This window comes from Bacteroides acidifaciens (assembly GCF_903181435.1).
Lineage (GTDB): Bacteria > Bacteroidota > Bacteroidia > Bacteroidales > Bacteroidaceae > Bacteroides.
The window spans coordinates 2,133,848-2,249,190 of record NZ_CAEUHO010000001.1; the positions used below are offsets into that span (position 1 = coordinate 2,133,848).

Sequence of the window (115,343 nt, forward strand, 5' to 3'; positions counted from 1 at the left end):
GGCGGAAAAGAGAATTACGGCAGAAGCCTGTGTTTCCCATCTGCTCTTTACGGAAAATGACTACGGGACACTCGGTGCACGCATCAAGTGTAACCCTGCCATCAAGACGGCAGAAGACCGGAAGGCCTTGCAGGAGGCTGTCAACAGTGGCTTGATTGATGCCATCGCAACCGACCATGCCCCGCACTTGCTAAGCGAGAAAGAAGGTGGGGCTTTAAAGGCCATGTCCGGTATGCCAATGATACAATTCTCGTTAGTCAGCATGTTGGAACTTGTGGATAAGGGAGTATTCTCTATTGAAAAGGTAGTGGAAAAGATGGCTCATGCACCGGCTCAAATGTACCAAATCAATAATCGCGGATTCATTCATAAGGGATATCAGGCAGACCTTGTACTGGTACGCCCCGACTCTGAATGGACGGTAACGGCAGACTGTATTTTAAGCAAATGCAAATGGAGTCCGTTAGAAGGACGCACCTTGCACTGGAAAGTGGAGAAAACATTTGTAAACGGACATCTGTTATACAATAACGGAGAAATAGACGAGAGATATCGCGGACAAGAGTTATTCTTTGAACGCTAAATGACAATTTATGATTTTATCCTACAAAATACATTCTGTCAGCCCTTACATCAACTGGATTTACTTTTTCCACGCATGGGGCTTTCAACCACGTTTCGCAGCCATCGCCAACATTCACGGATGCGATTCCTGCCGTGCTATGTGGTTGACTACCTTTCCCGAAGAAGAGCGCAGCAAAGCTTCCGAAGCCATGCAACTATTCAAAGAAGCAAACCGGATGTTGGACTCTCTCGACCAGGATTATGAAGTGAAAACAATCTTCAAACTCTGCAAGGCAAATTCTGACGGAGATAATCTGCTGATTGAAAAGGGAAAAGACCAATTTATCACCTTTCCCTTGCTTCGCCAGCAAACACCTAAAAGAGACGGTAGTCCTTTCGTTTGCCTGAGTGACTTCATCCGTCCATTATCTTCCGGTATCCCGGATACCATAGGAGCTTTTGCCTCTTCCATCGACGCGGATATGGAAGGATTATATGAACAGGACCCTTATAAACATTTACTTGTACAAACCCTCTCCGACCGCCTTGCGGAAGCTGCTACGGAAAAAATGCACGAATATGTACGTAAAGAAGCATGGGGTTACGCTAAAGACGAAAACCTGAGTATGGCAGATTTATTAGTTGAAAAATACCAAGGCATCCGTCCTGCCGTCGGTTACCCCTCTTTGCCCGATCAGTCCGTCAACTTCCTACTGGATGAACTGCTGGACATGAAACAGATAGGTATTTCGCTGACTGAGAACGGAGCCATGTATCCTCACGCTTCTGTTTGCGGACTTATGTTCGCCCACCCGTCTGCCGAGTACTTCTCCGTCGGCAAGATTGGAGAAGACCAGCTCGAAGATTATGCCCGACGCCGGGGAAAGAGTGTGGAAGAAATCCGTAAATTCCTGGCAGCCAATTTACAATAGCAATCATAGACTCCATGAGAGAACGAATAACAGAGGCAAAAAAAACTATTGAGCAAGAGTTCTTGTCGGTCATCCGCGAATACGAACGGGTAATCTACAAAGTGTGCTATCTGTATGCCAACCCCAATGCTCCTCTTAACGACCTATACCAGGACGTGATACTGAACCTTTGGAAAGCTTTTCCTAAATTCAGGAAGGAATGTAAAATCTCTACATGGATTTACCGCATTGCCCTTAATACCTGTATCAGCTTTTATCGAAAAGAAAAGAATGTACCGGAAATAGTCAGCCTCACCGGGGAAATAGATTGGACCGTCGAAGCACATGATCCGGTCAATGAAATGCTAAGGCAGCTCTATCGGATGATTAACCAACTGGGACAACTCGACAAATCAATAATCCTGCTCTATCTTGAGGATAAAAGTTATGAGGAAATCGCGGAAATCACCGGACTAACCGTTACGAACGTAGCGACCAAACTGAGCCGTATCAAGGATAAACTTAAAAGAATGAAAAAGGAGGAATAAGATATATGGAATTGGAAGAACTGAAAAAATCCTGGAATGTACTTGATGAGCACTTAAAAGACAAGGAGCTTATCAAGGAAGAAGAACTTTCAAAGCTGATAGCACATGCCGGCAAAGGTATCCATGCCATTGCCAGTCTGAATATCAAGCTGATTCTGATTTCTCTGCCGGTATTAATCCTATTTTTAGCGGAAGTACTGTTACATAACCGATTGAATCCGATCTACATCATCATTCTTCTCGCCTGGATTCCGGCACTTTGCTGGGACATCGTCACCACCCGTTTTCTCCAACGGACTCAAATAGACGAAATGCCACTTGTAGAAGTAATAAGCCGTGTCAACCGCATTCACCGGTGGACTATCAGAGAACGGTTGTTTGCCATCGCCTTTCTTCTGATACTGGCTATACTTTCATTTATCTACTGGCAGGTATGGCAATACGGGATGGGGATGATGCTCTTTTTCTTCTTGCTATGGGGTGGCGGACTCGGACTGATTTTATGGATTTACCGCAAGAAGTTCTTGAATCGTATCCACGAAATCAAAAAGAACTTGAGCGAATTAAATGAGCTGATATAGAATATACAACCTAAAATATATTAACCAAAGAGTTCAGCATGTTACAACGCTTATTCATATTCTTGTTATTACTACTGATTCTACCGGATATTTACTTGTATCTGCGGTTTATCGTCCGGCTCACAGCAAAGCGGTGGCTACGTATCCTCTATTGGATACCAAGTGTCCTTATTATTGCAGGACTGTTATATCTAGTGTTTTTCGCCAACAATTCGTTTTCCGAGAGTCATACACGGGATATCGGACGGTTCTCCGTCTTCTTTTTCCTATTTGCGGCTCCTAAACTATTACTGGCTCTCTGCACCGTCGTTGGGATACCTTTCCATAAATGGTTCCGGATGCCACATACTCCGTTTATATGTACTGGATTGACATTAGCCGTCATCTGCATCATTATGATTCTCTACGGTTCTTTCATCGGACGCAGTCGGTTTGAAGTCAAGGAAACCACCTACTCTTCTTCCCGGCTTCCCCAAGCTTTCGACGGATACCGTATTGTGCAACTTTCAGACATACATATCGGCAGTTGGACAGGAAACGCTTCTGCTATCGAAAGAATGGTGGAACTGGTGAATGCCCAACAGCCCGACCTTATCGTTTTCACCGGAGACTTGGTAAACCATCGAGCAGTAGAATTGGATGAGTTTCAGGAAATTCTGGCACGATTGAAAGCCAAGGATGGGGTTTACTCCATATTAGGGAACCACGATTATGGTCCTTATTTCCGTTGGAAAAGCAAACAGGAACAAGATGACAACCTGATTGATTTAGAACAGAGACAGGCTGCTATGGGATGGAAGTTATTGAATAACTCGCATACGTTTCTGGTTCAAGGAAATGACAGCATCGCGCTTATCGGAGTAGAAAACGAAGGCGAACCGCCTTTCTCCCAACATGGTGATCTAGCCGGAGCAAAAGCGGGTACTGAGGGCATGTTCCAAATACTGTTAAGCCACAATCCGACACACTGGAGACGGGAAGTACTTCCCAAATCGGACGTGGATTTAATGCTGGCAGGACATACCCATGCCATGCAACTTCAATTTGGAGACTACTCTCCTTCCGTTTATATCTATCCTGAATGGAGTGGAATGTACCTGGAAGGTACACGCGGTTTGTATGTCAACGTAGGAATCGGTTATGTAGGATTGCCTTTCCGTTTCGGCGCATGGCCGGAAATAACGGTGCTTACCCTACGACGGTAAGCACACTCTTCCCATTTACCTTTTTATGTACCTGGACTTGGACAGAAATCCGTTCACTCATCTCTTGTACATGAGAAATGACTCCTATCTTTCTTCCTTGCATTTGCAGTTGCTCCAACGCTTCCATAGCTGTCCGCAAGCTTTCCGCATCCAAAGAGCCGAATCCTTCATCAATAAAGAGGGATTCCACTTTCAGATTATTGCTGGATAAAGAAGACAGCCCCAATGCCAATGCAAGGGAAATCAAAAATGATTCGCCCCCGGAGAGAGAATATACAGTCCGCACCTCATCACACATGTCACAGTCTATGACCTGAAGCGCCAATGTGCTGGGAACTTGCTGCAATTTATAGCGTTTGGATAGGTAAGACAAATGTTTGTTGGCATGAAGCAGTAACAGATTCAAAGTATAACTCTGTGCGATAACCTTAAACTTCGCCCCGTCTGCGCTTCCAATCAGCTTATTTAGTTTTGCCCAACGCTCGGCTACTGATTGTTTCTCCGACAGTTCTTTAGCAATCATTTCCATTGTTGCCTTATTCTTTATTTGTTGCAGCAAACGGGCTTCAATAGCGGAAAGGCTTCGTTCTGTATTGAGATTTTCTTCCTGTTGTTGCCTGATAGTTTCAGGAAGTTGTTCAGGGGATTCAATCTGTTTGTGCTGCTCTTGCAGCTCTTCAACGGTCAAAGCTATCTGTTTCATTTCCCCATGCAAGCCCGAAAGGCGGTTTTGAACGGCTTCTACTTCTTTACGCGCTTGCTCCAATGCCAGATTCAGTTCTTTTTCCTTTCTCGCCACGGCTGCTTCGGCTTCATCGGCACTCTTTCCTTTTAATAAAACCGAACGTTCCTGACGAAGGGCATTCAATGTTTTCTCTATCGTAGCAAATCGTTTCTGCTCGGTAGTGACTACATTTTGCAAAGTAGCCAACTGTTCTTTGGCAGACGATACTTTTTGCATTGCCAAGCGACAGAGGGAGACATTCTCACGCAGAGCCTCACAATGAGCACGCATCTTCTTTACTGCTTCGTCACTGTGTTGCCATTCTGCATATAGATTGCGGTATTCCAGAATCAGCTTTGCCAGTTCTTCCAAACGATGCTGTATCTGTTCTGCGCTGCCTGCATCAAGCCCTTCCTTCTGTAATGTTGCCAATTGAGCGCACACCTGTCCTTCAATTGTCTTTTGATGTGCCAAATCACGCTGTAAAGCGATACTCCGGTTGTTTGTCTGCTGGCATGCCGCTACGGCAGTATTATATTCCTGCTCGATGTTCTTAAAAAGAGTATCTACCACTTCTTGCTCCCGATGATAAGGATGCGATGTACTGCCGCAAACCGGACAGGCTTCTCCCTCCTGCAATTGCTGACGCAGTGCCTTCACATCTTTCCCAACCGCCATACGGGCATTTTCATAAAGCCGCTGAATGGTTTTCAATGTGCTCTCCCGCTCTGCCAGTTGCTTGAAACAAGCTGCTGTTTCTTTCTCTAATCTTTCAATCTCAGCTTTTGTTTTCGCCTGCGTTTCGGTAAGCTGCCGGATATTCTGCTGACGCGTCCATTCCTTCTGCAACTTCACCTGCTCTTCTGCCAATGATGGATAGCCAAAAGAATTTAATCGTTCCAACCGTTCTTCGTTTGCCTTTATTCCGATATTTAATTTTTCTTCTTCCTGCCGCAAGATTATCTCCACTTGTTCAAGTTGCATAGGCTCTTCCACTCCCGTATGATTCAACAAGCGATTCAAAGATTGATAAGATGATTGCAAGTGTTCTGCAGCCATCCGCATCTTCTTCTCCTGTTCAGCTACCTGCCCGCGGGCTACCTGCAACATCTGTTGTGCCTGTACATATCCATCCTGTTGCGACTGTATCTGCACATCCAACTGACGTGCTTTCTTCAAATCGGGTTGTATAGCTTCCCATTGGGTCTTAAAACGCACCAGCCCTTCCTCTTGCGAAACAAGTCTTTCCATAGCTCCTTTCAACTTCACCTGTTCCCCTTGTTCTTCTTCTTGTTTCTTCTTTCGAAGTTCTTCCTGCATTTTTAATGAACGGACAACGTTTAGTTGCTTATTCTGCTCTGCCAGCAGTTTAATACCTTCTACACGCTTTTCAACCAATAATTCTTTTTCTTTCTGCAAGGCAAGCTGTTCCTCTTCCGGTATCAGCTCAATCACGCTCATTTTATTATGAACCAAAGTGACTTCTTCTTGCGCTGCCTTATTCCGGGCAAATATTTCTTGGGAGATTCGCGAATAAACGGCTGTTCCTGTCAGTTTTTCCAGCAATTCCGCCTTCGCAGCTCCTTTCGACTTCAAAAAGGTGGCAAAGTCATTCTGAGCCAGCAATACGGTACGGGTAAACTGTTCATACGTCAGACCGATTAACTCGACCAATTGAGCCAACAGTTCTTTCTTGGTACCTTGAAATTCTTTCTCTGTATCCAAATCTTTCACTTCCAATGCTTGTGGCTGCAAAGAACCGTTCACCTTATTTCTTGTCCGTCTTACCGACCAATGAGAACGATAACGATGCCCGTCTACCCCTAAAAAATCAACTTCCGCATAACCGTCACTCGTTCCCCGACGCAGCAGGTTTCTGACATCAGACTGGTTTATCTGATTATCTCCTACATCTGCCAAATTCACACTTTCTACCGAATTGGCAAAACGGGGGGCTTTATCATATAATGCCAGGCACAATGCGTCTAATAAGGTAGATTTTCCTGCTCCCGTAGGTCCCGAAATAGCGAATATTCCCGCAGAATATAACGGTTCTGATGTAAAATCGACTTCCACGGTTCCCTCTATCGAAGTTAGATTCTTTAATCGTATGGCTAATATTTTCATTCTTCGTCCTCCTCTTCTTTACGGGTGGCAGCCAAATAGGCTTCTTGAAATAATTCTGTCAACTCCTCCGGCATTTCTGCCTGATAAATCTTCTCAAATGCAGATTGTGCTATCTGTAAAGGAGACATTTCTTGCAGTCCTCTTTTCCACTCCACCTCTTCTTTTTCTGCATTTCCCGCATCACCACGATAAGTAGAGATAATACGTGCCAACCGATAGTTTTTGTCTGCCAAAGCTTCCTCTATTTCCTGTCGGAGCATAGGTTCCGGCTCTTCTAACAATACTTTTACCTCCAAATAAGGAGCTATGCCCTCTACTGCCGGCAGTTCTTTCAATGCCTCCAATACAACTTCCGGCAATGAAGGTTCTCCACTCGGTACGCTTATCAAAGGTATTGACTTCGGACATTCGAGCCGCTCAATATCTACCGCACAACCATCATCAAAAGTCACCATCACCACTCCATGACGGTAATGTTTCTCTGCAAAAGACATCGGGATAGGACTTCCTGCATAACGTACATTCTCCCGACCGGATACCCGCTGAGCTTTATGAATATGCCCCAATGCTGTATAGGCTATCTGTTCGGAAAATGCATCCGGCGACACACATTCCAAACCGCCAATCACCGTACGTTCACTATAATCTTTCTCTGCAATTTCCGAACCGGTAGCCTGCAGATGACCGATGGCGAGAATCGACTGATTTGCTTTTCTTCGTTTCCACAATCTTTGCAAGAGCTGGGTATAAAGCTCACGCACTCCCTCCGCATATTGATTACCTTCTGTCTCCACTGCCGGGTAATCTCCCTGGCGCAAGAAAGGAACAGCCATGCAAAGCAATTCAACTTCCCCCATCCGGTTCTTCAGTTCCACGCACAAATGGTTGTAATCTATCTCTCCACCTTCCAGTTTGCGTACTACCCCTCTGACTTCTGTCCTCATAGCCTGCAATAAAGGCAGGGGAGCTTCCAGACGTGCCGCCGAATCATGGTTGCCGGCAACAATCACTATTTGCAGGTTCGGATTCTCAGCCGTCACCCGGTAAATAAAGCGGTAATACATGCTTTGAGATGCAGCCGAAGGATTGGAGACATCAAAAACATCTCCGGCTATAACCAATGCATCAATCTCTTTCCGCCGAATTTCTTCTGCCAGCCAGTTCAAAAAAGCCTCATGCTCTCCGGCACGGTCATAACCGAAGAAGGTTTGTCCGAGATGCCAGTCGGCAGTATGTAATATACGTATCATATTTTTGTAACTATCTCTATTAACATGGAGCAAAAATAACACAATCGAAAAGATAATATGGCATCTGCATCTCTTTTTTACCAATAATCATGTATATTTGCAGGATAAAAATCCAACCCTATGAAGATACTTTATTATATTTATCAGATTTGCATCGCTTTGCCTATATTATTAGTGTTGACCATTCTCACGGCACTCGTCACTATAGTAGGTTCCCTCTTGGGTGGAGCCCACTTCTGGGGGTATCATCCGGGGAAGATATGGTCACAATTAATTTGTCTTTTCCTGTTGATTCCCGTAAAGATTCGCGGACGTGAAAAGTTGCATGATAAAACTTCCTATATTTTCGTTCCTAACCATCAGGGGGCATTCGATATATTCCTAATCTATGGTTTCATTGGAAGAAATTTTAAGTGGATGATGAAAAAAAGCCTGCGCAAACTGCCGTTCGTCGGAAAGGCTTGTGAAAGTGCAGGGCATATTTTTGTTGACCGTTCCGGTCCGAAAAAAGTATTGGAGACTATCCGGCAGGCCAAAGAGTCTTTGAAAGACGGTGTTTCATTAGTCGTTTTCCCGGAAGGGGCACGTACTTTCACTGGACATATGGGATATTTTAAAAAAGGGGCTTTCCAATTGGCTGATGACTTACAGTTGGCAGTGGTGCCCGTCACTATTGATGGCTCATTTGAAATCCTGCCGCGTACAAGCAAATGGATACACCGCCACCGCATGATTCTGACGATTCATGATCCTATTCCGCCCAAGGGAAAAGGTATGGATAATATCAAGGCAACTATGGCAGAAGCCTATGCCGCAGTTGAAAGTGCACTGCCCGAAGAACATAAGGGTATGATGACAAACGAAGATCAAGACCGATAGTATAAATATAAATATGGGGATACTCACGTACCCCACATTCCTAACCAGTTTTTATCATTAAATTATTAAATAACGTCAGCTTGTACTATTCTGATTCTCCTCCTTCGGGAAGGGGAAACCATGCGGACGAAGTTATATCGAACTGACGTTAAATAGGTATACGCATCGACCGCGTATATGGATAGGGGGTCCAGTTGCTGATGTATGGCAAATGCTTCCCGACATAGCTTCCGTCATCAGCAGAGCATAATCAGCTCCTACCTTGCCGATTCTCCGGATTGGTTTAGAATTGAATCTAATAAAAGCTCAATGTTTACTTATTTGTGGGAGTATTTTGTTCCAAACGTTGATGTTCTTCTATCAATTTCATATTTTCTTTTGCTTTGGAAAGGAATTCCCGCACGAATTTATTACTCTTAAAAGAATAAGGGGCGTCTTTTATTATATCGTCTATCTGAGGAGTCATGACAGGATATGGCAACGAACTGCAAAGCATCATAAATACGCTTGGTCCCAGTACATTCTCATAATTAGTTGAAATGAATTTCTTTATGTATTGGTTCATTTCATTCATCAATGAGTCTCCTTCTACCATCAACTGTGAGTGAATTTCTTCCAAATCACCGCCATCCATCACCATGCGGGTTTCTTTCTGTTCCAATTCACTTATGCTTTCTTCCAACTGGTTTCTTTTGTCGATGAATTCATACAACGCTGCATTCAGAGGAGTTCCTACTGCTTTCAGTTCCGAATTGCTGATAGTTACCGTGATTTTACCATTTTCCAGAACAATCGGCATAATGCTTTCGCTATCCATATAAAGCGTCACCATCTGTACTGAATCAATTTTACCTTTCATTGAGAATAGTCCATGCACCACTTCAGCAGAATCCAACTTCACCCACTCACCATCGTTCAGGGATTTAAGATATAACATTTTTCCATCCAGACTATTCACAGAAGATGTTCCTTCAATCTTGTACTTGCTGGTACAAGAAACCAAAAACGGAAGCAAAAGTAAAAAAGACAAAATTTTATTCACGTTCATCTATTCATTAAAATTCTGAGTGCAAAGGTACAACCGATTCAGATTTCAAGGAAACATTTTATCAATATTTAAATCTTGTAAGTCTCTTTTCTTTAATAATCCTTATAAACATACGTCTGAGGGACTTTTTTTCATTTAGTTTATCTAATTTTGTAGTCATGAAAACATCGACTTATGCCCCATTTGCCAAACCGCTTTATGTGATGGTAAAGCCAGTAGGTGCCGTATGCAACCTTGCATGCGATTATTGCTACTATCTGGAGAAGGCCAATCTATACAAAGACAATCCGAAACACGTAATGAGCGATGAACTTCTCGAAAAGTTTATCGACGAGTACATTAACTCACAGACCATGCCTCAGGTACTTTTCACCTGGCACGGGGGAGAAACGCTGATGCGTCCGCTCTCTTTCTACAAGAAGGCTATGGAACTGCAAAAGAAATACGCCCGCGGACGTACGATCGACAACTGTATCCAGACCAACGGTACAATGCTCACCGATGAATGGTGCCAGTTCTTCCATGACAACAACTGGCTGGTAGGAGTTTCAATCGACGGACCACAGGAATTCCACGATGAGTACCGCAAAAACAAGATGGGAAAACCTTCTTTCGTGAAAGTGATGCAAGGCATCAATCTTCTGAAAAAGCATAAAGTGGAATGGAACGCAATGGCTGTTATCAATGACTTCAATGCCGACTATCCTTTGGATTTCTACCATTTCTTCAAAGAAATAGATTGCCATTATATACAGTTTGCCCCCATCGTAGAGCGCATCCTTCCGCATCAGGACGGACGCCATCTCGCCTCTCTTGCCGAAAACAAGGAAGGAACACTGGCTGACTTTTCAATCACGCCCGAACAGTGGGGGAATTTTCTTTGCACTCTTTTCGATGAATGGGTAAAAGAAGACGTAGGCAACTACTACATACAGATATTCGATTCTACACTCGCCAATTGGATGGGTGAACAACCCGGTGTGTGCTCCATGGCAAAAACCTGCGGACACGCCGGCGTCATGGAATTCAACGGAGACGTCTACTCTTGCGACCATTTTGTGTTTCCCGAATATAAACTGGGAAATATCTACAACCAGACTCTTGTGGAGATGATGCACAGCGAACGCCAGTATAATTTCGGTAATATGAAATACCGGTCTCTCCCGACCCAATGCAAGGAATGTGAATTCCTCTTTGCCTGCAACGGTGAATGCCCGAAGAATCGCTTCAGCCGAACATCGGAAGGCGAACCCGGATTGAATTATTTATGCAAAGGATACTACCAGTTCTTCAAACATGTAGCTCCATACATGGATTTCATGAAAAACGAGCTGATGAACCAACGCCCGCCGGCAAATATCATGGAAGCTTTAAAAAATGGAAAATTGAAAGTGGAGAACAGGAAGTGAAATACGGAACATATTAACAATCAAATATTTAATTTTTATCACTGAATAAATGAATAGACTAAGACTTTATTTATTGGCGCTGACTGCGCTGATCGTATGTACCGCCAAGGCGGACGAAGGAATGTGGTTATTGCAACTGATGCAACAGCAACATTCTATTGATATGATGAAGAAACAAGGTTTGAAGTTGGAAGCCCAAGATTTATATAATCCTAATGGTGTCTCCCTAAAGGATGCTGTCGGTATATTCGGTGGCGGATGTACGGGAGAAATCATCTCACCAGAAGGCTTGATCCTTACAAACCATCACTGTGGTTACGCTTCTATCCAACAACATAGTAGTGTCGAGCATGATTATCTGACAGACGGTTTTTGGGCTACTTCCAGAGATAAAGAGCTCCCTACTCCGGGATTGAAATTCACATTTATCGAACGTATTGAGGACATTACCGATATTGTTAATGCTAAAGTTGCCGCCAAAGAAATCACGGAGTCCGAATCATTCACAGGTGCGTTTCTTCAAAAATTAGCAAAAGAGCTTTACTCCAAAAGTGATCTGAAAGACAAAAAAGGAATTGTACCACAAGCACTTCCATTTTATGCTGGAAACAAATTCTACCTGTTTTATAAGAAAATATACCCGGATGTGCGTATGGTTGCCGCACCGCCTTCTTCTATCGGCAAATTCGGCGGCGAAACGGACAACTGGATGTGGCCCCGCCACACGGGCGACTTCTCCATGTTCCGTATCTATGCAGACGCTAACGGCGAACCGGCAGAATACAATGCTTCCAATACGCCATTAAAAACTAAAAAACATTTGCCTATCTCCATCAAAGGCCTGAAAGAAGGAGACTACGCAATGATTATGGGATTCCCCGGAAGCACAAGCCGTTATCTGACCGTATCGGAAGTAAAAGAACGCATGGAATCAGAGAACGAACCGCGTATCCGTATCCGAGGTGCCCGCCTGGCAGTCCTAAAAGAAGTAATGAATGCCAGCGACAAAATCCGTATCCAGTATGCCAACAAGTACGCAGGCTCCAGCAACTACTGGAAGAACTCTATCGGAATGAACAAAGCGATTATCGATAATGATGTACTCGGCACAAAAGCTGCCCAGGAAACTAAATTCACAGAATTTGCCAAAGAAAAGAACAATACCGAATATGCGGAAGTAGTAAAGAAGATAGATGACTTGGTAGCTAAAACAGCTCCTCTCAACTATCAGTTCACTTGCCTGAGAGAAACATTCTTCGGAGCTATTGAATTCGGCAGCACTCTGTTATCCAAAACACGGGAAGCACTGATAGAAAAGAATGACTCTTTAATTAAGGTACGCATAGAAGCCTTGAAAGCCACATATGACGGTATTCATAATAAAGACTACGACCATGAAGTAGACCGTAAAGTAGCTAAAGTTCTTTTCCCGCTATATGCAGAAATGATTCCGGCCGACCAGCGTCCGTCTATCTATAAGGTTATCGAACAGAAATACAAGGGTGACTATGACAAGTTTATCGACGACATGTATGATAACTCCATCTTCGCCAACCGTGAAAACTTTGAGAAGTTTATCAAAAAGCCGACAGTAAAAGCTATCGACAATGACCTTGCTTTGCAATACTGCCAATCAAAATACGACTTGTTCGAGAAAATAGTTTCACAACTGAAAGATATGGATAAGGAACTGGCTTTGCTGCACAAAACATACATTCGTGGTCTTGGCGACATGAAATTACCCGTACCTTCTTATCCGGATGCCAACTTTACGATTCGCCTGACTTACGGCAACGTGAAACCTTATGATCCGAAAGACGGCGTACACTACAACTATTACACTACAACTAAAGGAATTCTTGAAAAAGAGAACCCGGATGACCGTGAATTCGTAGTGCCTGCCAAACTGAAAGAACTGATAGAAAAGAAGGATTACGGACGTTATGCTTTGCCGAACGGTGATATGCCGGTTTGCTTCTTGTCTACCAACGACATCACCGGTGGTAACTCCGGCAGCCCGGTATTGAATGAAAACGGAGAATTGATAGGTTGTGCCTTCGACGGCAACTGGGAATCGTTGAGCGGTGATATCAACTTTGACAATAACCTGCAACGTTGCATTAATCTGGATATCCGTTATGTCCTGTTTATCCTTGAGAAATTAGGCAACTGCGGACATCTGATTAACGAAATGACAATTGTAGAATAAATGAGAAAACAAATCCTATTTGCTATATTTTCGCTGGCAACTCTCAGCATCCACGCCGATGAAGGCATGTGGATGCTGACTGACCTGAAAACGCAGAATGCAGTTGCCATGCGTGAACTCGGTCTGGAGATTCCTGTCGAAGAGGTATACAACACAAACGGACTTTCCCTGAAAGATGCGGTTGTGCATTTTGGTCGTGGATGTACGGGAGAAGTCATCTCTTCCGAAGGACTGGTTCTGACCAACCATCATTGCGGCTATGGAGCTATCCAACAGCACAGCAATGTAGAGCACGATTATCTGACAGAAGGTTTTTGGGCTATGAACCGCGATGCGGAACTTCCCACTCCAGGACTAACTGTCACATACATCGACCGGATTCTCGATGTAACCAGCTATGTCAATGAACAGCTAAAAAAAGATCCGGATCCGGATGGTGTCAATTACCTGTCACCAAGTTATCTTAGCAAAGTAGCTGAACGTTTTGCCAAAGCTGAGAACATAGAAGTTACCCCGGCGACTAAGTTGGAACTTAAAGCTTTCTATGGCGGTAACAAATACTATATGTTCGTCAAGACAGTGTACAGCGACATTCGTATGGTAGGTGCCCCGCCTTCTTCGATTGGTAAGTTCGGAGCTGACACAGACAACTGGATGTGGCCGCGTCACACGGGTGACTTTTCTCTTTTCCGCATTTACGCAGACAAGGATGGGAAACCTGCGGCATATTCAAAGGATAATGTTCCTTTGAAAGTAAAGAAACATCTCACTATCAGCCTTGCCGGAGTACAGGAAGGTGATTTCACTTTTGTCATGGGATTCCCCGGACGCAACTGGCGATATATGATTTCCGACGAAGTGGAAGAACGTATGCAGACCACCAACTTCATGCGTCATCATGTACGTGGAGCCCGCCAGAAAGTACTTATGGAACAAATGCTGAAAGACCCTGCCGTACGTATTCACTATGCCAGTAAGTATGCATCATCTGCCAATTATTGGAAAAATGCCATCGGCATGAATGAAGGGCTGATACGTCTCAATGTATTGGACACCAAACGTACACAACAAGAAGAACTTTTGGCACGTGGACGTGAAAAGGGAGATGATTCTTATCAAAAAGCCTTTGATGAAATTCGCTCTATCGTAGCTCACCGCCGTGACGCTCTCTACCACCAGCAGGCTATTAATGAAGCATTAGTGACTGCCCTTGATTTTATGCGCATTCCTTCTACAATGGAAATGGTTACTGCCTTGAAATCAAAAGACAAAGAGAAAATTAAGGAAGCCACCCAAAAACTAAAAAAAGAGGGTGAAAAATACTTCGCTTCTGTCCCTTTTCCGGAAGTGGAAAAAATGGTCGGCAAAGAGATGTTGAAAACATATGCCAATTATATTCCGGCAGAACAGCGGATTAACATCTTTGAAATTATCAGCTCCCGCTTTAAAGGAAATATTGACGCATTTGTTGACGAGTGTTTTGAACATTCTATCTTCGGTAATCCTAAGAATTTTGAGAAGTTTATCAAAAAACCGAGCCTATATAAAATAGGACACGACTGGATGGTACTATTCAAATATTCCATTACCGACGGAATACTGAAGACTGCTATTGCCATGAAAGAAGCGAATCAAAACTATGATGCCGCCCATAAAGTATGGGTGAAAGGCATGATGGATATGAAACAGGAAAAAGGTATTCCTATCTACCCGGATGCAAACTCTACTTTACGGTTGACATACGGTCAAGTACTTTCTTATGAGCCATTTGACGGTGCTGTTTATGATGCCCATACCACCCTCAAAGGAGTAATGGAGAAAGAAGATCAAGGAAACTGGGAGTTTGTTGTCCCCCAAAAACTGAAAGAGCTATATGCTGCCAAAGATTATGGACGCTATGGAAAAAACGGTGAAATGCCTGTTTGCTTTATTGTAAACACCGACAATACAGGCGGAAACTCCGGTAGTCCTGTCTTCAATGGTAAAGGCCAGCTGGTAGGAACTGCTTTCGACCGCAACTTTGAAGGACTCACAGGCGATATCGCTTTCCGTCCTTCATCACAACGTGCGGCCTGCGTCGACATTCGCTATACACTCTTCATCATAGATAAATTTGCGGGAGCATCCCATATCATTGATGAATTGACTATAGCAGAATAATCAGAATATCATTTATAAAGAAGAAATGGATAATGACGCCTAATTCGCTCATTATCCATTTTCTTTTGTTCGCACCTTCATTTTATATTTTTCGAAACGCAAAGTTCCCTCTTTTATATTACAAGATAATGTCTCCAAGATTACTATTTTATGAACAAAAACAGCTTTTTCCCGTTATATTAATGAAATAGAATTTATATTTGCAGTCTTCGATGGCTGCTATTTAACTTTAAGAAAGGAAAGATTATGGAAAAGTTTGAAGAATTAATAAAGTCACCGATACCCGTTTTAGTTGATTTCTTTGCGGAATGGTGTGGTCCATGTAAGGCAATGAAACCTGTTCTGGAAGAGCTCAAATTAATTGTAGGTGACAAAGCCCGCATTGTGAAGATAGACGTTGACCAGCACGAAGAACTGGCTACTAAATATCGCATACAGGCTGTACCTACTTTTATAGTATTCAAGAACGGAGAAGCAGTTTGGAGACATTCCGGCGTAATCCATAGCAGCGAGCTACAAGGGGTTATCGAGAAGCATTATACATAAAAAGATAAAGATTTCGAATGAAAAAAGTATTAGTAATGGTAGCATTAGTCATGATAAGCGTAATTGTGTACGCTTTCAATGATAAAGCAGAAACCAATCAAGGTAAAAAAGAGGCAACAGGTAACGGTGAAGTCGTCGTAATGAACAAGGAAATGTTTCTGAAAGACGTCTTCGATTATGAAAAATCAAAGGAGTGGAAATACAAAGGCGACAAGCCTGCCATCATCGACTTATATGCCGATTGGTGTGGACCTTGTCGCCAGACAGCTCCTATCATGAAAGAATTGGCAAAGGAATATGCAGGGAAAATTACCATCTACAAAGTAAATGTAGATAAACAAAAAGAACTGGCAGCCCTGTTCAATGCAACCAGTATTCCATTGTTCGTATTCATCCCCATGAAAGGAGATCCACAGCTTTTCCGTGGGGCTGCTGACAAAGCAACCTACAAGAAAGCAATCGATGAATTTTTATTAAAATAAAAAGGGAAAAAGATAGTGACGCCATCCGGTAAGGATAGTGACGCTATAATGAATAAATAGTGACGGTATCCCAAGAGGATAGCGTCACTATTTTTATATACTTATCGACCCTTATTTAAAGTACCCTACAGGATGGTTCATCATAGGAACCTGAGTGTCTTTCAACTTCAGCACTTTCTTCAACTGATTACTATCCATCAATGCGCGTGGCACTGTAGCCAAATTTGCCGCAGAACAGAAATAACTATGGCATTAAAAGTTGATGAACAAATATAAACAAAAAAGGTCTGCATTCATTTTTGAATACAGACCTTTTAAGAGTTATTATGAGGTTTGATTATTTATCACCGAAATAACGGTTGTACAGACCTTCAAAACCTTTACCGTGGCGAGCTTCGTCCTTGCACATTTCGTGTACAGTATCATGGATAGCATCCAGGTTCAAAGCTTTAGCACGAGTTGCGATACGTTTTTTGTCTTCGCATGCACCTTGCTCAGCATCTTTACGTTTCTGCAGGTTTGTTTTAGTATCCCAAACACAGTCGCCCAACAGTTCGGCAAATTTAGCAGCATGTTCAGCTTCTTCCCAAGCGTAGCGTTTGAAAGCCTCAGCTACTTCAGGATAACCTTCGCGGTCTGCCTGACGGCTCATAGCCAGATACATACCAACTTCAGTACATTCGCCCATGAAGTGATTGTTCAGGTCTTTAATCATTTCTTCGTCACAACCTTTTGCAACACCGATAACGTGCTCATCAGCAAAAGTCAATGCACCACCTTCTACTTCAACAACTTCTACGAACTTGCTGGCAGGAGCTTTACACAAAGGACATTTCTCAGGAGCTGCGTCACCTTCATAAACGTAACCGCAAACAGTACATCTAAATTTTTTCATTTTCTTCTCAATTTTAAATTAATTAGTCAATACGTGTATCTTTATCTTTTCTCAAGCAATTCTTACATATACCTTTATAATAATAATGCACTTCCGATACCTGATGTCCGTCCATCTCCAAGCTCTCTACCTTTTTCACCGCTTCCAGACATTGCAAGTCATAAATATGTCCGCAACGTTTGCATAGGAAATGAGAGTGAATAGAGGTATCCGCATCAAAATTAGTATTCTTCTCATCAATAGTAAGCATCTGAGCCGCTCCTTGTTCTGAAAATAGTTTCAAAGTATTGTAAACTGTCGTCTTTGAAAGTGTAGGCATCGAAGGAGACAATGCTGTATATATATCATCAGCCGACGGATGGATAGGATGCTCCATCAAATATTGCATGATAGCAATACGCTGCATCGAAGGCTTTATATTATGTTCTAATAATCTTTCGTACGGTTTCATCATTTAGCCCTTTCTTTCCAAAATTGTATTCATTACAATTATAAATCCAGTGCAAAGATAGAAAGGCTTTATTGGATTTCCAAATATTTTCAAGTTTTTTTTAGAAAGATTCAAATCAACTGTATAAATACCTGTATTTTTGTGTTACAAACAGTCACACACTTATCTTTCATTTTGAAAGTCCATTTAAATGTTTAAACAACAGTAACATTCTTGATGTAAAAGCCCCTATTGAAAGGATTCATTGCTGAAAAGATAAATATTCAAAACTATTTTCCTATTTTTGCATCCACTATATATAAATAAGGTATAAGATGAACTACGGATTCGTAAAAGTAGCAGCAGCTGTGCCACACATAAAGGTGGCTGACTGTAAATTCAATGTAGAGAGAATAGAAAGTCTGATTGCAGTGGCCGAAGGGAAGGGAGTGCAAATCATAATCTTCCCGGAAATGAGTATTACCGGATATACTTGTGGTGACTTATTTGGGCAGCAGCTTTTATTGGAAGAAGCAGAAATGGGAATCATGCAGATTCTGAATAATACACGCCAGTTGGATATTATCTCCATTGTCGGTATGCCGGTAGTGGTCAATTCGACAGTTATCAACGGGGCTGTAGTTATTCAGAAAGGAAAAGTATTAGGTATTGCAGCCAAAACTTATCTCCCCAATTATAAAGAGTTTTATGAGCAGCGTTGGTTCACTTCTGCCCTACAGCTCACAACAGATAACGTACGTTTGTGCGGACAAATTGTTCCCATAGGCGCAAACCTACTTTTTGAAACTTCAGATACCACTTTCGGAATTGAGATTTGTGAAGACCTTTGGTCTACAATTCCTCCCAGTTCCTCACTTGCACTGCAAGGGGCGGAAATTCTATTTAATATGTCGGCAGACAATGAAGGTATCGGAAAACATAATTATCTGTGTTCCCTTATCAGTCAGCAATCTGCACGCTGCATCGCGGGATATGTATTCTCATCTTGCGGCTTCGGTGAGTCTACTACTGATGTAGTTTTCGCAGGAAATGGATTGATTTACGAGAACGGCAGCCTGCTTGCATGCAGTGAACGTTTCAGCATGGAAGAACAACTTATTATCAGTGAGATTGATGTAGAACGCATACGTGCAGAACGTAGAATCAATACGACTTTCGCTGCTAACCAAGCTAATTTAGGAGATAAAAAAGCTGTTTCGATTGCTACGGAATTTGTAAATAGCAAAGAACTGACACTAACCCGGAGTTTCAATCCGCATCCTTTTGTCCCACAAGGGAAAGAGCTAAACGAACACTGTGAAGACGTTTTTTCTATTCAAGTAGCAGGATTGGCAAAACGCCTCGTTCATACCGGAGCTAAGACTGCTGTAGTCGGTATTTCCGGGGGACTGGATTCAACACTGGCATTACTTGTTTGTGTGAAGACTTTCGACAAACTGGGATTATCCAGAAAAGGAATTCTTGGCATTACAATGCCTGGCTTCGGAACTACTGACCGGACTTACCACAATGCTATCGACTTAATGAAGTCATTAGGAATATCTATCCGTGAAATCAGCATCAAAGATGCTTGTATACAGCATTTCAAAGATATAGAGCACGATATAAATGTGCATGACGTCACTTATGAGAACTCACAGGCACGCGAACGTACACAAATATTAATGGACGTAGCCAACCAGACTTGGGGAATGGTAGTAGGCACAGGTGACTTATCCGAACTCGCTTTGGGGTGGGCAACCTACAATGGGGACCATATGTCAATGTACGGTGTCAATGCAAGCGTGCCCAAAACACTCGTTAAATATCTGGTGCAGTGGGTGGCAGAAAATGGTGTAGATGAGGATTCAAAAGCAACTTTACTTGATATAGTAGATACACCTATCAGCCCGGAATTGATTCCTGCTGATGAAAATGGAGAAATCCAACAAAAAACGGAAGATTTGGTAGGTCCTTACGAGTTGCATGACTTCTTCCTTTATTATTTCCTGCGTTTTGGTTTCCGTCCGGCAAAGATTTATTATCTGGCAAAGATTGCATTCAAAGGCAGTTATGATGAAGAGACAATTAAGAAATGGTTATTCATTTTCTTCCGTCGTTTCTTCAATCAACAGTTTAAACGTTCTTGTCTGCCCGATGGTCCGAAAGTTGGTAGTATTTCTATTAGTCCAAGAGGAGATTGGCGAATGCCGAGTGATGCCAGTTCGGCGATGTGGCTTAAAGAAATCGAAAACTTATAATCTTCTTTATAGGGAGTTTATTTTGGCAGGCATTTTTGTCTGCCACATTTTTGTATTTATTTTAAGTATTATACGGGGAAAAACAAAAATGTCACAGCGCTATCTATCAACAACTTAGGTATAAAAACGGGCTCTTTTTAAGAAAAGTTCACAAAAAACATACGGTTGTTTTTGGCTTTTTGGAGATAAAAACTGCACTTTTCGCGTAATTCACTATATTCCAACGTATTAGCATTTATTACAAATAACTATTCGGACGGACTTGTGCAACTATTCAGTTACACAAGTCCGTCCGGGTAGTTGCTCAAGTCCATTTGCACCGTTACACAAGTGCAACAGAATAATACTAGCTGTTGAATTGGTTAATAGATAAGGAAAAAACATTAATTCATGCAATAGAAGTTTCTAAATCTTCCTTATGATTCGACTAAATCATACAATCTATTAAATTATTGCATCACTTCTTTTTTTATTCTTTCTATATCAGCTTCTCTGATTCTTCGAATAATATTTTTATAAATACGATGAAAACCAAAGCCCCCTTCAGTCATTTCGCGAATCGCATCTTCTTTAGAGACATTCTGAAATACAATACGGTAGAGTGCACAAACGGCTCCTGTACGGTCGGAACCATGATGACAATGGATTACAATAGGAGCTTTGCGATTCTTTATGATACATAATGTTCTTATTAATTGCTCCTCACTGACTGAGTGCGCCTTCATTTTTACCCGATGGAGCTTCACAGCTGTGCCTTTTGCTTCATCATCATCACTATGTCTGTTCCGAAGATTAAGAGACTCTTTGATTCCATATTTTTCGAGAGCTTTAAAGTCGGCTGATGAAGGCTGCTCTGAACGGTATACTCCCACATCTATCTTATACAAATTGGCCAGTTCACTGTCAGGAAGAATAATCTTCTCAGGTTTCAGAGTTTGACTAAAGACTGAGAATGAGAAGATTATTCCTAAAAGCAGACTCAATAAGATTCGTCTTTTCATAAATCTATGAGGTCACAATTATAAATTAGCAATCAATCAAAGTACGCCTTTACTGGACGGAAGTTCAAAATGATAGATGTCTCTTTTGAGCGCCATCTTCAAGGCACGTGCAAGGGCTTTAAAAATTCCCTCTATCTTGTGATGTTCATTCTGCCCTTCTGCTTTGATATTCAGATTCATTTTTGCAGCGTCACTTAATGACTTAAAGAAATGAAGAAACATTTCCGTAGGCATCTCTCCTATCTTTTCGCGCTTAAATTCAGCATCCCATACTAACCAAGGGCGACCGCCGAAATCCAGACAAACCTGACAGAGACAATCATCCATAGGCAATGCATAACCATATCGTTCGATTCCTCTCTTGCTGCCCAAAGCCTGATAAATGCACTCTCCCAAAGCAATAGCAGTATCTTCGATGGTATGATGTTCGTCTACCTCCAAATCTCCTTTTACACGAATTGTCAAATCCATGCCGGAGTGTTTTCCAATCTGTTCGAGCATATGGTCGAAGAAACCAAGACCGGTAGAAATATCACAAGTACCATTTCCATCAAGGTTCAGAGCTACATATATATCCGTTTCTTTAGTTGTACGACGGACCTCCGCTTTTCGTTCACCTGCAAAAAGGAACTCGGCTATCTTATCCCAATCTGTTGTTGCAAGCACACAAAAATCTTCCAGACCTTTTTCTTTCAAACTTTCAGTTGAGTCTTGTAAATAGATGGCACGACATCCCAAGTTCTTGGCAAGCTCCACATCAGTAGGACGGTCACCAATCACAAAACTTCCGGCAAGGTCATAGTCGGGATTGTCGATGTATTTTGTCAACATGCCAGTACGCGGTTTGCGAGTCGGTGCGTTATCCTCAGGAAAACTACGGTCTATCAGAATATCATCAAAAGTAATCCCCTCTCCTTCCAATGTTTTCAACATCAGATTGTGGGCAGGCCAGAATGTTTCTTCCGGAAAAGAAGAAGTGCCCAATCCGTCCTGATTAGTGACCATCACAAAATCGAAATCTAGTTTGCTACGGATAAAACCCAAATTACGGAAAACCTTCGGGTAGAATTCTAACTTTTCTAATGAATCGAGCTGATAATCAACAGGTGGTTCAATGACCAATGTACCATCTCTATCTATAAATAATACTTTCTTCTTCATATTCCTTATCCTTCGTATTTTCTAAGAGCTGCCAGCAATGTGTTATTTTCTACCCGGGTACCCACCGTTACACGCAAGCAGTTGCAACAAAGTGATACAGAGTGGCGATTACGGACAATGATACCTTCGCCTACCAGATAATTGTAAATTTTCACAGCATCCGTCACTTTAGCCAGGAAAAAGTTCGCATCAGACGGGAATAGTTTGATGGTGCAGGGTAGTTTTTCAAATTCTACTTCCAGATAGTCACGCTCTTCTTTCAGTGTTTTCACCCAACGTTCTATCTCATAATATTTGTGTAACATAGAGATAGCCTGCTGCTGAGTCAATTGATTGACATTATAAGGATACTTGATTTTACTCAGGATACCGATTATTTCCGTTGACGCGAATGCCATTCCCAAACGGATGGCGGCACATCCCCATGCTTTGGAAAATGTCTGGAATACAACAAGATTCGGATATTTATCCAGTTCTTCCAGGAAGGAAGGTGCGGAAGAGAAATCATTATATGCCTCATCCAACATTACCAGCCCTTCAAACTTACAAAGAAGCTTTTCTATTTCGGAACGAAGCAGGTCGTTTCCTGTCGGATTGTTCGGCGAACAGAGGAAAATCAGTTTGGTATGGTCGTCAGTAGCCGCCAACAGTTTATCTGCCGAAAACTGGAAATTATCATCCAACAGCACTTTCCGGTATTCTATATCATTCACATCGGCACAGACCTGATACATTCCATAAGTAGGGTCGATAGCTACGACATTATCCTTACCCGGTTCGCAGAATGCACGAAAAACCAAGTCAATAGCCTCGTCACTACCATTTCCCAAGAAAATATGTTCGGGAGATACTTTCTTGATTTTCGACAGCAGAGTTTTCAACTCCCACTGCATAGGATCCGGATAACGGTTATGAGGTGTATTGTACGGATTCTCGTTCGCGTCCAAAAAGACAGATGCCGTAAAACCTTTATATTCATCACGAGCCGAAGAGTATGGTTTCAACTTCCATATGTTCGGTCGGGTTAGTTCTTGTAACGTTTTCATCAGCAATACTTTTTAATTTTCAATTATTACTTATTAATTGCTTTGAGACGGATAGTGACAGCATTCTTATGCGCGTCCAAATGTTCATTGGCAGCCATTTCTTCGATAGCCGGACCGATAGCTTTTATTCCTTCTGGAAGGATTTCCTGGAATGTAATCTTACGGATGAAACTATCCAGGCTTACACCGCTATATGCTTTTGCATATCCATTAGTCGGTAAGGTGTGATTCGTACCGGAAGCATAGTCGCCCGCACTTTCAGGAGTCAAAGACCCCAAGAATACAGAACCGGCATTGGTGACACACTCAGCTACTTCCATATAGTTTTCCGTTTCTATAATCAAGTGTTCGGGAGCATAAGCATTTGTAAGTTCCAATGCTTCAGCCATATCCTTCACCAGAATCAGTTTACTGTTCTCCAATGATTTGGCAGCAATCTCCCGACGAGGCAATTCAGCCAGTTGACGCTCTACTTCTGCCATAACTTCTGTTTGTAGTTTCTCGGAAGTCGTAATCAATATGGCCTGGCTATCCACTCCGTGTTCTGCCTGCGACAATAAATCCGCAGCCACAAAAGCCGGATTTGCCGATGCATCAGCCAAAACTTCCACTTCTGAAGGACCGGCAGGCATATCAATAGCCACATCCCGCAAGCTGACCAATTGCTTGGCGGCTGTCACATATTGGTTACCGGGACCGAAAATCTTATATACTTTAGGAACACTTTCCGTTCCATAAGCCATCGCTGCAATAGCTTGTACACCACCTGCCTTGAAAATCTTGCTTACTCCTGCCAATTGAGCAGCGAAAAGAATGGCCGGGTGAATGTTTCCTTCCTTATCAGGAGGAGTACAAAGTACGATCTCTTTGCATCCGGCAATTTTTGCGGGGACAGCCAGCATCAGTACCGTTGAAAAAAGCGGGGCTGTTCCGCCCGGAATATAAAGTCCTACTTTTTCGATACCTACCGCTTTCTGCCAACAGGTTACACCGTTCATCGTTTCTACTTTCTTTCCGACAAAGCGTTGTGAGGAGTGGAATGTTTCAATATTCTGTTTTGCTAAAGAGATGGCAGCTTTCAGTTTGTCACTCACCAATGATTCGGCTGCCTGTATTTCTTCAGGAGTGACAGCAAGCGCAGGCAGAGTTACTTTGTCAAAAGCCGCTTCATATTCGAGTACAGCTTTATCGCCTTCTGCCCTTACCTTATTTATAATGGAACGAACCGTATCAAACAGACTTTCCGTATTCAGTGCCGGACGCTTCAAAAGCTCCGTCCACTGTTCTTTAGAAGGATACTTAATCAATTTCATAGTTCACATTTATACTATCATCTTTTCAATCGGCAATACCAAGATGCCCTCTGCTCCCAAAGCTTTCAACTTCCCGATGATTTCCCAGAAACGTTTTTCATCAAGTACTGTATGAACGGAACACCAGCCTTCTTGCGCCAATGGCATAACGGTAGGACTCTTCATACCCGGCAATACGGCGATAATTTCTTCCAACTTATCTTTCGGGGCATTCATCAACACGTATTTCTTGTCTTCCGCTGTCTTCACTGCATTCATACGGAACAGAAGTTCATTCAGCACCTCTTTTTTCTCATCGCTCATATTCTTGTTACCAATCAGCAGAGCCTCCGATTTCATAACCACTTCCACCTCTTTCAAACGGTTGCTGACCAAAGTGGAACCGGAACTTACAATGTCAAAAATAGCGTCAGCCAAACCAATGCCCGGAGATACTTCTACGGAACCGGTGATAACATGGATTTCTGCATTCACACCATTTTTCTTCAAGAAGTTGCGGAGAATAACAGGATAAGAAGTAGCTATTTTCTTATCATTGAACCAGGATAATCCGGGATATTCAAGATCTTTCGGCATAGCTAATGACAAACGGCATTTACTGAATCCCAAGCGTTTAATGATTTCAGCATCTTCTTCTTTTTCCATAAATTCATTTTCACCGACAACACCCAAATCGGCTACACCGGTAGCTACCGTTTGCGGAATATCATCGTCACGAAGAAATAATACTTCAATAGGAAAATTGGATGACTGCACCAACAAGGTACGTTTAGTAGTGCTCAACTTGATATCCGACTCTTCTAAAAGTGCCATCGTCTCTTCAAAGAGACGTCCTTTGGCTTGTACTGCGATTCTTAACATGGTCTTATTTAATTATTAATTACTATTTGAATTTGAAAATAAAAAAGGCTTACCGTATTCGGTAAGCCTTCGTTATCGTTATATAGAGTATACACAATATCATCTATGCCCACCGATTATTCGTTAGGAAAATGATGATGATGTGTAGCTGTATATTTCATATTTCTTTTATTATCTGCGACAAAATTAAAGCATTTGTTTTATACTTCCAAACATTTATCACAAAAACTTGAGTTTTTATTTCAAATTAAAGGTAGAAAGATAAATCATTTCCACTCATTTACTTTCGGATACAACGAATTGCAAAAGCTTTTTTCTCGACACCCGGAGCAGACTTTCCAATCGTATTTTCGTCACTTTTCAGGTAAAAGACATCATCGGCTATTGCTGTATTTGTATCATCCAATGTCCAATATGCCAAATGCTTACCTTCAAATATATTCTGATTCGGTTCAACCCACATGCCTATAGGGGCGGCATTGAAACCTGAAAGATTATTAGCAGGCTGCGCTGTCTCTCCTGTTTTCAGAGGTAACCAAGTTCCTGATTTCAACAAAGAAGCATCTCCTTTTAGATAAGTATTCAAGAGACTCCAATCCCCTTTATTCGGTATGTTCCAATGTGCGGGTAAGAAATTAGCAGATAATGCCACATTAGCAGTATAAAAATGATGTTCTGCATCCGATTGCAAATATCCGACAGCATTTTCTGTTACGGCATCCAACTTAGGAAGTTCGTCGCCATTCACATACAAGGCAGTTTCCAAATTATCCCGCATCCAGTATTGAGCTCCAATCTTCACCAATGGATAGTTATGAATCATACCACCACGCACATCACGGACAACGTCTTCTAATGCCAAAACTGATAATACATTATCTGCAACTGCTGTTGACAATGAAATTTTCCCGTCTGCCAGTACATAAACATTATTACGAGCAGCTAAATTTCCGGCAATATAAGTCAAAGAATTATCTTCCACATTCCATGAAACACTTCCACCATGAACCTTACCTGATTTTTCTAATAGTTGAGCAACAATTCCTTGTGATAAATCAACACTGCCATCTTCTTTCATCGGATAAGCAACAATCGCTTGGGAAGAAAATTCCGGAGTTACCAAATACTCTTTACATATTTCAGCAACTTGTTTTCCAGAATTCAATACTTTATACACATTTGATTTCTCAAAAGTCAGCTTCGATACATCTACATATTTATGAAGAGTCACCGATTCAGTCTGATCTACCTCAGTCCCATCCCAATCACCGATTTCTCCACTGACCTTACTCATTAATATATCTTCATCTGCTACAAATGTGATTTCCAGTTCTCTTTGCTTACCGCTTGCCAACTGTAAGGTAGAAGGCAGCAAACTGGTATATGGTCTTCCTTCGGCTTCCAATGTTATATACTGGTATCCCATCGTCGCTTCCTGTGGTATCAGAATAAGTTCTTTTCCTACCAATCTCCCCTCTTTTATTTCCCATCCACCTGCAGGAATTATTTCTTTCTCTTCGGAATAAGTAGAGAAAGTCTTTTTCTGAAAATCATAAATAGCCTTAGTATAAAAACCATTAACAGAAAGTGTAGGATTGGCAGATAACATATCTTCTACATTTTCTCCTTCACCCGGAACAAGAACTATCTTCAAACGGAAGAACTGGTGATTATAAGTCAGAGCTACAGCCTCTTTACTTGCTAACACATCTTCTTTGGATGCAATCAGAAAATCCGAATGTGAATAATCAATAGATTTATTCTGACTCGTAGCAACCGATACTTGCATAGTGCTTTCCCCCATTGCTACTCCTTCTTCTTGATACGGATAATAACTGATTAAATTCAACGTTACTCCATCGTCCGGATAATAAACCGACTCATCAGAAACAAATTCACCACTGGAAGAACGTACAAAATGAAGATTATCGGCGTAACGTTCTTCTTGCATTGTTGTGTTACCGGCAAGTGCAAACAAACCAACCTCATCCCCTTCTTCAAAATTATTATTTGCCACACGAGTATTGACTACTTCGCGAATATCAGCTACAAATTTCAATGGAATATCTCCATTATTGATTATTTCCCCTTCTTCTGAAATATGATTTACACAAGCTGTTAGCGAAACAGAATACAGAATAAATAAACCTACTCCCACAAATAGGTCATGGCATGTTTTCATTATTATTGTTTATTGGTCAAAACTAGAAATCGCTGATTGAGCAGAAGAATGACATAAGAGGAAGTATTCGCTTTCAGTTATGAGACACACAACACGTCTGTTGTTACTGTAGAATCGTTAATTTCAGCATTCCATTTTGGAATACCGGAAGCGAAAGTACATATTATAGTTAAGAGAAGACATATTTCAATTAAGAAATCTTCTTATTTCATTTTTAATCAACAAATAATCAAGTACTTAGCAGAACATATATATATTCAATCGATTTAATCCTACACCTTATTATATAAGAAAGCTCCATTTTTAGAAAGAATAAACCACTTCTATTCCGGCAATATGTTTCCCCCGTGAAGCCTCATACTGATAACAATAAAACGCATCTAATGACCAACGTTTAGCTAAATCAAATTCTACTCCCGGACGATAGCGCATACGATCTGCCCTCCAAAAAGAAGCATCGTCCAGACTTTGATAAATTTCGAGAGAGAAATAAGGTGAAACAATCCCTTTTGCCGGTGCATAGGCTAATTTTAAACGGGAACGCAGACGGGTTTCCGAATCTCCACGGTCAAAAGTCTGCTGAAAACTTTCCCGCAAAGAAACTTTCAACCATTGATAACGATAACTTGCAACCGCACTGATATGATAACGATGCCTAAGTTTCCAATCCGAATCTCCCAGACTCCAAAAATGAGTTTCATAACCGACGCCAAAGTTCAAGAAGGAATATGCATGGTAAACACCGCCGACGGTAAGTCCCCAACGATCCATTCTGCTCATATCCTCTTTCGTGCGCAGTTCCAAATCACCGGAAACAGAAAATCGGGAATCTATTTTATGATTCACTTTGAACTTAGTCCATGTAGTGAAATCATCACTTTGTGCCCATACGGAGGAGGCTGTTCCAACTAATAAAACAAACAGCCAAACCTTAGTATTTAATAATATTCTATCCATTGATTATCGGGTTAAAGTTGCAAAGATAGTAAATTATCTCCGGCAAAGAAAAATCATGATACTGAAATAAATCTGAATTATTGAAAGAGAAATCACTGTGGCGGAAGAACGCCTATCCAAACGTGACGGCATGGGTATATGAGATACAAAATCATTCCCAATACATGTAACGAAAGGAACTCAACTTCTGATAATGGAAATACCAATATAATTTCACTGACATTTCAATCTATTCCATTAAAAAAGCGACCTCATCGCAAAGATGAGATCGCTTTTCTATTATCAATCTATCAGAGAAACGATTATTTCGCTTTCTTATAGTTTTCCAGTCCGGTCTGCAAGAATTCGATATACTTAGGAATATCCTCGTTGTAAGCATATGACTTGTTCACCGGTTTGCCCTGATTATCCAGCAATACATAGAAAGGCTGGGCGTTAGCGCCAAACTTTACACGTTGCAGATAGCTCCATTTATCACCGACCGTACGCAAAGTGCGCTCTGTACCGTTTTCTACGATTTTCACAGGCTCGCTCAAAGGAGTTTTGTTATCTACATAAAGGGTAATCAATACATAGTCATTATTAATCAAATCGCTCACTTTCGGGTCAGTCCATACCGCTGCTTCCATCTTACGGCAGTTTACACAACCATATCCGGTGAAGTCAAGCATGACAGGTTTTCCATTCAGACGCGCATATTCCATGCCCAAATCATAGTCGTCGAATTTCGCATGTACGTCATTCTTATACAGGTTGAAGTCCTGCGTCTGCATAGGCGGAGCAAATGCACTTACCGCTTTCAACGGTGCTCCCCACAAACCGGGAACCATATAAACCGCAAATGCCAAAGAGACGAGCGCCATAAAGAAACGGGTAACTCCCACCTTATTATCATCGTCATCATGCGGAAACTTAATCTTACCCAACAGATAGAATCCGAGCAAAGCAAAAATAACAATCCATAAAGCAAGGAATGTTTCACGGTCAAGCAATCTCCAGCCATAAGCCAAATCGGCTACTGACAAGAATTTAAGCGCGAATGCCAGTTCGAGGAAACCTAATGTCACCTTAATCACATTCATCCATCCGCCTGATTTCGGCATAGACTTCAGCCATGACGGGAACAATGCGAACAGAGTGAACGGCAAAGCCAGTGCGATGGCAAACCCAAACATACCGATAGCTGGAGCAACGACACTTCCTGTTGTGGATACCTGTACAAGCAAGAAACCGATAATCGGACCTGTACAAGAGAAAGAAACCAGCGAAAGCGTGAAAGCCATCAGGAAAATACTCAATAAGCCGGTTGTAGATTCCGCTTTGCTATCCACTGCATTTCCCCACTTCGACGGAAGTCTGATTTCGAATGCTCCAAAGAACGAAGCTGCGAAAATCACCAGCATCAGGAAGAAGAGAATATTAAAGACTGCATTGGTAGACAACGCATTCAGTGCACTAGCGCCAAAAATCAATGTAATAGCCAGCCCCAATGCCACATAAATCACAACGATGGATGCTCCATACGTCCATGCGTCACGAATACCTTTCTTTTTATCCTTGCTGCGTTTCAGGAAGAAGCTGACCGTCATCGGGATAATCGGCCATACACAAGGAGTGAACAAAGCCAGCAATCCGCCAAGGAAACCTGTTATAAAAATATATATCCAGGACATATCTTTCTGACCATGTTCTTCGCCCAACGCTTGCAAATCGCTGATAACCGGCTTCCAAAGTTCACCGGATGCAACGGCAGGCTGAATATCCGTAGCCGCATCCACCGGAGTGGCGGGCACCAGTTCCATCATAGCAGCAGAATCTTTCACTTCGGTAGGAGCGGGAGCAGGTTCTTCCTTTTTCTCCAGCTCTTTTTTCTCCGGTTCTTTTTTCTCCGGTTCTTTTTTCTCCGGTTCTGTTTTAGCCGGTTGTTCTGTTTTAGCCGCAGGCGCATTTCCAGCTTTTGCTACCCCGGAAAACTTGAACGGAACTTCGGTAGGCGGAAGACAACTCTCGTCATCACAAGCTCCATATTCCAGATACCCCTCTATCTCATAAGCCCCGCCTGTGAGTTTTACTTTCTGAATAAACTTTGCAGTATTCTCAAAGTAACGTACTTTCATTTCAAACAACTTGTCGAAAGTAGCTACTTCTTTGCCAACCGGTTTCAATTTTCCGACAAGCTCCAGACCACTTTTCTTATCAACATTGAATGTTGCGGAAATAGGTCCGCCATCTCCAAGTTCGGTTGAATAAACATGCCACCCGTTATCAATGGTAGCGGTAAATACAATCTCCGCTTCCGTATCAGAAAGAGTGTTCAACTCAGTCTTGAACTTTACCGGATCTTTAATCTGCGCCTGCAAAGCATAGCCTACAAAGCTTAAAAGCAGAAAAGAAATTAACTTTTTCATTTTCAATAATTGGAGGGTTATAATTCATAATCTACACACGCACGGCTTTCCTTCGTCTCAGCCAGAATCTTGCCGGCAGCTACATGGTCGGGATGCGTTGCATAGTATTTCACGTCTTCCAGAGTATCAAACTCACTATAAAGTGCTATATTCCAGGTTTCTCCAGGATTCATGTTCAATCCGACTTCAACTTTTCGGATTACGGAGATTTTAGCAGGAAGCGCTTCTATTGCTTCCTTAAATTTCGTCATAACTGCCCGCTTCTCTTCGGCAGAAACTTCGTCTTTTAACTTAAATAATACAATGTGTTTTACCATTACGTTGTTATTTTAATGAATTGTTTCTATATTTGTCTTGTTAATACTTTGCATAAACAATGCAAATTTACTCTATTTGGTTTAAATATACACTTAAAGAGATGTTAATTATAGGAATAGCAGGCGGAACTGGCTCTGGAAAGACCACCGTCGTACGAAAAATCGTAGAAAGTCTCCCCGCAGGGGAAGTAGTATTATTACCTCAGGACTCATACTACAAGGATAGTAGCCACGTCCCGGTTGAAGAACGCCAAAATATTAATTTTGACCATCCGGATGCTTTTGAATGGAGTTTGCTCTCCAAACATGTCATGACACTGAAAGAAGGAAAGAGCATCGAACAACCCACCTATTCTTATCTGACATGCACCCGCCAGCCCGAAACAATTCATATCGAGCCACGCGAAGTCATTATTATCGAGGGAATCCTTGCCTTATGCGACAAGAAACTACGTAATATGATGGACCTTAAAATATTCGTAGATGCCGATCCGGACGAACGTTTGATACGTGTCATCCAAAGAGACGTTGTAGAACGAGGACGCACGGCCGAAGCTGTAATGGAACGCTACACACGGGTTCTGAAACCGATGCACCTGCAATTTATCGAACCTTGCAAACGCTATGCCGACCTTATCGTGCCGGAAGGCGGCAGCAATAAGGTGGCTATTGATATACTGACCATGTATATCAAGAAGCACTTGAAGAGTTGAGAGTTGAAAATTAAAAATTAAGAAATGAATGCCAGGACACTGATTATCCCTTTATTCCTTGTGTTATTCTGTTGCGTAATCGGATGCCGGGACAAGCAGCATAGCAAGACGGATGAATCCGCACGTGATCTCCCACAGATAAAAGATAGTGGTGAACTGGTTGTATTGACATTATACAGCTCTACTTCATATTTCATTTACCGGGGACAGGAAATGGGATTCCAGTATGAACTCAGCGAACAGTTTGCCAAAAGCCTGGGATTAAAGCTCAGAATCGAAGTAGCCAACAACGTCGACGAACTGATCCGGAAATTACTGGCAGGTGAAGGGGACATGATTGCCTACAACCTGCCCATAACCAAAGAATGGAAAGACAGTCTCCTTTATTGCGGTGAAGACGTGATTACCCACCAGGTGATTGTTCAGCAAGGAAGAGGAAAGCGAAAACCTTTGAAAGATGTTACCGAACTGATTGGAAAGGACATATATGTAAAGCCCGGAAAGTATTATGGCCGTCTCATCAATCTGAACAGTGAGCTGGGCGGCGGAATCCAAATCCATGAAGTGACCAATGACAGCATTACCACCGAGGACTTAATCACCCAAGTGGCGCAAGGGAAAATACCATATACAGTGGCGGACAACGATTTGGCGAAATTAAACAAAACGTATTATCCCAATCTGGATATCAGCCTACCTATCAGTTTCGACCAGCGCTCTTCCTGGGCTGTACGGAAAGACAGCCCGGAACTGGCCGCAGCCGCCACTAAATGGCATCAGGAGAATATGACTTCTCCGGCTTATACTGCCAGTATGAAACGCTATTTTGAAAATAGCAAAATGATGCCCCACTCTCCTATCCTTTCATTGAAAGAGGGAAAGATTTCCCATTATGACGATTTGTTCAAAAAGTACTCCAAAGATATCGGATGGGATTGGCGTATGCTTGCATCGCTGGCTTATACGGAATCCAATTTCGATACCACGGCTGTATCCTGGGCAGGTGCCAAAGGACTCATGCAGCTAATGCCCGCCACCGCCCGGGCAATGGGAGTACCTGCCGGAAAAGAACAAAACCCGGAAGAGAGCGTTAAGGCAGCTATCAAATACATTGCTGCCACTGACCGCAGTTTCAGTATGATTCCCGACAAAGAGGAACGTCTCAACTTTATTCTGGCTTCCTACAATGCCGGTTTAGGGCATATTTACGATGCCATGGCTCTGGCGGAGAAGTACGGCAAGAACAAATTGGTATGGAAAGATAATGTGGAAAACTTTATCTTACTCAAAAGTAATGAAGAGTACTTCACCGACCCCGTTTGTAAAAACGGTTATTTCCGTGGCATAGAGACTTACAATTTCGTCCGTGATATCATGTCACGCTATGAGTCTTACAAAAAGAAAATCAAAGCGTAAAAATCATTATTTATTTATAAGTCATCGTTTATAAGTCAGCAGACTAACCCCGATAATAGCCAATACCGATAAAGGCAATGCAAACAATATCGGGTCTATCACCGGAAAAGGATAAGTGGTAATCAATACATCCCGCCCGAACAAGGCTTTGCAGATACCCAGTGCGGCAGATTCTTTCTGGTGAAGGAACACAAGAGCAAACAAACTGCCGATTGTTCCTACCCAAAGACTTGCCATCACCCCCTGCTTTGTTGCTTTCTTCCAATATAAGGCGCAGAAATAAGCGGGAAGGAAAGCAGCCGCACAGATTCCCATAAAGATAGAAGTTCCACGGGCAATAATGTCATGGGGCAGCATATAGCAGATAATATAGCTGACCAGAATAGAGAACAATACACCAAGGCGGATAACATTAGTCAGTTTACCACGTGAACGAGGTTTGTATGTCCCATAAATATCCGAACCTACCGATGCCCCCATTGTATGGAACTGCGAGCTGAGTGTAGACATGCTCGCCGAAAGGATACACAACATAAAGAGAGCGGCAAACCAGTCGGGCATTGCCTTATTAATGAAATACGGAATAATCTTATCAATATCCTGCACCACCTCTGTGGCAACCGCTCCCTCTGTTTTCAAGAAGAAAAGGTTGCTCAACGCCCCGGCATGATAAATCGCGCCTACCGTTATAATCAAAAAGAAACAACCGATAAATACCCCGCGGTTCAACTGTTTGCTGCTCTCCACTGTCATAAAGCGAACCACCAACTGAGGTTGTGCGAGACAGCCGATTCCCACTCCTAAAATAAGAGAAGTTACCAACGAATACCATTGCGGAGAACCCGTCACAGGCATTGCAGTCCATCCCTGATGCCCCAATGCCTTAAACTTTTCCGGGACTAGCGGAGCGGTAGCAGTCAGTTCTTTATTAGCTTCTACAAAATTCATATCAAGCACTTGATAGAGAGAAAACAGCAGGAACAGCATGCAGCCGAACATGATAACCGCCTGTAAAGCATCGGTGTACATTACCCCCTTCATTCCTCCTGCTATCACATAAGCCGCAATAACCAAAGTAAATATCAACAAAGAAACATTGAAATCTATTTGAAAAATCTGCTCGATAAATACTGCACCGCCTTTCATTACAACCGCCGCATAGAGTGGCATCCCAATGAAAATGACAGCAGCAACAAATACCTGTATATTACGTGAACGGAAATGCCGGCCTAATAACTGCGGGAAAGTACTCACATTCAGTTTAGCCCCCATACGCCGGGTACGCAAACCGAAAAAGATAAAAGCTATCACAACTCCGATAAACATATTCAAGAAGCAGAGCCACTGGATTCCCATCCCGAAAGCGGCAGCCACTCCGCCAAAACCTACGATAGCGGATGCGGAAATAAACGTGGCCCCATAAGAAAGTGCCATCACGATAGGATTCATCTGCCGTCCTCCCACCAGATAATCACTGGTAGATGTCGTTTTTTTATATCCTAAAAAGCCAAGATAGGCCAGTGACAGCAGATAAGCTATCACAATCAGTCCAAGAGTAAATGTATTCATCGGGTTTCGTCTTTTTCATCGTCCTTATTCCAATATTTCAGCCCGAACCAGGCAGCAAAAATCACACATACCACTGAAAGAAGGTATGGCAAAATGATAAAGGGGTCGTCTATTCCAAACATTTGCGTATCAGATTTTAATCAATTAAGACGCAAATGTAAGGAAATTATTGAAAAGACAAAACTTTTGTTTACCAATACTGATTATAGTGTATCTTTTTCTCATCAAATTTCTGTTTCGGGTTCTCTTTTGTAGCCGGATAGCCGAAAGAAATATTTAAAATAGGTTCAACTTATTTTTCTGGGCTTCTTCCAGTGAAACGGTCTCACGTTTCATCAAACCGCTTTTTTCACGCAGTGCCTCGTATTCTCTCTTCAACTCATTCACCAGTTCAACCTTCATCTGCGGATTCAACAGTCTGGCAGCGACACCGGCATTCAAAGAGGCATCTTTCAAGTGTACCACCGGAGCATGATATACAGGAGCAATCTTCAATGCAGTATGCATCTTTGAGGTAGTGGCCCCCCCAATCAGAAGAGGAATGTCCAGTCCCGCTTTTTCCAGTTCCAGGGCTACGTGAGCCATTTCTTCCAGCGAAGGAGTAATCAAGCCGCTCAGTCCAATCATATCCACCTTTTCTTCAATAGCACGCCGGACGATTGTTTCGGCAGGAACCATCACCCCTAAATCAACTATCTCATAACCGTTGCAAGCCATCACTACAGCAACGATATTCTTTCCGATATCGTGCACGTCTCCTTTTACTGTAGCAAGCAATATTTTTCCGGCAGAGGTTGTTTCTTCTGTCTTTTCCGATTCAATAATAGGCTGAAGGATGGCGACGGCTTTCTTCATTGTCCGGGCAGTCTTCACCACCTGTGGAAGAAACATTTTACCCGCTCCGAAAAGTTCGCCTACGTAGTTCATTCCATCCATCAACGGACCTTCAATTACATTTACCGCCTTATCATAAAGTGGCAAGGCTTCTGCCAAATCCTGTTCGAGATAATCGCCAATCCCTTTCATCAAGGCATATTTCAAACGTTCCTGAACGGTTTCTTCTCTCCAGGCATCCTGTTTGACAACCGGTTTGCCTGCTGCTCCGCTCATGGTTGCTTTCAGAGATTCCGCCAATTCGATAAGACGTTCTGCTGCGTCGGGACGGCGGTTCAAAACAACATCTTCTATCTTTTCGAGCACATCAGCCGGAATATCACTGTATAGAACGGAAGTTCCCGGATTCACAATTCCCATATCCATTCCTTGCTGAATGGCATGATAAAGGAATACGGCATGCATGGCCTCACGAATATAGTTGTTGCCACGGAAAGAGAAAGACAGGTTACTTACCCCACCGCTGATATGTGCGCCGGGAAGATTTTTCTTAATCCATCCGGTAGCTTCAATGAAGTCTACGGCATAATTGTTATGCTCCTCGATTCCTGTAGCTACGGCAAGCACATTGGGGTCGAAGATAATATCATTAGGATTAAAATTGACTTTATCAACCAAAAGGCGATAGGCACGCTGACAGACCTCTATCTTACGGGCAGCGGTATCCGCCTGACCTTTTTCATCAAAAGCCATGACAACGGCAGCAGCTCCGTATTGCTTGATAGTCCGGGCATGTTCGAGAAACACTTCTTCTCCTTCCTTCAAAGAAATGGAATTGACGATGGATTTACCTTGCAGGCATTTCAATCCGGCAACAATCACTTCCCACTTGGAAGAATCAATCATAACCGGAACACGGGCTATTTCCGGTTCGGACATGATAAGATTCAGGAAAGTTGTCATCTCGGTCTTGGCGTCCAACAAGCCGTCGTCCATATTGACATCAATCACCAAGGCTCCGTCTTCTACTTGCTGACGGGCTATGGAGAGAGCTTCATCGTATTTCTTTTCATTTATCAGACGAAGGAACTTACGTGAACCGGCTACATTACAGCGCTCGCCGACATTTACAAAATTAATCTCCGGCTTCACTTCGAGCAGTTCAAGACCGGAAAGCCACATACAGTCCGGTTTTGCAACCGGAACATGTGGTTTTGCACCTTTTATCAAGGCTGAATATTCGGCAATGTAGGCATCTGTTGTTCCACAACAACCACCTATTATATTGATTAGTCCTTCATCGATATACTCTTTCACTTCGTGAGCCATATCCGCAGGTGTCTGGTCGTACTTGCCCAGGCTGTTCGGTAACCCGGCATTCGGATATGCGCTAATGTAATAAGGTGCGCGGGCTGCCAACTGTTCGAGGAAGGGTTTCAACTGACGGGCTCCGAACGAGCAATTCAAGCCGACAGAGAAAATATTGGCATGCTGCACGGAAGCGAGAAATGCTTCCAGTGTTTGTCCGGACAAGGTTCGCCCGCCAATATCGGAGACAGTCACAGACAGCATGACAGGCACTCTGACACCTGTCACTTTCATTGCTTGTTCAGCGGCAAAAATAGCCGCTTTCGCATTCAGCGTATCAAATATTGTTTCAATCAGAATAGCATCTACCCCGCCCTCAAGCATTGCTTCCATCTGTTGCTGATAGGCGGCAGCCAGTTCATCGTAGCTTAGAGCACGATAAGCCGGGTTGTTCACATCGGGACTCATGGAACAGGTTTTGTTCGTTGGCCCTACGGAACCGGCTACAAAACGTGGTTTATCGGGATTCTTTGCAGTATATTCATCAGCAAGCCCACGAGCCAGTTTTACAGCGGCAAGATTTATCTCACGTACATATTCTTCTACGTGATAATCGGCCATAGAGACTGTGGTTGAGCTGAATGTATTCGTTTCGATAATGTCCGCACCTGCTTCGAGATACTTACGGTGAATATCTTGAATTACGTCGGGGCGGGTCAGGCAAAGCAAATCGTTATTTCCTTTCAGTTGTCCGGGAATATGCGCGAAACGTTCACCACGAAAATCTTCTTCTGTGAGATTATATTGTTGTATCATTGTACCCATTGCCCCATCCAGGATAAGGATGCGCTCGGATACGATCTGAGAAATTGTCTTCTTCATTTATCCTACCATGTCATCGTTTGAACATTCTTGCCATATCTCTACGGTCGTCTTTCTCTTTGATGGATTCCCGTTTATCATATTCTTTCTTACCTTTCGCCAAAGCGACCACCAGTTTCGCCAAACCTTTTTCATTGATAAACAAGCGTACGGGAACAATCGTAAAGCCGGGATTCTTCATCTCCCGCTGGAGTTTCTCCAATTCTTTTTTATTGAGTAACAATTTCCTCTCCCTACGTGCCGTATGATTATTGTACGAACCATAGAAGTACTCAGCGATATGCATGTTCTTCACCCATAATTCGCCTTTCGCAAAATAACAAAACGTATCTACCAGGCTTGCTTTTCCCAAACGAATGGATTTGATTTCCGTACCGGTCAATACGATACCTGCTGTATAGGTATCTATCAGTTCGTAATCAAACGTAGCCCGTTTATTCTTAATATTTACAGAGGGTTGTTTCATCTTCACACATTAGTTAAGTATGGCCGTCAGTTTATTAAACACAAATTGAATCACCGTCGGACATAGTATTAACAATACAGACGACAAAAGGGTGTATCTCAATCGTTGTTTTTCTTCCACTCCCATCAGCACAGGAACTCCTTCCCATACCACATAGACGATGTAAAACTGTAATAGCCAAGCAATAATTCTAAAATCAGGTAATAGTCCGGTTACAATCTGAAGCAAGAAAGGTACAACAAGCGCATATCCTGCAAATTGTTGTGTCAACGGCATATTGCTATACATGCCAAACATTCTTGTCCCCATCTCATTAATGGCATAGGCTGCCAGAAAGTAGCCACCGAACAGGGCTACAGCTACGGCGCAACAGTTGGTCATAGCTATCTGGAAACTTTGCGGACCTCCCCATCCATTCGTCAGTAATGAACCGATGAACACGGACAGACCGCATAAACCAATCATAGGATAGACAAAAGCCATATATACTTTTCGCCTATCCTCTTCCATAGAAATTTCCTCCCAAGCCTTGGCCGGAGAGGAAATTAATTTCATTGCTATGTTAAATAGTTCTTTGTAGTTCAATTGTCCAATCAATAATTACTAATCTTTGCTTCCTTAGAAGAAAGTGTATATGTTTGGTTATTCTTACCAACTCCTATAACTTTAATCCTAATTTTCCCCTCATTAGCAGTTAAAGTAGGAGTTTCTGCATCAGGATCACTTTTAGGAACAAGCGCTAAAGCGGCATTTATCTCAGTAACAGAGGGGATACTAAAACTTGCATATCCTTGAGTTTCATACGATGCATCTTTATTTCCTACAGTTTGTTGCAATTTCACAGTTAATTCATTTCCACTTGCAGTTACAGGTACCAAATCAACTATTGCCGATGAGTTATCAATACAAATACTAAAAGCAACATTACAATAAGCAGGAACATTACTAAACATATTGACAGTTGTTGCATTTAGCACTCCAAAATCAGATAATCTTGCTAATGGAATATCATTTTTAATAGTATCTGGCTGCATACACAAAGAACGAGTGTACAAAGGAGCATATTGTACAATTGTCACATTCTTCTTCTCACTAGCAGCAGTTACCCCTTCCAAATACTTTAAATATACAAAGACTCTTTTAGGATAAGTTGTTTCACCATTCGCCTTTAAAGCCCCCGGATTCTCTGGATAATAAATGTTGCCGTCGTCACCCAACAAGCAGACAGAAGTAATATCATCAACAACGCTAGCATATACTCCTAAATCATAAGCAGATTCATTATCTCCATTCATACAAGAAGTAACCGACATACCCATCACCACGGCCATCAAAGCCACCAAGAAAAAATTCATCTGTTTCATAAACATATTTTTTAGATTTTACAAAGATATAAATTATAATTCATATCTACTAAATGCAAAGACTTAAAAAATACTGCATCAGATTTTATTTCTTCTTTTCATTTATCGAAAAAAACAAATAATAATTTGGCATAAAAAATGGTTCACCCTATAAACAAAGATAAAGGTACCCCTAATACATTGTGAATTAAAGGTACCTAATTAGTTATTTAGGAATAACTTTTATTGTTTTCAAAACCTTATTTTCTTGAGTCAAGACAATTTTAGACTCCTGAACTACAGCACCTTTCCATTTTCCTTTCAAATAAATCGTTTTTCCTGTATTTATACCATACATTTTTGCAACGTATGTTAAATCAGCATCATATTTAGTAGCAATCAGTTCCGCCTTAATTGTTGTTCTAGGTGGAACCTCTTGAGTTATAGATTCAGATATTGTATAAGATTTAGTCTCCTTACCTCCTACTGTATAACTCCATGACTTTTCATTGCTCACTTCTCCACTGAAACTACCCTCAAAAAAACTAGCTATCCCTATTTTGGCTGAAGCTGATGTTGAAACATTAACTCTTAACCCTTCGGTTTCCGAGAAACTTGATTCATTCGTTATTGTTTCTTGAAAACTAATCACCCTTGTAGCTGGTATATCGGTGTCATTTACAAATATTTTATTAGCTATTTGGGTAGGAATAACAGTCAATTGATCATTCGTTGTTAAATCATAAGTAATTTCTTCAACTCTAAACTCATCAACTGGTATAATTTGCCACTTAATAAGGTCTCCTTTATTGTCTCCTTTGGCAGCTGTAACACTAGTACTACTTGCACTGTTAGGTTGTATATAATAAGGAATAGTCACAGGAAAAGAGGGAGGATTATTTATCACTTCGCCTATAGTTAAAATATTATAAGTCACCCCATCCCCTGATGGTACTACATTTATATTAGAAATAATCCCTAATTTTTTATCTAATGCAACACGACGATCCGTATAAACTACAAGTTCTCCATTGGGATAAGTACTATTTCCCCCAATAAGATTTATATAAGCATGCCATATGTTGTTATGTTTCAGTTCAATATTCCAGCGCTGACGTAAGCTACCATCATCACTTGCTGCTAAATAGATACTTGTTCCTTTAGCTTCTGCACTTAAATATTTGTTATTAATCATTGATTTTATATTAACCGGTATACCATTCAACTGATCTATTGCAGCAGGAACACCATTAGCACTCCTTGTTAAAGGTGACTCATTCACATCACCTTCAACTTGAAGTTCAGACCAAACATCCTCTTGTTCACATGAAACAAAAGATAAAATACATACAAATAAAAACATAATCTTTTTCATAACAGTAATATTTTTAGGTAAAACAATAGATACATCTTAAACCTTTTGAACTCCATCACTCATAAATCATAAATTCCCCATATCCTCGGTAAACATCCGCACTAAAACTTATTTGAAATATTCCACTTTCGTATATAGGAACATTAATTACAGTTCCTACTTGAACATCATAAGATTTTAATAGAATAATTTCATTCGTTTCAATGCTCTCAATTTTCACAAGTACATCCTTTATTGACTCTCGAAAATCAATCATTAGAACATTACCATAAATAAAGACCTGTACAGGTGAGTAGACAGGGGAACGAAATACAGGAACACCAGTAGTACTTTTTATAGATACTTTTCTCTTTCCGTTCGATTGTTGCAGACAATTTCCTGCACCAACCAAACCCGACAATAGAAATAAAAGAATAAATAATAACGATAATTTTCTCATTGTTTTATTAAGTTGATTCGACACCTCAAATGTATGAACAAGATTTGCAATAACAAAAAAAAACCACAAGAGCTTTTTGTTAAAAACCGAGATTATTACATTTAAGAAAACATCTATCAATCAACGATTTATCCAAGAGAAAGCTATTTATATATTAACAACAATCATAATTATCCCCAAATACATATCAAATAGAATCAATTAATTCTTCAAAAGAAGAAGAATTTGACATATTTGAAAGTTTATTCAAAAGAATAGCATTACGTTTTTTATACATAGCATCCAATGTTCTATCAAAAACCAAAGCCATATCTACATAGCTAATTCTGATTTTAAACAGACAACAAAAACGCACATCATTTTTAGACAACAATGGCATTCGCAATTTCAGCCGGTCAACAAAACCATAAGAAAAGTAATTAATATCTTGCAATAATAAATTCCAATCTTTTTCGGAAAAGGACTCTCTATATTTATAGTTTTCTTTTTTCTTTTGAACCAAGTGCAGTAATAACTTATAACTTTTAGTACCCTCTAATAACTTCATGAAGAAGTCTTGATTTTCTTTTTTTAAGGTATTCACCTGATTCGTTAAACAATACAATTTTGCTTTATCTTCTTCTGCTGTACCTACAAATTCTTGAAGAAGTTTTAATTCCTGCTCTTTTTTTCGCAAATCTTCCTGTATCACAGAGAAGGCTTTCAACTGACATTCTAGAGAATCCTTCTTTAATGTCAATGTATGAATCTTATTAGAATATCTATATCGCTTATTAACCCAATAAATAATTAACAAAAGAAGAAACAGTAAAAGACCATAGATATAAAATTGATAACTACTCAAAAGTCTTTGATATCTTTCTGTATATAACAATCTATCACCTTTAGAAATAGCACTTCGAGTTCTAGTCTCCATTACATCCATAGAATCAAGACATTCAATATACATATCATGAAAAGAAAGGGCTTTATTCAAATTTCCTTGTCTTTTTTCAATATCTGCCAACAGTAAATATGCAGCAGCCTTTGTTGATAAATCATTCGTAATTAAGCTTTTAGAAACACTAATTTTTGCAGAATCATAGCTCGCAAGTTGAACTAAAGCAGTACCTTCCAACAAATATAATCTTGCAGAATCTAAAGAATCAGTCTTATACAACAACCCCTTTTGAGTATATTCAATCGTTTTCTCCGGATAATCTATCGATGCATAAAAAGCCGCCATGGAATTAAACACTATTTCCTGCGCATTTGCGTTGTGCATGCTCCTAGCAATAGCCAAAGCACGTTCAAAAGACTCCATGGAATTAGAATATTCTTTTTTCCGCAAATAAATATTACCACGTGCAACCAATCCCATGCATAAATTAAAAGAATCATTCTTCTGTATAGCTATACTTTCAGAAAGCATAAATAAGGAGTCTGCCTTAGCTAATAAGTCCTGCTGAAAGTATATTTGTCCTAAATTTCCATAAAGCAAACAAAGCATTTCATTTTTTCCACTCTGCTCTGCCCAATGTAATGCAATAAAATATTCATTTACAGCCGCCGCTTCATTTTGCATATCTTGATAAACTCTTCCCAAATAATAATGAGCCTTTACCGCCTGTTCCACATTGCTGACAGAATCATAATAACTCACAGCTATATTTATCAACGAATCATCCACATGTAAAATATAATTTTTATCTTCAGCTTGAGTCAAGAGTAAAGCATATCTTGCTTTTAATGAAATATCCTCATTATTAGGATTTAAATTCTCTAACAAGGATAAAGCAGAATCAGGATAAGTTAGAATTAGTGATTCCGCTTCTGATAAAGAAAAGGAAAAAGAAGAAATAACACCTTTCTTTTTATAACAAGAACTTACTAGAAATACATACGATAATAATACTCCTATCAAGATCCTAACTGTCAGTTTTGTCAAAATACTACTTTATTATTTTTGCAAAAAGTTCCAAATGGTCATCTACATAACTTGCAATCAATGCCGTAACCTGTTCTTCCGTCTCCAAATAAGTCTCTTCCAGCTCATCAAAAGCTTCGTACTGCTCATACATGGCCATAAATTCATCGTCCGTCCGTTCTTTCTCCAAGTCTTTCCGGTTGGCATCAAATATTTTCTTTGCCTTATAGATTAACTTCGAAAATTCTTCCGCCCCCCACAAACGCATCACTTTTGCAAACGGATTATCAAAGATATACCCGCCATAACCGTTCTGAATCAATTGGCAGAATCCCCCTGCCATCACCTCATCACGAAATATCTGATAAGCTAGCAAAGAATGTTGTTCTCCCGTTAACAAAGGCATCGTCTCCGCGGTCAGTTCACCGCCGATTACCTCTTTATATTTATCTGTAAACGCCTGGATAAATTCATCCATTCCTTCACCCGCAGCCTTTTGTAAAGCTGATTCTACAACTTCAATCATAATCTTCTTTATAAATAATGCAGCAAAGCTACGAATTTTATTCTACATCCAGTAATAATCCCCCCATAATCTTGCCAATCTTAATTTCATCATCCGTTCTTCACGTTCTTCACACGGTCCATATCATCTCATTTTCAGACGTTTCCGGTGAACAATTCATATAAAATACAGTGTTCACCTCTATTCACCTCTTCACAAGGTATGTATTTTACAGTCTAACAATACAGTGAGAACTGCTATTTGCCATAGTATAGAAACAGGCAAATAGTGTATATATCCCGAATAGAAAATGTTTGTTCAATAATAGCCGACTCCAGTCGGCTAAGTAGTCAACTTCAGTCGTCCTGTCAGCCGACCTAAGTCGGCTGACAGGACGACTGAAGTTGACCGATAAGTTCTTCCAACTGAATGGTTACTAACTTAGCTTACAACGTTAATTATTGTTTATGTTCAAACAATTAACTTGGTTAAAAATGAAATAATGTGTAATTTTACGTTGTATAACAATAAATGATAATATTAAAAAGGCACAATATCAAAATTTTACATAGACTATCTTTTAAAATGATATTGTCATTTAGAATATATTTCTATATATTAGAAAGGTATCTGCTAATTTAAATAAAATACCAACTACAAATAATGCTTATGAAAAAGAATTTGAAAAATTTAGAACTGAGTATTCCTTCTATAGATATTCTTGAATCTCGGAAGATTGTTGGAGAATATAGTGTTAATGATAACATTGATAATGATTGATGGAAGTGCACATAGAGAAAATCCGGATTATACAATATGGAGACGATAATACAAATTTGATAACAAGAAAATAATGAAAAGATTTTTATTTATATCTATTCTTTCGTTGTGCTTTAGCACAATCTGCTCATGCGCATGCTTAGATGAAATTAAAACGTTTTATACGAGCTATATGATGAATCTTTTAAATGATAATTCAAAGAATAGAGCTTTATGTGAAAGGTGTTTAACCGATGGACTATTAACAAAAGTTCAAAGAATGATAAATATAAGTAGTGTTGATCCAATAATACGTTCACAAGATGTAAACAGTGATGCTATTAGAACTTTAAATGTAAAAAATATTACAGACAACTGGTATATGGTAAGTTATCTTTGGAATGAAAAAGATAGTACTACCATGATTAAAATTCCATTAAAAGTGGAAAATGTGGATGAGAAGTGTAAGATAGCATATATTACGCCTGTTCAGAATGGAGATCAATATGGAGATGAGCTGCTGTCTAATTGTGAGAATATGAAAGCGTGTAAAATAGATGAGACTTCAGGAAAGTCATTTGCAGAAAGTTTTTACAAAGTTTATATTGCATCATATTGTGCTATGTATAAAGATGTAAATGCGAAACTATCAACTTTGCGTTTATCTAATTTGTCACATACAGCCTTGGAACAATTTGAGAAAGCAGAATTAGAAAATCAAAAGGATGGTTTTAATGGATATGATCTCTTGATTAATAACTTTGATTTCGACTGTATGTGGTGTAAAAGTTTTAAACTTAACCAATTGGGAGATAATGTCTTTCAAATCACTTATCAGGCAGGAAGTAAAACTTATAAAATAATTATTACTATTAAAAAACAAAACAATAGATATTTAATTGATAAAATATCATTATAAGCAGAAGAAACATTCTCAAATAAATTATAATCTTTTTTGTTTGAGAATGTTGCTTGTGCCAATTCTTAAAGTATTCACAATTTAGTCTGCAAAGTTGCTAAGTCTCTTATTTTATGAATAAGTATAGATTCGAATAGTAACAATTTAGCGATATTCTTGAAGAAGCTTTGGAATATGGAATTCATTTTTCATTTCCTTATAAAACTTTATTTCATGAAGGCTTACCATTCGGTGGAAAAGTTCTATTTAATCATTTAATGCAATTTTACTCTGAGCTATGGGGAAAACATATATCTTTTAGTATGATAAATCCTGTGGTAAATCGTAGAAATATCTCACAAATATTTGCTATTGCTTATTTCTCAAAATTGAGTTGTGTCTCCAAGCTACTTCAATGTAGTTTTTTTTAAATTTTATGAGAACCATTTATGATATTCTTTTTCTTGAAGCGATAGATCCAAATGGGTTATACAATATTTCTCAAATCAATGTAATGAAAAAAGAGACTGTAAAAAGGTATGCAAAAAAAATTACTGCAATAATGGAATAGCTTATGAAAACACAGTAGAAAATATTAAAGGAAAAGTGGGAACTTAAGAGGAGCAGTCTTCCAAAAATAGTTTTTGCACAGGGCACTGTCCACAATTTTGTGTAAATAGAAAACTTCAGGATTCGGGTTTTATACTTGAATCCTGTTTTCAAATATAGTAATAAATTGGTTAAATATCAATGCCCAATTCCAAATAGGTTGGTACCATTTCTTTTCAATTTCGTTAATGGCCAAATAGACAGATTTTTTCAGTGCATCATCATTTGGAAATGATAGCTTATTTTTGGTGTACTTTCTAATTTTCCCATTTAGATTTTCAATAAGATTAGTGGTATAGATAATCTTTCTAATCTCGACGGGGAAATCAAAGAACACGGTCAGTTCTTCCCAATTATTTCTCCATGAGCGTATCGCATATGGATATTTAGCACCCCATTTTTGCTCAAAGTTATCCAACTCCATCTCAGCTGCTTCTTTAGTAGGTGCATTATAGATGTTCTTTAAATCGGCAGTGAATTCCTTTTTTTCTTTCCAGACGACATAGCGACAGGAGTTTCTAATTTGGTGTACCACACATATTTGAGTAGTAGAGGCAGGAAATACACTCTTGATGGTTTCCGTAAATCCATTCAGGTTATCAGTAACTGTAATCAGAATGTCTTCTACACCACGGGCTTTGAGATCCGTTAAAACGCCCATCCAGAAAGCGGCACTCTCATTTTTGCCAATCCACATACCCAATACTTCTTTCAAACCTTCCTTATTCAGACCTACACATAGGTAAACAGTCTTGTTGATCACTTTGCCGTTTTCTCTGACTTTGAATACGATACCATCCATCCAGACAATCATATATAAACTGTCCAAAGGACGATTCTGCCACTCTGTTGCAGCCTGGCTAACTTTATTGGTGATAATGGAGATAGCGGAGGTGGAAAGGTTAATGCCGTATATTTCCTGCATTTCCGACTCAATATCAGCGACGCTCATACCTTTGGCATAAAGAGAGATGACAAGACGCTCGATTGATAAGCCGCGGGATTGATGCTTGGGAACAACAATAGGCTCAAATTCTCCTTTCCGATCACGAGGAACCTGAATAACAGATTTACCCATCTCGGTTTGAATCTGCTTCCTATAACTACCATTGCGGGAGTTGCCACTATGATCGCCTTGATTGGAGTGTTTTTCATAACCTAAATGGTTATCCATCTCTGCTTCCAGCATTTGTTCATAAACACGAGTATGAAGCTCTTTCATGAAAGCAGTCACATCTTCGCCTGTCTTAAACTGGGACAGAAACTCTTTACTTAAAAATTCTTTAGGAATGTCCATAAAATCTGATTTTTACAAAGTTAATACATAAATAAAAAAACTATGAGAAAAATCCCGTAGTTTTCTATTTACACAATTAGATGGATAGTCCCTTGCACAGACTCCCGATTGCTTATAATTAATGCACTCATGACTACACTTTTTGAACTGAATAATATAAGCTTTTAGCGAGATTATCCATCTCCCCCTAGTTTATCCGCTCCCTAATTCTATACATGTAACCGCACTTCTAAATACACACCTGTTTAATTAAGGTATATCTATTGATTCAACTCCACAAATTTTCGTTTTCTAATTAATAACAAAGCAGCAAATAGATAGTTCGTCACCCTCAATCTTCCGCAAATGCAATCCCGACTTTACAAACGGCGAAAAAACGTAAACAGATTTGTCTCTTTTCACAAAAAAGTAATAAAAGGCGATTTGCAGAAACAAATAAATCGACTACCTTTGTGGGCGATTTAGAGAATCGTAACTACGTATTTTTAATTATATCACTTAAAAAAAGAGCTAATTATGACTTATTCACACGAAGTGGAACACATGTGTGTTGTAAAGAAGGGTCCTAACCACGGACCGGCTCCCATACCCGAAGAAGGCAAATGGGTAAAATCTAAAGAAATCGTTGATATTTCTGGTTTGACACACGGTATCGGTTGGTGCGCTCCTCAACAAGGTGCTTGTAAACTGACACTGAACGTTAAAGAAGGTATCATCCAGGAAGCCTTGATCGAAACAATCGGTTGCTCTGGTATGACTCACTCAGCTGCTATGGCTTCTGAAATCCTTCCGGGTAAAACAGTTCTTGAAGCATTAAACACTGACCTTGTTTGCGATGCTATCAACACTGCAATGCGCGAACTTTTCTTGCAAATCGTATACGGACGTACTCAATCAGCTTTCTCTGAAGGTGGTTTGATTATCGGTGCAGGTTTGGAAGACTTGGGTAAAGGTCTGCGTAGCCAGGTAGGTACTCTTTATGGTACTTTGGCTAAAGGTCCTCGCTACCTTGAAATGGCAGAAGGTTATATCAAACAAATCTTCTTGGACAAGAACGACGAAATCTGCGGATACGAATTCGTACACATGGGTAAGTTCATGGACGAAATCAAGAAGGGTACTGATGCTAACGAAGCTTTGAAGAAAGTTACAGGTACTTACGGACGCGTAACAGCAGAACAGGGAGCAGTTAAATCTATTGATCCACGTCACGAATAATATAAGGAGGAAAGAAACAATGATTAGAGAAGTAAAATTCGAAAGCCAAGACCGTCGTATCAAACAGATTATCGCTGCTTTGAACGCTAACGGCATCAAAGATATCGAAGAAGCGAACGCTATCTGTGAAGCTCATGGACTTGATCCTTATAAAACGTGTGAAGAAACTCAGCCTATCTGTTTTGAAAATGCAAAATGGGCTTATGTTGTAGGTACTGCCATTGCTATTAAAAAAGGTTGCACAAACGCTGCTGAAGCTGCCGAGGCTATCGGTATCGGTCTGCAAGCATTCTGCATCCCGGGTTCTGTAGCTGACGACCGTAAGGTTGGTATCGGCCATGGTAACCTTGCTGCTATGTTGCTGCGTGAAGAAACTAAATGTTTCGCTTTCTTGGCAGGTCACGAATCTTTCGCTGCTGCTGAAGGTGCTATCAAAATCGCTGCTAAAGCAGACAAAGTACGTAAAGAACCGTTGCGTTGTATCTTGAACGGTCTTGGAAAAGACGCTGCTCAGATCATCTCTCGTATCAACGGCTTTACATACGTTCAGACTCAATTCGATTACTTTACAGGTGAACTGAAAGTTGTTCGTGAAATCGCTTACTCTGACGGTCCTCGTGCAAAAGTAAAATGTTATGGTGCTGACGACGTTCGCGAAGGTGTAGCTATCATGTGGAAAGAAGGTGTAGACGTATCTATCACAGGTAACTCTACTAACCCGACTCGTTTCCAACATCCAGTTGCAGGTACTTACAAGAAAGAACGTGTTCTTGCTGGTAAACCATATTTCTCTGTAGCTTCCGGTGGTGGTACAGGCCGTACTCTTCACCCGGATAACATGGCTGCAGGTCCTGCTTCATACGGTATGACAGACACAATGGGTCGTATGCACTCAGATGCTCAGTTCGCTGGTTCTTCATCAGTTCCTGCTCACGTAGAAATGATGGGATTCCTGGGAATTGGTAACAATCCTATGGTAGGTTGTACAGTGGCTTGCGCTGTTGACGTAGCTCAGGCTTTGAGCAAGTAATTTAAATAATTACCATATAGTAAATCCCTGTAACTGATAAGGTTATGGGGATTTTTATTTTCAGTATGTTCATAGGTTGAACTGCTGATTTACCTCTCTCCTACCTTTCTAATATAGTTTAGTTTTGTATTCCTACCTAATACTGATTTCACTTTACTAAGATGGATATAGATACTACTTTAAACTAAAAAAGAAAGTATTTATTAGTCCAATGCAAAAAAGTAGAGTATTAATACAACTATCCCTAATGATACCTTGTTAAAGTAAGAGTTATTAATTATCTTTGCATTGAAAGGAGATACACCTATGAAGCTGATTGAAAATAATATCCAAAAGATAATTGACCTATGCAAAAAACATAAGGTACATAAATTATTTGTCTTTGGTTCTGTTCTTACGAGTCGTTTTAATGACAACAGCGATGTTGATTTAGTTGTCGATTTTAATAAGGCAGAAGTAAGCGATTACTTTGATAATTTCTTTGATTTCAAATATGCTTTAGAAAATTTGTTTGGCAGAAAAGTAGACTTACTGGAAGAACAGACTATTAAGAATCCATATTTGAAGAAGAATGTGGATGCAACTAAAACTTTAATCTATGGATGAATTAATAAAGAAACACTTGCAAGATATTCTAACTGCCATTGAAGAAGTAGAAAGTTTCTTCGGCAATGCTCCTAAAGTTTATGATGACTTCTATAGTAACCTATGCCTTAGACGAGCCGTTGAAAGAAACATAGAAATTATTGGTGAAGCTATGAATAGAATACTAAAAGTTGATAAAGATATAGCCATAACCAATTCTCGCAAAATTGTTGATGCTAGAAACTATATCATACATGGTTATGACAGCCTATCAGTAGATATACTTTGGAGTATGGTTATTAATCATTTACCAAAACTAAGAAATGAAGTAATAGCATTGCTAAATATATAAGGTTTGCGACTTATTCGCGACCACTTTTTCTGTTTTCTTACAAGTAGTCGTATTAGACCCTGCAATCACAATCAGAACAGAATTATGAAATAGGATGGTATATCATTACTATTTTATTACGCCTCAGCATCCAGCCCTTTTTCATAATGCACCAATCTCACCCAATCGTTTAAGAACTATAATGGCAATCAAGTTGTTTATATAGAATAATCAACCATTATAAAACAATGCTACTGACTTTCTTAAATTATAATACACACACCTTAGTGCTACTAAAGAGAAATATCCTTGTCTTTAACTGTTCAGAAAGTCCATCCCTAGGCGACAGCCAATAGTTCCACTTCGAATATCAATGTCGAGTAAGCGGGAATAGAATCAACAGCTTTAATACCATATCCCATTGTATAAGGTATATAGATTATCCACTTATCCCCAACGTGCATTTTCTGAAGTGCCACCTGCCAACCTTCTATTACATCACTAAGACGCAAAGCATCCGGACAGGTACGCTCATAAGAATTATCAAATATCCGCCCGTCAATCAGACTTCCCTTGTAATGCACGGTAACAATGCTGCGTGGTCCCGGAGAAACAGTTCCTTCACCCGTCTCCAATACTTTATAATAGATACCACACGGCAACGCAAAAATACCTTCTTGAGAAGATAGTCTTTTCAGAAATCGTCGGTTAGCCTCTTTATATTCTTTCTTTTTTCCCATAAACAATTTTATTAGAGCGTACAAAAATAATTAGAAATGAAAAGAATCTACTATAAAAGCTGTATATTTGTTTGTTGAATCATAAAAACTTCTTCGCTATGGGACAATTTAAAACCAGATGTAGCAACATTGCTACCGGATTATTCTTCCTTGTAATGATAATTGTGAGTTTTTCCGCATGTACGAACAGCCAGAAAGACATCACTCCTTCTGCAGAATACGCGCCATACGTCAATGCATATACGGGCGGAGTCATCTCACAAGGTTCGACCATACGCATCGAACTGACACACGACCAGCCGATGGTGGATATGAACAACGAACTGAAAGATAATCCGTTCAGTTTTTCACCCTCATTAAAAGGCAAAGCGTATTGGGTTAGCAATAATACCATTGAATTTGTGCCGGAAGAAGGTACACTAAAACCGGGAGCGTTTTATGAAGGGACTTTCCAACTCGGAGATTTTATAGAAGTCGATAAGAAACTGAAAGAGTTCAATTTCTCATTCCGAGTGCAGGAACGTAACTTTACCATCCATACAGAACCTATAACAATAACAGCTACCCAGCCCGACGAGGTAAGTATAAAAGGAGAAATACGTTTCAGCGACGTAGTGAAAAAAGAAGAAGTAGAAAAGATGCTGACCGCCGGCAATGGGAAAAGCAAAAGCTATCCGGTAGAAGTTACTTCCACCGACAACTCTACCCGTTATGAATTCAATATTAACCGGATTCCACGAGAGACGGAAGATTACCAACTAGAGATAAAGGCAAACGGGAAGCCCGCACGAATCGACCGGACACAAAGCGAAGAGATTTTGATTCCGGCAAAAGACAGTTTTCGTTTCCTGACCGCCGAACGCATTGACCAACCGGAGAATGGAATCGAAATCGTATTCTCCGCTCCCGTATCCAACACACAAGACTTGAAAGGACTGATTGAAATACCGGAAGTATCTTCCTCTATCACTCAAATCAAGGACAACAAAGTATTTGTCTATTTCGAAACGAACAAGATTAATAAACTGACTTTAAATATCCATGAAGGAGTAAAAAGCAATCAGGAGCAGACTTTAGGAACTTCACATTCTATTTCGTTCAGTGAGCTGAACCTAAAGCCACAAGTGGAAATGTCTACTTCGGCAGCCATTCTCCCCGATTCGAAAAGCCTGATTATCCCGTTCCGGGCTGTCAACCTGTATGCGGTGGATTTGAGCGTGATACGTATTTTCGAGAACAATGTATTGATGTTCATGCAGAGTAACTCGCTGGCTTCTGCCAATGAATTGCGCCGTTCGGGACGATTGGTTTATAAGAAAACATTGTGGTTAGGTAAAGATTCATCCAAAGACGTCCATCGTTGGGAAGATTACTCGATAGACCTTGCCGGACTGATTCATCAGGAACCGGGCGCTATCTACCGGGTTGTCTTATCTTTCCGGCAAGAATATTCAGCATATCCTTGCGGCGGAAGCGATAATCAGGAAATGAAGTTTGCCGATAGTGCTTCCGACGGTTTGACAAAAGTAAGCGGAAACGTTTTGTCGGAAGAAGACGAAGCTATGTGGGATGTTCCCGAGGCTTATTATTACTATTACGGTGCAACAATGGACTGGAGCTTATATCGATGGAGAGAGCGGGACAATCCTTGCCATCCATCCTATTATATGGAGTCGGGCAGGACAGCCTCCTGCAATGTTTTCGCTTCCAATCTGGGAATGATTGTGAAGAAGAACTCCCTGAATAATTTATGGATTGCAGTCAGCAATATTTTAGATACAAAACCGGTAGGCAAGGCGCAAGTCACCGTTTATAACTTCCAGTTGCAGGTGATAGGCAAAGGAGAAACCAATGGAGATGGCTTGGTGGAAATTACTACGAAAGGTACGCCTTTTATTGTCGTCGCCGAATCGGATAAACAAAAAGCCTATGTACGCGTGGTAGACGGTGAAGAGCAATCCGTCAGCCGGTTCGATGCAGGTGGAAAGGATATTCAGAAAGGACTGAAAGGATTTATATATGGTGAAAGAGGTGTATGGCGACCGGGGGATACGTTGCATATATCCTTTATCTTGGAAGACCGCGAGAAAAGAATACCGGACAACCATCCGGTAGCACTGGAGATTTATAATCCGAAAGGACAATTCTACACCAAGATGATTTCGACGCAAGGTATGAACGGTTTCTATACTTTTGACGTTCCGACTCAGGCGGATGTTCCTACCGGACTTTGGAATGCTTACGTAAAAGTGGGTGGGACAACTTTCCACAAGGGATTGCGCATTGAAACAATAAAACCCAACCGACTCAAAATAACACTGGCATTGCCCCAAGTGCTTCAATCGACGGATAAAGAGTTTTATGCTCCACTCACTTCCGCATGGCTGACGGGGGCGACCGCTGCACGCTTGAAAGCAAAAGTCGAAATGTCATTGTCCAGAGTAAACACGCAGTTCAAGAATTACGGGCAATATCTCTTCAATAACCCGGCTACGGATTTCACAACCATCAAAGCGGACGTATTCGACGGTGTGCTCGACGCGGAAGGAAGAGCAGGCGTTACCTTGAAACTTCCGGCAGCGGCAAATGCACCGGGTATGCTGAACGCTTCTTTCACTACCCGTGTATTTGAACCGGGTGGAGACGCGAGCATTTACACACAAAGCGTTCCTTTCTCACCGTTCACATCTTATGTGGGTATCAACCTGAATCAGCCGAAAGGGAAATACATTGAAACGGATAAAGACCATGTATTTGACGTTGTTACTGTAAATCCTGAAGGAAAACCGGTAAGCCGTTCGAATTTGGAATATAAAATATACCGTATCAGTTGGAGCTGGTGGTGGGAGAACAGTGACGAATCTTTCAGCTCATATATAAACAGCAGTTCCATCACTCCGGTAGCCAGTGGCAACCTGCAAACCAACGGTGGAAAAGCTTCCTTCAAATTCCGTGTTGATTATCCGAGTTGGGGACGCTATCTGGTATATGTAAAAGACAAAGAGAGCGGGCATGCCACCGGTGGTACTATCTACGTAGACTGGCCGGATTGGAGAGGACGTTCAAGCAAATCTGACCCCAGCGGTATCAAAATGCTTGCATTCTCACTGAATAAGGATTCTTACGAAATAGGCGAAACGGCTACCGCCATTATCCCCGCAGCAGCCGGTGGTCGTGCGTTGGTATCCATCGAAAACGGTTCGACGGTACTTAAACAGGAATGGATAGAGGTATCCAGTCAGGGAGATACGAAATATAGCTTTAAGGTTATGCCGGAAATGGCACCGAACGTATATTTGCACATCAGCCTGTTGCAACCTCATGCACAAACGGTCAATGACTTGCCGATTCGCATGTATGGTGTTGTCCCGGTATTCGTGACTAACAATCAGACTATACTGCAACCGCAGATACAGATGCCGGAAGTGTTGCGACCGGAAACGAGTTTCAATGTCAGCGTCAGCGAAAAGAACGGGAAGCCGATGACTTATACATTAGCTATCGTGGATGACGGTTTGCTGGATTTAACGAACTTCAAAACTCCCGACCCATGGAACGACTTCTACTCACGCGAGGCACTCGGCATCCGGACATGGGATATGTATGATAATGTATTAGGAGCTTCCGCCGGAAGTTACAGTTCTCTTTTCAGCACAGGTGGAGACGCTTCATTGAAGCCTGCCGACGCAAAGGCGAACCGTTTCAAACCGGTTGTTAAATTCATTGGGCCTTTCTATCTGGGAAAAGGCAAGCACCAGACACATACACTGAAGTTACCGATGTATGTGGGTTCAGTGCGTGCCATGGTAGTGGCAGGACAGGACGGAGCTTACGGCAATGCAGAAAAAACGGCTTATGTACGGACACCGTTAATGCTGTTGTCTACCTTGCCGCGTGTACTTAGCATCCAAGAAGAAATTACTGTTCCGGTGAATATCTTTGCCATGGAAAAGCAAGTGAAAAATGTAACCGTATCCATCCAAGCTACCGGTGGCGGAGTTCAGATTGTCGGTTCCACACAAAAGTCACTGACTTTCAACCAACCGGGCGACCAGCTTACTTTCTTCACACTAAAAACCGGCAGTAAGACAGGAAAAGCAACCATCCACCTCACTGCAAGCGGTGGCGGGCAGCAGACGAAAGAAACCATAGAAATAGAGGTACGCAACCCGAACCCGGTTGTAACATTACGCAGCAGCCAATGGGTAGAAGCCGGACAGAGCGGTGAGCTGTCATACAGCCTTGCCGGTTCTTCCGATGATAATCATATCCAATTGGAAGTTTCCCGTATCCCGTCGGTAGACATCAGCCGCCGGTTCGACTTCCTGTATAACTACGAGCATCATTGCACGGAGCAATTGACTTCCAAAGCCCTGCCACTCTTATTCGTCTCCCAATTCAAGGCGGTAGATGAACAGGAAGCGGAGAAAATAAAAGCAAATGTGCAAGAAGCTATCCGGCAAATTTATGCCCGCCAGCTTCCTAACGGTGGATTTATCTATTGGCCGGGAAATGCCGTTGCTGACGAATGGATTAGTTCATACACGGGAATGTTCCTGACGCTGGCACAAGAAAAAGGGTATGCCGTCCACTCCAATGTAGTGAATAAGTGGAAACGCTTCCAACGTGCAGCGGCCCAGAACTGGCGAATGCCTCAGGATGCAAACAACTGGCAGCAATGGCAGTCGGAACTGATGCAGGCTTTCCGTTTATATACGTTAGCTTTGGCGGGTGCACCGGAATACGGAGCTATGAACAGGATGAAAGAACAGCAAGGTCTATCCATTCAAGCCAAATGGAGACTGGCAGCCGCTTATGCCCTGACGGGAAAGATGAAGCCTGCCGAAGAACTGGTGTACAATGCGGAGACTACTGTCACCCCCTACTCTTCTATGAACTGGATTTATGGTTCGTCCGACCGGGATGAAGCGATGATTCTGGAAACATTGCTTCTGATGAACCGCGAACGGGATGCGCTTCAACAGGCTAAGAAAGTATCTGAGAATTTATCGCAAGAGAACTGGTTCAGTACCCAATCTACCGCATTCGCCTTGATGGCAATGGGACGGTTGGCGGAAAAGCTGTCAGGCACACTGGACTTCACATGGACATGGAACGGTAAACAACAGCCTGCGGTGAAATCAGCGAAGGCAGTATTTGAGAAAGCAATCTCCACTTCCCCGAAATCCGGAACAATCTCTGTAAAGAACCAAGGTAAAGGGGCACTGGGCGTAGATGTTATCACGCGCACACAATTGCTGAATGATACACTACCTGCTATCTCGGATAATATACGGATGGATATAAGGTATGCAGATATGAACGGTACGCCTATATCAATAGATGATATCAGACAGGGAACCGATTTTATCGCCATTGCCTCCATATCCAATATCAGTGGTACTTCGGACTACACCAATCTAGCACTGACACATATCATACCATCCGGCTGGGAGATATATAATGAACGGATGCTGGTTGCCGACACTGAAAGCCCCGACAATAAGGCAAGTTCTTCAAGAAACTCAATCAGCAAATATTCTTATCAGGATATTCGCGACGACCGCGTACTGACTTATTTCAACTTGCGCCGTGGAGAAACAAAAGTATTTACAGTCAGGCTGCAAGCGACTTATGCAGGAAACTTCATTCTTCCGGCTGTTCAATGCGAAGCTATGTATGACGCAACTGTACAGGCACGAAGCAAAGCGGGAAGAACGACGGTGAGCCGCTAAGGCAAGTCCGGTCGGTTCATAGAACAAACCTAGTGCATGAGAGTCAAGATATTGAATTTCTTCAAGAATTTATCCGTCACGAGGAAAGTAATGCTCGGCATCATTACTCTTCTCGTGTTCGGGTATATGTTTTGTCTTCCCCGCCAACTGTTCCATGTCCCCTATTCTACAGTCGTCACCGACCGTAATGAAGAATTATTAGGGGCACGTATCGCTTCCGACGGACAATGGCGTTTTCCCCCACGCGAGACAATTCCGGAGAAAATCAAACAATGCCTCATCACATTCGAGGATAAGCATTTTTACCATCACTGGGGCGTCAACCCGCTATCTATCGGAAGAGCTGTCTATCAGAATACCAAGCATAAGCGCATCGTCAGTGGTGGAAGTACGCTGACGATGCAAACTATCCGGCTTGCCCGGAACGAATCGAGAACTTTCGGAGAGAAAATAATCGAAATGATTTGGGCTACCCGTCTGGAATTCCGGGCTTCCAAAGAGGAAATCTTATCCATGTACGTATCTCATGCACCTTTCGGTGGAAATGTAGTAGGACTGGATGCAGCCGCCTGGCGGTATTTCGGGCATTCGGCGGAAGACCTGTCATGGGCGGAATCGGCTATGCTTGCCGTGCTTCCCAATGCTCCCGCCATGATTCATCTATCCAAAGGGCGGAAAATGCTACTCTCAAAACGCAACCGTCTGTTGAAACAACTTCTTGAAGAGAAAATCATAGATTCATCGACCTACGAACTGGCTGTCACCGAACCGCTTCCCGACGAGCCGCATCCTCTTCCGCAGATAGCTCCGCATCTGGTCAGCCATTTTTATAAAGAGAGAAACGGGCAATATACCCGTTCTACCATCGACCGGGGGATTCAGACACATATAGAAGACTTGGCAGAACGATGGAGCAATGAGTTCAATCGGAGCGATATCCGTAATCTGGCCATTCTGGTGATTGACATACCCGCCAATCAAGTGATAGCCTATTGCGGAAATGTACATTTCGACCGGAAGCAGAGCGGCAACCAAGTCGATGTGATTCAAGCCCCCAGAAGTACAGGGAGTATTTTAAAACCTTTTCTATATTATGCCATGCTGCAAGAAGGTTCCCTGTTGCCCGATATGCTATTGCCGGATATACCTATTAATATAAACGGCTTTACTCCCCAAAATTTCAGTTTGCAATATGAAGGAGCTGTCCCGGCTTCGGAGGCACTTGCCCGCTCACTGAATATCCCTGCGGTGACGATGTTGCAAAGATACGGCGTACCCAAGTTCCACAACTTCCTGCAACAGACCGGGTTTAAAACCATCACCCGCCCCTCATCCCATTACGGATTATCACTGATTCTCGGGGGAGCGGAAGCTACTTTATGGGACGTGACAAATGCTTACGCCCAAATGGGACGGACGCTTGTCCCCGACTTGAGTCCAATACTTTCCAAAGAAAAAGAAGCTAAGATTACAGAAGCGAAAGAGGAAGAAGAAAAGGAAGGAAAGGAGACAGCCCGACATACATACATTTGGGACAAAGGCGCTGTATGGCAAACATTCAACGCTCTGAAAGAAGTAAACCGTCCCGAAGAAATAGACTGGAAATCTATTCCGTCCATGCAGACCATTGCCTGGAAAACAGGAACCAGTTACGGATTCCGGGATGCCTGGGCAGTTGGCGTCACTCCCCGTTACGCAGTCGGCGTATGGGTAGGAAACGCGACAGGTGAGGGAAAACCCGGACTGGTCGGCGCACAAACGGCAGGCCCCGTATTATTCGACATATTCAATTATCTGCCCTCTTCATCCTGGTTTGAACGCCCGACCGGTGTCTTTGTAGACGCTGAAGTGTGCCGTCAATCAGGGCATTTGAAAAGTCGTTTCTGCGAAGAAACGGACACCGTCCTTATCCTTCCTGCCGGACTGCGCACGGATGCCTGCCCGTACCATCACCTTATCACTCTAGCTGCCGACGAGAAACACCGTGTCTATGAGAGTTGCGCCAACACAGAACCCACCTTTCAAAAATCATGGTTCACCCTCCCACCCGTATGGGAATGGTATTATAAACAACACCACCCGGAATACAGGCCTCTCCCACCCTTCAAAGCAGGTTGCGGAGAAGATACTTTCCAGCCCATGCAATTCATTTATCCTCCAATCAACGCGCACATCAAATTGCCGAAACAACTGGACGGCAGCAAAGGATTCCTGACCGTCGAATTAGCACATACAGACCCCGATGCAACCGTATTCTGGCATCTCGATGATACCTATCTGATGCAAACGCAGGATTTTCATAAGATTTCCCTGCAGCCCGCTCCCGGAAAACATTCTTTGACAGCAGTGGATGGAGAAGGCAATACAGTTTCGACTACTTTCTTCATTGAGTGAGCATCAATTTTACTATCTTTGCACCATGAAACAGCCATTAAAAGAAAACGGGGGACTACCGGTGTCTATCCTCTGGATACTTGCTATTGTGGCGGGTATCTCAGTAGCCAATATCTATTACGTCCAACCTTTGCTGAATATGATACGCCACGAACTTGGCGAATCCCCGCGCCTCGAACCGTATCAATACGATTTTCATGACAACTTACTTCATCGGCGGTTCCACGGGAACGTTCCTTGCCGGCAGCTTCTGGCAGTTGTACGGCTGGCATGGTGTTATCGGTGTTGGAGTCGTTTTAACCGGAATTTCATTATTAATTACGCTTTTCTATAAGAAATGAGTCAACCAAATGAACGTTCAAACCGTTTATTAAAAAAATAAAGCCAATGAAGTACGGAGTTAACAAGCAAATCTTACTAATCACCGCCGGCACTGTTTGGATTATTGCCGGTGCCAACATCTTGCGAATAGGAATTGTGACCTGGCTGAACAGCTCTCAAGAATGGATGTTCAAGATTGGAGAAGCAACCGTTGTTTTCTTATTATTCTTCATCCTGATTTTCAGAAGACTTTATTATAAGCATACCCGGCGTATCGAAGAAAAAAAAGAAACCCGCAACTGCCCTTTCTCCTTCTTTGATGTAAAAAGCTGGATAATCATGATATTCATGATTTCACTGGGAATCACCATCCGAAGTCTCCGCCTGTTGCCCGACAGTTTTATTTCTGTCTTCTACACGGGATTATCCATAGCACTGATTCTCACCGGAATACTATTCATCCGATACTGGTGGCTAAAACGTAAGACGATTCTCGACTAACGTTTACATCCGCCTATATTCCAATAAAATATAAACTTATAAAAGTTTTAATTAAAGAAACAGTACCAGAGAAGTTCATATGAAAAAAGCTCCTTCACCTTTTGTATCGCTGATACCAATTATCGTACTTATATCGCTGTTATTCGCCACTATCCGCACTTTCGGCAGTGATGCCCTGAGTGGTGGAAGTCAGGTATCACTGCTTACCACCACTGCCGTATGTATCCTTATCGGCATAGCGTTCTACAAAATCCCCTGGAAAGACTATGAGATAGCCATAACCAACAATGTGGCGGGAGTGACGACAGCTATCATCATCTTGCTCATTATCGGTGCACTGAGTGGCATGTGGATGGTTAGCGGCATCGTGCCTACCCTGATTTATTATGGGATGCAAATCATCCATCCCAGTTTCTTCCTCACCTCTACCTGCATCATTTGCGTGCTGATTTCGGTCATGACGGGTAGCTCGTGGACTACAATCGCTACTATCGGCATCGCATTGATGGGTATCGGCAGAGCACAAGGGTTTGAAGAAGGCTGGATTGCAGGAGCCATTATCTCCGGCGCCTATTTCGGAGATAAGGTTTCGCCTTTATCAGAAACGACTATATTGGCGGCTTCCGTGACGGAAACTCCCCTGTTCCGCCATATCCGTTATATGATGATAACAACGGTTCCCTCCCTCATTATCACACTGATTATTTTCACTGTGGCGGGACTCTCACATGATGCAAGCAATACGCAGCACATCACCGAGGTGGCAGCCGCATTGAATGAGAAATTCCATATCACCCCGTGGCTGCTGATAGTTCCTGTGGCAACCGGAATATTAATTGCCCGGAAAGTGCCATCTATCATTACCTTATTCCTGTCTACGCTGCTAGCCGGAATTTTTGCCTTAATCTTTCAGCCGGATTTGTTACGGGAAATTTCGGGGATGGCTGCTTCCAGTGCCGATGCTCTGTTTAAAGGTCTGATGATGACTATCTACGGAGAGACAAATTTGCACACGGACAATGCCGTTCTGACAGATTTAATCGCCACGCGCGGTATGTCGGGCATGATGAATACCATCTGGCTGATACTATGCGCAATGTGTTTTGGCGGGGCGATGACAGCCAGCGGTATGCTAGGAAGCATCACTTCCATCTTTGTCCGGTTTATGAAGAAAACGGTCAGTGTGGTTAGTGCAACGGTCTGTTCCGGCCTGTTTCTTAACTTGGCAACTGCCGACCAATATATCAGTATCATTTTAACCGGTAATATGTTCCGTGACATTTATGCTAAAAAAGGATACGAAAGCTGCCTGCTGAGCCGGACTACGGAAGATTCAGTAACCGTTACATCTGTGCTGATTCCCTGGAACACCTGCGGAATGACTCAGGCCACAATCCTGAGTGTGCCGACACTTGTGTATCTTCCCTACTGTTTTTTCAACATTATCAGCCCTTTAATGAGTATCGCCGTCGCAGCTATCGGATATAAAATTGCGCGACGTTCGTGAACAATCTGGCATAGACTTTGTTTTTGCAATAAACGGACAACGTATTAAACCTAAACAAAAAAAAGTTATGAAAAAGTTTATTGCATTATTAGCATTAGTATTAGTAAGTGCAAGCACGATGATGTATGCACAGGAAAGTAACGCAGCAGCACGCCGCGCAGAAAGAAAAGCTCAAAGAGATGCGGAAAGAGCTAAACTCCGTGCCGAAGAACAGGTACAGGACATGGCAGCTTACCAACAAGCCGTACAGGCTTTGAAGAACAAACAGTTCGTTTTGGAAGCCAATCAAGTTATCTTCCGCAACGGCATGAGCGCGTTTGTTACTTCAAACACTAACTTCGTTCTGATGAACGGCAACAGAGCCACAGTACAGACTGCTTTCAACACTCCTTATCCCGGCCCTAACGGAATCGGTGGTGTCACGGTAGACGGTAACTCTTCGGACATGAAAATGAATGTCGACAAGAAAGGCAACGTGAACTGCTCATTCAGCGTTCAAGGTATCGGTATCTCCGCCCAAGTATTTATCACTATGAGCAGTGGAAGTAATAACGCTTCAGTTACTATCAGCCCGAACTTCAACAGTAACAATCTGACACTGAACGGAAATATCGTTCCGCTCGACCAGTCTAACATCTTCAAAGGACGTTCCTGGTAATCCGGATACAAGAATCTTATCACAACTCCGCTACAAATCGCGCAAAATGCGTACATTTGTAACGGAGTTTTTTATTTATCCATTCTTTAATTATGAGAGAATTCATCATCGCAGACAATCAGGATATCAGCAAGGCAGGAATCATGTTTCTGCTGAGTAAACAAAAAGAGGTATCCGCTCTTCTTGAAGTTGACAATAAGGCGGAGCTGATTCAGCAGCTACGATTGTATCCGCAAGCGGTGATTATCTTGGATTATACCCTATTCGATTTTGCCGGAGCAGATGAACTCATCGTCCTGCAAGAACGATTCAAAGAAGCCGACTGGATTCTATTCTCTGACGAGCTTAGCCTTAGCTTTCTCCGACAGGTACTATTCAGCAGCATGGCTTTCGGAGTGGTGATGAAGGATAACTCCAAAGAGGAAATCATGACTTCCATACAATGTGCCACCCGCAAACAACGGTATATATGCAATCACGTCAGCAATTTACTGCTTTCGGGAAGTGCTTCTCCGGTAGCTGCATCAGTAGTGAACGACCATTTACTGACACAAACGGAAAAGAATATCCTAAAAGAAATTGCGTTAGGAAAAACAACCAAAGAAATTGCGGCAGAGAAGAATCTCAGTTTTCATACAATAAATAGCCATCGCAAGAATATCTTTCGTAAGTTGGGGGTGAATAATGTGCATGAAGCTACCAAGTATGCGATGCGGGCGGGAATTGTGGATTTGGCGGAATATTATATTTGAGAGTAATCTATTTCAGCCCATTCTGTTTCAAAAGCTGCTCAATTTCCTTTTCTGATATAGAAGCCCTGTCTGCTTTATCATAAATATAGAGAAGATTTAAAACTGCATCCTGTTGGGAGACAATTAAAGTAAAAGTAAGCACTCTCGCTCCTCCACTTTTACCCTTACCTTTTGAAGTTATTTTCATTCGAACCTTACGCAATCCATGCCCAAGGTCTATTCCTAGTTGAGGATTCTTTTCCAAGTCATCAATCAATAAAGCAAAATCCTCCTTAAAAGAAGCATAATGTTTTGCCATTCGTTTAGCTTCTCGCTGAAATGTAGGCTTTACTATTATCTCATAATTCATTAAGAAACTCCCTTGCACTCTTTAGTTCCAGCTTACCATCCATTGATAACTTCACTTCTTTCAGCCCAGCGTCAATCCCTGCAAGAATCTCTTCCTTACTAATTTCTCCCCCTTCTTTTTCAGCTTCTACTTTCTTAAGACGTTTCAAATAGTTCTTCACGCGATTAAGCATTTCTTTATCATTCAAACTAAGGAGTTCTTCCACCAAATCCATTTTCAGGCTTTTCAATTCCATTGTTGTCATAATCAATCCTCCTTTATATATATAATACGAAACAAAAGTAGTAAAAAATATCCTGATTAGCCAATCTTCACCATTCAAAAAGAACTATTTAACAGAAGATTTCCCCACTCCCTACACAAACTTGCGCAGCTTTATCGTAAACAACTCCGAACTGTCCCGGAGCAATGCCCTGTAACTTTTCAGAAGACAAGATGCAAAATTGGTTTTCTCCTTCCTGCACCAGTTTACCTTTGGTAAATTCGGGAGTATGGCGGATTTTAAAAGTTATGTCCAATTCCTTATTCTGTTCTGTCCACGGGTTGCCCGTAATAAAATGGAAGTCGTTGATTCGGAACTCATTGCCATATTGCGTTTCCACGCCATAACCGTGGGATACATAAATAATATTTTCCTGAATATCTTTCTTTATCACAAACCAGGGACCGCCACTCAACCCAAGTCCCTTCCGCTGTCCGATAGTATGGAACCAATAGCCGCGATGCGTACCCAGTTTCTTTCCGGTTTCAAGTTCAATTATCGCCCCTTCCTTTTCTCCAAGAAAACGGCGGACGAAATCATTATAATTTATCTTTCCGAGAAAACAAATACCCTGACTATCTTTTCTGCGGGCACTCGGCAGACCTGCACTTAGCGCTATTTCACGCACTTCGTGCTTCATCAGTCTACCGATAGGGAACATCAGTTTGGAGACTTGCAGATAATCAATTTGTGCAAGAAAGTCTGTTTGGTCTTTTACAGGGTCTTTGGCAGTGCCAAGCCAGGTTTTGCCATTACGTTCCAAGGTAGTAGCGTAGTGCCCGGTCGCTGTATAGTCGAAATCCTTTCCGATACGCTGTTCAAAACAACCGAACTTGATGAGCTTGTTACACATTACATCGGGGTTCGGCGTCAGCCCTTTCTTAATCTTGTCAATAGCATATGCCGCTACATTGTCCCAATATTCGCGGTGCAAATCCACCACTTCCAGAGAGAGACCGTACTTTCGGGCTGTAGCAGCAGACAATTCAATATCTTCTTCTGCCGAGCAATCCATATATTCCGCTCCGTCCATGCCAATCTTAATATAGAAAAGGGTTGGCTTGTATCCCTGTTCACAAAGGAGATGCACGACAACTGAACTGTCGACGCCTCCTGATAATAATGCAGCTATATCCATGAAAAATAATCCGTCTATTAATAACTTACTCTATAACAATTAAAGACCTAATAATAACCAATATTTATTGAAAACTTTAACGTCACAAAGATAAGGCTGAATTCTCTAACAGCCAATCACACATTAAAGGCATTTTTATACCATAAATGTGGTAGATAAGCAAAGTATTTCCTACATTTGCACAGTGAAAAGCTTTTTATGATGACAAAATTAAGAAAGATAATCCTCATACCTGCCCTGGTTATCGTATTTATCAGCGGCTTTTTCTCCTGCGGTGTCGACCGTTGGCCGGAGTATGCCCACATGACTGCACTGGATACATGGATGTACGACATCATGCAACAGAATTATCTGTGGTATCAAGACCTACCTTCCTATGACGATGTGAACCTGTTTCAGGAACCTGCTACATTCCTGTCTAAAGTAAAATCAAAAAACGACAGTTATTCATTCGTGGATTCCGTGATGGAGACTCCATTGCCTACGTATGGCTTTGATTATTCACTTGTTAGAAGTGCGGACATTGATACGGCTTACAATGCGTTGATTACTTATGTAATTCCCGGTTCGCCAGCAGCACAAGCCGGACTAGTACGTGGCGACTGGATTATGAAAGTAGACACTTCTTATATCAGTAAGAAATATGAAACTCAATTGCTGCAAGGAACAGAAGCCCGGGATTTGGTGATGGGAATATGGAAGAAAGTTCCTGTTGAAACGGAAGAGGGAGAAAAAGAAGGTGAAGAAACGAAATATGAATATAAAGTAGTGCCGGATGATAGAACACTGGATTTACCAGCTGCACGAGTTGTAGAAGATAATCCGGTACATAAATATGAAATTCTGCCAGTAAAAGAGAAGGGTATGGATATCAAAGTTGGCTATCTCATGTACAACAGTTTCACTGCCGGAACAAAAGCCGAACCGGAAAAGTACAATGACGAACTGCGTCGAGTTTCACAAAAATTCCAAACAGCAGGCGTGAAGCACGTTATACTTGATTTACGCTACAACGCCGGCGGCTCATTGGATTGCGTCCAACTCTTAGGCACAATCCTAACTTCAAGCGCCCGATTAAACGAGCCTATGGCTTATCTGGAATACAATGATAAAAACAGGGATAAAGATGTCACTATTAACTTTGACCCCGACGTATTGAAAACCGGTGTTAATTTAAATCAGTCCAGCCTATATGCCATCACCAGTTCAACAACTGCCGGAGCACCGGAAATGCTAATCAGAAGTCTTTTCCTGAAAGACAGTTATCCTATTGCAACTATCGGTAGTTCCACAAAAGGACAAACTGTGGCAACGGAACAGTTCATCAATGAAGAATTCCGATGGTCTGTGAATCCGGTAGTCTGCACGGTTTATAATTCCACTCACGACGATTGGGGAGCTATCTCACCTAACGACAAGCTAAAAGTCAGTGAAACAAGCATTGACGGAGTTACCAATTATAGTGAATTCCTGCCATTTGGTGACCCTAATGAAAGACTATTAAAAGTTGCAATTGGAGTTATCGAAGGTACTTATCCACCGCAAGAAGAAGACAAGGGAGATAAAACAAAAGCACAATTCAAGATAGAGAAGAGTGTCAGCAGTCCGGCAAGCAGACGGTTTACGGGTGGAACCGGACTGAGAATCAAATAATAAATAATGTATCCTCAAATATAATATAACTAAAGTTTCGCAAGTACGCTGCATAGCTTCTCCTCCTTCAAGGACTACCCTTTATACACAAGTATATATTATTTTTTTATCTTTGCTTGATGTTATTAGAGACAGATCAAATTCGTGATCCTCGGCTTTTGCGACGTTTAAACTTAATTTGCTCTCAGATGGTTGTCCATCAAAGTGCTATAGTGAATCAATTTAGTAAGGAACATAAAGAAAAGATGGGTGCTTATAGATTTTTGAACAATTCCTCAGTCAGTTCTGATGCTATCTTATCAGGTCTGATACAAACTTGCTGTAAGAATGCTTCCGGTCGTAAGCATTTACTGTGTATTCAAGATACCTCGGAGATAAACTATGAGGCTCATGTTGAGCGAATGAAGAAAAAAACAGTCAGTCCCGGCATTGTCGGTCAAAAGCAATGTGGTACTTTTTTGCATCCAGTCTTGGTAGTGGATGCCTCCAGCCATATTCCTATAGGCTTTTCTTCGGTCAAGCAGTGGAATCGCTCACCGGATGCTTTAAGTCGTGAAGAACGTAATTACAGATATCAGCCTATAGAAGAAAAAGAGTCATATCGTTGGATAGAAAGTGGCATGGCTGCCAGTGAGCAAATGCCCCGGGATGCAGTTAAAACGATTATCGGTGACCGTGAAGCGGACATTTTCGAGCTTTTCAGCCGTATCCCTGCTGATAATGTTCACTTGCTGATCCGTTCTGTTCATGAAAGGAATTGCCGGTTGGATAATCCAGACTGTTCTGTCCATCTGAATACATTAATGGATCAGGCTGTTCTACGGGCAGAGTATAGCTTTGAAGTGCTCCCGGGAAGCGGACGTAAGAAACGGATAGCGTGTATGGAACTTCGCTTTGAAAGAGTCACTTTGTGCGCTCCTGTTAACGGTCCGGCAAAGGGCAGTCCCCCTGTTAGTCTTTATTGCATACATGTTAAAGAAAAATCTTCCAGTACACCGATAAATGAGAGTCCTATTGAATGGAGACTGCTAACTACACATGTGGTGGAGACTGTAGAACAAGCAATTGAATGTATCGGTTGGTATCGTTGTAGATGGCTGATTGAAGAGTTGTTCAGAGTACTCAAAAGAAAGGGATTCATGATTGAGGACGCACAGTTGGAAACAGTTTCGGCATTACAAAAACTAATCTTAATTTCCTTGCAGGCAGCCCTGCAGGTGATGGTACTCAAACTTTCTTTTGATAAAGAAGATGAAAACCTCTCTTCAGAAATCTACTTTACAAGCAAAGAAATAGAATTATTACATATAGTAGGAAAAAAGAGTGAGGGAAATACAAAAATACAGCAAAATCCATATAAAAAAGAATCAATGGCATGGGCGGCATGGATTATTGCAAGGTTAGGAGCATGGAGTGCATACAAGAGCCAGTCCATTCCAGGATATATAACCTTTAAGAATGGACTGGATAGATTTTATACACAGTTTGAATTGTATGAGTTAATCAGCTAAGACTTGTGTATAAAGGGTAGCTTCCCAGAAGGAGGGGAAACCATGCGGAATATACCAACTTGCGAAACTTGAATAATATAAAAGGTAAATATTGCGCCGTTCTTGTCAAGAGCAGATTTATGCATCATTAACAGAACGGCGTCACTATTTTGTCTTATCCGAGTGAAGCGTCTGTTTTCACCGGAGTATCCAAAGATACGACATCAAAAAGCCAAAGTCAAGTATTCCCTCTTTATTTCTTGAAAAACTTATCGAAGAACAGGATTTGGTAATCAATAGAGTTGTTCCAGTATTGTCCGTTATGTCCACCCGGACGGATAATAAAGTCATGATTAATCTTTCTAGCTAGCAGACGGTTGTGCAAATCCTTGTTCACATTTAGGAAGAAGTCCGATTCACCACAGTCGATAATAATTGCCAAATCCCCGTTTTCTATTTTATCAATCTGATTGATGACGGTATGTTCGTCCCATGACTTCTTATTATGTGCAAATTCGCCCAACTGTTTCGCCATCTCCCAGTTTAACGGGAACGGACGAATATCCATCCCGCCACTAGTACTACCACCGGCACCAAACGTATCTTTATGACGAATAGCATTCCACATCGCCCCATGTCCGCCCATGCTCAAGCCGGTGATGGCACGTCCTTTCCTGTCGGCAATCGTCTTGTAATGTTCGTCAATATACTTCACCAGTTCCGATGAGACAAAGGTTTCATAACGGTAAGACGGATTTTTCGGACTATCCCAGTACCAACTATTCTTTCCGTCCGGACAAACAAAGATAATTCCTTTTTCATCCGCAATCTGCGGAAGATTCGGCTTTACCTGAATCCATGTCTTTGCATTTCCGCCGTGACCGTGCAACAGATAGATGACGGGACAAGCCACTGCTTTCTTCCCCAGCGCAGCATCCGGCGTAACAACTATCACCTGCACATCTTTATTCATGGAAGGACTATTAACTAATAAGGTATCTACCCGGGCAGCAAAAGAAGGCGCTGCCAATACTAATAATAAAACTGCTAACAAAAAAATTCTTTTATTCATTATGTGTATATAGTTAGAAAAAGTTATTCTTCTTTCTCTTCCGAAGAAGAAAATTTGGAAACAGGCACTTCAAAAGTCTTATGGCACTGTGCACAGATATACTCCCAATGATTATCCCCAGGAGGGGCTGCCGCCAACATCGAAAAGATTGCTGCCCCTATTGCACGCAGCCTCTTTCCTTTTTTTAATCTGAACTTAATATCCGACGAACCGCAATACGGACAAAGCGTCAACTCTTCCGGCCAACTCTCATTATCTCTCAACACCTGGACAGCCCTTGCATAATCTTCGTCCGCCACCAAAATGTCAACTCCTGCTATACTGCTCACACAACTCTTATACAAGGTGGAGAAATTCTCATTGTGCAGAATAGACTCAATCCCCTCATTCTCTAATGCCCCCTGAAGGATGTGCGCCTTCATCGCATCATTGCAAGTAATCAATTTTACAGTCTTCATAAGGAACCTGTTTTTATATTTCCCACAAATATAGAATATATTCCTTTTTTATTCACCGAGTATATCATTCTTTAATACTTTTTTTGTAATTTCGCAGCGCTAAACTGCAATCAAATGAAGATGCTGTTGACGCTTCTTTTGTTTTACACAACTCTACTCCCTCTGCTTCAGGCACAACCGGTGCATCAGATAAAGGGAACAGTATTACATTTGAATATTAATTTTATAATTGAACGTTAATTAAAAGAGTATGAAAAGACAAATTGCTATGATTGCCTTAGTATTACTAGGCATGGGAATGACAGCTTCCGCACAGTTCGGAAAGAAATTTAATGTAGGTAAAGCCCTGCAAGCAGGAAAAGACTTAGTATCGGCAGTAACTTTATCAGATGCCGACATCGCCAACATGAGTAAGGAATACATGGCGTGGATGGACACACACAATCCATTGACAAAACCTGACACAGAGTACGGCAAACGCTTGGAGAAACTGACCGGACACATCAAAGAAATGGACGGATTGAAACTGAACTTCGGTGTTTATGAAGTAGTAGACGTCAACGCCTTTGCCTGCGGCGACGGTAGCGTACGCATCTGCGCCGGACTGATGGACGTTATGACTGACGAAGAAGTGATGGCGGTGATTGGACACGAAATCGGTCACGTGGTTCACACAGACTCAAAAGACGCAATGAAGAACGCCTATCTCCGCTCGGCAGTGAAGAATGCAGCGGGAGCAGCCAGCGACAAGGTTGCCAAACTGACCGACTCCGAACTTGGAGCCATGGCAGAAGCTCTTGCCGGCGCACAGTATTCACAGAAGCAAGAAAACGAAGCAGACGAGTATGGTGTTGAATTCTGCGTAAAAAACAACATCGACCCTTACGCTATGGCCAATTCATTAACCAAACTGGCTGAGTTGGCAAAGGACGCTCCGAAATCTTCTTATGTACAGAGAATGTTCTCCTCTCACCCGGATACTGCAAAACGTATCGAACGCGCTAAAGCCAAAGCAGACAGCTACGCAAAGAAATAATTAGAATAAAAGAAGAGTAGTACTCTCTAATGAATACTTCAGGCACGGAATTTGAAGCAATTCCGTGCCTGAATACTATTAATACAAACTATATCCTAATGCCTCAGGTCATCCGCACATTTCCCCCACTATGTAAAATTCCGATATGATGAAGCAAACAATTTTACCCAATTATCATTAATATATATAGAGAGTATTCATTTTTTATGTAATTTCGAAGTAATAACCATTTTAATCCATTTATGGAATTTCTTATTATCGTTTTCTTACTCGTACTGAATGGCATTTTTGCCATGTACGAAATCGCATTGGTATCATCCAGTAAAGCACGTCTCGAAACCCTTGTAGCCAAAGGCAACAAATCCGCCCGCGGAGTATTAAAACAATTGGAAGAACCGGAAAAATTCCTGTCCACCATCCAAATCGGTATTACATTAATAGGTATTGTATCCGGTGCATATGGTGGGGTAGCCATCGCCGACGACCTTGTCCCCCTATTCTCCCTCGTTCCGGGAGCAGAAGCCTATGCACGCAACCTCGCCATGATTACTACCGTGGCAGTCATCACTTATCTTTCCCTTATCATCGGAGAGCTGGTTCCCAAATCCATCGCCCTCAGTAATCCGGAAAGATATGCAATCTTATTCAGCCCGATTATGATTCTGCTGACAAAAGTATCTTATCCTTTCGTCTGGTTGCTTAGTATCTCTACCCGACTGCTGAACAGGCTTATCGGTCTGAAAAGCGAAGAACGCCCCATGACGCAGGAAGAGATTAAAATGATTCTCCACCAAAGTTCGGAACAGGGAGTGATTGACAAGGAAGAGACGGAAATGATACGCGATGTGTTCCGCTTCTCAGACAAACGCGCCAACGAACTGATGACACACCGCAGGGACATTATCATCCTTCATCCTAACGACACTCAGGAAAAGGTGATGAAAGTCATTGAAGAAGAACATTACAGCAAATACCTGCTGGTAGACGAACGGAAAGACGAGATTATCGGAGTGGTTTCCGTAAAGGATATTATCCTGATGGTAGGCAATCAACAACAGTTCAATCTGCGTGAAATAGCCCGCCCGCCGCTCTTCATTCCGGAGAGTTTGTATGCAAATAAAGTTTTAGAGCTATTTAAGAAGAACAAAAATAAGTTTGGAATTGTTGTTAACGAGTATGGTAGCACAGAAGGTATTATCACACTGCACGACCTGACCGAAAGTATCTTTGGAGACATCCTCGAAGAGGACGAAACGGAAGAAGAAGAAATCGTCACAAGACAGGACGGTTCGATGCTGGTGGAAGCTTCAATGAACATTGACGACTTCATGGAAGAGATGGGAATCCTGTCTTATGAGGACCTGGAATCGGAAGACTTCACCACGTTAGGCGGACTGGCAATGTTCCTGGTAGGCCGTATTCCGAAAGCCGGAGACATATTTACTTACAAGAACCTGCAATTCGAAGTAGTGGACATGGACCGGGGACGAGTAGACAAACTGCTGGTCATCAAACGGGATGAAGAGGAATAATGATAAACCGAGCGATAGCTCACTATATTTATATTAACTTAAAGCACTTAACAATGAAAAAAGTAATTATGTTAGCAGCCGTCGTAGCTGCTTTGGCATCTTGTCAATCAAAAGCCAACAAAACTGTAGAGGCAGAAGCAGACAGTATTGCCATCGCAATGACTCCAATCACAGAAATGACTGAAGTTTATGCCGGTACTCTCCCTGCTGCCGACGGTCCGGGCATCGACTATGTACTGACCCTGAATGCTGCAACTGATGGTGTAGATACCACTTATACACTGGATATGACTTACCTCGACGCTGAAGGTCAAGGACAAAACAAGACTTTCACCTCGAAAGGAAAACAAGAGACTGTACAAAAGGTAGTGAACAAAAAACCGGTAACTGCTGTTAAGTTAACTCCGAAGGATGGTGAAGCACCGATGTATTTCGTGGTTGTTAACGATACCACTCTTCGTTTGGTGAATGATAGCTTGCAAGAAGCTGTCAGTAATTTGAATTATGACATCATCAAGGTGAAATAATAATAACCCTAACCCTAACCAGTAAAAATGCTCTGCAGAGAATAAATAGTTCTTGCAGAGCATTTCTTTTTTATCCAAGCACTCCGTGCCCTTCCTGAAGGCGTTTCAGTCTTAGTAATGCTTCGATATAATAGTAGTCCGCATAAATGATGGATGCATCAATTTCCGAATGGTTCGGCCAATGTCCTACGCTATGCAACAGGAATGACGGTTTGCTTTTGCCACTCTGGTAACTGTCAGAGTTTAGGCTTGTCAGTATTTCAATAGCTGCATCTTTATAACGTTTTCCGGTTCCATTCGGAAGGTAAGTGGATAGTTCAAGCAAAGCAGAGGCCACCACTGCGGCAGCTGAAGCGTCACGCGGAGCATCCGGTATTCCCGGGGCACTGAAATCCCAATAAGGAACCTTGTCTTCCGGCAGACGTTCAAGATAGACATCCGTTACTTTCTGAGCAAAATCCAAATATTTCGGATCTTTCGTTTCACGATAGACTACGGTGTATCCATAGATTGCCCATGCCTGTCCGCGTGCCCACATAGTACTGTCAGCATATCCCTGATGGGTGACTCCTTTAATTAGATTTCCTGTAATTGTATCATATACAGCTACATGATACGAAGTGTAATCGGGACGGAACTGGCATTTCATGGTCTTGTCGGCATGAGCTACCGCAACATCATACAAGTAGGGGTTGCCGCCATTCTTTGCCGCCCAGAAAAGCATTTCGAGGTTAATCATGTTGTCCATGATTGTATTGTGCGGCCAGTTGCGTGGTTTCACTTCACGAGGCCATGAAAGGATTGTCCCTACTGTCGGATTGAATAATGTAGCCAATGTGTCGGCTGTGTCCAGAATTACTTGCTTGTACACCGGGTTCTTGGTCAGGCGATAACCGTTCCCATAACTGCAAAAGACGAGGAATCCCAAATCATGGTCGAAAGCCGGAGTCTTGGAAAGAAACTCCAGGGAGTTTGTGAACTTCTCCGCTTCTTCCCGAATCTTCTTATCCTTTGTATATTCGTAATCGTACCACAGCACTCCCGGCCAGAAACCGGCACACCATTCTTCTTTCGTAGCTTTACGACAGCTCCAGTGTTGTTCGTCCGCCATGATATTACGTGGCATCATCGTATAGTCAATCCCGGAATCTGTTTTCAGTTCCGCAAGCGTACGTTGTGTCTGCTCTGCGCAGTAATCCAATGTTTTGTTCACGTCCAATGTACCGGAAGGTTGATGGGCACATGTACAGAACCCTAACATCACAGCCAGACCTACTACAATTTTCTTCATCTTAATCTAATATCTTCGTGTTAATTCTTAATTTTTAATTTACTCTAAACCAATCTACGTCTGCCCAACCACGATTACCATCGTTAGGAGTTACACAGAATACACCGACCTTGGCTCCAATCCATTTGCCCTGGCGGGCGATGAAAGACTCGCCTACTGTCGTATATTTCTTTCCGTCCAAGCTATAAGCAAATGTACAAACAGCACCTTTACGGACTTTGACCTGTAAGTAAACTGTTTTCCATTCATTATCTGCTACGCCCGGCATCTTCAGATATTCTACCGGAATACTTGCCAATTCTTTCACTTGTTCGGGATTCTGCTGTTCCGCATCTTTGCAGACTGCCTGTTGCAGAATAAATTTATCTCCAGCCTTACGGATAGAAAGATAACTGTAATCCCACCCCATCACGATAAGTCCGGCTTGTTCGCCATCCTGTTTTGCGGTAAACGTCAACTTGGTAGTAGCTGTAAATTCTTCCGCAGGAAACTTCTGCATCAACAGGTTCGGCACTTCCCAAAAGTTCACAAACTCTTTTGAAAGGCTGCCCGCATACAGGCGGATATATCCCAAGTCGGTAGTGAATCCGTAAGTATCTTGCTTATTAGCATGCCATTGCCACTGTAATCCTAAATGGCGGGTATTGAATTCATCACTTTCCGGCGGAGTAGCTACCGGATAAGTCTTTCCTACATTCGGCTTCTTATATGTAGTCACCGGTTCACCGCAACCGTCTTCGTCCTTATCCACTCCGATTATCGGCCAGTCATTTACCCAAGTCATCGGATTCAGGTGAATCACACGCCCGTAAGCCCCTTTATCTTGAAAATGAACGAACCAGGATTCACCTGTATGAGTATCTACCCAACCGCCTTGATGAGGACCGTTTATATTCGTCTTGCCTTGTGCCATCACGATTTTTGATTCGTAAGGGCCATAGATATTTTTCGAGCGAAGCACCAGTTGCCAACCGGTAGCCACTCCACCTGCCGGAGCAAAAATATAATAGTATCCGTTTCGCTTATAGAGTTTCGGACCTTCTACCGTATGGTTCTTTCCGTCATTGCCGTCGAATACCATCACCGGGTCGGAAATGACTTCCGTTCCTTCTGCATTCAGTTCAGAAATCACGAGAATACTGTTCACCCCGCTACGGCTTCCGGCATAAGCGTATACCAGATATACTTTTCCGTCTTCGTCCCATAAAGGAGTAGCGTCAATCAGCCCTTTGCCGGCTTTCACCAATAAGGGCTTACTCCATTTTCCTTTCGGGTCTTTCGTCTTTATCATGTAGATTCCATAATCCGGGTCGCCCCAATAGATATAAAACTCCCCATTATGAAAACGGATAGAAGGCGCCCATACGCCCTTGCCGTGCTGTGCCTTATCGAAAAATTCTTTCGGTTCCTGCACCGGCAACGCATAATTCACCAGCGACCAATTCACCAAATCTTTGGAGTGAAGAATAGGAATTCCGGGAATACAATTAAAACTGGATGCCGTCATATAGAAATCTTCTCCGGCTGCACATACATCCGGGTCGGAATAATCAGCATGAAGAACCGGGTTCTGATAAGTTCCATTTCCCTTATCAGCCACCCAGGTCTTAGAGATTTCTTGTGCGCCCACCCATGTACAGCAAGCCATCATCCCTGCCAAAAACAGAATCTTTTTACGCATATACCTTACTAATCAATTTCATTCAAAATAAGAATTGTTATTCCTAAAAACAGGTTCTTTCTACCTTTCTAAAAAAACGAATCTATCGGAAAACCGAATCTGATATCTTTTCTTTCAAACAATCTATTTACTGACCTATTTGCTTATATATACGAAGGGGATTAGGTAAATACCTAATCCCCTTCACTATTTTTTCTATTAATCTTTTAATTTATCAGTTTTCTCTCTTCAAGCCTGTCTTATTCATTGACGTAAGATATAATTGATAGCCCTGAAATAAAAAAAACGGGGAGATTTTGCTTTATGCACTCTCCCCGTTTATACTTCATCCGGTACGGAATCTTTTATTATTTATTCTTTGGCAAACATCAATGTGCCGAAACCTAATTGGTCATAGCCACCGCTATTAGGTCCGTAATCACCGGCTCCGCCATCTGAATTTCCGCGACCAACATTCTCACGCATCTTATCTACCCACATCTTGGCATAGATACTTGATTTTCCATAATCCTGTGCCAGACGGTTCACTAATTCCCATGCAGGACGCACTTCACCACGGGAATCTTTTCCTTCTCTTCTTTCCTGTGCCGAGATAGTATCCCAGCTACCGCTACAATTAGTATAGGTAGTATAAGGCAAGTCATTATCCGTATATCTAAAACCGGTCATCTTCCAACTAGCACTTGAGCTACCAGTTTCAGCACCACCGATATTGTATTTAGCCACATACTCACACATAGCTAATGCACGTCCGTCATCGAATATGAAAAGGTCTTCACCCACATTCTTTGCCATCTGGCAGAAAGCGCCTAACAAGCTGACACACAAAGTAGCATGTCCTTGGTCACGACCTGATTCCTGACATTGTCCCAACATTTCATTACTATCTGGGTCCAGGTGTGTAAACGGAACACCGTTTCCTATATTTCCCGAACCGATACCAAACTTAAAGTATTGAATGGCTTCATTGATTTTGAAGTTATCATCTGTCAGAATACCGATAGAAAGCAATGCAGTCATTGCAGATAAATCCCAGTTCAGCCAATAATGAAGCGCACATTCGTTGCCATTGTGCGTGGACAGGAATTTCGTAATATGGGGATAGAACACATCAGCTATCCATGATTTGAACTTTGCAAGGTCAGCTTCCTGCCATCCGGAGTAAGAGCGCATTATTTCCGCTGCATTTGCTATTTGATGCACTTGAATAAAAATAAGGAACTCGTTCGGGTCTATAAATTCCCCTTTATCGTTCACGATAAAGCCGGTACAGGTTTTAGCCCAATCATTCAGAATAGCAATAGCTGCATCTGCATATTGTGTGCCATCCGTCTCCGACAATTTCCATCGAAGAGCCAATTGATAGGCGGCTGCAGCATCTCTCATCAATTTCGTGTAATTATTCCAGTCATTAGGATATTTACCCGCCCAGTTATTTTGGTCGAGACGTGCCAACAATTTCACAGGAGATGCCTTATAGCCGGATTGCGACAAGTTGTTTCCACCACGAGTTAAATGGTCGAATGCGTTCTTCCAAGGCTGTGCACCGGATTGTACCTTTCCTTTTACGAACTCAAAATCCGTTTCCGTATGGAGCATACAAGGATGCTCCAAGGTCGTAACATAATCTTTTACTTCCGGCCAACTGCTCATATCATTAGAGCCATCTTCTATCTCACTGCATGCGAAAAGTGCAGTAGAAGTCAGGGCGAAAAGCCCTGCTCCTATTATTGTATATAATTTCATCTTATTCATGGTAGTTATTCGTTATTATTTTCACTGTCTACAAAAGCTTGAAGTTCCTCTACTGTCTTAAAACTACGTACCCAATAAATATCGTAAGTAGAGGTGATGTCAGGATCCGTGATTGGGAAATCAGCTATTACAAATTTAAACTGTGCCAAATCAAAAGTCTGATTCCAATCTGTTGGAGTCTTCTTATCATATCTTGATTGAAGATCGTAATATACAACATTTGGTGTATTGGCAACATATTCATTTCCACCTAATACTGTATATGAGTTATTATTACTACCAATTGAACCTAAATTATTATCTCCAATTATTGCATGGTCTTTATCCCACACCTCTAATTTAATACAACCAACACTATTATTTCCACCTTTTAATGCAGTACCAAACTTAATCTTCACTGCAAGATAACGATATTCATTAGGTTTAATAAAAGTATTTTTTCCCTTACCATTCTTTGCAAGCCATAAATCGCCACGCCATTTTGAGCCACCCATTTGAACTATAGTTTTTTGCCCATCGGCTCCTTTTACACTTGCACCATTGCCATCTAAGAACCAACTACCTAACCCATTACCAAATGAATACCACAAACGTCCTTCTGCAACTGTAACTGTAACAGTTTGTACAACAGGTCCATAAGAAGCTGTAATAACAGCCGAACCTTCAGTCATTGTATTAACACATAACTTACCTGTTTTGTCCACACTAATCACCTCCGGATTATCACTCGTCCAAGTCAGCAGCGAAGCAGTAGCCTCTACCGGTTCCAATGTGTACTTAATCTGATATTCCTGTCCATATCCCAATTGATTAAGCTCCGCATCTTCAGTAAACGTCATTCCGGTAATTGGAGTTACTATCTTAACCCCTATCTCGCAACTTGCAGACACCGGATTTGAACTGAAATCATCAGCCGTCACTGTAATAGTCGCATCCCCTTTACTGATTCCGGTCACCAAGCCTGTCTTTTCATCCACCGTAGCTACTTCCGGGTTACTACTTGTCCATTTATAACGCTTGAACGTAGTAGTTTCCGGTTCTGAAGAAACAGTTAATTGATATTCATCGCCTGCCGCAATCTCCTCTGCCGGAACATTAGTTATATTGATGGCCGACATATAGGTATATTCGTCCATAACTTCAACTGTTCTGGTGACGATAGTCGCCTCAGGCCCAAAGCCTATTTCCGGTGTCATTGTTATGATAGCTTTTCCCGCTTTATCTTTAGTCATAACCAGACCTTCCTGTGTAACTGTCGCAACAGATTCATCAGACGATGTCCATTGTACATTCGTATTGGTCGCACTCTCGGGCATGATACTCCAAGAGAGCTGAAGTTCCTTATTCTTTAGCAAACAAATCGTTTTATTTCCTGCGTCATATTGAGTATCTTCAAGAGTAATGGCAGATATTGTAATCATCTCATCCATCTTCTCTCCCAAATCCTTATCATCATCACATGCAGTCAGACCTAAAAGCGAACAAGCAGCCAGTCCGACAAAATATTTTATATAATCTCTTTTCATAATTCTTATTCTTTAAGTTATTTCTGACTTGATTATTGCCATCCCGGATTCTGTCCCAAATTCGGATTCAACTGGCATTGGTCTACCGGAAGCGGATACAGGTCGTTCTTACTACCCCAACGACGACCGCCTTCCAAAATCAAACAACCTTCCGAATCTTTTGCCATAGTAGAAGCACCCGCCCATGAAGTAGCAAAGTCCGTTCCTGTCCATTTCACCCCAAGAATAGGTTTCGGCATCTCTACAATAGCCGTATTCCAACGCTTCAGGTCATCAACACGGAAACCTTCGTTATACAATTCGATGGTACGTTCACGGCGGATTTCTTCCCGCATATCCAGACTGTTTTCCGAAACAAAAGAAGTTGTAAGTTTAGGCATATCAGGGTTCACACGGAGACGAACCAAATTTAACGAAATGTTCAATGCATCGTCCAGAGCTTTGCCGGTAGTCCCTAATTCGTACATGGCTTCCGCATAATTCAACAAAACCTCTGCATAACGGATAATCGGGAAGTCATAACCTTCAAATGTATCGGCAACTTTACGCTCCGTACCCCATTTCTGATTCTGATAGCCGGAACCTTGGAAAACATTGCATGTGATAGCATTCGTCGCATCTTCTCCTTCCATGCCTTTCCAGTCGATACGCGGTTTGTCGTTATCCCAATATTTGGTTCCGTGAGCCAGAAGACAGTTCTTCATGCGGTTATCACGATTTTCAAATTCTGTAGTCAGACCTCCATAACCTTTAAAGACGTCAGCACTCTTGGCATGGTCAATAGGTAGCCCATTGCTACAAAGATACATATTCACAAATTTACGGTTAATATATTGCACATTCGCTACACAACCATGTGTGATATTAGTCCCGATGGGAGCAATCGTTTCATCATGACGACGATAGAATATATATTCTTTATTGGCACTCTTAGTCAGATTCGCAGGATTAGACTGTACATTCTCTAAAATGAACAGGTATTTATAAGCCATCTCTCCCAATGCTGTCGGTTTGAATAGCTCGAATTGCTTACTGTCGATAACTTTTTTCGCCGCATCCGCTGCAATACTCAACAATGCTTTGCCACGTTCTTCATTATTGCGGTTTTGTTGCCATGTGCCTTCATATAAAGCGACACGTGAAAGGAATGCATAAGCTCCCCATTTTGAAATACGTCCTTCATCATCCGTCGCAATAGTTTCCGGCAATACTTCAGCCGCATCCTTCAAATCCTGAATCACGAAGTCAATCACTTCGCTACGGTCATTGCGGCTCGTGCGTAACTCGGGTGAAGTAATATCCAGCGGTTCTTTAGTGATAATCACATCTCCGAACAACTGCACCAAATCAAAGTAAGAATAAGCACGGAAAAACTTGGCTTCCGCTACATAGCGGCTGATATCACCGTTACCGGAAAAAGATGCCGCCTTTTGCAACAACAGGTTACAGCGGCGGATATGAGCATAATTGCTTGTATAGTTACCGTCGGAAGTCGGAATCGGATTGCTACCGTTACTGTACATATTTACGGAACTGGAAGTCATCAAGTCCGAACGCCAGTCGGAATGTGCACCGTCAGAAATAACTGACTTGAAATCACGTGTCCAACCATAAAAATTGGTTGCAAAATATTTAAAATCATCTGCTGCTCCCCACAAATTACCATCCGCCAACTGATCCTGCGGATCAAGATCCAGACACGAATTCAGTGTCAAGCCAAGCGATACAATCAAAAGGGCTTTCTTATATAGTTTCATAATCTTCATACATTAAAAAGTTAGATTTAATCCAAAAGTCACTGTGCGGACAAAGGGGAAACGTCCTGCGGCTGTCACTTTGCGACTTGCTTCCGGATCCCAGCCGTCATTAATCTTAGAGTATTCCCAAAGGTCGGCTCCTGCTACGTAGACACGGCATGAACTGATTGCCTTCGTTTTAGCCAGAAACGCAGAAGGCACGTTGTATCCCAGCGTCACATTCTTCAGACGAATGTATGAGCCATCCTCTACCGACCAGGAAGAAGCCTGGTAGTTATAATCGTTAATCTCATTCTTATTGCTATATGTAGGATAATGAGCGCCCCGGTTGTCAGGACTCCATGTATTGCCCACAGACTGGTTCGAAGTATTCAGGTACAATGCTTTCATCGGTATGCGCCATATCTCATTACCGTTATTATCTCCCGTACGGAAAATAGTACGTTTTGCAGCTCCCTGGAAAACCAGTGACAAATCGAATCCTTTCCATTCTGCTCCTACATTAAATGAGAAGGAGATTTTCGGATCGTCCGTACCCAGATAAACAATGTCATTCTGATCCAATTTACCGTCATTGTTTACATCGGCATACATATTATCTCCCAGACGGAAGTTTTGTTCGGTCAGTCCGATAGTGTTTCCGGTAAGGAATCTATATAAGTACTTCTGGCGTTCTTCTTCCGTCTGTGCCTTGCCGGCATAACGCAGGCCGAAGATACTGTTCAACGGATAGCCTTGTTGCTTGTCAACGAAACCGGATTTCAGAACTGATACCGCACCGATATCCGTCAGTTTGTTGGTATTGAAGGAGTAAGTACCTCCTACGTGGTAAGTGAAGTCCTTTCCAATCTTATCAGACCAGTTCAGCATCACTTCCCAACCATGCGACTTAAACTTCCCATTGTTGGACATACCGGCGTTATCACCCAGAACTCCCGGATAAGAGATGTTTATCAGCATATTGTCATTACGCTTCATATATACCTCGGCAGTACCTGTAAGGCGGGAATTCAATAAGGAGAAATCCAATCCCAGGTTATAATTCTTAATGCGTTCCCATTCACGTCCCAAAGAAGCGATTTTGCCGTTCGTATCTATGATAGTGCCTTTGTTGGGACCGATATAAGCTCCGCTTTGGGATTCAAATTTATAGAACTGCGTACCATCGTAACGATCAATACCACTTTGATTACCTACTTCACCATAAGAAAGACGGATTTTCAAGTCGTTGAGCCACTTGATGTTCTTCATAAACGCCTCTTCCGTAATACGCCATCCACCGGATATTCCATAAAAGAAGTCCCAGCGATTTTCCGGTTTGAACTTGGAAGAACCATCATAACGCATATTTACTTCCAATAAGTATTTAGACTTATAATTATAGTTTAAACGAGAATAGTAGGACATCACAGCCTCATGCCACTTCGTACCATGTTTATCTGTCAGATTTATCAGACCTGCCCCATTTACAGTTTCCAACGAATTCTGTATATCTTTCACTGATACACCAAAATAATCGTATTCTTTCAATTCGTATTGAGCACCGACCATCGCACTTACATTGTGGTGTTGCGCAAACGTGTTATGATAGTCAACATAACCTGTCATAGAATAGAAGTCTGTACGCGAACTTGTTTTCTCGTAAGACGATTCTTCCTGCTTGTAACCGTCGGCTTTAGTATTTATTTTAGTTCCGGCATAATTATAGGACGTTATAGCCATCTTTTTGATGTCACGTGAAGCTACTCCGGAGTTATAACCCAGATTGGCTACCACGTCCAGGTGCTTATTGATATTGTAAGTGAACTTCTCGCTGATATTGATTTCGGATACTTTCAATTTATTATCGCCACCCAGTTCGGCAAACCAAATCGGTGACAGCCAAGTTCCCCACGAATACGGTTTCCCGTCGATGGTAGAAGCCGGAAGGCCCGGTTGCGGATAACTGGAAGTCAGCGTCCTATTCAGTTGGGATGGAGCTACCTGGTCCTGACGGTTATAAGCTATGACAGATTCAATAGCGAAGTTATCAAAGACTTTCAGTTTGTTAGTCAGACGAAGGTTGAAACGTTGGTTGTTATTATTCCCCCATTTCAGGTTACTGTCATCATACATGTATCCTACGGACAAACGATACAAGTTCTTCTCCGTACCTCCGGAAATAGCCAGGTCATGCTGCGTGGAGTAAGAGTTGCCGAACAATACATCTTGCCAGTTGGTATCCATAAATACGAAGTCCATTACATCCGAATAACTGGGAGCAAAAGGATTGGCGCTATGATCCAAATCAATGTATTTGCCTTCGTTTGCCAATGCCATTTTCGCATATTTAACCCATGAATACGAGTCGGGCTGACCATCATTCTGGCAAGTTTGCAGTACTGCATTCGCCCACTCGTTCATAGACATCAGTTCCGGCTGCAACCCTACCATTTTATAAGTGTACGAACCACTGTACTCAATTCTTGCTTTGCCTTCCTTTGCCTGCTTAGTCGTCACCAATACGACACCGCCCGCAGCCCGCGAACCGTAGATAGCCGCTGACGCATCCTTCAAAAAGTTGATGGACTGGATATCAGAAGGGTTGATATTTCGCAACGCATTTACACCGTCATAAGCCACTCCGTCAATTACAATCAATGGCTCTGCATTATTTGCCGAAACAGAACCGCGCAGTTTCAAGCCCCAGCTTTCATCACCGGGAGCTGCCGAGTTACGGGTAATCGTCACGCCCGGAACCTGTCCCTGCATTGCCTGCAATGGACTGGACATTGTTCCTTTATTCTTCAGCATTTTATCGGATACCACCGTTACGGCACCGGTCAATGTTTCTTTCTTCTGCGAACCATATCCCACTACCACTACTTCGTCCAGTACTTCGCTGTCTTCTTGCAATTTTACATTAATCACCGTTTGCGCAGCTACGTCTATAATCTGGTCTTTATAGCCGATATAGCTGAATTTCAGTCTGGCTACGGCAGGAACACTAATCGTATAATTTCCATTAATATCGGTAATGGTTCCTTCCGTTCCGCCTACCACACTTATATTCACGCCAATCAACGGCTCGCCCGTGGCATCAACCACTTGACCTTTCACTTTCTTCTGAGCCTGCGCCACCACTTGGCTATCGTTCATATTCGTATCGGCCCATGCCTTTGAAACAGGACAAAGTCCCAGCATTAATCCTAACGCAAACACTGCTGTCTTGTTAGGTCGCGAATTAAAAATTAATCCTCTTCGTTTCATAAAATTAAATTTGAGGTTTAAAAATAGTATTTATTTCTTGTTTTCTAAAATTAAATGAGGCATCGGGATGTCTCTTCATAGATTCTTTTTCCATAAGCACAAAGGATTATATATTAAATAAATAAGATTAAATACATTTTCTGAAGAATTCACGCATTTCGCGACGACCTATAAATAAGTGGTTCTCTACCGTACGACGGCTGAGTTGCATTTCTTCCGCTATTTCGGCAGATGACTTGTCTTCATAACGACTCAATGTGTAGACTATCCGACGCTGTTCGGGGAAGAGTGCAAGTTGCCGCTGTTCAACGGAAGCCAAATCGTCGGCAATAATCGTTTCTTCCGTCTCATTGGACGAGGTAACGGCAAAGTCATACATATAGCTGTCTATCTCCTGCTTCTTATAATAACGGCGGATGTAATCGGTTACTATATTGCGTGCAATGGTGAACAGGAAATACTTCACTGTATCCGGACGAAGCATTTGCTTATAGTCCAGCAGACGTACGAATACATCTTGAGTTAAATCCTCAGCTTCGTAGCGATGAGTGATACGATAAGTAATATAGGTAAGAATCACCTGGTAATATTCTTTATAAGAATTGGTGATAATGCTGTCGGAAGTGTTAGTCGTTGTATCCATAATACTATCTTTTTCGGTTTTAATCACGATGCAAATATAAAGGGGATTCCGAAGATAACAGCCGGAAATCAAGGCGTATCAATCTCATCGAATCGAGATAGACTTCTTTTAAATTATACCATTCATTATCAGAATATTACATTTATATTTCATTGAGTCTCATTTTATAAAATGAGACTCAATTATCCCCATTTAGAGAATCTTGGAGAACATTTCTGATAACTCGCGGTTATTTAGCAAAGCATAGCACTACAAGTCAGGTTTGTATTCAGGAAAATAAGCCTATCAATGGCCTTCCAATAATTCGTAATCAATAATTACTATATAAATGTTTTCGAATTAACATTTGATATGACAGTAACAAATTACATATATGAAAGTTAACTTCGTAGACAAAATCAGCATAAAATACTATATATCAATCAATTAAGCAAGTACCTTGCTAAAAAGTTACTGCCACAACTGTCAACTGCCAACTATGGGCTTATTTAGTTGATAAATATAGCTATGTTAAAAGGGTATTTGTATTCAAATATTACTTTTATTCATTTTTATCGCATACTATCCTATATTTCTCTGCAAAGCAGCAAATAATCAATTTATATAAACATTATACATAACAAAAGGCTACTGCCAAAAAATTAATAAATGAAATATTCTATAGTATTTAGCCGAATCACAAAAATAGATAGCTAATTGATTATCAACAAACTACAAAGACATAGGAAGAAAATCTACTGACAAACAAGCCCATAGTTGGCAGTTGACAGTAGTGGCAGTAGAAAATGCGGCCATAAGTAGTGCAAAATACATACAAAAGCGGATTAAAATCCAAGCAAGTACAAGAGTAAAGCAAAACAAGTGCAAGAAAGAAGATAAACAAGTAGAACATTTGGGTAAATCAAGTACTGGATATCAGTGAAAGATGTACATGAAACCGATAAAAGAAGTACTTACTCTTCTTTGGCAGTTCCACCGATGCTACGGATATATTCGTTCGGAGTGACTCCCGTACTCTTTTTGAATGACCGGAAGAAAGAAGCACGTGAGCTGAATCCGCAAAGTTCTGCCAATGCGGTTAACGTATAGCGGGAATAGTGGCTGTCCTCTACCATTTTCTTGAATTGAGCGACGCGGTATTCATTGATAAAGTCGTAGTAGGACTGGTTCAGATACTGGTTCAAAAGATACGATAACGAATGTGAAGAAGTATCCAATGCGGAAGCCAGGTCACCCATTTTCAAGTCGGGATTAATATAAGGCGTTTCTTTCTCTACATAAGTCACCAGTTTCTTATGAAGCTCTTTGCATTCCTCTTCAGTCAGCCTGTTGGTCTTATACTTCTCTTCGGTAGCGACGGACGGTTGTTCAGAAATCACTTCCGGTTGTTCGGCAATCGTTTCCGGCTGTTCGGTAATCGTTTCCGGCCGTTCCGTTACTTGTTCTTTCCGGGATATTTCCTCAGCCGGTGTAGAAACCACCTGAGCGGGAGAGGGAAGCAAGCGGCGCATACGTTTCCAGACATAATAGCGTATAAAGGCTACAATTCCTATGATTAATAAGATAGAAAGCATCCATCCCCACCAAGGAATCATAGGACGTACCGTCACTTGACAGGTAGCTTCCGAATGTTCATTTCCCGGAAGGCGGACACGGAATGTATAAGTCCCGGCAGGAAGTCCATAATAAGAGACTTCGTTCTGCGCAGCCAATAGTTTCCAGTCCTTATCAATCCCTTCCAACTGATATTCGTACAGCAAGGCAGAAGGCAATCCGTAGGCAAAATCCGTAAAGCAGAAGGTCAGATTATTCTGATTATATTTCAAGGACGAACCGGTAAAGGAAACACCGTTAGCCAATATATCCGTTAATACTATCGGACGCGCCTTGCCACGTACTTCATCCACACGCTTCGGGTCGACGTAAATCAATCCTTTGGTATTGCCGAACCATAGTATTCCTTTATCGTCTTTATAGGCAGCCCCGTTGGTGAAAGTGGGTCCCGGCACTCCGTCATTGAAAGTGAAAGCGTCATACTCCTCCCCTTCTTTCCTTATACGCAGCAAACCGTCATTACAGCCTACCCACAACCAACCTTGATTATCCTCTACAATCGCCATCAGCGAATTGTCAGGAAGCGTGGAAAATACGGACTGGTTACGGAAACGGTCCATTGTCAGCGTAGACGTAAACAGACTCCCTTTCTCACGGATAAAATAAAGGTTATGTTCGGAGTCTTCATAAATCGTCCGTACTTTGTCCTTGTTCACGAATCCTTCAGGAAAGACATTGGAACGCAAGCTCTGGGAAGCCGGGTCATAAATACACATACCGGTTTCTGTGGCAATCCACCCTTTGCCAGTAGAGTCAAAACTGACCTCATATACATTGCCTTCCGGCAGTTGGGAGTTGGCACTGGTAAAGTGCTTAATCTGTTTTGCCTGTCCATTATAGCTGAACAGTCCTTGCGAAGTGCCTATCCAGAGATTTCCTTTTGTATCCGGTTTCACACAGAAGATATGTCCTTTCTGAAACAGTTCTGCATCTCCATCTCCTCCCTGGGCAAAATATTTTAGGGATAACGTCTCCGGATTCAATACCATCATGCCACCGCCATACGTACCGATATAATATTCTCCTTGATAGAAGCTGATGGTCAGTATCAAATCCGAGGTCAGAACGGGTTTTACAAAGCTTTTCACTGTTCCCGTAGCTTCGTTTATATAGAACAAGCCGTCGCGTGAACCGATAACTTTCTCTTGCCCCCTGCTTATGAAAGAGCGGATGGAAAGATTTGCCGAATGGAACGAAGGCGGATAGGCATACGTACGGAAAAGTCCGTTCTGGTAGAGTGAATAATCCAAGCCTGCCTGGAAATGTCCTACCCATACGGCACCTCTGTCATCAACGAGCAAGGAGTAGACGGAATTACTGCGAATCCCTTCCTTATCGCTTACATCATGATAGAAACGACGCGTCACCTGCTGGTCTTTATGTGAAAGGAAGTGGACGCCATTGCCGTCGGTAGCTATATAGACGGTTTCTTTTCCATCACTGGAGATGTCGGAGATAACATCGCATCCTAAAGATACGGTATGGGAGAATGCCTTTTTCTTCATATCGAAACGTACTACCCCCTGGCTCATTGTCCCCAAGTAGAGCGTCTCCCCGATACGGGTAAGGCAACGGAAGTAATCGGCTTCGGGCACATTCTCCTGAAAATGCCAGGAATCAATCTTTCCGTCTTTCAATGAATAGGAGAACAGTCCTTGCACCGTAGCCAACCACAGTGCGGTTTTATCTTCATTCAGACAAATATCCATGATTCTGTTACAGGCAGCCAACATATTCCGGTCGGTCAATACTTGGAGCAACTGCCCGTCTTTATGAATGAACAAGCCTTTCTCCGTACCGATATAAAGAATATCTCCATCCGGAAGTAAGGTATTTACAGCAAAATCTATCTTTTCGGGAACAATTCTCTCCAACTGGCCGTTCGCACGATTCAGACGCCAAAGTCCGATACCATTTCCCACCCAAAGTTGCTTATTGGCGGTTTCCGTGACTGTATTAACACGCTTTTTTCTTCCGGACTCAATGCCTCGGAATTCAAAATGGCGTACTTTCACACCATCGAAACGGTCGAGACAGTTATCCGTCCCTAACCATACAAAACCTTCGGAATCTTTATAAATGGCATTGACCAACAGTCCGGACAGCCCGTCGGACATGACGACATTACGGAATGTGTAATTCTGGGCTTGCAGTTCCATACCACAAACCCAATATATTAATATAAGAATCAGATATTTAATCGTGTTCTTCACTTACAACTGCTTCCTTTCATATTAAACATGTGCACAAACATACATAAAAATCTCCAAAAGAGCACATTCCTTTTCCTAAAAAAGTAGCCCCTTCGCATTTGTTGTACATGACAAACAAATACGAAGGGGCGGGATTATTTACTCAATGCTATTGAAAATTTATTAATATTTGACTTTCACATTAGAGCTGTTATATACAACAGGAAGCCTATTTCCATTCACAACAACAGCTACAGGCTTCTTTTTACTCCTAAAACTGGCATTTATCTTCGGCTGTCCGTCTATCCAAAGATTGAGTTTCTTTTCTTCTTCCTTTTGGATAACGAATAACTTAGCCAAAGAAGAAAAATAGGTTTCCTTATCGCGCCTTAATGCACTGCCATGACAGATAAAGAAATCTTTGGCGTCTTTGGCTTCCGTTCCTTCGGGATAAGAAACTGCAAACATATAGGCATCTGTCATCCAGCCGTCCGGCATAATCCATGAGTTGCTGTGCATCAGTCTGCCATCTGCCAACTGGTTAATATACAAGTCAGTCACTTTACCTTTGTGACGGATACGAAGTCCAATCCAATCTTGTCCTTCCCGCCGTTCCATTTGTGGCAAGTCTTTTTCATTGGGAGTCTCCTTTAATATAATAGCTGTCAGCCCTTTTACACGATTGACTTCTGCCGGCAAATGGAATGAATAATAGGTTTCAGTGCCTTTCAAGTCTTCAGTTGGAGCCTGTATTTCTTCCCAATACAAATCCTCCGGATAGTCGTGTACAAAATCAGACTTAGCAAGCAAACGGGGATAAAGAGGACGAATCACAACGGAAGAATTACCATTCGTCACATTCACGTCAACTCCCGACTTCTTATAAGTCCCGTTGGTATGCCACAGCCATTCAAAACGGCCAACCTTATGCGTCTTTAAATCATCAATCATATAAATCACATTATCCATCCAAAGGAAATGGCGGAAATTACGGCTGAAATTATTAGATACAGGACCTGTTCCATTAGCCAGGACATATTTCACATTTCCCGCATCCAGAAGATGATGCAAATATCCTCTCAAAGTAGAACCGCCGTACTGCTGCTCACGAGGTTGTCCCTCTCCATTAAACAATACTACATTATGCGCTTGGCTTTGAAAGAAATAATTTCGATAAGCAGGATTAGGATACCAACAGTTTCCCCCGTCTTTAATAATATCTACCCCTTTATGAAAGATAATAAATGAATTGGCATCTGCGTGAGAATGATTCCATGTATGACCGCTTTTTACTGCCAACATAGTAGCATTCTTTTCCCACGAATTACGCATCGTAGCCCAACCAAAATCTGCAAATAATTGGGAAGTCGGCAGTTGAGGGACAGCGGGCGCCTTACTCAAATCAGGAGTGTAAAGGAAGCCCATGGGACGATTCAAGAAAAAGCCATCACGATGTTGTCCTTGTTCCACCTGGGATATATACCACAAAATAGTTGGATCTTTCATCCCCAATGCATACAATAGCATCATACTGGATTCTGCCGATACATTTTTATGGCTATCTCCAAAATTCAAACTATGCAGCATACCCGTACGTGGGTAGCAGACTTGTGAGAAGTAACTCGGCAATTTTGCCAATTGAGGAATATCACCCGGATTCTGTCCGGGATGAGTGTTTATCCAAGCTATCCTAAACAACAAAGCTTCCTGAATACCAAAGTTGGCGTAATTCAGACTTTCATACATTCCGCCGGCCTCATCAAAACTCTTTGCTTTCTGTTGCAATACATCACCGGCAAAGTCGAACCATTCGGGAAGAGATTCGTGAAGTTGCTCCACCCATTCTTTTACTTCGGGAAGTTCATTTTGAAGACTCAAAGCCAATATTCCACCCTGACAAACACAGGAGGTCCACCAGTTATGTCCCATCGAATTCAATGAGTGAATACGGGTCGGCTCCAACAACCAGTCTCCCAATGCCGGTTCCACGGCTAACCGTTTCAATCCTTCGGCTATCTTTTTTCTTTCTGAAGAAGACATGACATTGTATGCAGCATCATACCCCACTGCGGAAAGAAAACTCTTATGAGCCATACCCAGTTGTGAACGCCATGCAGGAATACGTGCCATCATTTCCACATCTCCCCATGATTCGGCTTCCACAGCTTTCAGGAGGATTTCTTTGATTGCGTCTGCATACTCCTTATTATCAGTCATCAAATAAGCTAACGACAAATAGTCTAATCGATTAAAATCTTTCTTTTGCAAAGCTTCATCTGCTGTTTTCTTAATATCTCCCCATGCTTCCTGCAATTTAGGTTCATGCTGCATACGCTGTTTCACTTGCTGTATGCGTTGTGGAGTATACAGTAATGAAGGATGATTTATTTTTTGTGCTTGTATATATAATGAAGAAACACACAAAAAACAGATAACAGCAATAATAGTTTGTTTCATGGTACTTAGTCTATTCTATATATAATCAGTTACAATATTATTCTTTATTGAACGTTTTTCAAAAATTCTTCCAATGCAGCATTAAATTCTTCCGGGCGTTCCATATTCAGCATGTGTCCGCAATCGTCAATTACTTTCAGTTTTCCATTGGGAAGATATTGTAAAATGGGAGGTTCTTTTGAGAATCGGTTACCGGAAGAATGACCTTCAACAATTAAAGCAGGTACATCGGGATGATTCTTTTTCAATTCCTCGATGGCATCCAAACCAGCTACCACCCGTACTTCTTTGTGTAGCGGTTGCCACGCGTCCCATTCGTCGATCATCTGCCACAAAGGTGCACGCATCCGTTCACGCTGACTTCCTCCTGACTTCATCAATCCTTCAAACCACTCTTTCTTCATCACATCTACCCCTTTCTCTTTCAAAGCAGCAATCTCCTTATCACGTACTCTTGCTTCTTCCGGAGTCATCGGTTCACTTGGGCCTTTCGATTTCCGAATGTTTCCACTGGCTAAAAAAGCAGATAACATCCGGTCAGGGAAATACGCCAACATATCAGCAGTAATAAACCCACCCAAAGAAAGTCCGACGATATGCGCTTTCTTAATGTGCAAAGAATCCATCAAAGTAACTAAATCTTCAGCGTGTGTAAATTGATAGTCTTCCGTTTGTGAAGACGAAATGCCATATCCTCTCAAATCATAGCGGATCACACGATATTTTTTTGCCAGTACGGAAAATTGTTCATCCCACATACGATGATCCAAAGAATGACCATGAACAAAGATGACGGGAGCACCTGTGCCGGCTTCCTCATAGTAAAGAGAACCGTTGCCCACTTCAACGCGGCCTTGTTTCACAACCAACGGATGTCCCTTTACAATCTCTGAAACAGTTCTCGAAATTACAGGACTACCATAAAAAGACGAGAAACCATCTTCTTTACTGGAAGCACCGACTACATGAGCAATAAAGAAGCCATAAACATTCTCCCGTTTATTGATCCACGGGTAAGCGCCAGCCCATCCTGGTGAACTAATCTGATAAGCTTCACCTGTCTTCTTATCGATTAATTCAAGCCATTCTCCCAATCCGTAGATTCCATTGTGGGATTGTCCTAGCCCTTTCGCTACATAATTATCCGAGTTATTCGAAGGGATTATTGCGTCTTTCACTTGGTCGGCCTGCATTTCTTTTACAGTTTGTGCAGATATAATCCGCTTATCGTTATACATTCCATCATGATAAATCATGGATAGGAAATGAATATAATCGTTCAAGGTGGTACACAGACCACCACCTAACATCGGGGCATGTCCGCCATCTGTATTTATCGGAGTAAAATGAGAATTTTTCATTTCCAATGGTTGCGCCAATAGTTCTTGAAAGAGAGTTTCAAACTCCTTCCCCATTGCCACTTCCGCCATTCTTCCGGCAATCTGCATGGCAAGTCCTCCATACTGGAACCGGCCTCCCGGAGTAAAAACCGTATCTAACGGCAATATTTCAATAATGGCAGAATCCAAATGATTGTAATTATCTACACGCGGTTCAGGAAGATAGGGACGCACTCCGGAAGTATGAGATAACAGTTGTCGTAAAAGGATTTTTCCTTTGGCATCTCCCTTAAACTCCGGCAACCACTTTTCCACAGGGTCATCCCATTCCAAACTAGTACTGTCCACTACCGCTCCGATAACAGCAGCAGCCACCCATTTTCCGGCAGAGGCTACATATACTTTTGTATCAGGAGTATAGCTACCATAGTTCTTCTGAAAAATAACAGAATCATTCTTTACTACGCAGATAGAAGCACCGGGATAGTACTCTTTACTCACCCAGCCTTGAATAACAGAATCTAATAAAGAGAAGTTATAACGACTCCCTTGTACGGATGATACATTGCAGGAACCTGCAATAAAACAGATACTTATAAAAATTACGATTAATAATCTTCCCTTCATTTTTGTTATCTATTAACTTCGTATTAAACACAAATTACACGAACTACGCTATTGTTTGATGCAATTATATTTGATGCAATTATAATTATAAAACCGCGTAATTCGTGTAATTCGTTCTTAAAATTTTCTATTTCGACTGCAAATCCCAATATACCACATAACGCTGATGATGCAAATCATAAAGCGGACGAATCACATCTCCTTGTTCTGTTGTAAATTCCAGTTCTTTTCCTGTACGCTGCAAAGTACGTTCCGGATGTTTCATATCTACTTTCAATGAGGTACGCAAATCGACAGGTACATGGAAATTATAAGTATAATAATCATTATAAAGAGCTGGATTAGAGAAAGGTGCGGGAGCCTGCATACCTTCCGTACCCCGTTCTCCGGCAAGCACTAACGGGCCATACAATAAAGCCACTTTATTCGGATTATCGGGAGTGGCTTCCAATTCAATCTGCATCGGGTAAGTAGCCGAGATACGGTCATTATCTTTCCAGTCACGGGTGATAGCGATGTAAGAACCCGGCTTTTGTTTTACTGCTACTTTTTTACCGTTCACAAGAACTTCCGCTTTTTTACTCCATGAAGGATATCTTAGATAAACAGTAGTGCGAACCGATTTCTCGGCACGAATAGTAAACCGGGTCGTTTCCTCTTTCGGAAATTCCGTTTCCTGGAGAAGGGTTAATCCTTTTTCTTTCCAGATGACTTGGGAAGGAATAAACAGATTTACATAGATTCCCTCGTTGTTGTGGTAGTAGATAGCTTCTCCGTATTTAGCATGATTTTCGAATCCGCTGCCGACACAACACCAGAAAGAGTTCTCTTTGGTACTATACAGTTTATGTGAGCCCGAAAGTAAGGGCAAGAAATAAGTGACCATTCCCGTTTCTGGGTCTTGCTGTCCCAGGATATGATTATATAGTGCCCTTTCATAATAATCGGCAATAGATGAATCGCCCGTCCAACAGAAAAGATGACGGCTAAGCTTCAACATATTATAAGTGCAGCAGGTTTCTCCGGTATAGCCGGTCAAGTGTTTAGAGAATTTCTTCGGGTCGAAAAAATGCTCCTTATCACTACTGCATCCCGGAGCAAAAGTATGGTGGTCAATCATGGTATGCCAGAAGAATTCCGAGAGCTTTTTGCTGGTCTCATTCTCTGTCAGTTCATAGTTACGCGCTTCGGCTATGACTTTCGGGATAAACGTATTTGTATGTTTGGTTCCCAAATCGTCCCGAAGTTCTTTCAACGGGTCAATTACATCATTATGGTAGAAATATTCAGCCAACCAACGGTAACGTTCATCTCCTGTGATAGCATACAAATTGTAGAATGATTCATTGACACCTCCAAACTCATTGCGTATCATGAGTTTGCGGGTTTCTTCACTAAGTGGTTTCAGTTTGTTATAAGCCCAGTCGCCCATTTTAGTCACTGTTTTCAAAGCCTGCTGATTATCTGCATACAGATATTGGTCTATCAGACCGGAATAAAGCTTATGCAAGGTGTACCAAGGTGCCCAAACACTCTTTCCACGGATATTACGGTTTATCAGTTCTTCAGAAAAAGCACTTAAATATCCGCCTTTCAAAGCGTTCTGAACTTCGGTCAGCCCGTTGACAAGGCTATCCCCTTTCAGCTTGAAAATCTCACTTCCGGTAGCGGCATACATCAAAGCGTAAGCCGAAAGCAGATGTCCGGTAGTATGTCCGCGAAGTTCACAGTCCAAGGATTCCCAACCACCGAGTTTTTTCACTGTCATATAACCGCCTTCACGACCAGCAAAGACTCCGGCATTTGTCCGGAAACTATGCAACAGGCGACTTACGTCGATAGAGGTCATCCATGCGGAATCCCGCAACATATTGTCACGAAAGCGACTCGGTAATAAACGGACGTCCTTCAAATCAAAACTTTCTACCCGAACAGGCGCCACTGTCTCTTTTTTCATTTTCCCCTGATGCTGTCCGGGGTATACAGATTGAGCCGACGATATAGCCGATACTGCCAATAATGCGATTGCAACTAAAGATTTCTTATTCATAATCATTTTTAATATCCTTATATTTATAGGATACGAATAAGTTCAGCCTAATACTCAATGCAAAAATACGAATTCCAACTTATAGTTCCATAATCTTTCATTTATCAATTGCCGATTGATAAATGAAAAAACTCCGTTCTACCGGTTCGGCAGTCTGTACTTCTCCTGCCAATCCATATTGCCATGCCACCACAGTCACTTTCAACGGGAACTTACTGCGTGGGGGAATTCGAGTAAATACCAACTTGTTTCCCTCTATTTCTGCCGGTCCTTCTTTCACGTAGTAATATACGGGTAGCCCGCAATCGGAAGTTGCATGTAAAGAGATAGTTTCCGTGCCTTTCTTCACATCGTCAAGGCCCGGAAAAAGAATATGCTGGCGTTTACCTTCCGTATTGCGATAGGGAATCCAGAAACTAAGTTCCTGAACTGTGCTTTTATAGTGCTTGTCACCATCATTACCGGCTAGAAGGCAAATATCTCCCGTACGACGCTTATTGTACATCCCCATACGGTAGAAACGGACAGTAAAGGTTGTGTCGTTCACTTTCTGAACCGGGCCACAGATACGGGTTATTTCAGGAGAAGTGAGCGAATGTTCGTCAGAAATTGCAGTATGCAAGCTATCCGTATATACAGCTTTCAGATGAAAAGTCAATCCGTCTTTTTCCGGCAGGAAGCGGGCGGCAACTTTCACATGGGATTTGGGATTATATGTGAGTAATTGCCCCTTTTGTACGAAACCTAAGTATTGTGGTTTCTTCCCTCTTTCCCGGCGATAGCGTTCTTCCGTCATTTCAGCCATTTCCTTATCGAAATACCAGAATGCATCGTGTGAGTCTCCTTTATACTCTTTATAAGGAGCAGCTTTTGCACGTTTCTTCTGATTCGGATGCCACCTTTCGGCAAGCCAACCATTCTGCGGATTCAGCTTCTTCAATTCCACAGGCTTATCCAAATCATACGTTGCGGGCATACGATATTCCCGTGCTTTCTTTAAGAACAACGCAATATAACCAGCGGTACGGTCGGCTATATCGAAATGCCCGCGTCCTGTGTCGCAAAGGAAAGAGACGCAACTTTTAGGATACATCATACGGAATGCCAAAGCCGGATTTACACGGTCTTCCCACCATTCGTATTCGCCTTCAATCATCAATCCAGGGATGCCGTCAATCGTACGTTTCCCCCACTCCATATTGTCACGACCATATCCGGTAAGGTTAGTGCGCGGCGCATCTCCATGTAAAGAGATAATGGCTAATGTGCGGTCGGGATTCCAGGCTGCGAAGTTCCACGGATAGGTAGCCATTGCCGAATGTCCGAACGGAACAATCGGAGCATATTTCAATTCGTTATATCCGCTAACAGAAGCAAAGTCATCCAGCATTTGTTCAAATGCCTTCTGGCTTCCGGCAGTTATGTCCCATTTCTGATCCCACCCCGGAGTTATCCATATCAGTGCCAGACCTATTTCTGACATTTTCTCCCGAAACAAGGCGTTCTCAAACAGAGTTTCTTCCGTCATATTATGAGTACCTATCATAACCCCTTTTACCTGGACACAATCAGGCGGTATCCATAAAAAAGCCTGCGGATGGTCATTCGTCTCGTTGGAAACAATGCCTGGTATTTTCACAGACCACTGCCATTCGGCTGCCATATTGCAGGGCAATAGAATAACGGACATTATTCCAAACACCAAAAATCGAAGTAGGCTCATGTCTAATTCATTTTTTATTCTCAATTTAAGAAAGGAGTGATGAGAAAACTCTCTTCTTCTCTCATTACGACCCGAAACAAAAAACATAAATTTACCTACTTAAGCGGAGTAAAATGCAACGCAGCTCCGCCACTCGCCTTCAACTTCAAGACAAGTTTGTCGCCTGCCTTTATTTTCTTATGAGTACTGCGTACTTTCGTCCGTGTATTCAGTTTGTCGTCATCTTCATACAGATGAAGCATATACTTCTTTCCCGGTTCCAGGAAATCCGTAGTCAATGTGACCGTGCGGGCTTCCGTGTTTGTCATTGCTCCAACAAACCAGTCACTTCCCGAACGACGTGCCTGAACGATATACTCACCAATTTCTCCGTCAAGCGCACGGCTATCGTCCCATACACTCGGAATGGCTTTCCAAAATTCGAGTTCTTCTTCTCCTTTATAAAATTCCGGTCGGTCATACCAGAACATAAATTGCAAAGGACTGTAATACACTGCTGCCATTGCCAACTGATGCGCTTTCGTATTCTTCACTCTGCCATTAAAATAACACAGTGTATAATCCGCAGCGCCTGCCAGGAAACGTGTATACGGAAGAATCGTGTTATGTAAAGCATCCGGCATCTCTTCATTGCCACCGATACCCTCCTGTGTCATCAAGTTAGGATAAGTACGGCTGAAACCTGTGGGACGATATTCATCGTGAATATCCACCATCAGACCGTATTCTCCACATTTGCGGACTGCATCATGCAGCCAGGTACTCCAACGCTGATTGCCAATCTGTACAAAACCGAACTTGATACCTTTCAATCCCCACTTCTTATATAAAGGTAATAAAGTATCCAATTGCTGCACCAATGCACGCTGATTGACGTATACCATAAGTCCGATTCCCTTCGATTCGGCATACTGGCACAAAGCAGGTATATCAAGGTCTTTATCCGGAGAAACAGTAGTAGCGTCCGAACTCATCTTCATTTCTGGTCCATACCAACCTGCATCCATGTGCACATACTGAATACCGCGCTCTGCCGCAAAGTCAATAGCCGCTTTCACCCTTTCTTGCTTCAAGTCGCCCGAACGGAATACTTTTCCCGGTTTAATCCAGGAAGTATCAGCCAGTTTGCAAGCCGGGTTCAGATTCAAGACAATATCATTGTTGTTAATCAAATCGACCGGACGTTCGCCAGCCATGATAACACGCCACGGAGTGCTATAAGGAGAAATTATATCGACACTGCTATACAGGCTTGTCTCCAAAGTGGAAGGTTTGTCTGCCGACAAACGGAATTTGCCACGGACATAATCCACCATTTCCGCTTCCAACAAGGCAACTGATAATCCGTCGGGCAGTTTTAATGTCAAAGGACGTTCACTTTCTTCTTTTCCCCAACCTTCCAACGGACGAAGTGCATAAGGCCCTTGTGCCCAACGCTCATAATAAGCCATTGTTCCTTGAGGCATTGTGAAACTGGTTTGCTCGCCTATGATATGCAGGAAAAGCCCGTTGGTTGTTTCCGGGAAATGATAACGGAAAGCGACTCCTTCATTATAGGCACGCACTATGATATTCATAAAGTAATTCTTGCGCTTATCATAGCCACCATCTTGTGCTCCGTCTCCTTCACCTTTCTTGAATTTCAGGGTCATCTCATTATAACAGTCACGAATCTCGGCACGTTCCCCATATACAGGTTTCCATGTTTCATCCGCTTTCCGACGCTCAGTTCCCGTCAACTTCAGATTCTCACACCAGAAATGACAAGTATCATTCGGAACACCCAGTGCCGATTCGAACAACTGATTTTCAATCAGAACTCCCAATTTACTTTCTTCAATTACCGGACGGTTCTTGTAAGTCAAGGTGTAATACATTTGTGCATTATCCTCTCCCACCGCACGCTGATAGAAGGTAAAACGATACGCTCCGTCGGGAGATGTCAGTTCCTGGCGGGTTCCTGTCATTACATCCTGCGCTTTCAACAATGCCGGTACCACCAGCAATAAAAGCAAAATTCTTTTCTTCATTCTATTTACGTTCATGTTTATTCTTCTTTCCTATTAGATACGAACGAGAAGGAAATTATACTCAACACCAAATATACGATAAAAAATAAAATATAATTTTTAGTTCCGCTATTTTATAGTATCTTTGTTTAGATTGTAAAAACAGAACAGGATATGAAAGTAGAAGAACCCATAGGCGAATATTATTCTCAGTCATATATCAAAAATATAAGGCGTAGAATCATTAAGTCCATCAGAGAAGAAGAAAACGTCGATGTGCTTAAACAGTATATGCAACTCCAAAAAGAAACAGAGGGGCAGATGAATATTTCCAGAAAAAAAAGAAGAGAATTATTCAATAGCCAATCTTTAATAGGAAGCATTGATTCCGAAATCCCCTGGGAAGAAATGAGAGATAATATTTTAAAAGAAAAATACGATTTAGAATGAGAGTATTTTTAGATACCAATATATTAATGGAATCCATAACTAATCGTTCACATTCCACTGAAATTGCCCGTATATATAACCTATATAAAAGCGGTGTTATTGATTGCTACATTTCCCAAGGTTCTTTCTACACAATCACATATCTTGTAGAGGCGTATTTGAAGAAAACAGACTCTTTATCTAAAGATGAACGTTTAAACAAATTACGGAATATACTCAATAACATATTATTAATGTCGGATATTTGCGACATCTCCAACGAAGAACTGAGCAAAGGCATATGGGATACCAACTTTACAGATATAGAAGACAGTTATCAATATCAGAATGCAATAGCTGAACAATGCGAATATCTAATAACATTAAACAAGAAAGATTTCCATCCCCACAATGAGCAAATAGAAATTGTAACTCCTGATGAATTTATAAAAAGAATATCCTCCGGACTTTAATATTATTCCATCTGCTCCCTATAAATAGTAGGTGTCATCCCCGTCACCCGTTTAAAGATACGGTTGAAATGCACAGGAGATTCAAATCCGCACGTCGCACTGATTTGTGATATATTCATCACACTACTATTCAACAGTTTACAGGCATACCCGATACGCATATCAAGTACATATTCTTTAAATGTCTTTCCTGTGTTTTCCTTGAAATAACGGCAGAAGGCGGTAGGATTCATGGCTGTATAAGAAGCAATCTCATCCAGACCGACAGACTCGGTATAATGTTTGTTAAGATAGGCAATCACCTTTTCCATTCTTTCGTTACGCATAATGGAAGGGGACGGGGTATAATGGGAAGTAGTCAGATATTTCCTGTTATCATTGGTAGCCATTATTTGCAGAAGTGAAAGCAACAGGATAATTTGTTCCGCTCCTTTGGCAGAAGGTATCTGTTTTAATAGCTTGATGACCTTTCCCGAACGGGAAACGGTGAACCTAATTCCCCGGCAGGCATCTTCCAATAAATTCCTGATAGGAATAAACTGGGAATATTGGGAAATGGAGTAATGCATAAAGTCCTTCTCAAACTGGATATTCACGCCTTTTACTTTCAAGCCGGACTCTTCTCCGTTATCCGGCGGACTCTGCATACTATGAGGAAGTTCCGAACCGAAAAGAATCAAATCCCCTTTTGCATAAGAGATAATGCTGTCACCCACCAAGCAATCCCCCTCTCCTTTCTCCACATAGATAATTTCATACTCACTGTGGAAATGCCACGGGTAAGTGAAACGCGGATATTCATAAAAGCGGGCACGGACGGGATTGGAAGTCGTAATAGTCAACTTCTCGTTCATTATCTTCTTCATAAATTCTCCTTTCTAAACTACTTTTGCAAAGATAGGTAAATATCTTGCAAAGATACGCATCATAGTGTGTGTAAAAACCCGCTATTTTTGCATCAATTCATAAAAACATTTGATAGAACCATGAACGAATTATTTAGTATTGCCGGTAAAGTTGCTGTTATTACCGGAGCAGGTGGTGTACTGGGTGGAAATATCGCCCAACACTTTGTACAGCAGGGAGCAAAAGTAGTAGCTATCGACATTCGTCAGGAACAACTGGACAACCGGGTAGCAGAACTGAAACAATATAGAGAAGATGTAATCGGTATCATCGGTAATGTGCTGGACATCACCAGCCTGGAGAAAGTAGCGGAAGAAATCGTTGCCAAATGGGGACGGATTGATATTCTGTTGAACATTGCCGGTGGAAACATGCCGGGCGCTACTCTCGAACCGGAGCAAAACTTCTACGATATGGACATCTCCTGCTGGGAGAAAGTCACCAATCTAAATATGAACGGAACAGTTTATCCATCCATGATATTTGGCAAGGTTATGGCTAAACAAGGCAAAGGATGTATCATTAATGTATCATCAATGGCCGCATACAGCGCTATCACCCGTGTTCCGGGATACTCTGCCGCCAAAACTGCCGTAGCCAACTTCACCCAATGGCTCGCCAGCGAAATGGCACTGAAATATGGTGACGGTATTCGTGTTAACGCCATTGCTCCGGGCTTCTTCATCGGCGACCAAAACCGCCGCGTACTTATCAATCCGGACGGCTCACTGACGGATAGAAGTAAGAAAGTATTGGCTAAAACTCCGATGAAACGTTTTGGTGACATTAAAGAGTTGAATGGTGCTGTACATTTCCTGTGTAGTGATGCCGCCAGTTTCGTAACAGGAGCGATGTTGCCTATCGACGGTGGTTTCAGCGCATTCAGCGGTGTCTAAATAATTGCTCCTAAATAAAGAAAAGAAGCTATGATGGAAAAGACATGGAGATGGTTCGGTAAAAAAGACAAGATAACTTTGCCGATGCTCCGACAAATAGGCGTAGAAGGTATTGTCACTGCTTTGCATGACGTACCGAACGGAGAAATCTGGACTGTAGAGGCTATTAATGATTTGAAGTCTTACATCGAATCTTATGGTTTGCGTTGGTCGGTAGTAGAAAGTCTCCCCGTATGCGAGGCAATCAAATATGCAGAAGCGGAACGTGAACAGTTGATTGAGAATTATAAGGTAAGCCTTGCCAACTTGGGCAAATGCGGAATAAAGACCGTATGTTACAACTTTATGCCTGTCATCGACTGGATACGTACTGACTTGCAGCACCCCTGGCCGGACGGAACCAGTTCCTTATACTACGACCGTATTCGCTTTGCTTATTTCGATATCCGGATTCTGGAACGCGAAGGAGCAGAGAACGACTATACCGAGGAAGAACTCCGCAAAGTTACCGAACTGGACAAGGTAATCACGGAAGCAGAAAAAGATGCTCTGATTGATACAATCATTGTCAAGACACAAGGTTTCGTTAACGGCAATATCAAGGAAGGGGACAAAAATCCAGTTGCTATCTTCAAGCGCCTGCTCGCCTTATACAAAGATATTGACCGCGATACTTTGCGTGAAAATATGTGTTACTTCTTATCTGCAATCATGCCCGTATGCGAGGAATATGGCGTCAATATGTGTGTCCATCCCGACGACCCTCCATTCCAAGTTCTAGGCTTACCGCGTATCGTCACCAATGAAAGTGATATTGAATGGTTCCTGAACGCAGTAGATAATCCACATAACGGATTGACTTTCTGCGCAGGTTCTTTGAGTGCAGGCGAACATAATGATACCCGTGAGTTGGCAAAGAAATTTGCCAAACGTACCCACTTCGTACATCTGCGTAGTACGGCCGCCATCCCAGGTGGAAACTTCATTGAAAGCTCCCATCTCACAGGAAGGGGGCATTTGATTGACCTTATCCGCATCTTCGAAAATGAGAATCCGGGACTACCCATGCGTGTAGACCATGGACGGATGATGCTGGGAGACGAAGACAAAGGTTATAATCCGGGATATTCTTTCCACGGACGTATGCTGGCTCTGGCACAGGTAGAAGGGATGATGGCTGTGGTGGATGATGAGAAAGAACGGCAGATGAAGTTTTAATTTTCATTTCCCTATATTAAAAATGCGGCAAATAGCAAAAGCAACTGCTATTTACCGCATTTTCTATTTACAATCCTTTCCCTGTTACTACAAAACTTTATCTTTCAAGAATGTTCCCAACGACCTTGCATAATAAAAACACAAACAAAACCAACACTCCGTATTTTTTCAATCAAATCCAAAGGAAGAATCGCCTTTTTTCTGACCAAATTCCAACCAAGCAATTTTTCGCATTGTCAAAAGAACCTTATCCCAAATGATAAGCGAAGATAACATTTAGCAGATAAAATCGGCTAAAAACCGACAAGAACCGACAAAACTTTCATTCCCTAATTTGTTTTTATCAAATAGAAAGATGTATTTTTGTAACAAGAACATTAATTGGCAACTATATGAGCAACAAGATTTATCCTATCGGCATACAAAATTTCGAGAAAATCCGCACAGACGGTTATTTCTATGTTGATAAAACAGCATTGATTTATCAAATGGTGAAAACCGGTAGTTATTATTTCTTAAGCCGCCCCCGTCGTTTTGGTAAAAGTCTGCTTATCTCCACACTCGAAGCCTATTTTTCAGGAAAGAAAGAACTCTTTGCGGGATTAGCTATGGAGAAATTGGAAAAAGAGTGGATAAAACATCCTATCATTCATCTTGACCTGAATGCTAAAAAATTCGATACGGAAGATGATTTGATTCGTTTGGTAGACCGCCAGTTGCTTGTTTACGAGTCGTTGTATGGTTCATGTTCCAAAGATGAGACAATAGATGACCGTTTTGTTACACTTATCCGTTTGGCTGCAGAGAAAACAGGACAGCGTGTTGTGATTCTTGTCGATGAGTACGATAAGCCCATGTTGCAAACGATTGGAAAGGATGCATTGCAAGAAGAATATCGGAATACATTGAAAGCTTTTTATGGTGTCATGAAGTCAATGGATGGTTATATTAAGTTCGCGATGTTGACAGGAGTTACTAAATTTGGAAAGGTGAGTGTGTTCAGCGATTTGAATAATTTGGATGACATCTCCATGTGGAACCAATATATAGATATTTGCGGAATCAGCGAACAAGAACTTCATGATAATCTGGAAAAAGAATTGCATGAATTTGCAGATAACAAGAATACTACGTATGACGAAATCTGCAAAGAACTTCGAGAATGCTATGACGGCTATCATTTCACACATAACTCTATCGGTATATACAATCCGTTCAGTCTGCTCAATGCTTTTAAACGAAAAGAGTTTGGCAACTATTGGTTTGAAACGGGAACTCCGACTTATTTGGTAGAATTACTTAAAAAACATCATTACAACCTACAACGAATAACACATGAAGAAACCAGTGCGGAAGTACTGAATAGTATTGATTCGACTTCGGACAATCCTATTCCTGTGATTTATCAAAGCGGTTATCTCACTATCAAAGGATATGACCCGGAATTTGGTATATACCGTCTAGGATTCCCCAACCGGGAAGTAGAAGAAGGGTTTGTAAAATTCTTACTACCTTTTTATGCTAATACCAATGCAGTAGAATCTCCATTTGAAATACAGAAGTTTGTTCGTGAGGTACGTTCCGGAGACTATGAATCATTCTTCCGACGCCTGCAAAGTTTCTTTGCGGATACTCCTTACGAATTGGTTCGGGACTTGGAACTGCACTACCAAAATGTACTCTTCATCGTCTTCAAACTCGTCGGATTTTATACTAAGGCGGAATATCATACAAGCCAAGGACGCATAGACCTTGTCTTACAGACGGATAAGTTTATTTATATTATGGAATTCAAACTGGATGGTACAGCAGAAGAAGCCATGCAACAGATAAATGAAAAGAATTATGCACAACCATTTGAGCAGGATGAGCGCAAACTCTTTAAGATTGGCGTAAATTTTAGTGCAAAAACACGGAATATAGAGAAATGGATTGTTGAGGTCAATCAAAAGAAATAAGAAAAATAGAAAGGGCATGGCAACGGACGGCAAGGGAACGATGGGGTGGTGTCACGGATTCAAGTTACACCTTATGTGTAATGACAGTGGAGAAATCATAACATTTTGTCTTACAGGAGCAAACGTTGACGACAGGAACAAACGGGTATGGACGGTCTTCGCCAAGGAGCTCTACGGAAAAGTCTTTGCTGACAGGGGATACATCAAGCAAGCCCTGTTTGAGGACCTTTTTGACAGGGGAGAACAAGGCCAACATCATGCACTCCAGCCCCCCCCACCAATCCATTTGGCATCGATCCATCCCTAATAGGCACGGTCACTGCTCATCAATCCGGTTTCGAACCAGGAAGAAGCGGAAACTTCCCTATTCTTATTATGCCATACACGGACTGTCCATAAGTAGCGCGTAGCAGCTCGCAAAGAAAGTCCGGCATATTCGATATTCAATGATTTATCATCGGTTATCTTGTGGGAATCCCATACTTGCGTGCCAGCCTCATCGGTGACAATGATTTGCCGGGCTGTTTGTATCAATCCTCTCTCATCTGTCCCCCCGTCCATCTGCCAACTGAACCGGGGTTTCTCTACATCAATCCCTAACGGGTCGTCGCATATTCCACTTGTAGTTTTTTCAGCCGAAAAGAAGTAGCAGCGGCACTTGATAAGCTGTTTATTAATATAAAGAATAAAAGGCAAATGTAGTTCTTCATTGTTTTCAAGATTTATCAAATTGCTATTTGGTTAATACATAACACAATACGCCTCATTATATTTTCAAACAATTCTCACTACTATGAGAAAAATACTCATCGCGATGAGAAAATATTCGATTTATCTTCATGCATTTCCGCATCGAATTAGAAAAGTTACTTGATATTCACTTTATCCACAAAATTCTTCATATTGACGTTCAAATCTTCCAGTGAAGTCACCCGCTTACCATTCAATACAATATTCTCGAACAGGATATTTCCGATTCTGCGATTCTTATCATACCCTTCTATCAGCGAAGGATTGATATACTTGCCCGTACAAGATATATTACGGAACACGATATTCTTTATACCCCGCCCCGGCCCTGTATTATACTTTTGATTGTACATCACACGGAGATGGAACAACTGACCTTCCTGGATATTTTCCACACGAATATCTTCAAAAGTGATATTCCGTGCAAGGTTATGGTCACCTACGTTGATAGCCATACATCCTTGATAATCGCGGTCATCCTCATCATGTTCCAATATATCAATATTCTTGAATAGTATATCTTCCAACACTTCATCTCCGGTTTTCGTATTGCCATGCGTACCTATGTTGATAGGGTGCGCGATGTCCGCCCAAAGAGTGGAATTGAGTACGCGGATATTACGACAATCCCCATAATAATTCCAACGGTGTGTATAGAGAGCTATGCAATCATCCGAATTACGGAGAAAGACATCATCAATCGTCACATCCGAGCAAGACATAAAATCCAGTCCGTCACTCCATCCCTGATAGCTGAATGATTTCAAGTTCTTGATGGTTATTCCCGTAGATTGTCCACCGGAGACTGTATAATGGCGCGAATTAACAACTGTAATGCCATCAATCAACACATTTTTGGAATAGGCAACCGAGATTCCCTGTTGAGGTTCAAGCAACATTCCATGTCCCAGGATTTTCACGTTCTCCACGCTGTCACAGTTCAGGCAACCTTTCAGCACTGCACCCCCTTCCAGATAAACCGTCGTATTGGAAGGAATACGGAAACACTTGCCTGCCGCATCGATAGGTTCATGAATGCCGGACTCAAAGTACATCACGTTCGGGTCATTCTTGTCCGGAACATTTTCAATAATCGGATTGGCAAATATATGCAGGTTATTCAAACGGTCGCCATTGAATTCTACGGAGAGTTTTTGCGGTTTGTCCAATGTAAACAGAAGGAAGTTTCCGTCTATCTCCGGCTGAATACCTTTGGAAAATGGACGCACTACTGCTGAACGGATTTCTCCGTTGTTCTTTTGTACCAGTACTTCTACTTTTCCGGAGAAATCAAACTGCACCATGGTCGCATCGGATTTGGTATCCATATCCACCTTTACATTATATTCGAAAAGGTCTACCCAATCTTTTTCACCTACTTGTCGCACTTTTACTGTATAGTCATCGTTATGACGGGCATAATAGATGCCCATCGGCACGGGATAAGTTATAATTTCCGCTTGTACATTATTCCATCCCAAAAACGCTGAAAGGGAAATCATTATTACTCTTTTCAATTTATTCATACCTATTGTTTTTTTTATTTCTATCCATATAAAATTTAAAATCTCCTATATTGTTATTACGAACAATATAGGAGATTTACCTATTCTGAATTGAATATATTTATCTAATATTTTAGAGTCCTTATTGGAAAGTAGGCATTTTGAACCTGTACAACAATCCACCTACCATAGAAGCTACATAATCAGGTTTTCCCTTTTTGACACCATCGTATGTATCTGTACGGATACCCACCTTAGGTTCGGCATACAAATAGACGGAAGAGGCTACCCGCAGTTTAAACTGCACACCGGCATCCAGTCCCGGCACTACCTGAAACTCTCCGTTACGACGAGACAGTCCGGCTGTGACTCCCATAAAAGGTACGACATCTATCACATGATCGGAACTATACCCCTTTGTTAACGTAGCCAAGCTCATCATGTAGTCCATTCCTAAACCGGCATAATGCAAAGGTGATTTATTCTGCGCTTTCGACTTATACAGGATTGTCCCGTTGATACGCCATGCAGACAACGGAGTGTACCATTTGCCGAAACTTCCCTTCGCCTCTACACCTACGTTCTTCACCAAATCCTTGTTGCCAACCAGCAAACTACCCATTCCGAGTGCCCCTGATATGAAGTAACGTTTGTCATCCTTATCAAACACACTGCGATTGGCTGCTTTTGAATAAGGAACGAAACGATAATGGAAACCGGCATTGACGCCTACCAATACATCTTTCTGCATAAAACCTAAGTTTCCTTCGATGAACTTATCTCCATACATTCTGACTTGCGGTTCGATATACAGACCGAAAAAATCATTCACATGCCATAGTCCCTGTATACCAGCATTTATACCTGGTTGAAACTTATGGTCTGAATTATTGGTATACGCCAGATTGACACCCACAGAAGCTATGAAATCAAAGATACGGTCAGGATTGTAACCGTCCATGGTAGACGTAATATTCCACAAATAATCAAGACCACCACTGACACTGATATGGTTGAGTCTGCCCTCTTTAATATCACCGGGAACTAGATAGTTCGTAAAGAACCCGCCTATACCCACCAGACGCAAACCGGAATAAGCAGTTAGCCACTTACCAAGAGAGACGGAAGCCTGCGGACCTAAAGAACTGAGGTTTTCAAAATTCTTCTTATTCAAAAACATTTGCAGACCAACTCCTGAAGTCATAAACAGATTGTCTGAGATATGATTGTTTGAGAATCCGTTCTTAGGACGTGCCGCACGGTCAATCGTATGATAAGTCAAACCTAAATTCAATTCTCCAAGCTGGTCTGTACCACGCAATCCACATCCACCTGCATATCTCTTGTGATAAACATTGAAACGGGGTTCTATAAATAAATCCATGGAACGGTTGAGACGGAAACTTCCTTGTACGCCTACTCCTATCCCCGGAGCGTACTTGCCAGAATTCTCCACCCCTTTTGTCCCAGCCAGATTAACCCCTGCAATACCAATTAAATTAAAGATCCTATCTTCATCATATCCCCACAGAACACTATTGAGATTCAACATATAATCCGCATGCAAATCAAGATGTTTGAAATATCTGTTCTTACTACCGGCAGGTGTATCCGATGCTCCAACTGTCCCGGATAAACGCAGACCGGAAGAAGGGCTGAACCATTTACCGATTCCGGCAGAGAACTGGGGACCAAAACCTTCAATTGTATTCTTGATTCCCGAAACTTGCAGGGCACTGATACCACCGGACAAAGAGATAAACATATGATTCTGGAACGAACTGTTATCAAATTCATCGAAATGAATCTTAGTACCCATCGGAGCGGCAGGCATATATGTCAGACCAACTAGAACCGAACCTCCCACTTGATAATTTCTCCAACTTCCCCTATGTGCCAAAACATCATTATACCATCCTATTTGTGGCTCTACAAACAAGTCCAATGTACGGGAAAGACGTATATTGCCCTGTAAACCAATATGGGCACCATAATAAAATTCACCCCCACCTTTCAGATTCGGATATTTTTCAGAACGTTCATTGTTATCACCGACCTTAGAATAACCGGCTTCTACACCAGCTATTCCAAATAACTCAAAACGACGGTTCGGATTGTACCCATATGCCAAGGAAGACATATTCAGCAGATAATCCAGGCTACCGCCACCCATCTTTATTTTAGAATCATATATTTTCGACGGCAGATACCCCATGTTCACCCCTATCCTGAGTCCGTGAACCGGAGTAATCCATTTTCCCATAAAAAGACGAGCGGTCATACCTAATCCGTCCTGGGTCTCCTTACCCGAAAGCAAGCTATACGGACCTACACCGACAGAGAAAAAGAGATGTTCATTAAACTTATTACTCTCAAACTTCTCATTCGCAGGTCTTTTCTGCAACATATATTGCAAAGCACCATAATCCTGTGCCTGTAAGGTGACAGCAAGCATCAGAAATAACGCCACCGCCACATATTTATTTTTGATTCTGAGGATATTCATCGTTTACTCTGTATTATCATTATTTAAGTTTCTGCTCTTCCGGCAGCAAGTCAATAATATCACCGTCCACTCTCGCTGTCTCCAGTAAGGATGGGTCTAGTTCAAGGGCTTTCTCGATACTCATAATAGCTTCACCCACTTTCTCCAATCGGTTAGCGACAATCGCTTTCACATAATATTCGCGGGCTGTTGTCACATTCATGGCAGAAATCTTCTCCCATGCTTCCTCATTTCTCTTCATCGCCAGCAACATCACCACCTCATTGAAAGGACTGGTAGCCGCCACCTTTTCGAAAGCATCCTTATAGTAACCAGCCAAAGCTTGTACGATGGCTTGCAAATCCTCAGAAACAGCTCCTTCGGGAACCAATGTCAATACGGAATCCGCCTTGGTATATTTTCCTTCATGCAGCAAGGCAATAGCCTGATTGGACAACAATTCTACCGGCGCAGACTTGCTGACAAACGGTTCGAGGATACGTGAATCCGGCGCATCTCTCTGTATGGTCGCTACCGCCAGTTCATTGGCCGCATACGTAAAGTTATCGTAAATTTCAAGAGCCTCCCTGCAATACTTCTCCCTTTCATCCGGAGTTTTTGTCATCGTAATCATACGATAATATTCGAAACGTGTCAGTTCCTTCGGATTCCTGTTGTAAATTCCCCTAATCTCATCGTCAGTCAGGAGACGGAAGACGGAATAACCATATGTATATTGCACTTTTCTCAACTTAGGCAGATAGGTAGCAGATATTTCCTTGTAGAAAGGTTTCGATTTCAATACATTATTCAAGCGGTAAGGAACGGATTCGTATTGCTTGATTAAATCCTCTACTTCCTTGGCAATTTCCGGTTTGGCGTCTTTCTTCAGTAATTCCGCCACTTCTTTCCATGAAGCTACCGCCGCATCCGATTTCACTTCCAGCAACTTGCGCGTTTCCGGGTCCAGTTGTGACAGGATACGTTCCAACGCCTTGTTTGTACGCAGTTGTGCCAATTGCAAGTTTCTCTCGTATGAACCATCCGGTGAAGCCACACCCGTAATATGGAAACTCTTCAATGAAGCATCCGGATTCGTCTCAATAGCACGAAGCTCCTGGCTCAATCGGTTCAGTTCCACTTGGTTCTGAGGATTCTTGTCGTCCAAATCGGCTTTACCTACCAAGAATGTGAGGTTTACTTCCCCTTTCGAATCCCGTAGCTGCATGACAGGTTTCGGAAGATACTTCTCATCTGTCAGATTGAAAGCAGAAAACTTGTACTCTAGGAAACGCAGCGGGTTGACAGTTCCGCGTGCAATGGAGAAAGAGTCACGATAAATGATGTCCCGATAGTTCTCCATCGCAAGATGCACGTCCGCACGGTAATCATGTTGCAGATACTCTATGTAAATAGAATCATGGTAGGCGATAACATCCCTCTTGCGCGAAGAAGTCGTTTTCACCTGAATATATTCATGCAAAGGATCTTTATCCAAATCATAACCATACATCCGGTTTTGCGTCGTATTGTAAGTGCCGCCGTCGAATACCACAGGACGCATCAGCAAACGTTTTTTGAGTGTCACATCATAAATGGAAGGCTGCAATACCAACCGACGATGTGAGTTAAACATTTCCTTAGGCACCGGCACACGGGTTTTCAGATGGAAATAATTACCTTTGATTTCGATGTCCGTCGGTTCTGGAATCACTTTATCTTTTACTTTGGAAGTAATCATCACTTCGTCCAGTTCGATGACAGCATCTTTCAGCACTACATCAAGAATCTGCTTTCCCGCCACCTTTACCGTCTTGTCCTCATAACCGACACACGTAAACTTCAACGAGCCGTTCTTTTCCACCATTACACTGTAACGGCCATCTTCATCGGACATTTCTATACGTTCGTCATTGACAGGATTGAGCACATTCACATTCGGAACACTTTTCCCCTGCGGATTTGTGATATGTCCTTGTACACGGATACGTTGGGCAGATGCATCCATGCCGACCAACATCATCGCCACGAGAAGTACACCTATTAATCTACCACGTTTCAAATTGATTTTCATTCTCTTTTCTGACTAGCTAATGTTCTCTAATTATCGGATAATATAAACAAAGGATACCCCCAATCTGACAGGCGCAATGGTAGTCTTGCTATCATTGACCGCACCCGGTTTCGGAGCACCCTTATCATACTTGAACTGACGGTAGCGCATTACACCCACACCGGCAGTCGCTTCGAAGTTCCAATGGTTGCCCAGTACCCATGCATACCCATAGGTCAACCCGGCGGCGTATGCATCGCCTTTGTGATGCACATCCTTCACCATCATATTAAAATTATTCACGAAAGCGGTGACCCCAAGAAAATGGCTCACCATCGGACGATTTAGCCAGTAACGAACTTCAGGCTGAAAATGCGTGAAAGTCGTTTTAAAGTTGTCTTTACTGATTGGATTCGCAGCAATCCCCATATTCAGGGAGACGTGACTACCCAATACAAACTCTGCTTCTACATTCGGACTGGCAGTGAGCCAACCCAACGCATTTGTCTTTACAGCTACCCGCTGCGCGTGCACATGTACGCCACAACATACTAGTAGAAATGATAACGCAACTAATGCCCTGCGACCATTTCTCATCACATATACCATAATTATTTCCCACTAAATATTTCCCACTAAAATATTTACCCACAAAAAGGGCTTCTTGCCCATATTATATACAACTTGGACAAGAAGCCGCAAAATTAGAAAAAATATAGCATTAAAAACGTTTATACACGTTTTTTTGTTTTTTATCGCAACATTTTTTCCAGATTGGAACGCAATATACCATATTACGTATAAAATATACAATTTTCCCAGCTTATAAATAAAACATCAGATACGCAATAATATAGGTTCCGACGCAACACCGGATTTCACTTTTTTACCATTGATAACGACTGTGCAAGGAGCAGAAGAAATAATATACCATTTTCCCGCTTTCTTCTCAAGCAACACGTTAGCGGCACTGTCAGTCTGAACCATTATTCCGGGCACAACCAATTGCGTTCCATTTCCCAGAAAGAGCGTCCGGTTTCCCGTATACTCATTGCTGATAACTGCATAGTCCGCTTTCACTTTCATTCCCTGATAAGTAACAGTCTGCCCAGCATCAGACAAGGAGAAAATATGGTCTACACGCCCATTCCTGCTTTTCACGCAGATTCCTGCAAAGTCTTTCAAACCCGGTTCTTCCGCATCAAAATAAGAGACGGATTGAATAGCGGACGGCTCATTCTTCGTGCTCGGCTCGTAGATGGAAACAAAAGGACGATTCCATGCTTCTCCATGCTGCCGGGCAACAAAAGTCAGCGTCGGTTGCTCCTTTATATTATAAGGCATATTCGGTGTACGGCTCAATCCTTCAGTCATCGGCGACAATGCCGTAAAGATTTCGCGTTCCGGTTCACCCTTCATCCAAAGATTCATATATATGTCGTCACCGCCTTTATCCTTCATATCTATGGTGAAAGTCGCTTTGACATCCTTGTCGGTGGCAGCCATTTTCTTATCATATAAATAGGAATAAGCATAAAGATGCGCACCGGCAAAAGCCAGTTCTTCCGTGGACTGCAGATTCAAGTCGGCACCATCTGCCGCCGTCAATGTCAAAGACTGACCGAGGTTATGATAGAAATAATCGTGCATCTTGTCTCCCCCCTTTTCTTTTCGGCTGCGGAACACATCGACATAATACCCCGTCTCCGCCCCGGTAGTAACGATACTCATCATACGCGTCTGGTCTGCCCTGCTCTCCGGTTCACGGAAATAAAGATTGCTGTAAGTGACGGACGTAAACCCCTTGCCCGGTTCCGCCGAAGCAGGAAAACAAGAAAGCAACTCAAAAGAATGATTGCTTTTCATCACCGGATAGCTCGATATACCATCCACACATACTGTATTATGACTGGGGAACTGGGAATAATACTCCGCATAATCCAGCCCGCTATACAAGAATAGTCCGATACCTGCATCCGGCCCCAACACATAGCCTTTTCCGTAAAGTTCCATCGAGATACCGTTGGCATGCATATGATTCCCTTCGCTGCCATTCAACGAAATCATCAAACTGTTGCGCGGATGCATACCGTTGCGCTGTACCAGCCAAGACACATTGGGAGCATAAAATAAAGGAGAAACATAATCCTCTATCTTTCCCGGCTGCACTTTCGGGTTTAAAACCAACGGTTTATCCTCAAAGAAAGAACTGACAGATACACGTACGTTCTTCTTTTCCTTTTTATCATTTCCCATCTCCGGGTTCAGGCATTTCAGCAAAGCGGTAAAATATTTCTCCTGTTCCTTTTTCCCGTTCGCCTGCGCGTTCTGTATCATGCGGATAAAGAAATTCGTATTCAGATACCCCGGGTGCGTATCCCCAAAGCCGCAAATCATACGGTTAGGAAACAGATATTGGGGCGTGGTCGCCACCGCTTTCGACAATACAGGCATCGCTTTCACCAAATCATATTGCAGGTTCGTGTCAAACTGGTTCACGAAATTGGCATAATCATTGATTACCACACTGCTATACCCCGGACATTCCGCCCAAATCCCCGTATTGGAATCAAAGCCATAATCCGCAAGACGTGTCAGACTCCACTGGCGGATGCTGGAACGGTTCATCACATAGTCGATATAATATTCGCGTCCTTTTCCATCAGCATATTCCTTGTTATCTTCCAAGACCAAACCAACACTCATAATATAACGTGCCTGCAACAAATCCCAGTTGTTATGAGGCACACCGTTCGCAATGATATTATCCGCCCATTTCTTAAAAGCTCCCGCATAGATTTCCATCTTGTCCGGATAATTGGCCTTCAGATAATTATACAGAAAATCATACAAGGGGACAACAACATGAAGCGCATCTTCATGGATTACCTCGAAAGAAGTCAATCCCACCAATGTCTGCTGATGACCATAATTCAAATCGACAGGTACATTCCGGTAATAAATTCCCGTCATATACGTGTCAAAAACACCTGCAGCTAGTTTGGCGAACTTCTCTTCATCCGTCATCCAATAAAGAAAGGCAGCGTCATGGGCGATTCCCAGAATTTCGCGGTTCAGACTCTCTATATTCCGCCCGGTCTTGGACGGGTGCACACTCTCCATCGGACGATTGGGAAGGGCATTATTACAGAAAGTGACGTTCCCGCTCTCGTCATCATCATAAGGCACGACATCCGCCAACTTGGGACGACCGTGAGTGGCAGCCGTTCCACGCGTTCCCGTATAGCGCACCGTAGGATAAGGAGCTTTCTCGCCACCGGCATGGTCGAACGCTTCACCTTTTACATATACTTCCGTGGCATGAGACTTCCAATACATCGCCAGGCGGGACAGTAGCCAGGACGGTTGAGCATCCGTCAGGTTCGTATAAACTTCCGTCCGTTCCTTCAACTTATTGAAAACATCTTTCGCCCATTCTTCCTTTTTAATAAGTTCCCATGTCTCCTGTTTTCCCGCCGGAGTAGTCAGCATCCGCGGATGCGCCTGCGGCATCTTCTCCGGCAAGGGAATCTCCTGCCCCGACGCACTGCCCAAAAAGGATAAAAAACATAGTCCCAGTAAAATTCGTCTCATACTTCAATCTATTTTTTAGGTTTGATACCTATTAAATACGAAGATAGAGATTTATTTACCTAATCCGACCGGCAAAGAC

General features: G+C 42.0%; 85 protein-coding genes and 5 pseudogenes (1 of these 90 cut by a window edge). 36 read left to right on the forward strand and 54 right to left on the reverse strand.

The window, feature by feature from the left end:
* The 3 genes in view from CLIN57ABFB40_RS09025 to CLIN57ABFB40_RS09035 are tightly spaced (at most 14 nt apart) and all read left to right on the forward strand, a layout consistent with a single transcriptional unit that may run on beyond the window.
* Window positions 1-583 carry the final stretch of a dihydroorotase gene (locus tag CLIN57ABFB40_RS09025; protein ID WP_175629782.1) on the forward strand. The gene continues 758 nt to the left of window position 1, outside the view, so the window shows 583 of its 1,341 coding nt (coding positions 759-1,341); its start codon lies off the left edge, out of view; its stop codon occupies window positions 581-583.
* A gap of 10 nt (window positions 584-593) precedes the next feature.
* Window positions 594-1,496 (forward strand): vitamin B12 dependent-methionine synthase activation domain-containing protein, encoded by a 903-nt coding sequence (locus tag CLIN57ABFB40_RS09030; RefSeq protein ID WP_175629783.1) that lies wholly within the window; start codon window positions 594-596, stop codon window positions 1,494-1,496.
* Window positions 1,497-1,510: 14 nt separating this feature from the next.
* A complete protein-coding gene (locus CLIN57ABFB40_RS09035) occupies window positions 1,511-2,023 on the forward strand; it encodes an RNA polymerase sigma factor (RefSeq protein ID WP_175629784.1) in 513 nt (170 codons plus the stop codon).
* Window positions 2,024-2,095: 72 nt separating this feature from the next.
* Here CLIN57ABFB40_RS09035 and CLIN57ABFB40_RS20575 read toward each other — a convergent pair.
* Window positions 2,096-2,140: pseudogene (locus tag CLIN57ABFB40_RS20575) on the reverse strand (hypothetical protein); the annotation flags it as partial.
* 502 nt (window positions 2,141-2,642) lie between these two features.
* On the opposite strand from CLIN57ABFB40_RS20575, the gene CLIN57ABFB40_RS09045 reads away from it, so the two are divergent.
* Complete coding sequence (locus tag CLIN57ABFB40_RS09045) at window positions 2,643-3,809, forward strand: metallophosphoesterase (protein ID WP_175629785.1); 1,167 nt, start codon at window positions 2,643-2,645, stop codon at window positions 3,807-3,809.
* On the opposite strand, the gene CLIN57ABFB40_RS09050 is transcribed toward CLIN57ABFB40_RS09045, so the two are convergent.
* The gene (locus CLIN57ABFB40_RS09050) at window positions 3,793-6,660 is read right to left on the reverse strand and encodes an AAA family ATPase (protein WP_175629786.1); all 2,868 of its coding nucleotides are present in this window, start codon (window positions 6,658-6,660) and stop codon (window positions 3,793-3,795) included. The two genes, CLIN57ABFB40_RS09045 and CLIN57ABFB40_RS09050, sit on opposite strands and share 17 nt — an antisense overlap.
* Window positions 6,657-7,910 (reverse strand): exonuclease SbcCD subunit D, encoded by a 1,254-nt coding sequence (locus CLIN57ABFB40_RS09055; protein WP_175629787.1) that lies wholly within the window; start codon window positions 7,908-7,910, stop codon window positions 6,657-6,659. The genes CLIN57ABFB40_RS09050 and CLIN57ABFB40_RS09055 overlap by 4 nt, the downstream gene beginning before the upstream one ends.
* A 120-nt stretch (window positions 7,911-8,030) precedes the next feature.
* Here CLIN57ABFB40_RS09055 and CLIN57ABFB40_RS09060 point away from each other — a divergent pair, with 120 nt between their 5' ends.
* On the forward strand, window positions 8,031-8,789 hold the full coding sequence (locus CLIN57ABFB40_RS09060) for a lysophospholipid acyltransferase family protein (RefSeq protein ID WP_175629788.1): 759 nt from the start codon (window positions 8,031-8,033) through the stop codon (window positions 8,787-8,789).
* Between the two features lie 313 nt (window positions 8,790-9,102).
* Here the strand turns inward: CLIN57ABFB40_RS09060 and CLIN57ABFB40_RS09065 are convergent, their stop codons facing one another.
* Window positions 9,103-9,837, reverse strand: a complete 735-nt coding sequence (locus CLIN57ABFB40_RS09065) for a DUF4369 domain-containing protein (protein WP_175629789.1) — start codon at window positions 9,835-9,837, stop codon at window positions 9,103-9,105.
* Between the two features lie 158 nt (window positions 9,838-9,995).
* Between CLIN57ABFB40_RS09065 and CLIN57ABFB40_RS09070 the strand changes: the two genes are divergently transcribed.
* The 5 genes from CLIN57ABFB40_RS09070 to CLIN57ABFB40_RS09090 all read left to right on the forward strand — a co-directional run bounded on the left by CLIN57ABFB40_RS09070 (window position 9,996) and on the right by CLIN57ABFB40_RS09090 (window position 16,643).
* Entirely contained in the window at window positions 9,996-11,246 is a 1,251-nt protein-coding gene (locus CLIN57ABFB40_RS09070) for an anaerobic sulfatase-maturation protein (RefSeq protein WP_175629790.1), read from the forward strand.
* Window positions 11,247-11,295: 49 nt separating this feature from the next.
* Complete coding sequence (locus CLIN57ABFB40_RS09075) at window positions 11,296-13,455, forward strand: S46 family peptidase (protein WP_175629791.1); 2,160 nt, start codon at window positions 11,296-11,298, stop codon at window positions 13,453-13,455.
* Window positions 13,456-15,615: a S46 family peptidase gene (locus CLIN57ABFB40_RS09080; RefSeq protein WP_175629792.1), complete on the forward strand. Its 2,160-nt coding sequence runs from the start codon at window positions 13,456-13,458 to the stop codon at window positions 15,613-15,615. It abuts the gene before it with no gap.
* A gap of 246 nt (window positions 15,616-15,861) precedes the next feature.
* A complete protein-coding gene (trxA, locus tag CLIN57ABFB40_RS09085; protein ID WP_175629793.1) occupies window positions 15,862-16,161 on the forward strand; it encodes a thioredoxin in 300 nt (99 codons plus the stop codon).
* Window positions 16,162-16,178: 17 nt separating this feature from the next.
* Complete coding sequence (locus CLIN57ABFB40_RS09090; protein ID WP_175629794.1) at window positions 16,179-16,643, forward strand: thioredoxin domain-containing protein; 465 nt, start codon at window positions 16,179-16,181, stop codon at window positions 16,641-16,643.
* A 111-nt stretch (window positions 16,644-16,754) separates the two neighbouring features.
* Here the strand turns inward: CLIN57ABFB40_RS09090 and CLIN57ABFB40_RS09095 are convergent.
* The 3 genes and pseudogenes from CLIN57ABFB40_RS09095 to CLIN57ABFB40_RS09105 form a co-directional block, all read right to left on the reverse strand.
* Window positions 16,755-16,889 (reverse strand): annotated as a pseudogene (locus CLIN57ABFB40_RS09095) (SagB/ThcOx family dehydrogenase); the annotation flags it as partial.
* 91 nt (window positions 16,890-16,980) lie between these two features.
* Window positions 16,981-17,538, reverse strand: a complete 558-nt coding sequence (locus tag CLIN57ABFB40_RS09100; RefSeq protein WP_005677773.1) for an NADH peroxidase — start codon at window positions 17,536-17,538, stop codon at window positions 16,981-16,983.
* A 22-nt stretch (window positions 17,539-17,560) separates the two neighbouring features.
* The gene (locus CLIN57ABFB40_RS09105) at window positions 17,561-17,989 is read right to left on the reverse strand and encodes a Fur family transcriptional regulator (protein WP_175630362.1); all 429 of its coding nucleotides are present in this window, start codon (window positions 17,987-17,989) and stop codon (window positions 17,561-17,563) included.
* Window positions 17,990-18,303: 314 nt separating this feature from the next.
* Between CLIN57ABFB40_RS09105 and CLIN57ABFB40_RS09110 the strand changes: the two genes are divergently transcribed.
* A complete protein-coding gene (locus tag CLIN57ABFB40_RS09110) occupies window positions 18,304-20,229 on the forward strand; it encodes an NAD(+) synthase (RefSeq protein ID WP_175629795.1) in 1,926 nt (641 codons plus the stop codon).
* 449 nt (window positions 20,230-20,678) lie between these two features.
* On the opposite strand, the gene CLIN57ABFB40_RS09115 is transcribed toward CLIN57ABFB40_RS09110, so the two are convergent.
* The 9 genes from CLIN57ABFB40_RS09115 to CLIN57ABFB40_RS09155 all read right to left on the reverse strand — a co-directional run bounded on the left by CLIN57ABFB40_RS09115 (window position 20,679) and on the right by CLIN57ABFB40_RS09155 (window position 31,475).
* Entirely contained in the window at window positions 20,679-21,230 is a 552-nt protein-coding gene (locus tag CLIN57ABFB40_RS09115) for a dual specificity protein phosphatase family protein (protein WP_175629796.1), read from the reverse strand.
* Window positions 21,231-21,266: 36 nt separating this feature from the next.
* Window positions 21,267-22,391 carry a bifunctional histidinol-phosphatase/imidazoleglycerol-phosphate dehydratase HisB gene (gene hisB, locus CLIN57ABFB40_RS09120; RefSeq protein ID WP_175629797.1) on the reverse strand — a complete coding sequence of 375 codons (1,125 nt, stop codon included), beginning with the start codon at window positions 22,389-22,391 and terminating at the stop codon, window positions 21,267-21,269.
* Between the two features lie 5 nt (window positions 22,392-22,396).
* Entirely contained in the window at window positions 22,397-23,437 is a 1,041-nt protein-coding gene (gene hisC, locus CLIN57ABFB40_RS09125; protein ID WP_175629798.1) for a histidinol-phosphate transaminase, read from the reverse strand.
* 26 nt (window positions 23,438-23,463) lie between these two features.
* A complete protein-coding gene (gene hisD / locus CLIN57ABFB40_RS09130; protein ID WP_175629799.1) occupies window positions 23,464-24,750 on the reverse strand; it encodes a histidinol dehydrogenase in 1,287 nt (428 codons plus the stop codon).
* 9 nt (window positions 24,751-24,759) lie between these two features.
* Window positions 24,760-25,611 carry an ATP phosphoribosyltransferase gene (gene hisG, locus CLIN57ABFB40_RS09135; RefSeq protein WP_175629800.1) on the reverse strand — a complete coding sequence of 284 codons (852 nt, stop codon included), beginning with the start codon at window positions 25,609-25,611 and terminating at the stop codon, window positions 24,760-24,762.
* 280 nt (window positions 25,612-25,891) lie between these two features.
* Entirely contained in the window at window positions 25,892-27,793 is a 1,902-nt protein-coding gene (locus tag CLIN57ABFB40_RS09140; protein WP_175629801.1) for a fimbrillin family protein, read from the reverse strand.
* A gap of 303 nt (window positions 27,794-28,096) precedes the next feature.
* Window positions 28,097-28,750 carry a DUF2490 domain-containing protein gene (locus CLIN57ABFB40_RS09145; protein ID WP_175629802.1) on the reverse strand — a complete coding sequence of 218 codons (654 nt, stop codon included), beginning with the start codon at window positions 28,748-28,750 and terminating at the stop codon, window positions 28,097-28,099.
* A 302-nt stretch (window positions 28,751-29,052) separates the two neighbouring features.
* Window positions 29,053-31,158 (reverse strand): protein-disulfide reductase DsbD family protein, encoded by a 2,106-nt coding sequence (locus tag CLIN57ABFB40_RS09150; RefSeq protein WP_175629803.1) that lies wholly within the window; start codon window positions 31,156-31,158, stop codon window positions 29,053-29,055.
* A 17-nt stretch (window positions 31,159-31,175) separates the two neighbouring features.
* Window positions 31,176-31,475, reverse strand: a complete 300-nt coding sequence (locus tag CLIN57ABFB40_RS09155) for a Dabb family protein (protein ID WP_024987726.1) — start codon at window positions 31,473-31,475, stop codon at window positions 31,176-31,178.
* Between the two features lie 101 nt (window positions 31,476-31,576).
* Between CLIN57ABFB40_RS09155 and udk the strand changes: the two genes are divergently transcribed.
* Entirely contained in the window at window positions 31,577-32,188 is a 612-nt protein-coding gene (gene udk, locus CLIN57ABFB40_RS09160) for a uridine kinase (RefSeq protein WP_121766704.1), read from the forward strand.
* 24 nt (window positions 32,189-32,212) lie between these two features.
* Window positions 32,213-33,604 carry a transglycosylase SLT domain-containing protein gene (locus CLIN57ABFB40_RS09165; protein ID WP_175629804.1) on the forward strand — a complete coding sequence of 464 codons (1,392 nt, stop codon included), beginning with the start codon at window positions 32,213-32,215 and terminating at the stop codon, window positions 33,602-33,604.
* A gap of 21 nt (window positions 33,605-33,625) precedes the next feature.
* Here the strand turns inward: CLIN57ABFB40_RS09165 and CLIN57ABFB40_RS09170 are convergent, their stop codons facing one another.
* The 11 genes and pseudogenes from CLIN57ABFB40_RS09170 to CLIN57ABFB40_RS09210 all read right to left on the reverse strand — a co-directional run bounded on the left by CLIN57ABFB40_RS09170 (window position 33,626) and on the right by CLIN57ABFB40_RS09210 (window position 44,252).
* Window positions 33,626-35,173, reverse strand: a complete 1,548-nt coding sequence (locus CLIN57ABFB40_RS09170; RefSeq protein ID WP_175629805.1) for a sodium:solute symporter — start codon at window positions 35,171-35,173, stop codon at window positions 33,626-33,628.
* Entirely contained in the window at window positions 35,170-35,295 is a 126-nt protein-coding gene (locus CLIN57ABFB40_RS20580; RefSeq protein ID WP_004296931.1) for a symporter small accessory protein, read from the reverse strand. Before CLIN57ABFB40_RS20580 ends, CLIN57ABFB40_RS09170 begins: the two co-directional genes overlap by 4 nt.
* A 68-nt stretch (window positions 35,296-35,363) precedes the next feature.
* Window positions 35,364-35,459, reverse strand: a pseudogene (locus CLIN57ABFB40_RS20240) (nitroreductase family protein); the annotation flags it as partial.
* Window positions 35,450-38,197: a methionine synthase gene (gene metH, locus CLIN57ABFB40_RS09175; RefSeq protein WP_175629806.1), complete on the reverse strand. Its 2,748-nt coding sequence runs from the start codon at window positions 38,195-38,197 to the stop codon at window positions 35,450-35,452. The gene metH and the pseudogene CLIN57ABFB40_RS20240, both read right to left, overlap by 10 nt.
* Before the next feature lie 13 nt (window positions 38,198-38,210).
* Entirely contained in the window at window positions 38,211-38,663 is a 453-nt protein-coding gene (smpB, locus tag CLIN57ABFB40_RS09180) for an SsrA-binding protein (RefSeq protein WP_007754410.1), read from the reverse strand.
* A gap of 9 nt (window positions 38,664-38,672) precedes the next feature.
* Window positions 38,673-39,218, reverse strand: a complete 546-nt coding sequence (locus tag CLIN57ABFB40_RS09185; RefSeq protein WP_175629807.1) for a Yip1 family protein — start codon at window positions 39,216-39,218, stop codon at window positions 38,673-38,675.
* Window positions 39,219-39,256: 38 nt separating this feature from the next.
* Complete coding sequence (locus CLIN57ABFB40_RS09190) at window positions 39,257-40,033, reverse strand: hypothetical protein (RefSeq protein WP_254871729.1); 777 nt, start codon at window positions 40,031-40,033, stop codon at window positions 39,257-39,259.
* A gap of 199 nt (window positions 40,034-40,232) precedes the next feature.
* Entirely contained in the window at window positions 40,233-41,381 is a 1,149-nt protein-coding gene (locus tag CLIN57ABFB40_RS09195; RefSeq protein ID WP_175629808.1) for a hypothetical protein, read from the reverse strand.
* Window positions 41,382-41,436: 55 nt separating this feature from the next.
* Entirely contained in the window at window positions 41,437-41,820 is a 384-nt protein-coding gene (locus tag CLIN57ABFB40_RS09200) for a DUF3244 domain-containing protein (protein WP_175629809.1), read from the reverse strand.
* A gap of 187 nt (window positions 41,821-42,007) precedes the next feature.
* Complete coding sequence (locus CLIN57ABFB40_RS09205; protein ID WP_175629810.1) at window positions 42,008-43,747, reverse strand: tetratricopeptide repeat protein; 1,740 nt, start codon at window positions 43,745-43,747, stop codon at window positions 42,008-42,010.
* A gap of 4 nt (window positions 43,748-43,751) precedes the next feature.
* A complete protein-coding gene (locus CLIN57ABFB40_RS09210) occupies window positions 43,752-44,252 on the reverse strand; it encodes a DMP19 family protein (protein ID WP_175629811.1) in 501 nt (166 codons plus the stop codon).
* 931 nt (window positions 44,253-45,183) lie between these two features.
* Between CLIN57ABFB40_RS09210 and CLIN57ABFB40_RS09215 the strand changes: the two genes are divergently transcribed.
* Window positions 45,184-45,909, forward strand: a complete 726-nt coding sequence (locus CLIN57ABFB40_RS09215) for a DUF3828 domain-containing protein (RefSeq protein ID WP_175629812.1) — start codon at window positions 45,184-45,186, stop codon at window positions 45,907-45,909.
* A gap of 679 nt (window positions 45,910-46,588) precedes the next feature.
* Here the strand turns inward: CLIN57ABFB40_RS09215 and CLIN57ABFB40_RS09220 are convergent.
* Window positions 46,589-47,794: an IS256 family transposase gene (locus CLIN57ABFB40_RS09220; RefSeq protein WP_175628958.1), complete on the reverse strand. Its 1,206-nt coding sequence runs from the start codon at window positions 47,792-47,794 to the stop codon at window positions 46,589-46,591.
* 516 nt (window positions 47,795-48,310) lie between these two features.
* On the opposite strand from CLIN57ABFB40_RS09220, the gene CLIN57ABFB40_RS09225 reads away from it, so the two are divergent.
* From CLIN57ABFB40_RS09225 to CLIN57ABFB40_RS09240, 4 genes are all read left to right on the forward strand, one after another.
* Window positions 48,311-49,012 (forward strand): iron-sulfur cluster assembly scaffold protein, encoded by a 702-nt coding sequence (locus CLIN57ABFB40_RS09225; protein ID WP_004296942.1) that lies wholly within the window; start codon window positions 48,311-48,313, stop codon window positions 49,010-49,012.
* Window positions 49,013-49,031: 19 nt separating this feature from the next.
* Window positions 49,032-50,042: a GGGtGRT protein gene (locus CLIN57ABFB40_RS09230; protein ID WP_004315991.1), complete on the forward strand. Its 1,011-nt coding sequence runs from the start codon at window positions 49,032-49,034 to the stop codon at window positions 50,040-50,042.
* 306 nt (window positions 50,043-50,348) lie between these two features.
* Window positions 50,349-50,648 carry a nucleotidyltransferase family protein gene (locus CLIN57ABFB40_RS09235; protein ID WP_008021707.1) on the forward strand — a complete coding sequence of 100 codons (300 nt, stop codon included), beginning with the start codon at window positions 50,349-50,351 and terminating at the stop codon, window positions 50,646-50,648.
* Window positions 50,641-50,979, forward strand: coding sequence for a DUF86 domain-containing protein (locus CLIN57ABFB40_RS09240; RefSeq protein ID WP_121766711.1), 339 nt, complete (start codon window positions 50,641-50,643; stop codon window positions 50,977-50,979). The genes CLIN57ABFB40_RS09235 and CLIN57ABFB40_RS09240 overlap by 8 nt, the downstream gene beginning before the upstream one ends.
* Window positions 50,980-51,296: 317 nt before the next feature.
* On the opposite strand, the gene CLIN57ABFB40_RS09245 is transcribed toward CLIN57ABFB40_RS09240, so the two are convergent.
* Window positions 51,297-51,698, reverse strand: coding sequence for an FKBP-type peptidyl-prolyl cis-trans isomerase (locus CLIN57ABFB40_RS09245; RefSeq protein ID WP_175629813.1), 402 nt, complete (start codon window positions 51,696-51,698; stop codon window positions 51,297-51,299).
* Window positions 51,699-51,796: 98 nt separating this feature from the next.
* On the opposite strand from CLIN57ABFB40_RS09245, the gene CLIN57ABFB40_RS09250 reads away from it, so the two are divergent.
* The 7 genes and pseudogenes from CLIN57ABFB40_RS09250 to CLIN57ABFB40_RS09280 all read left to right on the forward strand — a co-directional run bounded on the left by CLIN57ABFB40_RS09250 (window position 51,797) and on the right by CLIN57ABFB40_RS09280 (window position 63,566).
* Window positions 51,797-57,433 carry an alpha-2-macroglobulin family protein gene (locus tag CLIN57ABFB40_RS09250; protein ID WP_175629814.1) on the forward strand — a complete coding sequence of 1,879 codons (5,637 nt, stop codon included), beginning with the start codon at window positions 51,797-51,799 and terminating at the stop codon, window positions 57,431-57,433.
* A gap of 36 nt (window positions 57,434-57,469) precedes the next feature.
* Window positions 57,470-59,827, forward strand: a complete 2,358-nt coding sequence (pbpC, locus tag CLIN57ABFB40_RS09255) for a penicillin-binding protein 1C (RefSeq protein ID WP_175629815.1) — start codon at window positions 57,470-57,472, stop codon at window positions 59,825-59,827.
* Between the two features lie 161 nt (window positions 59,828-59,988).
* A pseudogene (locus CLIN57ABFB40_RS09260) lies at window positions 59,989-60,168 on the forward strand (MFS transporter); the annotation flags it as partial.
* Between the two features lie 46 nt (window positions 60,169-60,214).
* Window positions 60,215-60,649 carry a hypothetical protein gene (locus tag CLIN57ABFB40_RS09265; RefSeq protein ID WP_175629816.1) on the forward strand — a complete coding sequence of 145 codons (435 nt, stop codon included), beginning with the start codon at window positions 60,215-60,217 and terminating at the stop codon, window positions 60,647-60,649.
* Window positions 60,650-60,728: 79 nt separating this feature from the next.
* Window positions 60,729-62,156, forward strand: a complete 1,428-nt coding sequence (locus CLIN57ABFB40_RS09270; RefSeq protein WP_175629817.1) for a Na+/H+ antiporter NhaC family protein — start codon at window positions 60,729-60,731, stop codon at window positions 62,154-62,156.
* A 67-nt stretch (window positions 62,157-62,223) separates the two neighbouring features.
* A complete protein-coding gene (locus tag CLIN57ABFB40_RS09275) occupies window positions 62,224-62,814 on the forward strand; it encodes a DUF4251 domain-containing protein (RefSeq protein ID WP_175629818.1) in 591 nt (196 codons plus the stop codon).
* Between the two features lie 92 nt (window positions 62,815-62,906).
* On the forward strand, window positions 62,907-63,566 hold the full coding sequence (locus tag CLIN57ABFB40_RS09280; protein WP_175629819.1) for a response regulator transcription factor: 660 nt from the start codon (window positions 62,907-62,909) through the stop codon (window positions 63,564-63,566).
* Window positions 63,567-63,573: 7 nt separating this feature from the next.
* On the opposite strand, the gene CLIN57ABFB40_RS09285 is transcribed toward CLIN57ABFB40_RS09280, so the two are convergent.
* The 3 genes from CLIN57ABFB40_RS09285 to mnmA all read right to left on the reverse strand — a co-directional run bounded on the left by CLIN57ABFB40_RS09285 (window position 63,574) and on the right by mnmA (window position 65,315).
* Complete coding sequence (locus CLIN57ABFB40_RS09285; RefSeq protein ID WP_175629820.1) at window positions 63,574-63,915, reverse strand: type II toxin-antitoxin system RelE/ParE family toxin; 342 nt, start codon at window positions 63,913-63,915, stop codon at window positions 63,574-63,576.
* Window positions 63,905-64,159, reverse strand: coding sequence for a hypothetical protein (locus CLIN57ABFB40_RS09290; protein ID WP_175629821.1), 255 nt, complete (start codon window positions 64,157-64,159; stop codon window positions 63,905-63,907). Before CLIN57ABFB40_RS09290 ends, CLIN57ABFB40_RS09285 begins: the two co-directional genes overlap by 11 nt.
* Before the next feature lie 88 nt (window positions 64,160-64,247).
* Window positions 64,248-65,315 (reverse strand): tRNA 2-thiouridine(34) synthase MnmA, encoded by a 1,068-nt coding sequence (mnmA, locus tag CLIN57ABFB40_RS09295; protein WP_175629822.1) that lies wholly within the window; start codon window positions 65,313-65,315, stop codon window positions 64,248-64,250.
* 198 nt (window positions 65,316-65,513) lie between these two features.
* Here mnmA and CLIN57ABFB40_RS09300 point away from each other — a divergent pair, with 198 nt between their 5' ends.
* Window positions 65,514-66,968: a S41 family peptidase gene (locus CLIN57ABFB40_RS09300; RefSeq protein WP_175629823.1), complete on the forward strand. Its 1,455-nt coding sequence runs from the start codon at window positions 65,514-65,516 to the stop codon at window positions 66,966-66,968.
* 119 nt (window positions 66,969-67,087) lie between these two features.
* On the forward strand, window positions 67,088-68,479 hold the full coding sequence (locus CLIN57ABFB40_RS09305; protein ID WP_262886940.1) for an IS4 family transposase: 1,392 nt from the start codon (window positions 67,088-67,090) through the stop codon (window positions 68,477-68,479).
* A gap of 232 nt (window positions 68,480-68,711) precedes the next feature.
* Here CLIN57ABFB40_RS09305 and CLIN57ABFB40_RS09310 read toward each other — a convergent pair whose 3' ends face one another.
* Both CLIN57ABFB40_RS09310 and CLIN57ABFB40_RS09315 read right to left on the reverse strand, forming a co-directional pair.
* Entirely contained in the window at window positions 68,712-69,530 is an 819-nt protein-coding gene (locus CLIN57ABFB40_RS09310; RefSeq protein WP_175629824.1) for an alpha/beta hydrolase, read from the reverse strand.
* 23 nt (window positions 69,531-69,553) lie between these two features.
* Window positions 69,554-69,988, reverse strand: a complete 435-nt coding sequence (locus CLIN57ABFB40_RS09315) for a DUF2007 domain-containing protein (protein WP_175629825.1) — start codon at window positions 69,986-69,988, stop codon at window positions 69,554-69,556.
* A gap of 250 nt (window positions 69,989-70,238) precedes the next feature.
* On the opposite strand from CLIN57ABFB40_RS09315, the gene CLIN57ABFB40_RS09320 reads away from it, so the two are divergent.
* From CLIN57ABFB40_RS09320 to CLIN57ABFB40_RS09330, 3 genes are all read left to right on the forward strand, one after another.
* The gene (locus CLIN57ABFB40_RS09320) at window positions 70,239-71,024 is read left to right on the forward strand and encodes a M48 family metallopeptidase (protein WP_175629826.1); all 786 of its coding nucleotides are present in this window, start codon (window positions 70,239-70,241) and stop codon (window positions 71,022-71,024) included.
* Between the two features lie 242 nt (window positions 71,025-71,266).
* Window positions 71,267-72,556, forward strand: a complete 1,290-nt coding sequence (locus CLIN57ABFB40_RS09325) for a hemolysin family protein (protein ID WP_175629827.1) — start codon at window positions 71,267-71,269, stop codon at window positions 72,554-72,556.
* A 53-nt stretch (window positions 72,557-72,609) separates the two neighbouring features.
* Window positions 72,610-73,083, forward strand: a complete 474-nt coding sequence (locus tag CLIN57ABFB40_RS09330) for a copper resistance protein NlpE N-terminal domain-containing protein (protein ID WP_175629828.1) — start codon at window positions 72,610-72,612, stop codon at window positions 73,081-73,083.
* Between the two features lie 70 nt (window positions 73,084-73,153).
* On the opposite strand, the gene CLIN57ABFB40_RS09335 is transcribed toward CLIN57ABFB40_RS09330, so the two are convergent.
* The 13 genes from CLIN57ABFB40_RS09335 to CLIN57ABFB40_RS09395 all read right to left on the reverse strand — a co-directional run bounded on the left by CLIN57ABFB40_RS09335 (window position 73,154) and on the right by CLIN57ABFB40_RS09395 (window position 99,033).
* On the reverse strand, window positions 73,154-74,374 hold the full coding sequence (locus CLIN57ABFB40_RS09335; RefSeq protein WP_175629829.1) for a glycoside hydrolase family 88 protein: 1,221 nt from the start codon (window positions 74,372-74,374) through the stop codon (window positions 73,154-73,156).
* Between the two features lie 34 nt (window positions 74,375-74,408).
* Complete coding sequence (locus CLIN57ABFB40_RS09340) at window positions 74,409-76,055, reverse strand: glycoside hydrolase 43 family protein (protein WP_175629830.1); 1,647 nt, start codon at window positions 76,053-76,055, stop codon at window positions 74,409-74,411.
* 351 nt (window positions 76,056-76,406) lie between these two features.
* Window positions 76,407-77,810: an alginate lyase family protein gene (locus CLIN57ABFB40_RS09345; RefSeq protein WP_175629831.1), complete on the reverse strand. Its 1,404-nt coding sequence runs from the start codon at window positions 77,808-77,810 to the stop codon at window positions 76,407-76,409.
* 5 nt (window positions 77,811-77,815) lie between these two features.
* Window positions 77,816-79,336 (reverse strand): Ig-like domain-containing protein, encoded by a 1,521-nt coding sequence (locus CLIN57ABFB40_RS09350; RefSeq protein WP_175629832.1) that lies wholly within the window; start codon window positions 79,334-79,336, stop codon window positions 77,816-77,818.
* Window positions 79,337-79,368: 32 nt separating this feature from the next.
* Window positions 79,369-81,102 (reverse strand): RagB/SusD family nutrient uptake outer membrane protein, encoded by a 1,734-nt coding sequence (locus CLIN57ABFB40_RS09355; RefSeq protein WP_175629833.1) that lies wholly within the window; start codon window positions 81,100-81,102, stop codon window positions 79,369-79,371.
* Window positions 81,103-81,105: 3 nt separating this feature from the next.
* Window positions 81,106-84,342, reverse strand: coding sequence for a SusC/RagA family TonB-linked outer membrane protein (locus CLIN57ABFB40_RS09360; RefSeq protein WP_175629834.1), 3,237 nt, complete (start codon window positions 84,340-84,342; stop codon window positions 81,106-81,108).
* A gap of 127 nt (window positions 84,343-84,469) precedes the next feature.
* Window positions 84,470-84,985 (reverse strand): sigma-70 family RNA polymerase sigma factor, encoded by a 516-nt coding sequence (locus CLIN57ABFB40_RS09365; protein WP_167963856.1) that lies wholly within the window; start codon window positions 84,983-84,985, stop codon window positions 84,470-84,472.
* Window positions 84,986-85,938: 953 nt separating this feature from the next.
* The gene (locus tag CLIN57ABFB40_RS09370; RefSeq protein WP_175629835.1) at window positions 85,939-88,812 is read right to left on the reverse strand and encodes a two-component regulator propeller domain-containing protein; all 2,874 of its coding nucleotides are present in this window, start codon (window positions 88,810-88,812) and stop codon (window positions 85,939-85,941) included.
* Window positions 88,813-88,974: 162 nt separating this feature from the next.
* Window positions 88,975-91,248 carry a heparinase II/III family protein gene (locus CLIN57ABFB40_RS09375; RefSeq protein WP_175629836.1) on the reverse strand — a complete coding sequence of 758 codons (2,274 nt, stop codon included), beginning with the start codon at window positions 91,246-91,248 and terminating at the stop codon, window positions 88,975-88,977.
* A 44-nt stretch (window positions 91,249-91,292) separates the two neighbouring features.
* Window positions 91,293-93,215 carry an alpha/beta fold hydrolase gene (locus CLIN57ABFB40_RS09380; RefSeq protein ID WP_175629837.1) on the reverse strand — a complete coding sequence of 641 codons (1,923 nt, stop codon included), beginning with the start codon at window positions 93,213-93,215 and terminating at the stop codon, window positions 91,293-91,295.
* A gap of 127 nt (window positions 93,216-93,342) precedes the next feature.
* Window positions 93,343-95,271, reverse strand: coding sequence for a glycoside hydrolase family 127 protein (locus CLIN57ABFB40_RS09385; protein WP_175629838.1), 1,929 nt, complete (start codon window positions 95,269-95,271; stop codon window positions 93,343-93,345).
* 91 nt (window positions 95,272-95,362) lie between these two features.
* Window positions 95,363-96,988: a hypothetical protein gene (locus CLIN57ABFB40_RS09390; protein ID WP_175629839.1), complete on the reverse strand. Its 1,626-nt coding sequence runs from the start codon at window positions 96,986-96,988 to the stop codon at window positions 95,363-95,365.
* 95 nt (window positions 96,989-97,083) lie between these two features.
* A complete protein-coding gene (locus CLIN57ABFB40_RS09395; protein ID WP_175629840.1) occupies window positions 97,084-99,033 on the reverse strand; it encodes a glycoside hydrolase family 97 protein in 1,950 nt (649 codons plus the stop codon).
* 138 nt (window positions 99,034-99,171) lie between these two features.
* Between CLIN57ABFB40_RS09395 and CLIN57ABFB40_RS09400 the strand changes: the two genes are divergently transcribed.
* Together CLIN57ABFB40_RS09400 and CLIN57ABFB40_RS09405 are read left to right on the forward strand one after the other, a co-directional pair.
* Window positions 99,172-99,447 (forward strand): hypothetical protein, encoded by a 276-nt coding sequence (locus tag CLIN57ABFB40_RS09400; protein WP_175629841.1) that lies wholly within the window; start codon window positions 99,172-99,174, stop codon window positions 99,445-99,447.
* The gene (locus CLIN57ABFB40_RS09405; RefSeq protein WP_175629842.1) at window positions 99,444-99,899 is read left to right on the forward strand and encodes a PIN domain-containing protein; all 456 of its coding nucleotides are present in this window, start codon (window positions 99,444-99,446) and stop codon (window positions 99,897-99,899) included. Before CLIN57ABFB40_RS09400 ends, CLIN57ABFB40_RS09405 begins: the two co-directional genes overlap by 4 nt.
* Before the next feature lie 2 nt (window positions 99,900-99,901).
* On the opposite strand, the gene CLIN57ABFB40_RS09410 is transcribed toward CLIN57ABFB40_RS09405, so the two are convergent.
* Window positions 99,902-100,765 (reverse strand): AraC family transcriptional regulator, encoded by an 864-nt coding sequence (locus CLIN57ABFB40_RS09410; protein WP_175629843.1) that lies wholly within the window; start codon window positions 100,763-100,765, stop codon window positions 99,902-99,904.
* 120 nt (window positions 100,766-100,885) lie between these two features.
* Between CLIN57ABFB40_RS09410 and CLIN57ABFB40_RS09415 the strand changes: the two genes are divergently transcribed.
* The 4 genes and pseudogenes from CLIN57ABFB40_RS09415 to CLIN57ABFB40_RS09430 form a co-directional block, all read left to right on the forward strand.
* Complete coding sequence (locus CLIN57ABFB40_RS09415; protein WP_175629844.1) at window positions 100,886-101,701, forward strand: SDR family oxidoreductase; 816 nt, start codon at window positions 100,886-100,888, stop codon at window positions 101,699-101,701.
* Window positions 101,702-101,731: 30 nt separating this feature from the next.
* Window positions 101,732-102,919, forward strand: a complete 1,188-nt coding sequence (gene uxuA, locus CLIN57ABFB40_RS09420) for a mannonate dehydratase (protein ID WP_175629845.1) — start codon at window positions 101,732-101,734, stop codon at window positions 102,917-102,919.
* 392 nt (window positions 102,920-103,311) lie between these two features.
* Entirely contained in the window at window positions 103,312-104,877 is a 1,566-nt protein-coding gene (locus tag CLIN57ABFB40_RS09425; protein WP_175629846.1) for an ATP-binding protein, read from the forward strand.
* Window positions 104,878-104,890: 13 nt separating this feature from the next.
* Window positions 104,891-105,118: pseudogene (locus tag CLIN57ABFB40_RS09430) on the forward strand (transposase); the annotation flags it as partial.
* A gap of 62 nt (window positions 105,119-105,180) precedes the next feature.
* On the opposite strand, the gene CLIN57ABFB40_RS09435 reads toward CLIN57ABFB40_RS09430, so the two are convergent.
* The 6 genes from CLIN57ABFB40_RS09435 to CLIN57ABFB40_RS09460 all read right to left on the reverse strand — a co-directional run bounded on the left by CLIN57ABFB40_RS09435 (window position 105,181) and on the right by CLIN57ABFB40_RS09460 (window position 115,264).
* Entirely contained in the window at window positions 105,181-105,606 is a 426-nt protein-coding gene (locus CLIN57ABFB40_RS09435) for a hypothetical protein (protein ID WP_317167723.1), read from the reverse strand.
* A gap of 137 nt (window positions 105,607-105,743) precedes the next feature.
* A complete protein-coding gene (locus CLIN57ABFB40_RS09440; protein ID WP_175629847.1) occupies window positions 105,744-107,153 on the reverse strand; it encodes a glycosyl hydrolase family 28 protein in 1,410 nt (469 codons plus the stop codon).
* A gap of 121 nt (window positions 107,154-107,274) precedes the next feature.
* The gene (locus CLIN57ABFB40_RS09445; RefSeq protein WP_175629848.1) at window positions 107,275-109,638 is read right to left on the reverse strand and encodes a hypothetical protein; all 2,364 of its coding nucleotides are present in this window, start codon (window positions 109,636-109,638) and stop codon (window positions 107,275-107,277) included.
* A gap of 19 nt (window positions 109,639-109,657) precedes the next feature.
* Window positions 109,658-111,691: a tetratricopeptide repeat protein gene (locus tag CLIN57ABFB40_RS09450; RefSeq protein WP_175629849.1), complete on the reverse strand. Its 2,034-nt coding sequence runs from the start codon at window positions 111,689-111,691 to the stop codon at window positions 109,658-109,660.
* Window positions 111,692-111,721: 30 nt separating this feature from the next.
* The gene (locus tag CLIN57ABFB40_RS09455; protein ID WP_175630363.1) at window positions 111,722-112,267 is read right to left on the reverse strand and encodes a DUF3575 domain-containing protein; all 546 of its coding nucleotides are present in this window, start codon (window positions 112,265-112,267) and stop codon (window positions 111,722-111,724) included.
* Between the two features lie 240 nt (window positions 112,268-112,507).
* Complete coding sequence (locus tag CLIN57ABFB40_RS09460) at window positions 112,508-115,264, reverse strand: heparinase II/III family protein (RefSeq protein WP_175629850.1); 2,757 nt, start codon at window positions 115,262-115,264, stop codon at window positions 112,508-112,510.
* Window positions 115,265-115,343: the final 79 nt, after the last annotated feature.

Excerpts from the sequence above, each read along its gene's own strand:
- CLIN57ABFB40_RS09030 (WP_175629783.1), top strand. The coding sequence starts at position 594 with ATGATTTTATCCTACAAAATACATTCTGTCAGCCCTTACATCAACTGG.
- CLIN57ABFB40_RS09035 (WP_175629784.1), top strand. The coding sequence starts at position 1,511 with ATGAGAGAACGAATAACAGAGGCAAAAAAAACTATTGAGCAAGAGTTC.
- CLIN57ABFB40_RS09045 (WP_175629785.1), top strand. The coding sequence starts at position 2,643 with ATGTTACAACGCTTATTCATATTCTTGTTATTACTACTGATTCTACCG.
- CLIN57ABFB40_RS09050 (WP_175629786.1), bottom strand. The coding sequence starts at position 6,660 with ATGAAAATATTAGCCATACGATTAAAGAATCTAACTTCGATAGAGGGA.
- CLIN57ABFB40_RS09055 (WP_175629787.1), bottom strand. The coding sequence starts at position 7,910 with ATGATACGTATATTACATACTGCCGACTGGCATCTCGGACAAACCTTC.
- CLIN57ABFB40_RS09060 (WP_175629788.1), top strand. The coding sequence starts at position 8,031 with ATGAAGATACTTTATTATATTTATCAGATTTGCATCGCTTTGCCTATA.
- CLIN57ABFB40_RS09065 (WP_175629789.1), bottom strand. The coding sequence starts at position 9,837 with ATGAACGTGAATAAAATTTTGTCTTTTTTACTTTTGCTTCCGTTTTTG.
- CLIN57ABFB40_RS09070 (WP_175629790.1), top strand. The coding sequence starts at position 9,996 with ATGAAAACATCGACTTATGCCCCATTTGCCAAACCGCTTTATGTGATG.
- CLIN57ABFB40_RS09075 (WP_175629791.1), top strand. The coding sequence starts at position 11,296 with ATGAATAGACTAAGACTTTATTTATTGGCGCTGACTGCGCTGATCGTA.
- CLIN57ABFB40_RS09080 (WP_175629792.1), top strand. The coding sequence starts at position 13,456 with ATGAGAAAACAAATCCTATTTGCTATATTTTCGCTGGCAACTCTCAGC.
- trxA (WP_175629793.1), top strand. The coding sequence starts at position 15,862 with ATGGAAAAGTTTGAAGAATTAATAAAGTCACCGATACCCGTTTTAGTT.
- CLIN57ABFB40_RS09090 (WP_175629794.1), top strand. The coding sequence starts at position 16,179 with ATGAAAAAAGTATTAGTAATGGTAGCATTAGTCATGATAAGCGTAATT.
- CLIN57ABFB40_RS09100 (WP_005677773.1), bottom strand. The coding sequence starts at position 17,538 with ATGAAAAAATTTAGATGTACTGTTTGCGGTTACGTTTATGAAGGTGAC.
- CLIN57ABFB40_RS09105 (WP_175630362.1), bottom strand. The coding sequence starts at position 17,989 with ATGAAACCGTACGAAAGATTATTAGAACATAATATAAAGCCTTCGATG.
- CLIN57ABFB40_RS09110 (WP_175629795.1), top strand. The coding sequence starts at position 18,304 with ATGAACTACGGATTCGTAAAAGTAGCAGCAGCTGTGCCACACATAAAG.
- CLIN57ABFB40_RS09115 (WP_175629796.1), bottom strand. The coding sequence starts at position 21,230 with ATGAAAAGACGAATCTTATTGAGTCTGCTTTTAGGAATAATCTTCTCA.
- hisB (WP_175629797.1), bottom strand. The coding sequence starts at position 22,391 with ATGAAGAAGAAAGTATTATTTATAGATAGAGATGGTACATTGGTCATT.
- hisC (WP_175629798.1), bottom strand. The coding sequence starts at position 23,437 with ATGAAAACGTTACAAGAACTAACCCGACCGAACATATGGAAGTTGAAA.
- hisD (WP_175629799.1), bottom strand. The coding sequence starts at position 24,750 with ATGAAATTGATTAAGTATCCTTCTAAAGAACAGTGGACGGAGCTTTTG.
- hisG (WP_175629800.1), bottom strand. The coding sequence starts at position 25,611 with ATGTTAAGAATCGCAGTACAAGCCAAAGGACGTCTCTTTGAAGAGACG.
- CLIN57ABFB40_RS09140 (WP_175629801.1), bottom strand. The coding sequence starts at position 27,793 with ATGAAAACATGCCATGACCTATTTGTGGGAGTAGGTTTATTTATTCTG.
- CLIN57ABFB40_RS09145 (WP_175629802.1), bottom strand. The coding sequence starts at position 28,750 with ATGGATAGAATATTATTAAATACTAAGGTTTGGCTGTTTGTTTTATTA.
- CLIN57ABFB40_RS09150 (WP_175629803.1), bottom strand. The coding sequence starts at position 31,158 with ATGAAAAAGTTAATTTCTTTTCTGCTTTTAAGCTTTGTAGGCTATGCT.
- CLIN57ABFB40_RS09155 (WP_024987726.1), bottom strand. The coding sequence starts at position 31,475 with ATGGTAAAACACATTGTATTATTTAAGTTAAAAGACGAAGTTTCTGCC.
- udk (WP_121766704.1), top strand. The coding sequence starts at position 31,577 with ATGTTAATTATAGGAATAGCAGGCGGAACTGGCTCTGGAAAGACCACC.
- CLIN57ABFB40_RS09165 (WP_175629804.1), top strand. The coding sequence starts at position 32,213 with ATGAATGCCAGGACACTGATTATCCCTTTATTCCTTGTGTTATTCTGT.
- CLIN57ABFB40_RS09170 (WP_175629805.1), bottom strand. The coding sequence starts at position 35,173 with ATGAATACATTTACTCTTGGACTGATTGTGATAGCTTATCTGCTGTCA.
- CLIN57ABFB40_RS20580 (WP_004296931.1), bottom strand. The coding sequence starts at position 35,295 with ATGTTTGGAATAGACGACCCCTTTATCATTTTGCCATACCTTCTTTCA.
- metH (WP_175629806.1), bottom strand. The coding sequence starts at position 38,197 with ATGAAGAAGACAATTTCTCAGATCGTATCCGAGCGCATCCTTATCCTG.
- smpB (WP_007754410.1), bottom strand. The coding sequence starts at position 38,663 with ATGAAACAACCCTCTGTAAATATTAAGAATAAACGGGCTACGTTTGAT.
- CLIN57ABFB40_RS09185 (WP_175629807.1), bottom strand. The coding sequence starts at position 39,218 with ATGAAATTAATTTCCTCTCCGGCCAAGGCTTGGGAGGAAATTTCTATG.
- CLIN57ABFB40_RS09190 (WP_254871729.1), bottom strand. The coding sequence starts at position 40,033 with ATGTTTATGAAACAGATGAATTTTTTCTTGGTGGCTTTGATGGCCGTG.
- CLIN57ABFB40_RS09195 (WP_175629808.1), bottom strand. The coding sequence starts at position 41,381 with ATGAAAAAGATTATGTTTTTATTTGTATGTATTTTATCTTTTGTTTCA.
- CLIN57ABFB40_RS09200 (WP_175629809.1), bottom strand. The coding sequence starts at position 41,820 with ATGAGAAAATTATCGTTATTATTTATTCTTTTATTTCTATTGTCGGGT.
- CLIN57ABFB40_RS09210 (WP_175629811.1), bottom strand. The coding sequence starts at position 44,252 with ATGATTGAAGTTGTAGAATCAGCTTTACAAAAGGCTGCGGGTGAAGGA.
- CLIN57ABFB40_RS09215 (WP_175629812.1), top strand. The coding sequence starts at position 45,184 with ATGATGAATCTTTTAAATGATAATTCAAAGAATAGAGCTTTATGTGAA.
- CLIN57ABFB40_RS09220 (WP_175628958.1), bottom strand. The coding sequence starts at position 47,794 with ATGGACATTCCTAAAGAATTTTTAAGTAAAGAGTTTCTGTCCCAGTTT.
- CLIN57ABFB40_RS09225 (WP_004296942.1), top strand. The coding sequence starts at position 48,311 with ATGACTTATTCACACGAAGTGGAACACATGTGTGTTGTAAAGAAGGGT.
- CLIN57ABFB40_RS09230 (WP_004315991.1), top strand. The coding sequence starts at position 49,032 with ATGATTAGAGAAGTAAAATTCGAAAGCCAAGACCGTCGTATCAAACAG.
- CLIN57ABFB40_RS09235 (WP_008021707.1), top strand. The coding sequence starts at position 50,349 with ATGAAGCTGATTGAAAATAATATCCAAAAGATAATTGACCTATGCAAA.
- CLIN57ABFB40_RS09240 (WP_121766711.1), top strand. The coding sequence starts at position 50,641 with ATGGATGAATTAATAAAGAAACACTTGCAAGATATTCTAACTGCCATT.
- CLIN57ABFB40_RS09245 (WP_175629813.1), bottom strand. The coding sequence starts at position 51,698 with ATGGGAAAAAAGAAAGAATATAAAGAGGCTAACCGACGATTTCTGAAA.
- CLIN57ABFB40_RS09250 (WP_175629814.1), top strand. The coding sequence starts at position 51,797 with ATGGGACAATTTAAAACCAGATGTAGCAACATTGCTACCGGATTATTC.
- pbpC (WP_175629815.1), top strand. The coding sequence starts at position 57,470 with ATGAGAGTCAAGATATTGAATTTCTTCAAGAATTTATCCGTCACGAGG.
- CLIN57ABFB40_RS09265 (WP_175629816.1), top strand. The coding sequence starts at position 60,215 with ATGAAGTACGGAGTTAACAAGCAAATCTTACTAATCACCGCCGGCACT.
- CLIN57ABFB40_RS09270 (WP_175629817.1), top strand. The coding sequence starts at position 60,729 with ATGAAAAAAGCTCCTTCACCTTTTGTATCGCTGATACCAATTATCGTA.
- CLIN57ABFB40_RS09275 (WP_175629818.1), top strand. The coding sequence starts at position 62,224 with ATGAAAAAGTTTATTGCATTATTAGCATTAGTATTAGTAAGTGCAAGC.
- CLIN57ABFB40_RS09280 (WP_175629819.1), top strand. The coding sequence starts at position 62,907 with ATGAGAGAATTCATCATCGCAGACAATCAGGATATCAGCAAGGCAGGA.
- CLIN57ABFB40_RS09285 (WP_175629820.1), bottom strand. The coding sequence starts at position 63,915 with ATGAATTATGAGATAATAGTAAAGCCTACATTTCAGCGAGAAGCTAAA.
- CLIN57ABFB40_RS09290 (WP_175629821.1), bottom strand. The coding sequence starts at position 64,159 with ATGACAACAATGGAATTGAAAAGCCTGAAAATGGATTTGGTGGAAGAA.
- mnmA (WP_175629822.1), bottom strand. The coding sequence starts at position 65,315 with ATGGATATAGCTGCATTATTATCAGGAGGCGTCGACAGTTCAGTTGTC.
- CLIN57ABFB40_RS09300 (WP_175629823.1), top strand. The coding sequence starts at position 65,514 with ATGATGACAAAATTAAGAAAGATAATCCTCATACCTGCCCTGGTTATC.
- CLIN57ABFB40_RS09305 (WP_262886940.1), top strand. The coding sequence starts at position 67,088 with ATGTTATTAGAGACAGATCAAATTCGTGATCCTCGGCTTTTGCGACGT.
- CLIN57ABFB40_RS09310 (WP_175629824.1), bottom strand. The coding sequence starts at position 69,530 with ATGAATAAAAGAATTTTTTTGTTAGCAGTTTTATTATTAGTATTGGCA.
- CLIN57ABFB40_RS09315 (WP_175629825.1), bottom strand. The coding sequence starts at position 69,988 with ATGAAGACTGTAAAATTGATTACTTGCAATGATGCGATGAAGGCGCAC.
- CLIN57ABFB40_RS09320 (WP_175629826.1), top strand. The coding sequence starts at position 70,239 with ATGAAAAGACAAATTGCTATGATTGCCTTAGTATTACTAGGCATGGGA.
- CLIN57ABFB40_RS09325 (WP_175629827.1), top strand. The coding sequence starts at position 71,267 with ATGGAATTTCTTATTATCGTTTTCTTACTCGTACTGAATGGCATTTTT.
- CLIN57ABFB40_RS09330 (WP_175629828.1), top strand. The coding sequence starts at position 72,610 with ATGAAAAAAGTAATTATGTTAGCAGCCGTCGTAGCTGCTTTGGCATCT.
- CLIN57ABFB40_RS09335 (WP_175629829.1), bottom strand. The coding sequence starts at position 74,374 with ATGAAGAAAATTGTAGTAGGTCTGGCTGTGATGTTAGGGTTCTGTACA.
- CLIN57ABFB40_RS09340 (WP_175629830.1), bottom strand. The coding sequence starts at position 76,055 with ATGCGTAAAAAGATTCTGTTTTTGGCAGGGATGATGGCTTGCTGTACA.
- CLIN57ABFB40_RS09345 (WP_175629831.1), bottom strand. The coding sequence starts at position 77,810 with ATGAATAAGATGAAATTATATACAATAATAGGAGCAGGGCTTTTCGCC.
- CLIN57ABFB40_RS09350 (WP_175629832.1), bottom strand. The coding sequence starts at position 79,336 with ATGAAAAGAGATTATATAAAATATTTTGTCGGACTGGCTGCTTGTTCG.
- CLIN57ABFB40_RS09355 (WP_175629833.1), bottom strand. The coding sequence starts at position 81,102 with ATGAAGATTATGAAACTATATAAGAAAGCCCTTTTGATTGTATCGCTT.
- CLIN57ABFB40_RS09360 (WP_175629834.1), bottom strand. The coding sequence starts at position 84,342 with ATGAAACGAAGAGGATTAATTTTTAATTCGCGACCTAACAAGACAGCA.
- CLIN57ABFB40_RS09365 (WP_167963856.1), bottom strand. The coding sequence starts at position 84,985 with ATGGATACAACGACTAACACTTCCGACAGCATTATCACCAATTCTTAT.
- CLIN57ABFB40_RS09375 (WP_175629836.1), bottom strand. The coding sequence starts at position 91,248 with ATGAAACAAACTATTATTGCTGTTATCTGTTTTTTGTGTGTTTCTTCA.
- CLIN57ABFB40_RS09380 (WP_175629837.1), bottom strand. The coding sequence starts at position 93,215 with ATGAAGGGAAGATTATTAATCGTAATTTTTATAAGTATCTGTTTTATT.
- CLIN57ABFB40_RS09385 (WP_175629838.1), bottom strand. The coding sequence starts at position 95,271 with ATGATTATGAATAAGAAATCTTTAGTTGCAATCGCATTATTGGCAGTA.
- CLIN57ABFB40_RS09390 (WP_175629839.1), bottom strand. The coding sequence starts at position 96,988 with ATGAGCCTACTTCGATTTTTGGTGTTTGGAATAATGTCCGTTATTCTA.
- CLIN57ABFB40_RS09395 (WP_175629840.1), bottom strand. The coding sequence starts at position 99,033 with ATGAACGTAAATAGAATGAAGAAAAGAATTTTGCTTTTATTGCTGGTG.
- CLIN57ABFB40_RS09400 (WP_175629841.1), top strand. The coding sequence starts at position 99,172 with ATGAAAGTAGAAGAACCCATAGGCGAATATTATTCTCAGTCATATATC.
- CLIN57ABFB40_RS09405 (WP_175629842.1), top strand. The coding sequence starts at position 99,444 with ATGAGAGTATTTTTAGATACCAATATATTAATGGAATCCATAACTAAT.
- CLIN57ABFB40_RS09410 (WP_175629843.1), bottom strand. The coding sequence starts at position 100,765 with ATGAAGAAGATAATGAACGAGAAGTTGACTATTACGACTTCCAATCCC.
- CLIN57ABFB40_RS09415 (WP_175629844.1), top strand. The coding sequence starts at position 100,886 with ATGAACGAATTATTTAGTATTGCCGGTAAAGTTGCTGTTATTACCGGA.
- uxuA (WP_175629845.1), top strand. The coding sequence starts at position 101,732 with ATGATGGAAAAGACATGGAGATGGTTCGGTAAAAAAGACAAGATAACT.
- CLIN57ABFB40_RS09425 (WP_175629846.1), top strand. The coding sequence starts at position 103,312 with ATGAGCAACAAGATTTATCCTATCGGCATACAAAATTTCGAGAAAATC.
- CLIN57ABFB40_RS09440 (WP_175629847.1), bottom strand. The coding sequence starts at position 107,153 with ATGAATAAATTGAAAAGAGTAATAATGATTTCCCTTTCAGCGTTTTTG.
- CLIN57ABFB40_RS09445 (WP_175629848.1), bottom strand. The coding sequence starts at position 109,638 with ATGAATATCCTCAGAATCAAAAATAAATATGTGGCGGTGGCGTTATTT.
- CLIN57ABFB40_RS09450 (WP_175629849.1), bottom strand. The coding sequence starts at position 111,691 with ATGAAAATCAATTTGAAACGTGGTAGATTAATAGGTGTACTTCTCGTG.
- CLIN57ABFB40_RS09455 (WP_175630363.1), bottom strand. The coding sequence starts at position 112,267 with ATGAGAAATGGTCGCAGGGCATTAGTTGCGTTATCATTTCTACTAGTA.
- CLIN57ABFB40_RS09460 (WP_175629850.1), bottom strand. The coding sequence starts at position 115,264 with ATGAGACGAATTTTACTGGGACTATGTTTTTTATCCTTTTTGGGCAGT.